Source organism: Pseudomonas sp. B611, assembly GCF_055407965.1.
Genome location: NZ_JBUZST010000002.1, coordinates 1 through 112596 on the forward strand (window position 1 = coordinate 1; position 112596 = coordinate 112596).

The 112596-nt window shown below is 61.2% G+C and carries 110 protein-coding genes and 1 pseudogene (1 of these 111 only partly in view); 58 read left to right on the forward strand and 53 right to left on the reverse strand.

Annotation, left to right across the window (positions count from 1 at the left end; all coding sequences use genetic code 11):
* Positions 1-191: pseudogene (locus ACZRMO_RS05040) on the forward strand (hypothetical protein); the annotation flags it as partial.
* 189 nt (positions 192-380) lie between these two features.
* Here the strand turns inward: ACZRMO_RS05040 and ACZRMO_RS05045 are convergent.
* Together ACZRMO_RS05045 and ACZRMO_RS05050 are read right to left on the reverse strand one after the other, a co-directional pair.
* Positions 381-1601, reverse strand: coding sequence for a CaiB/BaiF CoA transferase family protein (locus ACZRMO_RS05045; protein ID WP_463972129.1), 1221 nt, complete (start codon positions 1599-1601; stop codon positions 381-383).
* Positions 1602-1613: 12 nt separating this feature from the next.
* Positions 1614-2795: an acyl-CoA dehydrogenase gene (locus tag ACZRMO_RS05050; RefSeq protein ID WP_207045697.1), complete on the reverse strand. Its 1182-nt coding sequence runs from the start codon at positions 2793-2795 to the stop codon at positions 1614-1616.
* Between the two features lie 158 nt (positions 2796-2953).
* Here ACZRMO_RS05050 and ACZRMO_RS05055 point away from each other — a divergent pair, with 158 nt between their 5' ends.
* The 20 genes from ACZRMO_RS05055 (at position 2954) to ACZRMO_RS05150 (ending at position 23612) form a co-directional block, all read left to right on the forward strand.
* Entirely contained in the window at positions 2954-3853 is a 900-nt protein-coding gene (locus ACZRMO_RS05055) for a LysR family transcriptional regulator (protein WP_463972130.1), read from the forward strand.
* Positions 3854-4305: 452 nt separating this feature from the next.
* Entirely contained in the window at positions 4306-5427 is a 1122-nt protein-coding gene (locus ACZRMO_RS05060) for a Re/Si-specific NAD(P)(+) transhydrogenase subunit alpha (protein ID WP_463972131.1), read from the forward strand.
* Between the two features lie 15 nt (positions 5428-5442).
* Positions 5443-5763 (forward strand): NAD(P) transhydrogenase subunit alpha part 2, encoded by a 321-nt coding sequence (locus ACZRMO_RS05065; RefSeq protein WP_003233786.1) that lies wholly within the window; start codon positions 5443-5445, stop codon positions 5761-5763.
* A complete protein-coding gene (locus ACZRMO_RS05070) occupies positions 5763-7199 on the forward strand; it encodes an NAD(P)(+) transhydrogenase (Re/Si-specific) subunit beta (RefSeq protein ID WP_150674601.1) in 1437 nt (478 codons plus the stop codon). Before ACZRMO_RS05065 ends, ACZRMO_RS05070 begins: the two co-directional genes overlap by 1 nt.
* 238 nt (positions 7200-7437) lie before the next feature.
* A complete protein-coding gene (locus ACZRMO_RS05075; protein WP_463972132.1) occupies positions 7438-8931 on the forward strand; it encodes an acetyl-CoA hydrolase/transferase family protein in 1494 nt (497 codons plus the stop codon).
* A gap of 318 nt (positions 8932-9249) precedes the next feature.
* Complete coding sequence (locus ACZRMO_RS05080; protein ID WP_012721550.1) at positions 9250-9465, forward strand: DUF1127 domain-containing protein; 216 nt, start codon at positions 9250-9252, stop codon at positions 9463-9465.
* A 268-nt stretch (positions 9466-9733) separates the two neighbouring features.
* The gene (locus tag ACZRMO_RS05085; protein WP_463972133.1) at positions 9734-9907 is read left to right on the forward strand and encodes a DUF1127 domain-containing protein; all 174 of its coding nucleotides are present in this window, start codon (positions 9734-9736) and stop codon (positions 9905-9907) included.
* A gap of 136 nt (positions 9908-10043) precedes the next feature.
* Positions 10044-10364, forward strand: coding sequence for a DUF2388 domain-containing protein (locus ACZRMO_RS05090; protein ID WP_124527107.1), 321 nt, complete (start codon positions 10044-10046; stop codon positions 10362-10364).
* Positions 10365-10444: 80 nt separating this feature from the next.
* A complete protein-coding gene (locus ACZRMO_RS05095) occupies positions 10445-10750 on the forward strand; it encodes a DUF2388 domain-containing protein (protein WP_124527106.1) in 306 nt (101 codons plus the stop codon).
* 26 nt (positions 10751-10776) lie between these two features.
* On the forward strand, positions 10777-11097 hold the full coding sequence (locus ACZRMO_RS05100; RefSeq protein ID WP_124527105.1) for a DUF2388 domain-containing protein: 321 nt from the start codon (positions 10777-10779) through the stop codon (positions 11095-11097).
* Entirely contained in the window at positions 11094-13055 is a 1962-nt protein-coding gene (locus tag ACZRMO_RS05105) for a DUF7844 domain-containing protein (protein ID WP_463972134.1), read from the forward strand. The genes ACZRMO_RS05100 and ACZRMO_RS05105 overlap by 4 nt, the downstream gene beginning before the upstream one ends.
* A 379-nt stretch (positions 13056-13434) precedes the next feature.
* On the forward strand, positions 13435-14742 hold the full coding sequence (locus tag ACZRMO_RS05110; protein ID WP_463972135.1) for a CitMHS family transporter: 1308 nt from the start codon (positions 13435-13437) through the stop codon (positions 14740-14742).
* Positions 14743-14807: 65 nt separating this feature from the next.
* Positions 14808-15575, forward strand: coding sequence for a TerC family protein (locus tag ACZRMO_RS05115; RefSeq protein WP_017734669.1), 768 nt, complete (start codon positions 14808-14810; stop codon positions 15573-15575).
* Positions 15576-15859: 284 nt separating this feature from the next.
* Positions 15860-17518: a Na/Pi cotransporter family protein gene (locus tag ACZRMO_RS05120; protein WP_463972136.1), complete on the forward strand. Its 1659-nt coding sequence runs from the start codon at positions 15860-15862 to the stop codon at positions 17516-17518.
* A 57-nt stretch (positions 17519-17575) separates the two neighbouring features.
* Positions 17576-18958: a M16 family metallopeptidase gene (locus ACZRMO_RS05125; RefSeq protein ID WP_463972137.1), complete on the forward strand. Its 1383-nt coding sequence runs from the start codon at positions 17576-17578 to the stop codon at positions 18956-18958.
* Between the two features lie 71 nt (positions 18959-19029).
* On the forward strand, positions 19030-20061 hold the full coding sequence (locus tag ACZRMO_RS05130) for a DUF5924 family protein (protein ID WP_463972138.1): 1032 nt from the start codon (positions 19030-19032) through the stop codon (positions 20059-20061).
* Between the two features lie 54 nt (positions 20062-20115).
* A complete protein-coding gene (locus ACZRMO_RS05135; protein WP_124527099.1) occupies positions 20116-21264 on the forward strand; it encodes an ABC transporter permease in 1149 nt (382 codons plus the stop codon).
* Positions 21261-22064: an ABC transporter ATP-binding protein gene (locus ACZRMO_RS05140; RefSeq protein ID WP_124527098.1), complete on the forward strand. Its 804-nt coding sequence runs from the start codon at positions 21261-21263 to the stop codon at positions 22062-22064. The genes ACZRMO_RS05135 and ACZRMO_RS05140 overlap by 4 nt, the downstream gene beginning before the upstream one ends.
* Before the next feature lies 1 nt (position 22065).
* Positions 22066-23004 (forward strand): MlaD family protein, encoded by a 939-nt coding sequence (locus tag ACZRMO_RS05145; RefSeq protein WP_124527097.1) that lies wholly within the window; start codon positions 22066-22068, stop codon positions 23002-23004.
* On the forward strand, positions 23001-23612 hold the full coding sequence (locus ACZRMO_RS05150; protein WP_463972139.1) for an ABC-type transport auxiliary lipoprotein family protein: 612 nt from the start codon (positions 23001-23003) through the stop codon (positions 23610-23612). Before ACZRMO_RS05145 ends, ACZRMO_RS05150 begins: the two co-directional genes overlap by 4 nt.
* A 103-nt stretch (positions 23613-23715) precedes the next feature.
* On the opposite strand, the gene ACZRMO_RS05155 is transcribed toward ACZRMO_RS05150, so the two are convergent.
* From ACZRMO_RS05155 to ACZRMO_RS05175, 5 genes are all read right to left on the reverse strand, one after another.
* Entirely contained in the window at positions 23716-24945 is a 1230-nt protein-coding gene (locus tag ACZRMO_RS05155) for a nucleoside recognition domain-containing protein (protein WP_017734677.1), read from the reverse strand.
* A 97-nt stretch (positions 24946-25042) separates the two neighbouring features.
* Positions 25043-26374: a glutamate/aspartate:proton symporter GltP gene (gene gltP, locus ACZRMO_RS05160; RefSeq protein ID WP_017734678.1), complete on the reverse strand. Its 1332-nt coding sequence runs from the start codon at positions 26372-26374 to the stop codon at positions 25043-25045.
* 573 nt (positions 26375-26947) lie between these two features.
* A complete protein-coding gene (locus ACZRMO_RS05165) occupies positions 26948-27415 on the reverse strand; it encodes an inhibitor of vertebrate lysozyme family protein (protein WP_463972140.1) in 468 nt (155 codons plus the stop codon).
* A 2-nt stretch (positions 27416-27417) separates the two neighbouring features.
* Entirely contained in the window at positions 27418-27582 is a 165-nt protein-coding gene (locus ACZRMO_RS05170; protein WP_002555679.1) for a DUF1328 domain-containing protein, read from the reverse strand.
* A gap of 80 nt (positions 27583-27662) precedes the next feature.
* The gene (locus tag ACZRMO_RS05175) at positions 27663-27947 is read right to left on the reverse strand and encodes a hypothetical protein (protein WP_124527093.1); all 285 of its coding nucleotides are present in this window, start codon (positions 27945-27947) and stop codon (positions 27663-27665) included.
* Between the two features lie 377 nt (positions 27948-28324).
* Between ACZRMO_RS05175 and algB the strand changes: the two genes are divergently transcribed.
* Positions 28325-29671, forward strand: a complete 1347-nt coding sequence (gene algB / locus ACZRMO_RS05180; RefSeq protein ID WP_463972141.1) for a sigma-54-dependent response regulator transcription factor AlgB — start codon at positions 28325-28327, stop codon at positions 29669-29671.
* Between the two features lie 10 nt (positions 29672-29681).
* Positions 29682-31469 (forward strand): ATP-binding protein, encoded by a 1788-nt coding sequence (locus tag ACZRMO_RS05185; protein ID WP_463972142.1) that lies wholly within the window; start codon positions 29682-29684, stop codon positions 31467-31469.
* A 160-nt stretch (positions 31470-31629) separates the two neighbouring features.
* On the opposite strand, the gene ACZRMO_RS05190 is transcribed toward ACZRMO_RS05185, so the two are convergent.
* From ACZRMO_RS05190 to ACZRMO_RS05215, 6 genes are all read right to left on the reverse strand, one after another.
* Positions 31630-32406, reverse strand: a complete 777-nt coding sequence (locus tag ACZRMO_RS05190) for an N-acetylmuramoyl-L-alanine amidase (protein ID WP_463972143.1) — start codon at positions 32404-32406, stop codon at positions 31630-31632.
* Between the two features lie 88 nt (positions 32407-32494).
* Positions 32495-34540: a GGDEF domain-containing protein gene (locus ACZRMO_RS05195; protein ID WP_463972144.1), complete on the reverse strand. Its 2046-nt coding sequence runs from the start codon at positions 34538-34540 to the stop codon at positions 32495-32497.
* On the reverse strand, positions 34537-35415 hold the full coding sequence (locus ACZRMO_RS05200) for an endonuclease/exonuclease/phosphatase family protein (protein WP_463972145.1): 879 nt from the start codon (positions 35413-35415) through the stop codon (positions 34537-34539). Before ACZRMO_RS05200 ends, ACZRMO_RS05195 begins: the two co-directional genes overlap by 4 nt.
* Positions 35416-35425: 10 nt before the next feature.
* Positions 35426-36061 carry a thiol:disulfide interchange protein DsbA gene (gene dsbA / locus ACZRMO_RS05205; protein WP_017734686.1) on the reverse strand — a complete coding sequence of 212 codons (636 nt, stop codon included), beginning with the start codon at positions 36059-36061 and terminating at the stop codon, positions 35426-35428.
* A gap of 168 nt (positions 36062-36229) precedes the next feature.
* Complete coding sequence (locus tag ACZRMO_RS05210; protein WP_124527088.1) at positions 36230-36841, reverse strand: c-type cytochrome; 612 nt, start codon at positions 36839-36841, stop codon at positions 36230-36232.
* 34 nt (positions 36842-36875) lie between these two features.
* Positions 36876-37178, reverse strand: coding sequence for a c-type cytochrome (locus tag ACZRMO_RS05215; RefSeq protein ID WP_463972146.1), 303 nt, complete (start codon positions 37176-37178; stop codon positions 36876-36878).
* Positions 37179-37370: 192 nt separating this feature from the next.
* On the opposite strand from ACZRMO_RS05215, the gene yihA reads away from it, so the two are divergent.
* Complete coding sequence (yihA, locus tag ACZRMO_RS05220; RefSeq protein ID WP_124527086.1) at positions 37371-38012, forward strand: ribosome biogenesis GTP-binding protein YihA/YsxC; 642 nt, start codon at positions 37371-37373, stop codon at positions 38010-38012.
* A gap of 270 nt (positions 38013-38282) precedes the next feature.
* Here yihA and polA read toward each other — a convergent pair whose 3' ends face one another.
* Positions 38283-41060 carry a DNA polymerase I gene (gene polA, locus ACZRMO_RS05225; RefSeq protein WP_463972147.1) on the reverse strand — a complete coding sequence of 926 codons (2778 nt, stop codon included), beginning with the start codon at positions 41058-41060 and terminating at the stop codon, positions 38283-38285.
* Between the two features lie 74 nt (positions 41061-41134).
* Between polA and ACZRMO_RS05230 the strand changes: the two genes are divergently transcribed.
* Positions 41135-41425: a DUF2782 domain-containing protein gene (locus ACZRMO_RS05230; protein WP_463972148.1), complete on the forward strand. Its 291-nt coding sequence runs from the start codon at positions 41135-41137 to the stop codon at positions 41423-41425.
* Between the two features lie 56 nt (positions 41426-41481).
* On the forward strand, positions 41482-42435 hold the full coding sequence (locus ACZRMO_RS05235) for a homoserine kinase (protein ID WP_463972149.1): 954 nt from the start codon (positions 41482-41484) through the stop codon (positions 42433-42435).
* A 127-nt stretch (positions 42436-42562) separates the two neighbouring features.
* Here the strand turns inward: ACZRMO_RS05235 and ACZRMO_RS05240 are convergent, their stop codons facing one another.
* A complete protein-coding gene (locus ACZRMO_RS05240) occupies positions 42563-43492 on the reverse strand; it encodes a zinc ABC transporter substrate-binding protein (RefSeq protein WP_463972150.1) in 930 nt (309 codons plus the stop codon).
* A gap of 58 nt (positions 43493-43550) precedes the next feature.
* On the opposite strand from ACZRMO_RS05240, the gene zur reads away from it, so the two are divergent.
* From zur to ACZRMO_RS05260, 4 genes are read left to right on the forward strand one after another with little or no spacing between them, the layout of a single operon-like run.
* Positions 43551-44033, forward strand: coding sequence for a zinc uptake transcriptional repressor Zur (gene zur, locus ACZRMO_RS05245; protein ID WP_026136513.1), 483 nt, complete (start codon positions 43551-43553; stop codon positions 44031-44033).
* Positions 44033-44818, forward strand: a complete 786-nt coding sequence (gene znuC / locus ACZRMO_RS05250) for a zinc ABC transporter ATP-binding protein ZnuC (protein WP_463972151.1) — start codon at positions 44033-44035, stop codon at positions 44816-44818. The genes zur and znuC overlap by 1 nt, the downstream gene beginning before the upstream one ends.
* Complete coding sequence (gene znuB / locus ACZRMO_RS05255; protein WP_017734696.1) at positions 44811-45599, forward strand: zinc ABC transporter permease subunit ZnuB; 789 nt, start codon at positions 44811-44813, stop codon at positions 45597-45599. Before znuC ends, znuB begins: the two co-directional genes overlap by 8 nt.
* Before the next feature lie 37 nt (positions 45600-45636).
* Positions 45637-46356 carry a PA5502 family lipoprotein gene (locus ACZRMO_RS05260; protein ID WP_207045660.1) on the forward strand — a complete coding sequence of 240 codons (720 nt, stop codon included), beginning with the start codon at positions 45637-45639 and terminating at the stop codon, positions 46354-46356.
* Between the two features lie 101 nt (positions 46357-46457).
* On the opposite strand, the gene katE is transcribed toward ACZRMO_RS05260, so the two are convergent.
* Positions 46458-48587 carry a catalase HPII gene (gene katE / locus ACZRMO_RS05265; RefSeq protein ID WP_463972152.1) on the reverse strand — a complete coding sequence of 710 codons (2130 nt, stop codon included), beginning with the start codon at positions 48585-48587 and terminating at the stop codon, positions 46458-46460.
* 229 nt (positions 48588-48816) lie between these two features.
* Here katE and ACZRMO_RS05270 point away from each other — a divergent pair, with 229 nt between their 5' ends.
* Genes ACZRMO_RS05270 through ACZRMO_RS05280 form a run of 3 tightly spaced genes read left to right on the forward strand, consistent with a single transcriptional unit; the run spans position 48817 to position 51320 of the window.
* On the forward strand, positions 48817-49824 hold the full coding sequence (locus ACZRMO_RS05270; protein ID WP_463972153.1) for a methionine ABC transporter ATP-binding protein: 1008 nt from the start codon (positions 48817-48819) through the stop codon (positions 49822-49824).
* The gene (locus tag ACZRMO_RS05275; RefSeq protein WP_463972154.1) at positions 49824-50498 is read left to right on the forward strand and encodes a methionine ABC transporter permease; all 675 of its coding nucleotides are present in this window, start codon (positions 49824-49826) and stop codon (positions 50496-50498) included. Before ACZRMO_RS05270 ends, ACZRMO_RS05275 begins: the two co-directional genes overlap by 1 nt.
* A 51-nt stretch (positions 50499-50549) precedes the next feature.
* Positions 50550-51320, forward strand: coding sequence for a MetQ/NlpA family ABC transporter substrate-binding protein (locus tag ACZRMO_RS05280; RefSeq protein WP_463972155.1), 771 nt, complete (start codon positions 50550-50552; stop codon positions 51318-51320).
* Positions 51321-51463: 143 nt separating this feature from the next.
* Here the strand turns inward: ACZRMO_RS05280 and ACZRMO_RS05285 are convergent, their stop codons facing one another.
* From ACZRMO_RS05285 to ACZRMO_RS05305, 5 genes are read right to left on the reverse strand one after another with little or no spacing between them, the layout of a single operon-like run.
* Positions 51464-52099 carry an SCO family protein gene (locus ACZRMO_RS05285; protein ID WP_124527077.1) on the reverse strand — a complete coding sequence of 212 codons (636 nt, stop codon included), beginning with the start codon at positions 52097-52099 and terminating at the stop codon, positions 51464-51466.
* Positions 52096-52995, reverse strand: coding sequence for a heme o synthase (gene cyoE / locus ACZRMO_RS05290; protein ID WP_463972156.1), 900 nt, complete (start codon positions 52993-52995; stop codon positions 52096-52098). The genes ACZRMO_RS05285 and cyoE overlap by 4 nt, the downstream gene beginning before the upstream one ends.
* Entirely contained in the window at positions 52983-54062 is a 1080-nt protein-coding gene (locus ACZRMO_RS05295) for a COX15/CtaA family protein (RefSeq protein ID WP_463972157.1), read from the reverse strand. Before ACZRMO_RS05295 ends, cyoE begins: the two co-directional genes overlap by 13 nt.
* A gap of 10 nt (positions 54063-54072) precedes the next feature.
* Positions 54073-54657 carry a hypothetical protein gene (locus ACZRMO_RS05300; RefSeq protein WP_463972158.1) on the reverse strand — a complete coding sequence of 195 codons (585 nt, stop codon included), beginning with the start codon at positions 54655-54657 and terminating at the stop codon, positions 54073-54075.
* Positions 54623-55387 carry an SURF1 family protein gene (locus tag ACZRMO_RS05305; protein WP_463972159.1) on the reverse strand — a complete coding sequence of 255 codons (765 nt, stop codon included), beginning with the start codon at positions 55385-55387 and terminating at the stop codon, positions 54623-54625. Before ACZRMO_RS05305 ends, ACZRMO_RS05300 begins: the two co-directional genes overlap by 35 nt.
* Before the next feature lie 28 nt (positions 55388-55415).
* Between ACZRMO_RS05305 and ACZRMO_RS05310 the strand changes: the two genes are divergently transcribed.
* Complete coding sequence (locus ACZRMO_RS05310) at positions 55416-55619, forward strand: twin transmembrane helix small protein (RefSeq protein WP_017734707.1); 204 nt, start codon at positions 55416-55418, stop codon at positions 55617-55619.
* Positions 55620-55625: 6 nt separating this feature from the next.
* On the opposite strand, the gene ACZRMO_RS05315 is transcribed toward ACZRMO_RS05310, so the two are convergent.
* The 4 genes from ACZRMO_RS05315 to coxB all read right to left on the reverse strand — a co-directional run bounded on the left by ACZRMO_RS05315 (position 55626) and on the right by coxB (position 60023).
* Positions 55626-56513, reverse strand: coding sequence for a cytochrome c oxidase subunit 3 (locus tag ACZRMO_RS05315; protein ID WP_124527072.1), 888 nt, complete (start codon positions 56511-56513; stop codon positions 55626-55628).
* A gap of 35 nt (positions 56514-56548) precedes the next feature.
* Positions 56549-57100 carry a cytochrome c oxidase assembly protein gene (locus tag ACZRMO_RS05320; RefSeq protein ID WP_463972160.1) on the reverse strand — a complete coding sequence of 184 codons (552 nt, stop codon included), beginning with the start codon at positions 57098-57100 and terminating at the stop codon, positions 56549-56551.
* Between the two features lie 150 nt (positions 57101-57250).
* The gene (gene ctaD / locus ACZRMO_RS05325; protein ID WP_105521415.1) at positions 57251-58837 is read right to left on the reverse strand and encodes a cytochrome c oxidase subunit I; all 1587 of its coding nucleotides are present in this window, start codon (positions 58835-58837) and stop codon (positions 57251-57253) included.
* A 58-nt stretch (positions 58838-58895) separates the two neighbouring features.
* Positions 58896-60023, reverse strand: a complete 1128-nt coding sequence (gene coxB, locus ACZRMO_RS05330; RefSeq protein WP_463972161.1) for a cytochrome c oxidase subunit II — start codon at positions 60021-60023, stop codon at positions 58896-58898.
* A 366-nt stretch (positions 60024-60389) separates the two neighbouring features.
* Between coxB and ACZRMO_RS05335 the strand changes: the two genes are divergently transcribed.
* Positions 60390-61037, forward strand: coding sequence for a hypothetical protein (locus tag ACZRMO_RS05335; protein WP_463972162.1), 648 nt, complete (start codon positions 60390-60392; stop codon positions 61035-61037).
* A gap of 119 nt (positions 61038-61156) precedes the next feature.
* Here the strand turns inward: ACZRMO_RS05335 and ACZRMO_RS05340 are convergent, their stop codons facing one another.
* From ACZRMO_RS05340 to prlC, 8 genes are all read right to left on the reverse strand, one after another.
* A complete protein-coding gene (locus tag ACZRMO_RS05340) occupies positions 61157-62686 on the reverse strand; it encodes a SulP family inorganic anion transporter (protein WP_463972163.1) in 1530 nt (509 codons plus the stop codon).
* Positions 62687-62771: 85 nt separating this feature from the next.
* A complete protein-coding gene (locus tag ACZRMO_RS05345) occupies positions 62772-63503 on the reverse strand; it encodes a carbonic anhydrase (RefSeq protein ID WP_124527067.1) in 732 nt (243 codons plus the stop codon).
* Between the two features lie 226 nt (positions 63504-63729).
* The gene (locus tag ACZRMO_RS05350) at positions 63730-64788 is read right to left on the reverse strand and encodes a PA0069 family radical SAM protein (RefSeq protein ID WP_463972164.1); all 1059 of its coding nucleotides are present in this window, start codon (positions 64786-64788) and stop codon (positions 63730-63732) included.
* Between the two features lie 81 nt (positions 64789-64869).
* Positions 64870-66117, reverse strand: coding sequence for a c-type cytochrome (locus tag ACZRMO_RS05355; RefSeq protein WP_463972165.1), 1248 nt, complete (start codon positions 66115-66117; stop codon positions 64870-64872).
* 12 nt (positions 66118-66129) lie between these two features.
* A complete protein-coding gene (locus ACZRMO_RS05360) occupies positions 66130-67914 on the reverse strand; it encodes a GMC family oxidoreductase (RefSeq protein ID WP_463972166.1) in 1785 nt (594 codons plus the stop codon).
* 2 nt (positions 67915-67916) lie between these two features.
* Complete coding sequence (locus ACZRMO_RS05365) at positions 67917-68669, reverse strand: gluconate 2-dehydrogenase subunit 3 family protein (protein WP_305432014.1); 753 nt, start codon at positions 68667-68669, stop codon at positions 67917-67919.
* A 251-nt stretch (positions 68670-68920) separates the two neighbouring features.
* The gene (locus ACZRMO_RS05370) at positions 68921-69196 is read right to left on the reverse strand and encodes a YheV family putative zinc ribbon protein (protein WP_017528719.1); all 276 of its coding nucleotides are present in this window, start codon (positions 69194-69196) and stop codon (positions 68921-68923) included.
* The gene (gene prlC, locus ACZRMO_RS05375) at positions 69193-71244 is read right to left on the reverse strand and encodes an oligopeptidase A (RefSeq protein WP_463972167.1); all 2052 of its coding nucleotides are present in this window, start codon (positions 71242-71244) and stop codon (positions 69193-69195) included. The genes ACZRMO_RS05370 and prlC overlap by 4 nt, the downstream gene beginning before the upstream one ends.
* A 100-nt stretch (positions 71245-71344) precedes the next feature.
* On the opposite strand from prlC, the gene ACZRMO_RS05380 reads away from it, so the two are divergent.
* Both ACZRMO_RS05380 and ACZRMO_RS05385 read left to right on the forward strand, forming a co-directional pair.
* Positions 71345-71887 (forward strand): gamma carbonic anhydrase family protein, encoded by a 543-nt coding sequence (locus ACZRMO_RS05380; RefSeq protein ID WP_463972168.1) that lies wholly within the window; start codon positions 71345-71347, stop codon positions 71885-71887.
* Positions 71884-72543, forward strand: coding sequence for an HAD family hydrolase (locus tag ACZRMO_RS05385; RefSeq protein ID WP_207045623.1), 660 nt, complete (start codon positions 71884-71886; stop codon positions 72541-72543). Before ACZRMO_RS05380 ends, ACZRMO_RS05385 begins: the two co-directional genes overlap by 4 nt.
* Before the next feature lie 86 nt (positions 72544-72629).
* Here ACZRMO_RS05385 and ACZRMO_RS05390 read toward each other — a convergent pair whose 3' ends face one another.
* Positions 72630-73673, reverse strand: a complete 1044-nt coding sequence (locus tag ACZRMO_RS05390) for an aminopeptidase (protein ID WP_463972169.1) — start codon at positions 73671-73673, stop codon at positions 72630-72632.
* A 101-nt stretch (positions 73674-73774) separates the two neighbouring features.
* Here ACZRMO_RS05390 and ACZRMO_RS05395 point away from each other — a divergent pair, with 101 nt between their 5' ends.
* A complete protein-coding gene (locus ACZRMO_RS05395; RefSeq protein ID WP_124527057.1) occupies positions 73775-74197 on the forward strand; it encodes a PA0061/PA0062 family lipoprotein in 423 nt (140 codons plus the stop codon).
* Here ACZRMO_RS05395 and ACZRMO_RS05400 read toward each other — a convergent pair whose 3' ends face one another.
* Both ACZRMO_RS05400 and ACZRMO_RS05405 read right to left on the reverse strand, forming a co-directional pair.
* The gene (locus ACZRMO_RS05400) at positions 74198-74437 is read right to left on the reverse strand and encodes a DUF1161 domain-containing protein (RefSeq protein ID WP_017734725.1); all 240 of its coding nucleotides are present in this window, start codon (positions 74435-74437) and stop codon (positions 74198-74200) included. It abuts the gene before it with no gap.
* Between the two features lie 210 nt (positions 74438-74647).
* A complete protein-coding gene (locus ACZRMO_RS05405) occupies positions 74648-75079 on the reverse strand; it encodes an OsmC family protein (RefSeq protein WP_463972170.1) in 432 nt (143 codons plus the stop codon).
* A 219-nt stretch (positions 75080-75298) separates the two neighbouring features.
* Between ACZRMO_RS05405 and ACZRMO_RS05410 the strand changes: the two genes are divergently transcribed.
* Positions 75299-76300 (forward strand): LLM class flavin-dependent oxidoreductase, encoded by a 1002-nt coding sequence (locus ACZRMO_RS05410; protein ID WP_124527055.1) that lies wholly within the window; start codon positions 75299-75301, stop codon positions 76298-76300.
* A gap of 129 nt (positions 76301-76429) precedes the next feature.
* Here the strand turns inward: ACZRMO_RS05410 and ACZRMO_RS05415 are convergent, their stop codons facing one another.
* Together ACZRMO_RS05415 and ACZRMO_RS05420 are read right to left on the reverse strand one after the other, a co-directional pair.
* A complete protein-coding gene (locus tag ACZRMO_RS05415; RefSeq protein ID WP_463972171.1) occupies positions 76430-76654 on the reverse strand; it encodes a DUF1161 domain-containing protein in 225 nt (74 codons plus the stop codon).
* Positions 76655-76756: 102 nt separating this feature from the next.
* Complete coding sequence (locus ACZRMO_RS05420; RefSeq protein WP_003220389.1) at positions 76757-76972, reverse strand: dodecin; 216 nt, start codon at positions 76970-76972, stop codon at positions 76757-76759.
* Between the two features lie 156 nt (positions 76973-77128).
* On the opposite strand from ACZRMO_RS05420, the gene ACZRMO_RS05425 reads away from it, so the two are divergent.
* On the forward strand, positions 77129-77455 hold the full coding sequence (locus tag ACZRMO_RS05425; protein WP_003170746.1) for an ElaB/YgaM/YqjD family protein: 327 nt from the start codon (positions 77129-77131) through the stop codon (positions 77453-77455).
* On the opposite strand, the gene ACZRMO_RS05430 is transcribed toward ACZRMO_RS05425, so the two are convergent.
* Positions 77452-78348 (reverse strand): LysR family transcriptional regulator, encoded by an 897-nt coding sequence (locus tag ACZRMO_RS05430; protein WP_124527053.1) that lies wholly within the window; start codon positions 78346-78348, stop codon positions 77452-77454. The genes ACZRMO_RS05425 and ACZRMO_RS05430 overlap by 4 nt on opposite strands.
* A gap of 110 nt (positions 78349-78458) precedes the next feature.
* On the opposite strand from ACZRMO_RS05430, the gene trpB reads away from it, so the two are divergent.
* From trpB to ACZRMO_RS05450, 4 genes are all read left to right on the forward strand, one after another.
* Entirely contained in the window at positions 78459-79685 is a 1227-nt protein-coding gene (gene trpB, locus ACZRMO_RS05435; protein WP_463972172.1) for a tryptophan synthase subunit beta, read from the forward strand.
* Complete coding sequence (gene trpA, locus ACZRMO_RS05440) at positions 79685-80494, forward strand: tryptophan synthase subunit alpha (protein WP_463972173.1); 810 nt, start codon at positions 79685-79687, stop codon at positions 80492-80494. The genes trpB and trpA overlap by 1 nt, the downstream gene beginning before the upstream one ends.
* Before the next feature lie 140 nt (positions 80495-80634).
* Positions 80635-81078 carry an anti-virulence regulator CigR family protein gene (locus ACZRMO_RS05445; RefSeq protein WP_463972174.1) on the forward strand — a complete coding sequence of 148 codons (444 nt, stop codon included), beginning with the start codon at positions 80635-80637 and terminating at the stop codon, positions 81076-81078.
* 174 nt (positions 81079-81252) lie between these two features.
* Positions 81253-82911, forward strand: a complete 1659-nt coding sequence (locus tag ACZRMO_RS05450) for a BBE domain-containing protein (RefSeq protein ID WP_463972175.1) — start codon at positions 81253-81255, stop codon at positions 82909-82911.
* Between the two features lie 39 nt (positions 82912-82950).
* Here the strand turns inward: ACZRMO_RS05450 and ACZRMO_RS05455 are convergent, their stop codons facing one another.
* The 6 genes from ACZRMO_RS05455 to ACZRMO_RS05480 all read right to left on the reverse strand — a co-directional run bounded on the left by ACZRMO_RS05455 (position 82951) and on the right by ACZRMO_RS05480 (position 88623).
* A complete protein-coding gene (locus ACZRMO_RS05455; RefSeq protein WP_463972176.1) occupies positions 82951-84255 on the reverse strand; it encodes an MFS transporter in 1305 nt (434 codons plus the stop codon).
* 183 nt (positions 84256-84438) lie between these two features.
* Positions 84439-85587 (reverse strand): galactonate dehydratase, encoded by a 1149-nt coding sequence (dgoD, locus tag ACZRMO_RS05460; protein ID WP_463972177.1) that lies wholly within the window; start codon positions 85585-85587, stop codon positions 84439-84441.
* A gap of 47 nt (positions 85588-85634) precedes the next feature.
* On the reverse strand, positions 85635-86255 hold the full coding sequence (locus ACZRMO_RS05465) for a 2-dehydro-3-deoxy-6-phosphogalactonate aldolase (protein WP_124527048.1): 621 nt from the start codon (positions 86253-86255) through the stop codon (positions 85635-85637).
* Position 86256: 1 nt separating this feature from the next.
* Entirely contained in the window at positions 86257-87216 is a 960-nt protein-coding gene (locus tag ACZRMO_RS05470; RefSeq protein WP_463972178.1) for a 2-dehydro-3-deoxygalactonokinase, read from the reverse strand.
* A 95-nt stretch (positions 87217-87311) separates the two neighbouring features.
* Positions 87312-87641 carry a DOPA 4,5-dioxygenase family protein gene (locus tag ACZRMO_RS05475; RefSeq protein WP_017734738.1) on the reverse strand — a complete coding sequence of 110 codons (330 nt, stop codon included), beginning with the start codon at positions 87639-87641 and terminating at the stop codon, positions 87312-87314.
* Positions 87642-87672: 31 nt separating this feature from the next.
* Entirely contained in the window at positions 87673-88623 is a 951-nt protein-coding gene (locus ACZRMO_RS05480; RefSeq protein WP_207040218.1) for a choline sulfate utilization transcriptional regulator, read from the reverse strand.
* 103 nt (positions 88624-88726) lie between these two features.
* Between ACZRMO_RS05480 and betC the strand changes: the two genes are divergently transcribed.
* The 3 genes from betC (at position 88727) to ACZRMO_RS05495 (ending at position 92898) form a co-directional block, all read left to right on the forward strand.
* The gene (gene betC / locus ACZRMO_RS05485; RefSeq protein WP_463972179.1) at positions 88727-90241 is read left to right on the forward strand and encodes a choline-sulfatase; all 1515 of its coding nucleotides are present in this window, start codon (positions 88727-88729) and stop codon (positions 90239-90241) included.
* Positions 90242-90256: 15 nt separating this feature from the next.
* Positions 90257-91171: a choline ABC transporter substrate-binding protein gene (gene choX, locus ACZRMO_RS05490; protein ID WP_463972180.1), complete on the forward strand. Its 915-nt coding sequence runs from the start codon at positions 90257-90259 to the stop codon at positions 91169-91171.
* A gap of 158 nt (positions 91172-91329) precedes the next feature.
* On the forward strand, positions 91330-92898 hold the full coding sequence (locus ACZRMO_RS05495; protein ID WP_463972181.1) for a SulP family inorganic anion transporter: 1569 nt from the start codon (positions 91330-91332) through the stop codon (positions 92896-92898).
* Between the two features lie 118 nt (positions 92899-93016).
* On the opposite strand, the gene aroE is transcribed toward ACZRMO_RS05495, so the two are convergent.
* Complete coding sequence (gene aroE, locus ACZRMO_RS05500; protein WP_463972182.1) at positions 93017-93835, reverse strand: shikimate dehydrogenase; 819 nt, start codon at positions 93833-93835, stop codon at positions 93017-93019.
* Complete coding sequence (hemF, locus tag ACZRMO_RS05505) at positions 93835-94767, reverse strand: oxygen-dependent coproporphyrinogen oxidase (protein WP_463972183.1); 933 nt, start codon at positions 94765-94767, stop codon at positions 93835-93837. The genes aroE and hemF overlap by 1 nt, the downstream gene beginning before the upstream one ends.
* Positions 94768-94926: 159 nt before the next feature.
* Here hemF and ACZRMO_RS05510 point away from each other — a divergent pair, with 159 nt between their 5' ends.
* Complete coding sequence (locus ACZRMO_RS05510) at positions 94927-95904, forward strand: NADPH:quinone reductase (protein WP_463972184.1); 978 nt, start codon at positions 94927-94929, stop codon at positions 95902-95904.
* A gap of 128 nt (positions 95905-96032) precedes the next feature.
* Here ACZRMO_RS05510 and tsaC read toward each other — a convergent pair whose 3' ends face one another.
* From tsaC to ACZRMO_RS05525, 3 genes are all read right to left on the reverse strand, one after another.
* On the reverse strand, positions 96033-96590 hold the full coding sequence (gene tsaC / locus ACZRMO_RS05515; protein WP_463972185.1) for an L-threonylcarbamoyladenylate synthase type 1 TsaC: 558 nt from the start codon (positions 96588-96590) through the stop codon (positions 96033-96035).
* A gap of 54 nt (positions 96591-96644) precedes the next feature.
* Entirely contained in the window at positions 96645-97739 is a 1095-nt protein-coding gene (gene dprA, locus ACZRMO_RS05520) for a DNA-processing protein DprA (RefSeq protein ID WP_463972186.1), read from the reverse strand.
* 63 nt (positions 97740-97802) lie between these two features.
* Positions 97803-98579: a peptidoglycan-binding protein gene (locus ACZRMO_RS05525; RefSeq protein ID WP_463972187.1), complete on the reverse strand. Its 777-nt coding sequence runs from the start codon at positions 98577-98579 to the stop codon at positions 97803-97805.
* A gap of 135 nt (positions 98580-98714) precedes the next feature.
* On the opposite strand from ACZRMO_RS05525, the gene def reads away from it, so the two are divergent.
* The 5 genes from def to ACZRMO_RS05550 all read left to right on the forward strand — a co-directional run bounded on the left by def (position 98715) and on the right by ACZRMO_RS05550 (position 103278).
* Positions 98715-99221 (forward strand): peptide deformylase, encoded by a 507-nt coding sequence (gene def / locus ACZRMO_RS05530; protein WP_017736259.1) that lies wholly within the window; start codon positions 98715-98717, stop codon positions 99219-99221.
* A 69-nt stretch (positions 99222-99290) separates the two neighbouring features.
* Positions 99291-100244 carry a methionyl-tRNA formyltransferase gene (gene fmt / locus ACZRMO_RS05535; protein ID WP_463972188.1) on the forward strand — a complete coding sequence of 318 codons (954 nt, stop codon included), beginning with the start codon at positions 99291-99293 and terminating at the stop codon, positions 100242-100244.
* Entirely contained in the window at positions 100241-101551 is a 1311-nt protein-coding gene (rsmB, locus tag ACZRMO_RS05540) for a 16S rRNA (cytosine(967)-C(5))-methyltransferase RsmB (protein ID WP_463972189.1), read from the forward strand. Before fmt ends, rsmB begins: the two co-directional genes overlap by 4 nt.
* A 23-nt stretch (positions 101552-101574) precedes the next feature.
* The gene (gene trkA / locus ACZRMO_RS05545; protein ID WP_017736256.1) at positions 101575-102948 is read left to right on the forward strand and encodes a Trk system potassium transporter TrkA; all 1374 of its coding nucleotides are present in this window, start codon (positions 101575-101577) and stop codon (positions 102946-102948) included.
* Positions 102949-102966: 18 nt separating this feature from the next.
* Positions 102967-103278, forward strand: a complete 312-nt coding sequence (locus ACZRMO_RS05550) for a hypothetical protein (RefSeq protein WP_463972190.1) — start codon at positions 102967-102969, stop codon at positions 103276-103278.
* 130 nt (positions 103279-103408) lie between these two features.
* On the opposite strand, the gene ACZRMO_RS05555 is transcribed toward ACZRMO_RS05550, so the two are convergent.
* Together ACZRMO_RS05555 and ACZRMO_RS05560 are read right to left on the reverse strand one after the other, a co-directional pair.
* Positions 103409-104296: a lysophospholipid acyltransferase gene (locus ACZRMO_RS05555; protein WP_017736254.1), complete on the reverse strand. Its 888-nt coding sequence runs from the start codon at positions 104294-104296 to the stop codon at positions 103409-103411.
* Positions 104297-104336: 40 nt separating this feature from the next.
* A complete protein-coding gene (locus tag ACZRMO_RS05560; RefSeq protein ID WP_207040230.1) occupies positions 104337-104894 on the reverse strand; it encodes a DNA-3-methyladenine glycosylase I in 558 nt (185 codons plus the stop codon).
* A gap of 81 nt (positions 104895-104975) precedes the next feature.
* On the opposite strand from ACZRMO_RS05560, the gene glyQ reads away from it, so the two are divergent.
* The 4 genes from glyQ (at position 104976) to ACZRMO_RS05580 (ending at position 109372) form a co-directional block, all read left to right on the forward strand.
* Entirely contained in the window at positions 104976-105929 is a 954-nt protein-coding gene (gene glyQ / locus ACZRMO_RS05565; protein WP_003213601.1) for a glycine--tRNA ligase subunit alpha, read from the forward strand.
* Positions 105926-107980: a glycine--tRNA ligase subunit beta gene (glyS, locus tag ACZRMO_RS05570; RefSeq protein ID WP_124527032.1), complete on the forward strand. Its 2055-nt coding sequence runs from the start codon at positions 105926-105928 to the stop codon at positions 107978-107980. The genes glyQ and glyS overlap by 4 nt, the downstream gene beginning before the upstream one ends.
* 2 nt (positions 107981-107982) lie before the next feature.
* Positions 107983-108519, forward strand: coding sequence for a D-glycero-beta-D-manno-heptose 1,7-bisphosphate 7-phosphatase (gene gmhB / locus ACZRMO_RS05575; protein WP_463972191.1), 537 nt, complete (start codon positions 107983-107985; stop codon positions 108517-108519).
* Between the two features lie 82 nt (positions 108520-108601).
* Positions 108602-109372 (forward strand): lysophospholipid acyltransferase family protein, encoded by a 771-nt coding sequence (locus ACZRMO_RS05580; protein WP_463972192.1) that lies wholly within the window; start codon positions 108602-108604, stop codon positions 109370-109372.
* 181 nt (positions 109373-109553) lie between these two features.
* Here the strand turns inward: ACZRMO_RS05580 and ACZRMO_RS05585 are convergent, their stop codons facing one another.
* Positions 109554-111836 (reverse strand): CHASE2 domain-containing protein, encoded by a 2283-nt coding sequence (locus tag ACZRMO_RS05585; protein WP_463972193.1) that lies wholly within the window; start codon positions 111834-111836, stop codon positions 109554-109556.
* Positions 111837-112161: 325 nt separating this feature from the next.
* On the opposite strand from ACZRMO_RS05585, the gene ACZRMO_RS05590 reads away from it, so the two are divergent.
* Positions 112162-112596, forward strand: the 5' portion of a protein-coding gene (locus ACZRMO_RS05590) for a response regulator transcription factor (RefSeq protein WP_463972194.1). The gene runs 285 nt beyond the window's last position; the window shows 435 of its 720 coding nt (coding positions 1-435); the start codon lies at positions 112162-112164; its stop codon lies beyond the right edge, outside the window.

The following is a 112596-nucleotide window of genomic DNA, read 5'->3' on the forward strand; positions in this document are numbered from 1 at the left end:
CAACCGAGGCGCGCATTCTACAGCAGCCTCATTTGCTGTCAAGTGATTATTTTCAGAAGCTTTCGAAGAATTCTTCAACAACTTCAACCACTTGCGCTTCAGATCTCTCATCAGCGGGAGGCGAATTCTACAGCGTTACACGCTGCTGTCAACACCTCTTTTTCAACTTCCTTCGCGCTTCGATGAACTGAAGCAACCTGCTGCCGAAACCTACATAACTCATTGTTTACCAAGGAGTTTTCCGTTTCGACTGCGCCGGAAGTGGGGCGAATTATAGACATCTGAAATCTGCCGTCAACCGTTAATTTGGTTTTTCTATCAATTAGCCAAAATTGATTAAAAAACCACCAACTCAGCCCCTTCTATATAGAAGAGCTGTATCAGATAACCCCAGCCTCTCTCAAAGCCGCCACATTCGCCTCCCCCAAACCAAGCACCTCACGCAACACAAGAGCCGTATGCTCCCCCAACAGTGGAGGCGCACTACGATACTCCACCGGCGTCTTGGACAGTCGTATAGGGCTGGCCACCTGAGGCACCATCCCCGCCAGCGCGTGGGGCAACGCCATCGCCAAGCCACGCGCCTTGACCTGCGGGTCGGCAAACACCTGCGCCAGATCATTGATCGGCCCACACGGCACGCCAACCTGCTCCAGCTGCTCCACCCATTCAGCCGTCGTCTTGAAGACCGTCGCCTGGCGAATCAATGGAATCAGCTCCGCACGATTGGCCACCCGCGCTCTATTAGTAGAGAAGCGCGGATCATCCGCCCACTGTGGCTGCCCAGCCACTTCGGCAAACTTGCGGAATTGCCCGTCATTCCCAACGGTCAGGATGAAATCGCCATCTGCCGTAGGAAAGTCCTGATACGGCACGATATTCGGATGCGCATTACCCAAACGCTTCGGCGATACACCCGTCGTCAGGTAATTCATTGCCTGGTTAGCCAGGCATGCCACCTGCACATCCAGCAGCGCCATATCGATATGCTGCCCCCCACCGTCGTGATCCCGGTGCGCCAGCGCGGCCAAGATCGCCACGGTCGAATAGAGCCCCGTAAGGATGTCAGTCAACGCCACGCCAACCTTTACCGGCCCAGCACCTTCATCACCTTCAGGTCGCCCGGTCAGGCTCATGAGCCCACCCAAGCCCTGGATCATGAAATCGTAGCCCGCACGCCCGGCATAAGGCCCTGTCTGGCCAAAGCCCGTGATCGAGCAATAGATCAATTCTGGATTGATCTCCTTGAGCGACTCATAGTCCAACCCATACGCCGCCAGACCGCCAACCTTGAAGTTCTCGATCAGAATATCGGACTTGGCCGCCAGGTCGCGCACCAGCTTCTGCCCCTCCGGTCGCGTGAAGTCGATGGTCACCGACTCTTTATTGCGGTTGGCCGACAAGTAATACGCCGCCTCGCTGGTGTTCTCGCCATAGGCATCCTTAAGGAAGGGCGGCCCCCACGCCCGGGTGTCATCACCACTGCCCGGCCGCTCGACCTTGATGACCTCAGCCCCAAGGTCCGCAAGAATCTGCCCGGACCAAGGCCCTGCCAGCACTCGCGATAAATCCAGTACCCGCAGATGTGAAAGCGCGCCCATGCCGTGCTCCTATTAATAGAACGCCTGAAGACCGGTTTGCGCACGCCCCAGAATCAACGCGTGCACGTCGTGAGTGCCTTCATAGGTGTTGACCACTTCCAGGTTGACCAGGTGACGGGCCACGCCAAACTCGTCGGAGATACCGTTGCCGCCCAACATATCCCGCGCCATCCGTGCGATATCCAGGGACTTGCCACAGGAGTTGCGCTTCATGATCGAAGTAATTTCAACCGCCGCCGTCCCTTCGTCCTTCATACGCCCCAACCGCAGGCAGCCTTGCAAGGCCAAGGTGATCTCGGTCTGCATATCGGCCAGCTTCTTCTGAATCAATTGGGTCGCCGCCAATGGTCGGCCAAACTGCTGGCGATCAAGGGTGTATTGGCGAGCGGTGTGCCAGCAAAACTCGGCAGCGCCCAACGCCCCCCAGGAGATGCCATAACGCGCGGAGTTAAGGCAGGTGAAAGGCCCCTTCAAGCCGCGGACATCCGGGAAGATGTTCTCGTCCGGCACAAACACGTTATCCATGACAATTTCGCCGGTGATCGATGCACGCAGGCCTACCTTGCCGTGGATCGCCGGCGCGCTCAGGCCTTTCCAGCCTTTCTCTAGGACAAACCCACGGATATCCCCGGCATCGTCCTTGCCCCAGACGACAAACACATCGGCAATCGGGCTATTAGTGATCCACATCTTGGCGCCCGTCAGGCTGTAGCCGCCGTCCACCTTACGCGCACGAGTAATCATCGCACCCGGGTCGGAACCGTGATCCGGCTCCGTCAGACCGAAACAGCCGATCCACTCACCCGAGGCCAACTTCGGCAGATATTTTTGCTTCTGAGCCTCAGTGCCAAATTCATTGATCGGCACCATCACCAACGACGACTGCACACTCATCATCGAACGGTACCCAGAATCGACACGCTCCACTTCACGCGCGATCAACCCATAGCAGACGTAGTTCAAGCCACTGCCACCGTACTGCTCGGGAATCATCGCCCCCAACAAGCCGGTCTCGCCCATCTCGCGAAAGATCGCCGGGTCGGTCTTTTCATGGCGGAAGGCTTCGAGCACCCGCGGCGCTAGCTTGTCCTGGGCGAATTGCTCAGCGCTGTCGCGCACCATGCGCTCTTCTTCGGTGAGCTGTTGATCCAGCAACAGTGGATCGATCCAGTTGAAGCTTGCCTTGCCAGCCATGAATAAGTCCTCGCAAAGATAATTCAGAAGTCGTGCATGGAGCCTAGGCCGAGCGAGCGAGGAGGGCAAACGAGGTTTCCGCATAGGCTTGTGCTAATTTCTCACTCCGAAACGCTCAACAGCTGCACACATACGATTTACATGTGAGGACAAGGTACATGCGCAGAAAAATCCCCAGCACCACCGCCCTTGTCAGTTTTGAAGCGGCGGCCCGTCACGAGAGCTTTACCAAGGCGGCGCACGAGCTTTCGATCACGCAAGGTGCCATCTGCCGACAAATCGCCAGCCTTGAGGAGTTTTTAAGTGTCGAGCTGTTTCGGCGCTCACGGCGCGGGGTAAAGCTGACAGAGGCCGGTCTGTCCTACAGCCGTCGCGTGGCCACCCAACTAGATGCCGTGGAGCGCGACACCTTGTCCGTGATGGGACAGCAGGGCGCCAACGTCATCGAGTTGGCCGTGGTCCCGACATTCGGCACCCAATGGTTGATCCCTCGCCTCAAGGACTTTCAACGCCAGCACCCGGAGGTCACGGTCAACCTCACCAACCGCACCCGCCCGTTCCTGTTTGCCGACACCGACTTCGACGCCGCAATCTACTTCGGTGATGCCGATTGGTCCGGTACAGAATCCCACCGACTGATGGGAGAAAACCCTGTCCCAGTGTGCAGCCCACACCTCTTGGGCAACCGCACACAATTCTCCCCCCAGGAGATCGCGCAGCTGCCGTTACTGCAGCAGACCACCCGACCCTACGCGTGGCGCCAGTGGTTCGACGCACAGCAATTGAACGTGCCCCGCGACATGACAGGCCCACGTTACGAGCTATTCTCGATGCTGTCCCAAGCCGCCATGCATGACATGGGCATTGCGCTGATCCCGCCGTTCCTTATTCAACGCGAGCTGGATGAGCGGCGACTGGTGATTGCAAGCCCTGAGGTCCTGACCAGCGCGAAGGCCTATTACCTGATGATTCCTGACAGAAAAGTCGAATCCGCCTCGCTACACGCCTTCAGGGACTGGCTGATCGATCAGTCACAGCGCTATAGCCCCAGCATTTAAAGGCTGAAATGACTTTATTGACTTTGTAGTCAGACAAATTACGATCCTACAGATATACGTATATGTCGCATTTAAACAGACTGTACTTGTCGGCTCAAAATACGGCGCAAAGCCATGATTCTCATGGCCTTCAGCGACACTTATAGGTCAATGCGCGACTATTCACACCAGCAATGGAAAAACACCCGAGAAATGCCTGCAGCCCTTTAAACCCATGTATTTGAAGAGGTTATTTCAGAGTGTTGCGACAATCAGTCACAGGGTGACTTGTAGTTAATTTTTCGTCACCCGTCATAATCCCTTGAAGGCCGTAAAGTTCGCCTGCAAAATGCCGCGCCCCGCTGTCATTTCAGCGGGATCGTGCTGATCGGCCGCCCCAGATGCGCCACTCACGGCGCACTGGCCTTTTTACAAAAAGATCAAAAGCAAAAAGATCATGCAGGAGATTTGACGTGCACATTGGTGTTCCTCTCGAAACCCAGACCGGTGAAACGCGGGTGGCTGCCACCCCGGAAACCATCAAGAAGCTGATCGGCCAGGGCCATAAGGTCACTGTACAAAGCGGCGCCGGCATTAAAGCCAGCATCACTGACAGTGCCTATGAAACGGCAGGCGCAACCATTGGCAGTGCCAACGATGCGTTTGGCGCCGAGCTGATTCTCAAGGTGGTAGCCCCCAGCGACAGCGAACTCACGCTGATCAAAAGCGGCACCGTGTTGGTGGGCATGCTCAACCCGTTCAGCAACGAAACCATTGCCAAGCTCGCCGAGCACGGCATCACTGCCTTTGCCCTCGAAGCTGCGCCGCGCACGTCCCGGGCCCAAAGCCTCGACGTGCTGTCCTCCCAGGCCAACATCGCCGGCTATAAGGCCGTACTGCTCGCCGCTCATCACTATCCGCGCTTCATGCCGATGCTGATGACCGCCGCCGGTACCGTTAAGGCCGCTCGCGTGCTGATCCTCGGTGCTGGCGTTGCCGGCTTGCAGGCCATCGCCACGGCGAAACGTCTGGGTGCGGTGATCGAAGCGTCTGACGTGCGCCCTGCGGTGAAAGAGCAGATCGAATCCCTCGGCGCCAAGTTCGTCGACGTGCCTTACGAGACCGATGAAGAACGCGAATGCGCCGTCGGCGTCGGTGGCTATGCACGCCCAATGCCGACCAGCTGGATGCAGCGCCAAGCCCTGGCCGTGCATGAACGCGCCAAGCAAGCCGACATCGTCATCACCACCGCACTGATCCCGGGCCGCAAGGCGCCGACCCTGCTCAGCGCCGACACCGTCGCGCAGATGAAACCCGGCTCGGTGGTCATCGACCTCGCCGCCGCCCAAGGTGGCAACTGCCCGTTGACCGTCGCCGACCAGGTTGTAGTGGAGAACGGCGTGATCATCTGCGGCCCGACCAACCTCGCCGGCGCTGTCGCTGCCGACGCCTCGGCGTTGTACGCGCGCAACCTGCTGGACTTCCTGAAGCTGGTCTTCACCAAGGAAGGGCAGTTTGAAATCAACCTCGAAGACGACATCGTCGCCGCGTGCCTGATGTGCCGCGACGGCCAAGTCATCCGCAAAAACGCCTAAGCAGGGATTCAGACGATGGAAGAGCTTATCTCCCCCGGTATCTACAACCTGATCATCTTTGTGCTGGCGATTTATGTCGGTTACCACGTGGTCTGGAACGTCACCCCCGCGCTGCACACGCCGCTGATGGCGGTGACCAACGCGATTTCCGCGATCGTAATCGTCGGCGCCATGTTGGCCGCCGCCCTCACCGTGACCCCGCTGGGCAAGACCATGGGCACCCTGGCCGTGGCCCTGGCGGCAGTGAACGTGTTCGGCGGTTTCCTGGTTACCCGCAGGATGCTTGAGATGTTCAAGAAGAAAGCGCCCAAAGCTAAAGAAGAGGTGCAGAAGTAATGAGCATGAATCTGGTAACGACGCTCTACCTGATCGCGTCGATCTGCTTCATCCAGGCCCTCAAAGGCCTGTCGCACCCAACCACCTCACGTCGCGGCAACCTGTTCGGCATGCTCGGCATGGCGCTGGCTGTGCTCACCACCGTGGGCCTCATCTATAAGCTGGGTGCTGAACTGGCTACCGCCGGTATCGGCTACGTGATCGTCGGCCTGCTGGTCGGCGGCACCGCCGGCTCGATCATGGCCAAGCGCGTAGAAATGACCAAGATGCCGGAGCTGGTGGCGTTCATGCACAGCATGATCGGCCTGGCAGCGGTGTTCATTGCGATTGCCGCCGTTGTCGAGCCGCAGTCCCTGGGTATCGTTAAACACCTCGGTGATGCGATCCCAGCCGGTAACCGCCTGGAACTGTTCCTCGGCGCAGCCATCGGTGCCATCACCTTCTCCGGTTCGGTGATTGCGTTCGGCAAGCTGTCGGGCAAATACAAGTTCCGCCTGTTCCAGGGCGCACCAGTGCAGTTCGGCGGCCAGCACAAGATCAACCTGGTGCTCGGTCTGCTGACCCTGGGCCTGGGCCTGGCGTTCATGTTCACCGGCAACCTCACCGCCTTCGCGCTGATGCTGGCCCTGGCGTTCGTGCTCGGAGTGTTGATCATCATCCCGATCGGCGGCGCCGATATGCCGGTGGTGGTGTCGATGCTCAATAGCTACTCCGGCTGGGCAGCAGCGGGTATCGGCTTCTCGCTGAACAACTCGATGCTGATCATCGCCGGCTCGCTGGTGGGCTCCAGCGGCGCGATTCTGTCGTACATCATGTGCAAGGCGATGAACCGTTCCTTCTTTAATGTACTGCTCGGCGGGTTCGGCAATGCGCCGGATGCAGGTGCCGCAGCCGGCTCCAAAGAAGCCCGCCCGGTCAAATCCGGCTCGGCTGACGACGCGACCTTCCTGCTGACCAACGCCGACACGGTGATCATCGTGCCGGGCTACGGCCTGGCAGTGGCGCGAGCGCAGCACGCGCTCAAGGAACTGACCGAGAAGCTCACCCACCGCGGCGTCACCGTGAAGTACGCGATCCACCCAGTGGCGGGCCGCATGCCCGGCCATATGAACGTCCTGCTCGCCGAGGCCGAAGTGCCTTACGACCAGGTATTCGAGATGGAAGACATCAACTCCGAATTCGGCCAGGCCGACGTGGTGCTGGTGTTGGGCGCCAACGACGTGGTCAACCCGGCCGCCAAGAACGACCCGAACTCGCCGATTGCCGGCATGCCGATCCTCGAAGCGTTCAAGGCCAAGACCATCATCGTCAACAAACGCTCGATGGCCAGCGGTTATGCCGGCCTGGATAACGAGCTGTTCTATCTGGACAAGACCATGATGGTCTTTGGTGACGCGAAGAAGGTCATCGAAGATATGGTCAAAGCCGTCGAGTGACACTGCTCCAGCGCAATACTCGAAACCCCGGCCTGCGATAGGCTGGGGTTTTTTATTGATCGTTCCTACGCTCAGCGTGGGAATGCATCCAGGGACGCTCCGCGCTCCGCTTTGCACACGCATGAAACCCGACCAAAGGCTCTAAATCGCTGCCCGGCATTCGACCATGGTAGCGGGCCGAATTTTTTTGAAATCACTAAACTGCGCACCTTGCTTCCGTAGCCTGAGATAAGAATCCATGTACCGTGATCGCATCCGCTTGCCTTCGTTGTTAGACAAGGTCATGAGCGCGGCAGACGCCGCCGCACTGATCGAAGACGGCATGACCGTCGGCATGAGCGGCTTTACCCGCGCCGGTGAAGCCAAGGCCGTGCCCCACGCCCTGGCCGAGCGCGCCAAGACGTCGCCGCTGAAAATCACCCTGATGACCGGCGCCAGCCTGGGCAACGACCTGGACAAGCAACTGACCGAAGCCGGCGTGCTGTCCCGTCGCATGCCGTTCCAGGTCGACAGCACCCTGCGTAAGGCGATCAACGCGGGCGAAGTGATGTTTATCGACCAGCACTTGTCGGAAACCGTTGAGCAACTGCGCAACAACCAGCTCAAGCTGCCGGATATTGCGGTCATCGAAGCCGTCGCGATCACCGAGCAAGGTCACATCGTGCCGACCACCTCCGTGGGCAACTCGGCCAGCTTTGCGATTTTTGCCAAGCAGGTGATCGTCGAGATCAACATGGCGCACAACCCGAACCTGGAAGGGTTGCACGACATCTATATCCCGACCTATCGGCCAACCCGCACGCCGATTCCGTTGGTGAAGGTCGATGACCGCATCGGCAGCACCGCAATCCCGATCCCACCGGAGAAGATCGTCGGCATCGTCATCACCAACCAGGCCGACTCCGCGTCCACCGTGACACCGCCTGACAGCGACACCCAAGGCATTGCCAATCACCTGATCAACTTCCTCAAGCAGGAAGTGGACGCCGGACGCATGACCAACAAGCTTGGCCCGCTGCAGGCCGGCATCGGCAACATCGCCAACGCGGTGATGTGCGGCTTGATCGACTCGCCGTTCGAAGACCTGACCATGTACTCGGAAGTGTTGCAGGACTCGACGTTCGACCTGATCGACGCGGGCAAGCTGAGCTTCGCCTCAGGCAGTTCGATCACTTTGTCAGAGCGCCGCAACGCCGACGTATTCGGCAACCTGGAACACTACAAGGACAAGCTGGTACTGCGCCCGCAGGAGATCTCCAACCACCCGGAAGTGGTGCGTCGCCTGGGTATCATCGGGATCAACACCGCGCTTGAGTTCGACATCTACGGCAACGTCAACTCCACCCACGTCTGCGGCACGCGGATGATGAACGGCATCGGCGGCTCCGGGGACTTCGCGCGCAATGCGCACCTGGCGATCTTCGTCACCAAGTCGATCGCCAAAGCCGGCGCAATCTCCAGCGTGGTGCCGATGGTCAGCCATGTGGACCACACCGAGCATGACGTCGATATCCTCGTGACCGAGGTCGGCCTGGCAGATTTGCGCGGCCTGGCGCCACGCGAACGCGCGAGGGTAATCATCGACAACTGTGTACACCCGGCGTACCGCGATGCGTTGAACACCTACTTCGCCGCCGCCTGCGCCATCGGCGGGCACACCCCGCATATCCTGCGGGAAGCCCTGAGCTGGCACATCAACCTGGAAGAAACCGGGCATATGCTCAAGGCGTGATTGATACAGATCCGGGCTGATGCAAATACAGTTTCATCAGCCCGGCCTTGCCACCACCACTTATGGCAAAAACTGTACTGCTGTACCGGTCATTTCCTACCGAAATATCCCACACACCCTGCCGAAAATGCCTATTTCGCACTGTTTCAGTGCAGACAGGTACAGTTGCCCCATTTCCGTACAGTACAGCCCCCTTAAACAGTTAACTGGCCCCTCACAATACAGGTGAACTGTATCTAGAGAGTCTTGCGTCGGAGGAGGATCATTGGCATCAGTTAAACCACTACCTAATCCCGCCACAAGCGGAAGGATGTCATCATGGAACGTACACTCAGTTCCGAACTGTTCTTCGAAGAAAAAGCTGTAAACACCCAGGCTTCCCTGCCTCTGCGCGTTATCGCCAACCTGATGTTGTGGCAGCGCCGCATCTCCAGCCGCCACCAATTGGCTCGCCTGGATTCGCGTCTGCTGGCTGACGCCGGTATCAGCGAAGCTCAACGCTACGAAGAGCTGAGCAAGCCGTTCTGGCGCTGATTTAGCGCTCGCTGGCTCTGACCTGCCGGGTCCACCGCCAGCAACCTGATTTGTCAAAACAAAGCCCGCCCCGGGAGACCGGAGGCGGGCTTTGTTGTTTCTGGGATTGGGTTATTCGGCGGCAAAAACAGTAGCCCTGCACGCAGAGCAGTACAGTTTAAAAAATCAAACAGTTGAGCAGTACAATTTAGCATTGGTGTATCTGTATCGGTCACATCGACTCGCCCAACATGGTGTTCCAGGACCTCATGAAAGAAAGGCGCCAACCATGGATACCCACACTTCTGTCTACAAACGCTTGTTCTCCACCCTTGCCAAATGGGCACGCCAAGCCCACGAACGGCGCCAGTTGGCGCAGCTCGATCATCGCGAACTGTCAGACCTCGGTATCAGCCCCGCTGATCGGATGAGCGAGCTGGCCAAGCCGTTCTGGCGTGACTAGACGGTCAAGAGGCTTTCCGAACGGATAAGCGGCGGCTTAATATCCAGCCACTACGTGGCGAACCTTGTAGTACGGGCGTCTGATCCACATTGGCTGCCTTGCGCCACCTTATCCGTCCATCTACAGGAGTCACCCCATGTCCCGTCTTCGTCTGCTGAGTGCTGCCGCCCTGTTGGCAATCGCTGCCAACGCCAATGCGACCAGCTTGATCGTGACCACTGACTCGATCGTCGGCGCGCTCAAAGCCACCTCCGACGCCACGTCCGATGCCACTTCGTCCCTGCGTGACAACAAGGTCGTGCGCGCCGCCCGTGACGACGCTGCCAGCTTCGTCGCCAGCGAAGGCGCGATCCGTGGTGTGAAGCTGGAAAGCGCCCTGGCCCAGATTCGCCAACAAGCGCCCCAACTGAACACCGCGACTGACGCCCAGCTGGCCCAAGCCATCCTGGCCATCTGACAACCGGCCGCATGCCTCGGCGCTGGCTCTCGCCGGGGCATTGCGCTAGCCTTGGCGCTCGTTTTCAGTTGTCGAGTCCCATGGCTTTTTCATACCGCCTGTTCATCGCCCCTTTAGTATTTTCCGCCTGCTGGTCGCCATTGGCTTCGGCCTTTGACGTGACCACCCAGGGTACCGTCGCCAGCGCGTATGCCACCAGTAAGGTGACCTCCGCGCCATTCGACAGAAAAATCGTGGCCGCACAGGATGACGCCGCCGCGTTCATCGCCACTGACGGCCAATGGCGCGGAGCACGCCTGGAATCCGCACTGGATTACCTGCGCCGCAGCCACCCGAAACTTAACGCCAGCGACCGTGAACTGGCGCAAGCAATTCTCGTCCAATAATCATCTTTGTATTTCGGAGTCATTCCATGCGTAGCCCGCTGATCGCCGCCACCCTAGGCCTGCTGTTGTTGGCCGACGTTGCCCAGGCGCAGACCTTGGTGGCCACCAGTAACATCATTGTGCGCGCCTCCGGCCGCACCATTGATTTCACCTCGGACACCACCACCTCCATCCGCGACTCGAAAATCGTCCGCGAAGCCCACGACGACGCCGCCAGCTTCGTCGCCAGCAACGGCGAGATCCGTGGCGCACAGCTCGAAGCCGCCTTCGACACCCTGCGTACCCGCGTGCCCGAAGCCCGCGACGCCAGTGACCAGACCCTCGCCGAAGCTATCCTCGCTCTGTGAGGCGCCTCACCGCCTGGCTCCTGGCGTGGACTGTCCTGCTCAGCGCAGGCGCAGCCCAGGCCAGCCTGCAACTGCGGCTCAAGACCGACGGCTTGAGCCCGGCGCAGCAGCAAGCCAGCCAGGCGTTGCTCGACGAAGCGATGCGCGCACTGCCGCCACGCTTTATCGAGCAGCTTGACCGGCGCATTGATGTCGGCTGGACCGACAAGATGCCGGAGAATGCCTACGGCCAAGCCTCCCTGGTGTCCGAGTTGGACCTCAACAGCAACCTGCTCGCCAGCCTGACCGACGGCAGCGCCGCCACCCAGAAAACCAACCGCCCCCACGGCACCGTGCGCCGGGAAATGCTCGCCACCGTGCTGCATGAACTGACCCACATCTATGACCGTGCGCGCCTGTGGTCCAAAGACGACCGCGCCCTGATCAACCGTTGCAGTCGCCAGAACAACCTCACCGGCCTGATCGGCCTGCCCGACCAATGCCGTGGCCAGAATGGCCGCCGCTTTACCCTCAGCGACGACCCTCGCCTGCTGGACCTCGCTGGCTGGCCACAATATGTCGGCCGTCGCGGTGAGCGCGAACAACACAACCGCCAGGTCGCCCGCAGCCCGGACATCTACGAAACCACCAGCCCGCTGGAATTCGTCGCGGTCAACATGGAGTACTTCCTCCTCGACCCTAGCTACGCCTGCCGCCGCCCGGCGCTGTTCCGCTATTACCAGGAACACTTCGGCTGGGCACCGCCGCAACAAGACACCTGCGCCAAGACCTACGCCTTCCTGAACGCCGGCAACGACTTCGCCAAGACGCCGCTCGGCCAGATCGACCCGGAACGCGTCTACGAAATCGACTACCTGCTGGCCGAAGCCAACCAGAACCTGGTCAGCCGCTGGGGCCACAGCATGTTGCGCCTGGTGATCTGCGCGCCCGGTCGCCCACGCGGGCCGGATTGCCGGCTGGACCTGGACCAGCACCTGGTGTTGTCCTACCGCGCGTTCGTCGGTGACGTACAGCTGTCGAGCTGGGACGGCCTGGTGGGCAAATACCCTTCGCGGCTGTTCGTGTTGCCGCTGGCCCAGGTGATCGACGAATACACCAAGACCGAACTGCGCGGCCTGGCGTCAGTGCCGCTGAAACTGTCACGCCAGGAAATCAACGACACCGTCGAACACGCCGCCGAGATGCACTGGAGCTACGACGGCAACTACTTCTTCATCTCCAACAACTGTGCGGTCGAAAGCCTGAAATTGTTGCGCAGCGGCAGCGCCAACCCGCAGCTGACCGGCCTGGACAACATCACCCCCAACGGCTTGCTCGAAGTATTGAGCGCCCGTGGCCTGGCCGACACCAGCGTACTCGACGACAAACGCAACGCCCTGCGCCTGGGTTACCACTTCGACTCGTTCCGCGAGCGCTACCAGGCGATGTTCGACGTGTTGCGCAAACACCTGCCGATCAAGCAGACCCAGGTCGAAGACTGGCTCTCCCTCAGCGCCGCCGAACGCCGCCCCTGGTTCGACAAGGCCGACCTGCGCACCAGCGCCGCACTGTTGTTGCTGGAACAGGCGAGCTACCGCAAGCAACTGATGCTGGCCCAGGACGAAGTCAAACAACGCTACCTGGGCGCCCGCGAGCTGAAAAACGGCGGCATGGAAAAGGCTAACAACACCTTGCAACAAATCCTCGCCAACAGCGGCTTCCTCAGCCGCCCGGCGGAATTGCTCGGCAGCGGCGGCTACGGCCTGCCGCAACCGTCCGAAGCCAAACGCCTGGAATCGGAAAGCGCCGAACGCCAGAAGCAGCTGCAATCGCTGACCGGTGATCTGGATAAAGAGGTGAGGGCGCTGCTGGATCCGGCCCGGGCGGATGAGATTGCGGCGTGTGAGGCCAACCTCAAGCAAGTCGGCGAACACCTGCGCAAACTGCACAAAGCCGCCGGCGGCCTCGAACTGCCCTAAAAATCTCCAGCCAAACACCCTCCAAATGTGGGAGCGGGCTTGCTCGCGAAAGCGCAGTGTCAGTCGATGCATCATCAACTGACAGACTGCATTCGCGAGCAAGCCCGCTCCCACATTTGGATCTGCATAAATCCCAAGATTGTGCCTCTTCCCTTCATCACCTGTTTTCCCAGCGAAAGCTGGCTGAAAGCTTTCCCGTCTAGGATCGCCTCCAACTGCCGGCACCAGACCGGCTGTACACAACAACAATGGTGATTCCCGATGTCCGCCCGTAACCGCCTGTTCGCTCCAACTCCCCCCGTACGCCTCGTGCCTTTCGTTCTGCGCTGAGCCCTCCCGGTTCGCCATTCCCTAGCCGCGCTACGCCTGGAGTATTCCTATGCTGACTTTCCTTGGCTTTGCCATGGTCATCACGTTCATGTTCCTGATCATGACCAAGCGCCTGTCTGCGCTGATCGCCTTGATCATCGTGCCGATCCTGTTCGCGCTGTTCGGCGGTTTCGCACCGGATATCGGCCCGATGATGCTTGCGGGCATCACCAAGCTGGCGCCAACCGGCGTGATGCTGATGTTCGCCATCCTCTACTTTGCCCTGATGATCGACTCCGGCCTGTTCGACCCGGCCGTGCGCAAGATCCTCAAGATGGTCAAGGGCGACCCACTCAAGGTTTCGGTCGGCACCGCCGTGCTGGCCCTGGTCGTGTCCCTCGACGGTGACGGTGCCACCACCTACATGATCTGCGTGGCCGCCATGCTGCCGCTGTACCAGCGCATCGGCATGAGCCCGCGGATCATGGCCGGCCTGATCATCCTCGCCGGAGGCGTGATGAACATGACGCCTTGGGGTGGCCCGACCGCCCGCGCCGCCAGTGCGCTGCACGTGGACCCGTCGGACATTTTCGTGCCGATGATCCCGGCGATGGCCGCCGGCGTCGTCGCGATCCTGGTAATTGCCTACATGTACGGCCTGCGCGAACGTGCACGCCTGGGTGAACTGCACCTGCAAGGCGACGAGATCGACCACAGCGAAATCAGCGTGTCGCAATTCCCCGACGCCCGTCGTCCGAAGCTGATCTGGTTCAACGGCGCCCTGACCTTCGTCCTGATGTGCACACTGATCGCCGGCCTGTTGCCACTGCCGGTGCTGTTCATGGTGGCGTTCAGTATCGCGATGATCGTCAACTACCCGTGCCTGCAGATGCAGAAAGACCGCGTCGCCGCCCACTCCGGCAGCGTATTGGCGGTAGTCGGGCTGATCTTCGCCGCGGGTATCTTCACCGGCATCCTGTCGGGTACCGGCATGGTCGATGCGATGTCCAAGAGCCTGCTGGCCGTCATCCCTGACGCGCTGGGCCCGTACCTGGCCGTGATCACCGCGCTGGTGAGCATGCCGTTTACGTTCTTCATGTCCAACGATGCGTTCTACTACGGCGTACTGCCAGTGCTCGCCGAAGCCGCCAGCCACTACGGCATCACTGCCGCAGAAATGGGCCGTGCGTCAATCGTCGGGCAACCTGTGCACCTGTTGAGCCCGCTGGTACCTTCGACTTACCTGCTGGTCGCGTTGGCGGGCATCGACTTTGGCGATCACCAACGCTTCACCCTCAAGTGGGCAGTGCTGGTATGCCTGTGCATAATGGTCGCCGCGTTGCTGATGGGGATTATTCCGCTGTTCAGCACTCTATAATCGTACCAACTCAACCGCGCGGCGCTGCAGCTTGCGCGGTTTAACACTTGCTCAAAGGAATACACATGGAATGGCTGACCAATCCAGAGATCTGGATTGCCTTCTTCACCCTGACGGCCCTCGAGATCGTCCTGGGCATCGATAACATCATCATGATTTCGATCCTGGTCAGCCGCATGCCCAAGCATATGCAGGCACGCACCCGGATCTTCGGCCTGGCCCTGGCCATGGTCACGCGAATCCTGTTGCTGCTGTCGATCACCTGGGTCATGCAACTGACCGCCGACCTGTTCGTGGTCTTCGGCCAGGGCATTTCCGGGCGCGACCTGATCCTGTTCTTCGGTGGCCTGTTCCTGCTGTGGAAAAGCTCCCAGGAGATGTACCACGCGCTGGAAGGCGAAGACGAAACCCACGAAGAGCCGGGCGGCAAGGGTGGCAAGTTCATCTACACCATCATCCAGATCGCGATCATCGACATCGTGTTCTCCCTGGACTCCGTGATCACCGCGGTCGGCATGGTTTCCCATGTACCGGTCATGGTCGCTGCGATTGTCGTGGCGGTACTGGTGATGATGTTGGCCGCCGGCACCATCAGCGAATTCATCGACAAGCACCCGTCGCTGAAAATGCTCGCGCTGTCATTCCTGCTGGTGGTGGGTACTGTGCTGATCGCCGAGTCGTTCGATGTGCACGTGCCAAAAGGCTACGTCTACTTCGCCATGGCGTTCTCGCTGGCCGTAGAAGCGGTGAACATCAAGATGCGCACCGCCATCGCGAAAAAGAAGAAACAGCAGGATCCGGTGAAACTGCGCAAAGACATTCCGGGTCAATAACCGGAACATGATCGTTCCCACGCTCCGCGTGGGAATGCCTCCTCTGACGCTCCGCGTCAAGACCTCAAAAGCAGACGCAGAGCGTCCAGGGCCGCATTCCCACGCAGAGCGTGGGAACGATCTCTGTAGCTGATTTCATGACAGTTTTGTTTCAATCACCCTTTCAGCTATGCAATGCTGGCGCGCACGCCATTCGCCAACTACAGCTTAAGTACAAGACGTAGAGCGGCACGCGGCAACTTTCCTACGCTTCTCTTGAAGCGCACCCACACGGGGGGCCGAGCATGCTGACCTTGCTCAATCTGCTTTCCGCCGTGACCCTGCTGATCTGGGGCACGCATATCGTCCGTACCGGCATCTTGCGGGTCTACGGTTCCAACCTGCGCCAGGTCATCGGGCAGAACATGTCCAAGCGCTGGCTGGCGTTTGTCGCCGGCATCGTGGTGACCGCCATGGTGCAGAGCAGCAACGCCACGGCCATGCTGGTGACGTCGTTTGTCGGCCAAGGCCTGATGGGGCTGATGCCCGCCCTGGCGACCATGCTCGGCGCCGACGTCGGTACGGCGCTGATGGCGCGGGTGCTGACCTTTGACTTGTCCTGGCTGTCGCCGCTGCTGATCTTCCTCGGGGTGATTTTCTTCCTCTCGCGTAAACAGACGCGGGCCGGGCAGATGGGCCGCGTCGGCATCGGCCTGGGCCTGATCGTGCTGGCCCTGCAATTGATCGTCGAAGCCGCCGGTCCCATTACCCACGCCCAAGGCGTCAAAGTCATCTTCGCCTCGCTGACCGGCGACATCCTGCTGGACGCCTTGGTCGGCGCCTTGTTCGCGATGATTTCCTACTCCAGCCTGGCCGCCGTCCTACTTACCGCCACCCTGGCCGGCGCCGGCGTGATCGGCTTGCACGTGGCCATCGGCCTGGTGATCGGCGCCAACATCGGCAGCGGCGTGCTGGCCTTCCTCAGCACCAGCATGCAAAACGCCGCCGGCCGTCAGGTGGCGCTGGGCAGCCTGCTGTACAAATTGATCGGCCTGCTGCTGATCATCCCGGTGCTCGACCCGCTCGTACGCTGGATGGACGGTTTGGACTACGGCGTGCAGGGCATGGTCATCACCTTCCACCTGCTCTACAACGTCAGCCGCTGCCTGATCCTGCTGCCGACCATCGGCCCGATGGCGCGCCTGTGTGCTTGGCTGCTGCCCGAGCGCGAAGAACTCAACGGCAAGGCCAAACCCCGTCACCTCGACCTGACCGCCCTGACCACCCCCAGCCTGGCGCTGGCCAACGCCGCCCGTGAGACCCTGCGCCTGGGCGACCTGATCGACAACATGCTGACTTCGATGCAGGAAGTGCTGCGCGGCAAGCAAACCGCCATCACCCAGGCCATGCGCAGCCTCAGCGATGACGTCGAAGCGCTGTACAGCGCAATCAAACTCTACCTGGCGCAAATGCCCCGCGAAGACCTCAGCGAGCAAGACAGCCGACGCTGGGCCGAGATCATCGAGTTGTCGATCAACCTCAAGCTGGCCGGCGACCTGATCGAACGCATGCTGCGCAAAGTCCAACAGCAGAAAACCTCCCAGCGCCGCCAGTTCTCCGAGGTCGGCCTGGAAGAACTGTCCGACCTGCACAGCCAGTTGATTGCCAACCTGCGCCTGGGCCTGTCGGTGTTTCTCAGCGCCGACCCGGAAAGCGCCCGCCAACTGCTGCGCGAGAAGCGCCGTTTTCGAGCCCAGGAACGGCGTCTGGCCCACGCCCACGTCAGCCGTTTGCAGCGCAAGATCGTACAGAGCCTGGAGACCAGTTCCCTGCATTTGGAGCTGATTGCCGACATGAAACGTCTCAACTCGTTGTTTTGCAGCAGTGCCTATGTAGTGTTGGAAACGTCCGACACCGGCGCACTCTCCGCCGAAGATATTGCCGACATCACACATTCGCCCTGAACGTACGATGGCCCGTGAAGTCAGTTAACACTGACCTCACTCGCCAGGAAGCCAGTTATGCGTCGCCTGTTGCTCATCTGCCTGCTCGTGGGTTCTGCCCACGCCTTTGCCTTTGACCGCCTGCAAGTCGAGGGCTACACCTTGCCCAACGGCCTGCAATTGCTGCTCAAGCCGGGCACCGAGCGCGGGCATGTGGCGATTCGCCTGGTGGTCGGCGTCGGCCTGGATGACTTCGCCTGCGCAGACAAGGAACTGCCGCACCTGCTCGAACACTTGCTGTTCAGCGGCATCGACGGCGGCGGCGAAGGCGACCTGGAAGACCGCATGCAAGCCCTGGGCGGCGAGTGGAACGCCTACACCAGCAACGCCGACACCACCTTCGTGATCGAAGCGCCAGCGCAAAACCAGCGCAAGGTGCTCGACCTGCTGCTGGCGATCATCACCCGCACCGAACTGACCGACGCCAATATCAACGCGGCCAAGCAAGTGGTGGAGCGTGAGGACGGCGGCCATTACTCCCACCTGCAACGCCTGCTCGACCGCCAGGACCTCGGCCACACCGCCAGCAAACAACTCGCCGTGGAACTGGGGCTCAAGTGCGCCGAACGTGCTGAAGTCGGCCAGTTGACCCGTGACCAGTTGGAGGACCTGCGCAAACACTGGTACGCCCCCAACAACATGACCCTGATCATCGTCGGCGACCTCGACAAACTCCTGCCGGCCTACCTGGAACGCACCTACGGCCAGCTCGACCCGGTCGATCCCAGCGAACACCGTGAACTGCCGCAAATCCAGCACGCCGCCGCCAGCCAGCGCGAACTGATCCATGGCTGGGTCGGTGACAGCGCCAAGCTGCACTGGCTGTTCCCCGAACCGATGCTGGACGACAGGCACGATGAAACCTACGACCTGCTCAAGGACTACCTCGACTGGGCGCTGTATCGCCAGCTACGCCTCAAGCACACTTTGTCCTACGGCCCGTGGAGCGAGCGTGAAGTGCTGGGCGGCGTCGGTTTCCTCAGCCTGAATGCCGACCTGGAGCGGGAAAACCTCCCTGAAGCCGTGCAAGTGCTGAAAAACCTACAGGCGCAACTGCTCAAAGACGGCCTCGACCCGGCCGTTTTCGCACGCCTGCAACAAGCCGCCATCGCCCGCCAGGCCTGGGCCGTGCAGGGCAACAGCGCCCTGGCCGATTACTACTGGGCCGCCTCGGGCGACTACAACAACGGCCACTTCAGCGACCCGGTCAAACGCATCAAGGCGGTCAGCCTGGACCAGACCAACCAGGCCATGCGCCAAGTGTTCAAGCAGCCGGGCTACTGGCGCATCGAGAAACCGCTGCTGAGCTACGACACCCTGAGCTGGATCGGTGCCGGTGTACTCGGGTTGATTGCGATTGTGTTGATCGGCGTGCGGGTTTATCGCAAACGGATCGCGTAATCAGCCACCGAGCACAGGGCTAAGACGTTATTCTGTCTGGGATTTTTCCTACGAAGACTGCGAACCGCCGAATGCAAAACCTGACCCACATAATCACCCGCGTCCTCGAACTGATGAAGCGCTACCCAGGGGTGATTGCACTCGGCGGCTTTATCTCGGGGGTGTGCAGCTTCATTCTGGTGGATCGCCAGCAGGGCATGGCCAGTTGGATCGCGGTGATCATGCTGGTGAGCTGGCTGTGGCTGATGCTGGAAAACAGCTTTACCCAGCTGTTTGCCAAAGTCTTCAAACGCGAAATTCCCGAGCCGCTGCTGCGCTACGCGACCCAGATGATCCACCAGGAAAGTCTGTTCTTTGTGCTGCCATTCTTTTTCGTCACCACCGCCTGGAACAGCGGCCAATCGCTGTTCACCGGCCTGCTCGGCGCGGCGGCACTGGTGTCGATCGTCGACCCGCTGTACTACAAGTGGCTCGCGCCCAAGCGCTCGTTGTTCCTCGCGCTGCACACCCTGACCCTGTTCGCCGCGCTGCTCACTGCGCTGCCGATCATCCTGCACCTGACCACCGCCGAGAGCTACAAGCTGGCCCTGGGCGTGGCCATGGCGCTGTCGATCCCCAGCCTGGCGGTCAGCCTGCCGTTGCGCAGCCTCAAAGGCTGGGCAATGCTGCTGGGCGTGACGGCCGCGATTGGCTGCGCGGGCTGGTTCCTACGCAGTTGGGTACCACCGGCCACCCTATGGATGACGGAAGTCGCCATCAGCACCCAGCTGCAAGACCGCACGCCGGGGGATGACCTCAAGGAAGTCACCGTCGCCCAACTGCGCACTGACGGGCTGTACGCCTACACCGCGATCAATGCGCCGCGCGGCCTGGATGAGCGGATCTACCACGTGTGGAAATTCAACGGCAAAGAGGTCGACCGCATCGCCCTGGATATCCATGGCGGGCGCAAGGAAGGCTATCGCGCCTGGACCCATAAACAGAATTTCCCCGGTGATGCTGTAGGCCGCTGGCAAGTGCAGGTGCTCACCGAAGACGGCCAAGTGATCGGCGTGCTGCGCTTCAAAGTCATCGACGCAGCACAAACGGACAACCCAAAGTAGGCAGGATCGTGCTATTACGTAGGAATTGTGGATAGCCAAACAAGCTCGGAGCTTATGACCAGTAGTACCTCGGCCGGCGCAGCCCATCTCGATACGTCCTCCACGCCTCCGTTACTGCGGATTACGGGGGACTGGACGCTCGCCCACTACGCAGACCTGAAAAAGCTGTCGGACACCCTCGACGGCCAATACGACGCCGGCGCCCGCATCGACCTCAACGGCCTCGGCGCCCTGGATACCGCCGGCGCGTCATTGCTAGTGGAGTTGCTGGGCCCCACCCGCATCGAGCAATCCGCCGAGCAGAGCGATTGCAGCCTGTCGGCCGCCGACCGCGCACTGCTCAAGACCGTCTACCGCTCCCTCAACGATTTTTGTGTGCCCGACAAAGCCCCGGAAGAAGCCACCGGCATCCAGGTGCTGGCACGCATCGGCCGGGCTGTGGATAAAGTCTGGCAAGACAGCAAGCAGCTGCTGGGCTTTATCGGCCTGATCCTCGAGACCTTTGCCCGGGGAATTTTCCGCCCCAAGCGCTGGCGCATCACGCCGATGGTCGCGCACATCGAACAGACCGGCCTCGACGCCGCGCCCATCGTCGCCTTGCTGACCTTCCTGGTCGGTGCCGTGGTGGCGTTTCTCGGCGCCACGGTACTCAAGAGCTTTGGCGCGACGATTTTCACTGTGGACCTGGTGGCGTTCTCTTTCCTACGGGAATTCGGCGTATTGCTCACCGCGATCCTGATCGCCGGCCGCACCGCCAGTGCCTTTACCGCACAAATCGGCTCGATGAAGGCCAACGAAGAAATCGACGCCATCCGCACCCTCGGCCTCGACCCGATGGAGCTGCTGGTATTGCCGCGCGTGCTGGCCCTGCTGGTATCACTGCCGATGCTGACGTTTTTGGCGATGCTCTCGGGGATCGTCGGCGGTGGCGTGGTATGTGCCGTGGCACTGGATATTTCGCCGGCGATGTTTCTCTCGCTGCTCAAATCCGACATCGGCGTGCAGCATTTCCTCGTGGGCATGGTGAAAGCGCCGATCTTCGCGTTCCTGATCGCCGCCATCGGTTGCCTGGAAGGCTTCAAGGTCAGCGGCAGTGCCGAGTCGGTCGGCGCCCACACCACCTCCAGCGTGGTGCAATCGATCTTTGTGGTGATCGTGCTGGATGCGGTCGCCGCGCTGTTCTTCATGGAGATGGGCTGGTGAGTCGCTTACACCGTGCGCCCACTGAGGCGGTGATTGAAGTGCGCGGGCTGTGCAACCGCTTTGGTAGCCAGAGCGTGCACGAGAACCTCGACCTGGATTTGTACAAGGGCGAGATTCTTGCCGTGGTCGGCGGTTCCGGCAGCGGCAAGTCGGTGCTGTTGCGCAGCATCGTCGGCCTGCGCCGGCCCAGCGAAGGCGAGGTGCGGGTGTTTGGCAAGAACCTGCCGAGCCTCTCGGAACATGAGCGTTCCCTGGTGGAACGGCGCTTTGGCGTGCTGTTCCAGAAGGGCGCGCTGTTTTCCTCGCTGACGGTGACCGAGAACGTCGCGCTGCCGTTGATCGAACACGCCGGCCTCAGCCGCCGCGACGCCGAGCACTTGGCGGCGGTCAAGCTGGCCCTGGCCGGGTTGCCATTGTCGGCGGCCGACAAATACCCGGCGTCGCTGTCCGGCGGCATGATCAAGCGCGCCGCCCTGGCCCGCGCCTTGGCCCTGGACCCGGACATCCTGTTCCTCGACGAACCCACCGCCGGCCTTGACCCGATTGGCGCGGCGCAATTCGATCAACTGATCCTGACCCTGCGCGATGCGTTGGGCCTGAGCGTGTTCCTGGTCACCCATGACCTGGACACGCTGTACACCATCACCGACCGCGTGGCGGTGCTGGCGCAGAAAAAAGTACTGGTGGCGGACGCCATCGATGTCGTCTCGGAAACCGACGACGCCTGGATTCACGAATATTTCCACGGCCCCCGGGGCCGTGCGGCATTGGATGCCGCTCAACCGCTCAACGAGGTATGACATGGAAACCCGCGCCCATCATGTGATGATTGGTTTGTTCAGCGTGATCGTCGTGGTCGGCGCGATGCTGTTTGGCCTGTGGCTGGCCAAATCCAGCATCGACAGTGCCTTCCAGGATTACGAGGTGGTGTTCAACGAGGCGGTCAGCGGCCTGTCCCAGGGCAGCTCGGTGCAGTACAGCGGGATCAAGGTGGGCGACGTGATCAGCCTGCGCCTGGACCCCAAAGACCCGCGCCGCGTGCTCGCGCGCATCCGCCTGGCCGGGCAGACGCCGATCAAGGAAGACACCCAGGCCAAGCTGGCGCTGACCGGCATCACCGGCACCTCGATCATCCAACTCAGCGGCGGCACACCACAAAGCCCGGTGCTCAAGGGCAAGGACGGCAACCTGCCGGAAATCATCGCCTCGCCGTCACCCATCGCGCGCCTGCTGAACAACAGCAACGACCTGATGAGCAGCATCAACCTGTTGCTGCATAACGCCAACGCGCTGTTCTCCCGGGAGAACGTCGAGCGCCTGAGCAATACCCTCGACAATTTGCAGCAAACCACCGGCGCCATCGCCGACCAGCGCGGCGACATCAAAGTGGTGATGCAACAACTGATGCAGGTGAGCAAACAGGCCAGCGGCGCCCTGGAGCAAACCACCGTGCTGATGCGCAACGCCAACGGCCTGCTCAACGATCAAGGCAAGCAGGCGTTCAGCAGTGCCGAGCAGGCGATGAAGTCCCTGGAAAAAAGCACCGCCACCATCAACACCTTGCTGACCGACAACAAAGACTCGGTGAACAGCGGCATGCAGGGCCTCAACGAACTGGCGCCGGCCGTGCGTGAACTGCGCGAAACCCTCGGTTCGCTGCGCGCCATCTCCCGCCGCCTGGAAGCCAACCCCAGCGGTTACCTGCTGGGCAGTGACAAGAACAAGGAGTTCACGCCATGAAGCGTGCTTATCAACTGATCGTCCCTGTAGCCCTGGCCCTGGTGAGCGCGTGCTCGATCCTGCCCAAGCCTGACCCATCGGACGTGTACCGCTTGGCGGCAGCACCGGCGACCGTACAAGGCACGCCGGTGGCCTGGTCGCTGCGGGTGACCAAACCCCAGACCAGCGAATTTCTCGACAGCCCACGCATTGCCGTGGTGCCCAATGGCGACCTGATCAGCAGCTATGCCAATTCGCGCTGGAGCGATCCGTCGCCGGTGCTGTTGCGCAACCGCCTGCTGGACGGGTTCCAGCGCGATGGGCGGGTGACGTTGTTGAGTACCGACGACACCAACCTGCAAGCCGACTATGAGCTGGGCGGGCAGTTGCAGGCGTTCCAGAGTGAGTACCGCGGCACTGCGGTGGAGGTGGTGATCCGCCTCGACGCACGACTGGTGCGCGGCAGTGATCAGCGGATTATCGCCAGTCGGCGGTTTGAAGTGAGGCAGCCGGTGAGTGATACCAAGGTGCCGGCGGTGGTGGCCGGGTTTGGGTTGGCGGGGGATCAGTTGAACAAGCAGGTGGTGGAGTGGGTTGTGCAGCAGGGCAATACAGCGCCGAAACGCTGAGGGCCTCATCGCGGGCAAGCCCGCTCCCACATTTGATCGCATTTCGTCAGGATAAACGCGGTCAAGTGTGGGAGCGGGCTTGCTCGCGAAGGCGGTTTTAGCCTCAGCCAAAGAACCAGTAGCACACCGCAATCGCCGCAACGACACCCGCCAACTCCGCCAGCAACGCACAGCCCACGGCATGCCTGGCCCGCTGAATCCCCACCGAACCAAAGTACACCGCCAACACATAGAAGGTGGTCTCGGTACTGCCCTGGATCGTCGCCGCCACCAGCGCCGGGAAGCTGTCCACACCTTGAGTTTGCATGGTTTCGATCAGCATCGCCCGCGCGGCGCTGCCGGAGAACGGCTTGACCATCGCCGTCGGCAAGGCATCGACAAAACGTGTGTCCATGCCGGTCCAGGCCACCAGATGACGAATCCCTTCCAGGCCGAATTCCAACGCCCCCGAGGCACGCAACACGCCGACCGCACACAGCATCGCCACCAGGTACGGCAGCAGGTTCTTGGCCACGTCGAAGCCTTCTTTGGCGCCTTCGACAAACGCCTCGTAGACCTTCACCTTGCGCAACGCGCCGATGATCAGGAACAGCATGATCAGGCCAAACAGGGTGAGGTTGCCGAGGATCGACGAGAGGCTGGCCAGCGCGGTGGCGGACAAGGTCGCCAGCAGCGCCATGAAGCCACCCAGCACCAGCGCGCCCGGGATCAGGTACGCGAGCACCACCGGGTCCCACAGGCGCAGGCGCTGCATGATCGCCACCGACAGCAAGCCCACCAGGGTCGAGGCACTGGTGGCCAGCAGGATCGGCAGGAACACCAGCGTCGGGTCGGCGGCGCCTTGTTGGGCGCGGTACATAAAGATGGTCACCGGCAACAGCGTCAGCGAGGACGCGTTGAGCACCAGGAACAGGATCTGCGCGTTACTGGCGGTGTTGGGGATCGGGTTGAGTTCCTGCAAGGCCTTCATCGCCTTCAAGCCGATAGGCGTGGCGGCGTTGTCCAGGCCCAGGCCGTTGGCGGCGAAGTTGAGGGTAATCAAACCGATGGCGGGGTGGCCAGCCGGCACTTCCGGCATCAGGCGGCGAAACAACGGGCCGAGGGCCTTGGCCAGCCAATCGACGATCCCGGCTTTTTCGGCAATGCGCAGAAAGCCCAGCCACAAGGTCAGAGTGCCGAACAGCAGCACCATGACTTCCACCGACAGTTTGGCCATGGCGAAAATGCTTTCGACCATTGCCGAAAATATCCCGGCGTTACCGCCCACCAGCCACTGCACCAGCGCTGACACCATTGCCACGACAAAGAAGCCAAGCCACAGGCCATTGAGCATCAGTTAAATCCCCCGAATGATGGGGCGAATGATAGCGGGGCTGGCAGAAACGACAAACCCCGGATTTCCCGGGGTTTGTCTCACCGCGCTCGCGCTATCAGCTGCGAGTAGCCTGGGCAGCCGGAGCCGCGTCCTTGCTGCGCCAGTGCGGCAGGGAGTTCCAGTAGCGCTCGCCCTTGGCGTCGTCGTACATGCCTTCCCAACGTGCGATGACCAACACGGCCAGGGCGTTGCCGATCACGTTCAGGGCGGTACGCGCCATGTCCATGATGCGGTCGACACCGGCGATGAACGCCAGGCCTTCCAGCGGGATACCCACGCTGCCCAGGGTGGCCAGCAGCACCACGAAGGACACGCCCGGTACACCGGCGATGCCTTTGGAGGTGACCATCAGGGTCAGGACCAGCATCAGTTGCTGGCCAACCGACAGGTCGATGCCATACAGCTGGGCGATAAAGATCGCCGCGATGCTCTGGTACAGGGTCGAACCGTCGAGGTTGAACGAGTAACCGGTTGGCACCACGAAGCTGCAGATGGCCTTCGGCGCACCGTAGGCTTCCATCTTCTCGATCACGCGCGGCAGCACGGTCTCGGAGCTGGCGGTGGAGTAGGCCAGTACCAGCTCATCCTTGAAGATGCGCATCAGCTTGATCACCGAGAAGCCGAACAGGCGGGCGATCAGGCCGAGGATCACAAAGGCGAAGAACAGGATGGCGACGTAAACCAGGATCACCAGCTTGGCCAGTGGCAGCAAGGAGGCGAAGCCGAAGTTGGCCACGGTCACCGCGATCAGTGCAAATACGCCGATCGGGGCGTACTTCATGATCATGTGGGTGACTTTGAACATGCTCTCGGACACGCCCTGGAACATGGTCACCAGCGGCTCGCGCAGGTCAGGCTTGAGGCTCGACAGGCCCAGGCCGAACAGCACCGAGAAGAAGATGATCGGCAACATTTCACCACGGGCAACAGCGGCGAAGATGTTCGACGGGATCAGGTTGAGGATGGTCTGGATAAACGCATGCTCGTGCTGCACTTCCGCAGCCGTGGCCTGGTATTTGGAGATATCGACCGTACCCAGGGTACTCATGTCGATGCCAGCACCCGGATGGAACAGGTTGGCCAACAACAGGCCGACCACGATCGCGATGGTGGTGACGATCTCGAAGTAAAGGATGGTTTTGACGCCGATACGCCCGAGTTTCTTCGCGTCACCGACACCGGCAATGCCGACGATCAACGAGGAAATCACAATCGGGATCACGATCATCTTGATCAGGCGGATAAAGATATCGCCCGCTGGCTGCAACACATTGCTGATCCACCAGGCTTTTTCAGCACTGAAATGGTTAAGCACTGCGCCGATTGCGATCCCCAACACCAAACCGATGAGGATCTGCCAGGCGAGGCTTAGCTTTGCCTTCTTCATGTCATTACCCTTACTTCAAGTGAACTCAAGGCAAATGCGCCAGCCGCAACGCTCGAAAGCGAAAAAGTGTGAGCATCTGCCTCCATGGAAGGTCACCGCAGCGTGGCCGAAATGGCTTACTGGCAGGCGAAAAAAGGCGCAACTATTCCGATGCAAGGGAGCGACGTCTAATGCCGTAAACGCCTACCCTATGCCGAATCGGCATGGCTTTTTTTCATAATAACTGTCCGAACGGTCAGTTCAAATGCGACAAATCGTCCGGCGAATATGCCGTGAACCTGCCAAAGCCGGCTCGCTCAGAGATTCAGCACGTCTTCGAAGGGTTGGCAGAAATGCCTGGGAATACAGCGGCGCAGTGTCGGAAATGTCCTATGGCACCGGCGAAATTTTATCGATAGGTGGTCGCCCCGACACACCAAGTAATGGTTGGAATCGGGCAAAAAGGAAATTTGCGGCTACGTGCGGTATGAGAAGCGGGGAATGAGAGTCACAAGCCCGCCACAAGTTCAGCAAACCGTGGGTTTGTGAACGTGCGACGCGCGATGCTGCCTGACTCGGCCCGCCGAAGGGGCCTTAGTACCAATTCGGATCTTTCTTCAACTGCTCCATCAGCAGCTTCTGCATGCCCGCATCCGGCTTACCGATAAAACGGTATTCGGCGTGCCGCGTCGGCGACTTGTCCGCCGGCAAGCCGGCTGGGACTTCTACCAACATCGCGTAGGCATCGTCCTTGTCGAGGCTGAAGGCCACGATCAGGCGCTTGTTCAGGCAGGTGTCTGCGGTTTCGCAGAGCGGCCCGACCAAGTACTTGTCGCCATCTTCTTCCACGGCATTCATTTGTTCAGCCGTACCCGACAGGTTCATCACCCATTCCGGCAGGCGCTCTTCTTTCTTCACCACGCCTTGCCAGGTCTGGCGGTATTGCGGGTCCGCACTGAGCAACTCATTGGCTCGGGACTGACCGTCATTGGCGGCCATCACCAAGCCGCTACCGCCCAACAGGGCGGCGGCAACCAGGGTTTTAAGGGACAAGGGGCTCATATTCAGCCTCGGCCACGACGACCAAAGAAGAACGAAACGACAAACATCACCAGGAAAACCACAAACAGAATCTTGGCGATCCCCGTAGCGGTGCCCGCGATACCACCGAAGCCCAGGACTGCAGCCACAATGGCGATGATCAGAAATGTGATTGCCCAACTCAACATGGTGATTCTCCTTACGCTTTCTAATGGGGTAACAACGATAGTGCCGTACGGCCGCTCAAATGAGCGAGCGCTTTTCTTGCCTAGAACACCCAACGCTCTTGGATCGGCAGCTCGCCCAGGGTGGAATCCTGGTCGGCAACTCTCAATTGCGGGGCGGTTACATCGGCGGCAACGCTGCCAACGGAACGGAAATGGGTCTGGGTCTTCACGGAATGTTCGAATTGCGGGACTTGTTGCTGACTCTGCTGCCAATGCTGCATCTGCTGGCCGCCAATCAACGTGACCATGAGGGCCAGGCTGGCAAACAAGCCTTGCTGCAAGCGCAGTGGCGATACATGCAATTGGCTGAGACGTTGGCGAGTCATGCTGTGGTGCTCCCGCATTCTGATTATTCGTTGAGAGGGATATTGCAGGGTGCATGCCAGCTTTTTTACAAAATAAAACTCAATAAAATCATACACTTAAATATAAACCAAGGCTGAAGAGCACAGCATCCTGCACGATGCCACCTTGAGAGCCGTGCGAAATGCACGATCACCAGCGGTCGGATCAAGGGATAGAAAACCAGTGACGGGTTGCCGAAGTGGCAAGACGGCATGAAAACGCCATCAGACGGGGCTTTGTAGGAAGTAATGCAGATACCTGCACGACATCTCCTTTTATCGATCAGAATAAACCATGCAACTTGCCCGATTATTCCGGGACTAATCACCATCATTCATAGTTAAGGAGCGCGGCACCGATGGAATCAGCCAAGGAACTTCAAGGCCGCATTCTTTTAGTGGACGACGAATCCGCTATCCTGCGCACCTTCCGGTATTGCCTGGAAGATGAAGGCTACACCGTGGCCACCGCCAACAGCGCCGCCCAGGCCGATGCGCTGATGCAACGCCAGGTGTTCGACCTTTGCTTCCTGGACCTGCGCCTGGGCGAAGACAACGGCCTCGATGTACTGGCGCAAATGCGTATCCAGGCGCCATGGATGCGCGTGGTCATTGTCACCGCGCATTCCGCCGTGGATACCGCCGTGGATGCGATCCAGGCCGGCGCCGCCGACTACCTGGTAAAACCGTGCAGCCCGGATCAATTGCGCCTGGCCACCGCCAAGCAGTTGGAAGTACGCCAACTGTCTGCGCGCCTGGAAGCGCTGGAAGGCGCAGTGCGCCAGCCGAAAGACGGCCTCGACTCCCACAGCCCGGCCATGATGGTCGTGCTGGAAACCGCGCGCCAGGTGGCCGGGACCGACGCCAACATCTTGATCCTCGGCGAGTCGGGCACCGGTAAAGGCGAACTGGCCCGGGCCATCCACGGTTGGAGCAAACGCGCGAAGAAATCCTGCGTGACCATCAACTGCCCGTCGCTGACCGCAGAACTGATGGAAAGCGAATTGTTCGGCCACAGCCGCGGCGCGTTTACCGGCGCCAGCGAAAGCACCTTGGGCCGGGTCAACCAGGCCGACGGCGGCACGCTGTTTCTTGACGAAATCGGCGACTTTCCCCTCACGTTACAGCCCAAGTTACTGCGATTCATCCAGGACAAGGAATACGAGCGCGTGGGCGACCCGGTCACCCGCCGCGCCGATGTGCGCATCCTCGCCGCCACCAACCTGAACCTGGAAGACATGGTGCGCGACGGCCGCTTCCGTGAAGACTTGCTGTACCGCCTCAACGTCATCACCTTGCACCTGCCGCCGCTGCGCGAACGCAGCGAAGACATCCTGACCCTGGCCGATCGTTTCCTGGCGCGCTTCGTCAAGGAATACGCGCGGCCGGCACGCGGCTTCAGTGATGAAGCCCGCGAGGCGCTGCTCAACTATCGCTGGCCGGGCAATATCCGCGAGCTGCGCAACGTGGTGGAACGCGCGAGCATTATCTGCCCGCAGGAAAAGGTGGAAATCATCCACCTCGGCATGGCCGAGCAAACCACCCACAACGCCCCGCGTATCGGCGCGGCGCTGAGCCTGGACGAGCTGGAAAAAGCCCATATCGGCGCCGTGCTGGCTACCGCCGAGACCCTGGACCAGGCGGCCCGCACCCTCGGTATCGACGCCTCGACCCTGTACCGCAAACGCAAACAGTACAACCTGTGAGCTGCACCTTATGAAGTTAGCGATGAAGCTGCGGACTCGCTTGTTCCTGAGTATCTCAGCGCTGATCACCGTCGCCCTGCTGGGCCTGATCCTGGGCCTGGTCAGCGTCATGCAAATGGCCAAGACCCAGGAGTCGCTGATTCGCAGCAACTTCATCACCCTGGACCTGGGCCTCAAGCTGCGTCAGAGCCTGGGCGACCAATTGATAATGATGCTGGAGCAACGCCCAGACCCCGCAGCGCTGCAAGCGTCGAAGCAACACTACTTCGACCTGTTGGACCAAGGCATCGCCCACGAACGGCGCAACGGCAATGGCACCGGTTTCAGCCAGGCCCGGGGCGACTACCAGAACCTGCTGGACGCATTTGACCAATCCCAGCAAGCCGCAACAGCGCAGGGCAGCAAGGAAAAACTTACCGAAGCCTTTAATGTGCTACGCAACGGCCTGATCGCCGAACACAAGCAGGCCCTGGAAAACATCAGCACCAGTGAGCATAAATCCCGCGAGCGCGCGTTGCTCATCGCCGGCTTGCTCGGTCTGGTAGGGCTTGCCGTACTGATCATCGGCTTTGTCACCGCCCATGGCATCGCCCGGCGTTTTGGCGGGCCGATCGAAGCCTTGGCCAAGGCGGCGGACAAGATCGGCCAGGGTGACTTCGAAGTGACGCTGCCGATCTCGTCAGCGGCGGAGATGAACCAACTGACGCGTCGCTTCGGCATCATGGCCGAGGCCCTGCGTCAGCATCAGGCGACCAATATCGACGAACTGCTCGCCGGCCAGCAACGCCTGCAAGCCGTGCTCGACAGCATCGACGATGGCCTGCTGATGATCGACCGCCAAGGCCGCCTGGAACACCTCAACCCGGTAGCACAACGCCAATTGGGCTGGGATGAGGAACGCCTCGGCCAGGGCTTGGGCGAAGCCTTGATGCGCCCCGAACTGGATGAGCAGCTGCAACTGGTGCTGCGCGGCGGCAACCTGGAGCGCGCACCGGAAGACCTGGAAGTGGAAGTCGAAGGTGAACTGCGCCTGCTGACCTATAGCCTCACGCCCGTGAGCCATACCGAGGGGCATATCCTCGGCGCGGTGATGGTGCTGCATGACGTCACCGAACAGCGCGCCTTTGAACGGGTGCGCAGTGAGTTCGTCCTGCGCGCCTCCCATGAGCTGCGCACACCAGTGACCGGCATGCACATGGCGTTCGGCCTGTTTCGCGAGCGCGCGAAGTTTCCGGCGGAATCGCGCGAAGCGGACCTACTGGATACGGTCAATGAAGAAATGCAGCGCCTGATGCAGTTGATCAACGACTTGCTCAACTTCTCGCGCTACCAGAACGGCCTGCAAAAGCTCACCTTGGGGCCGTGTGACGTGAACGATCTGCTTGAGCACGCCCGTGCGCGCTTCGCAGAACTGGCCAATGCGCAGAACATCGAACTACTGATAGAAGCACAAGCCGAGTTGCCACGCCTGTACGCTGACCAGGCGCAATTGGAGCGCGTACTCGACAACCTGCTGGCCAACGCCTTGCGTCATACCGCCGAGGGCGGGCAGATTCGCCTGCAGGCGCGCCGTCATGGGGAGCGTGTGATTGTCAGCGTCGAGGACAACGGCGAAGGTATCGCCTATGGCCAGCAAGGGCGCATTTTCGAACCGTTCGTCCAGGTGGGCCGCAAGAAAGGCGGCGCCGGCCTGGGGCTGGCGCTGTGCAAGGAGATCGTGCAACTGCACGGCGGCCGCATGGGCGTGTATTCGCGGCCGGGGCAGGGGACACAGTTCTACATGGCGCTGCCGCTGTAGCAGCGCGCCACCGATACCTGTGGCGAGGGAGCTTGCTCCCGCTGGGCTGCGAAGCGGCCCCAGAATTTTTGGGAGCGCTGCGCACTCCAGCGGGAGCAAGCTCCCTCGCCACAACAAGCGCCCTGACTACAGCAAGCTCCATCATCACCGCCGCCAGTGATTAGCGACGGTTCAACGCCCGCAGGATCGCAGCACTCTCTGCATCGGGGGTGCCATCAAACAATGCCGGCCGGAAGTGCATCTGGAACGCGGCAATCACATGGCGCGTAGCCACATCCAGTTCGCCGGTCTGCGGTGTCTGGTAGCCCAGGCGGGCCAATTCTTCCTGGAACCAGGTGATGCTCGGCAGGTCAGCGGCGTATTGCACCTGGAATCGCGCCACAGCCTGGGCGTCCGGCCATACGCCCAGGCCTTCCTCGGCCAAACGCTTCCACGGAAACAACGGGCCCGGGTCCAGCTTGCGCAGCGGTGCAATATCGCTATGGCCAATGATGTTCTTCGGGTCGATGCCATTACGCTTGCTGATGTCCTTGAGCAACACCACCAGCGACTTCACCTGCGCTTCGGAATACGGATACCACACACGCCCCGTCGGCGTGTCGCGATAGCCTGGGTTGACGATTTCGATGCCGATGGAGCTGGAGTTGAGCCAGGTGCGGCCCATCCACTCGCTTTCCCCGGCGTGCCAGGCGCGCTGGCTTTCATCCACCAGCTTGTAGATCTTGCCTGAGGCGTCGTCGCCGATCAGGTAGTGGCTGCTGACCTGGCCGTGGGTCAGCAGCGCAAGCGAGCGCTCAAGGTCGGTGGAGGTGTAGTGGACGATCACGAACTGCACGCGGTTGTCGTGGTTCGCCGAGGGATGGCTGGTGTCCAGGCGCGGGCCGCTGGCGCAACCCGCGAGCAGAAGAAACACAAAGGCAATGGATAAGGATTTCATGGCAGAAGGCAGTACGCTGAAGACGATAATGCAACAGTGTAACGTACCGTTTGTGACGAAGCGCTCAAATCACAAAATGGAACATCTTTTACGCCGCCTGCACCTGGTTACGTCCCGCCGCCTTGGCCCGGTACAACGCCGCATCGGCGCGCTTGAGCGCCAGGTCACTGCGCTCGCCCGGCAGGAACTGCGCCACGCCCATGGACACGGTTACCGTCACCGGCTCGCCTTTGAAGTGGAACGGGCACGCCTCGATGGCCGCGCGCAGAACCTCGCCCACCGCCAGCGCATCCGCCAGGGATGAGTTGGGCATCAGCAAGACAAACTCTTCGCCACCAAAACGGGCGATGAAGTCGGTCGGGCGCAGGCGCTTGCGCAGGACGTTGGCGATGATTTTCAGCACCTTGTCGCCCGCCAAATGGCCGTAGCCGTCATTGATCCGCTTGAAGTGGTCCAGGTCGAGCATCGCCAGCGACAGGCTGTTGCCGCGCTGGTGCCAGGCATTGACCTCGTGGTCCAGGCGTTCGCTCCAGGCCGCGCGGTTGGGCAGCCCGGTGAGCGGGTCGAGCAGGGCTTTCTGGCGCTGCACTTCCAGGTGCTCGCGATAGCCCTGGGCTTCCTGTTCCATGTTCGCCACGCGCTCGGCCAAGCCTTTCAAGCGCGCCGCGACTTCCTGCTCACGCTGATCGCGTTGCTGCTGGTGCTGGTCCATGGTGCCGAGCAGGCCTTCCAGATGGCTTTCCAACACGTGCTTGAGGCTGTCCAGGTCAGCCGCTTCCTGCACACTGCTTTGCAGGCCATCGACTTGCTCACGGATCTGCGTATCCAACTCGCGGGCTGCGTCACGGCTGTCGGCATGCCCATCGCTGGCCACTTGCAGATGGCCCTGGAACGCTTCGAGGCGCTCGTTGAGTTGCTTGAGATAAGCCTCGAACTCGTGCTGGCCGCTGTCGGTGATCGCCAGCATCAACACCGCCAGATCATCGAGGATCGGCAGCAGTTCGTACCAGTTCAAGCCATGGGCCAGGCGCTCGCGCATCGCCTCGGCCTGTGGCCGGTGGCGTTCGGGCAGCGACAGGTCTTCGAGCAGGCCGAGCAAGGTGTCTTCGATATGCTTGGCCACGGAGCTGTAGGACGGCTCGGGCGAATCGGGCAGGGCGTAGATGCCCTCTGATTGCAACTCGTCGGGATCGTCGCGTTCGAGCACCGGCGGCAACGACAGGCTGCCGATGACGGTTTGCTCCGGTGCTTCGATTGGCACCTGCGGCGCGTCGACAAAGGTGGCGAGTGCGCTTTCGGCGGCTGGCGCTTCGGCCTGCGGCGCGGGCGGCTCTGGCTCTGGCTCTGGCTCTGGCGTAGCGACAGGTGCAGCAGTGTGGACCGGCGCGTCAGCTACAACCGCTGGCTTGGCGACCTCTGCCGGCGGGGCGGGAGTCACAGGTGCGGCCTCGATTTGCGGCAGTGGCGCGAAAGCCCGCAGCGCCTCGGACAATTCTTCAGATTGAGCAGGCTCTTGGGGCACAGGCTCGGACGCCGGCTTCGGAGCGGCGGGCGGCACAGCGGCAACCGCCGCCGGCTCGCTCACCGGCGCCTCATTGGCGACGTCCTTGCCACCAAACAAGCGTTGCAGCAACCCCGGCCCTGGGCGCGTGGCTTCGCCTTCCGGCTCCAGGTTATCCAGCGCCTGCCCTTGCAGGCTGCTCAACTCACTGAGCAGCAGCGGAATCTCCCGCGCCTGGCCCACTCGGCTGTCCAACTGCTTGGCGAAGGTTTTCAGCGGGCGCGCGACGTCACGGGGCAACGGCAGTTTTTGCAGCTGCGCGACCAGTGCCGTCAGCGCGGTGCTGATCTGCTCGACCCGGGTTTCGCGGCGCTGCTCGGAATCCAGCACGGCCTTTTCCAGGCGTGGCAGCAGGGCGGCGAGGGCGGCGTCCATGTCATCAGTGCGCACTACGTCGCGCATTTCCTTCATGCATTGGTCGACCGCGCGGTCGGTCCCTTCCGCCGCCAGCGTGCTGCGCACCAGCCCTCGGCGCAGCAGGTCGAGGCGGGCAGCCCAGCGGCGTTCGAGCTTTTCTTGTTGCTCGATGCTTAACAGGTACTTCTCTTTCCAGCGCTGGGCGTCGTCGCTCATGCAAGGGGTCCGCGGGTGCCTGGGCTCAACGCGGGGAATGCATCAGCCGTGAGCGAACCCGGCAGGCGAATCTCTACCGCGACCGGCAGGTGGTCGGAGATGGGCTGCGCCAGGACCTGCACGCTTTCGAGCGTGAGGGTCGGGCTCAGCAGGATATGGTCCAGACAGCGCTGCGGGCGCCAGCTGGGAAACGTGGCTTCGACTTGCGGCGCCAGTAACCCGAGGTCCCGCAGCGGGGAATTGTTCAGCAGGTCGCTGGCGTGGGTGTTCATGTCCCCCATCAGCACCTGGTGTTTGTAGTTGCCGATCAGCTCGCGGATGTAGGCCAGTTGCATCGTGCGGGTGCGTGCACCCAACGCCAGATGCATCATCACCACCACCAGGGCTTCAGGGCCTTCGCCAAATCGCACGAGGATCGCGCCGCGCCCCTTGGGGCCGGGCAGCGGGTGATCTTCGATCGCCCAAGGCTTCAAGCGGCTGAGCACACCATTGCTGTGCTGGCCCAGGCGCCCGAGGTTGCGGTTGAGCTGCTGGTACCAGTAGGGGAAGGCCCCAAGCTGCGCCAGGTGCTCAACCTGATTGACGTAACCGGAGCGGATGCTTCCGCCATCGGCTTCCTGCAAGGCGACCAGGTCGAAGTCGCTCAGCAGGTTGCCGATCTTCTGCAGGTTACCGGCGCGGCCATTGTGGGGCAGCAGGTGCTGCCAGCCACGGGTGAGGTAGTGCCGGTACTTCTCGGTGCTGATGCCCACCTGGATATTGAAACTGAGCAGGCGCAACCGGCTGTCGGCCGGCAAGCCCGTGGATTCCAGGTGGTGCTCGTTGACCTGCGGATCATGCAGCCCAACCACACGTTCAGTCCCCCAGCGGCGCATGGCGGGCCCCTTACTTGGCTGCGCGCTCTTTGGCGATCAGTTGGTCGGCGACGTTGAGGACAGCCTCCGGACCACCGGCAGTACCCAGGTCAAAACGGTATTTGCCGTTGACGATCAGGGTCGGTACGCCTTGCACGCCATACTTCTGCGCGAGCTCCTTGGCCTGCTTGATCTGGCCCTGAATGGCGAAGGAGTTGAAGGTGGCCAGGAACTTGTCCTTGTCCACGCCTTGGGTGGCAACGAAGTCAGCCATTTCGTCAGGCTTGGTCAGGCGCTTGCCTTGTTTCTGGATCGCGTCGAATACCGCGTTGTGGACCTTGTGCTCCACACCCATGGCTTCCAGGGTCAGGAACAGTTGGCCGTGGGCATCCCAAGGGCCGCCGAACATGGCCGGGATGCGCTTGAAGTTAACGTCGGACGGGAGTTTTTCGGCCCATGGGTTGATAGTCGGCTCAAAGGCGTAGCAATGCGGGCAGCCGTACCAGAACAGCTCCACCACTTCGATCTTGCCAGGCACCGAAACCGGTACAGGATTGGTCAATTCAACATAGGTTTTACCGGCTTCAAGCGGCACGTCGGCAGCTTGTGCGGTCATGCCGAAGAGGCTGGCAGTGACGAGAGCGGCGCTGAGGATCAGATTACGCATGCTTTACTCCTGGACAAATAAAGTCGCCTCACGCGACCTTTGTTGTGACAGGTCTACGCGGGCATGAGTTCGTTAGTGTAACGGCACCGGCCACAAAAAAGGGCGGCCTAAGCCACCCTTTTTATGCTTGCATCGACGGATTAATCGAGCGTTAACGTTGCGTGCAGCTTAGTGCAGGCCCTGGATGTAGCTGGAGACCGCTGCAATGTCTTCATCACTCAATTTGCGAGCGATGGTGCGCATGATTGCTGCGTCGCCATCGTTGGCTCGCCCTGCCTCTTCCTTGCGGAAATCTGTCAGCTGCTTGGCGATATAGGTGGCGTGTTGGCCGCTCAAGTGCGGGAAGCCCGCGGCGGCGATACCGGCACCATTTGGCGAATGGCAGCCGATGCAGGAAGGCAGGCCCTTTTCCAGGTCACCGCCACGGAACAGCTTCTCGCCACGGGCGACCAGTTTCGGATCGGCAGCTCCCACGCTGCCCTTCTGGCTGGCAAAATACGCCGAGATGTCCGCCAGGTCCTGATCGCTGAGGTTGGTCAGCAAGCCGGTCATTTCCAGCACCGTGCGCTTGCCATCCTTGATGTCGTGCATCTGCTTGGTCAGGTAGCGTTCACCCTGGCCGGCCAGTTTGGGGAAGTTCGGCGCCGGGCTGTTGCCATCCGGTCCATGGCAAGCACCACACACGGCGGCTTTCGCCTGGCCCGCTGTAGCGTCGCCTGCAGCATGGGCAACACCGGTGATGCCCAGGGTCAACAGCAGACTCACGATCAGTTTGTTCATCAGCTAATCCAACTACGGCTAAGGGGTTTAAGAGTTATCTACCGGGTTTACTCACCATCAACTGAATGACGGCCTGGTAATCCTCAGTACTGCAGTCCATGCACAAACCACGCGGCGGCATTGCCTTGAAACCCTGGGTCACGTGTTGCACCAGCGTGTCCATGCCCTGCGCCAGTCTTGGCGCCCAGGCTGCCTGATCTCCCCGTCTGGGGGCGTTGGGCAACTGGCCAGCATGGCAAGCCACGCAAACTCGGTTGTACACCGCTTCCGGATCCTGTGTAGCCTGAGCGCCATAAAGCGGAATCAGGACACCCAAAGCGAGCAACCATCGGGTCATACATCGACCTTTTCAGGGTTTGAGAGCGTTTTGCGTTCTAATGCGCAATAAAGGTCTTTCGCTCCCGTGAACCTCATCCTTCGCTGGGACAAAGCACACACAAAATCTGCGGCATTATATACTGGCGCTACTGAAACGGAAACGACACCGCTTGCCGCACCCTTTCTCGGCACCGCCCACATCGGAAATCTCATGCAACTCAAGAACCCCATCCTCGGCCTGTGCCAACAGTCCACGTTCATGCTCAGCGCCGCCAAAGTTGACCAATGCCCTGATGACGAAGGCTTTGAAGTCGCCTTTGCCGGCCGTTCCAACGCCGGCAAGTCCAGCGCGCTGAACACCCTGACCCACGCCAGCCTGGCACGCACCTCGAAAACCCCGGGCCGCACGCAACTGCTCAATTTCTTCAAGCTAGACGAAGATCGGCGTCTGGTCGACCTACCGGGCTACGGTTACGCAAAAGTACCTATCCCGCTGAAGCTGCACTGGCAGCGTCACCTGGAGGCTTACCTGGGTGGCCGCGAGAGCCTGAAAGGCTTGATCCTGATGATGGACATCCGTCATCCAATGACCGACTTCGACCTGCTGATGCTCGACTGGGCGGTCGCCAGCGGCATGCCGATGCACATCCTGCTGACCAAGGCCGACAAGCTGACCTACGGCGCAGCCAAGAACACCCTGCTTAAAGTGCAGGCCGAAATCCGCAAAGGTTGGGGTGACGCGATCACCATCCAGCTGTTCTCGGCGCCCAAGCGCCTGGGCCTGGAAGAGGCTTACACCGTGCTGGCCGACTGGATGGAACTGGCCGACAAAGGCGCGGAAATCGCCGAGTAACTTTTCTGCGGGCAAAAAAAACCCCGGACTTCGTATGGGGAGGGGAAGTTCGGGGTTCAAGTTCTGGACCGCTAGGGCGGGGCCCAGATATCTGCCAACACTTAACACAACATAGGAGCATTGAAGGGCTTCACCACCCATTCAGTAACTCTGAGTAGCACTTCACGGGTTAAGTTCCGGCAGGTGCAAAAAACTATTGGAAATAACTGACGGCGTTATCTGATCTAAAGCACTCTGCCACCACCCTGCGGTGGCGGCAAAGCCTCGAAATCAGTGCGCTTCGTCCCAATTGTTACCCACGCCCACTTCCACCAGCAGCGGTACATCCAGCTGCGCCGCCGCGCTCATGTGCTCGCGAATTTTCTCGCTGACTTCGGCGACCAGATCCTCACGCACCTCCAGCACCAGTTCATCGTGCACCTGCAGGATCACCTTGGCATCCAGGTCCGAATCGGCCAGCCAGTTGTCCACCCGCACCATGGCTTTCTTGATGATGTCTGCGGCGGTGCCCTGCATCGGCGCATTGATCGCGGTGCGTTCTGCCGCCGCGCGCTCCTGCGGCTTGTTGGAGTTGATCTCCGGCAAGTACAGGCGACGGCCGAAGAAGGTCTCGACATAACCTTGATCCGCCGCCTGGGCGCGGGTGCGCTCCATGTACTCGCGAACCCCGGGGTAGCGGGCGAAGTACACATCGATATACGCCTTGGCCGTCTTGGTATCGACGCCAATATCCTTGCCCAGCTTCTGCGCACCCATGCCGTAGATCAGGCCGAAGTTGATGGCCTTGGCGCTACGGCGCTGATCCGTGGTGACCTCATCCAGTTCAACCTTGAACACCTCGGCCGCCGTGGCCGTGTGTACGTCCAGGTTGTCGCGGAAGGCGTTCATCAAGCCTTCGTCCTTGGACAGGTGCGCCATGATCCGCAGCTCGATCTGCGAATAGTCCGCTGCCAGCAGCTTGTAGCCTTTTGGCGCGACAAACGCCTGGCGAATCCGACGCCCTTCGGCGGTACGCACTGGAATGTTCTGCAGGTTCGGATCACTGGAAGACAAACGCCCAGTCGCCGCCACCGCCTGGTGATAGGACGTGTGGATGCGCCCAGTGCGCGGGTTGATCTGCTCCGGCAGGCGGTCGGTGTAGGTGCTTTTCAGCTTGCTCATGCTGCGGTACTGCATCAGCACCTTGGGCAACGGATAGTCATCTTCGGCCAGCTTGGCCAACACTTCTTCAGCGGTAGACGCCTGGCCTTTACCGGTCTTTTTCAGCACAGGCATACCGAGTTTTTCGTAGAGGATCGCGCCGAGCTGCTTGGGCGAGCCGAGGTTGAACTCCTCGCCGGCAATCTCGTAGGCCTGGCGCTCCAGCTCCACCATCTTGTCGCCCAGCTCGACGCTCTGCACGCCCAGCAGGGCTGCATCCACCAACGCGCCTTGGCGCTCGATACGTGCCAGCACCGGTACCAACGGCATCTCGATGTCGGTCAACACACTGGCCAGGCTCGGGATGGCGGCCAGTTGCGCGTGCAATTCCTGATGCAGGCGCAAGGTGATATCAGCGTCTTCAGCGGCGTATGGGCCCGCCTGCTCAAGCGCGATCTGGTCGAACGTCAGCTGTTTGGCGCCCTTGCCGGCGATGTCCTGGAAGCTGACGGTGTCGTAGTCCAGGTATTTCTTGGCCAGGCTGTCCATGTCGTGCCGGGTCGCGGTGGAGTTGAGCACGTAGGATTCGAGCATGGTGTCGAAGGCGATGCCGCGCACGGTAATGCCGTGGGCCGGGTCGCCACCGATGGCGCAGTTGGCCAGGATATTCATGTCGAACTTGGCGTGTTGGCCGACCTTGAGCTTGGTCGGGTCTTCCAGCAGCGGCTTCAGGGCCAACAGTACAGTGTCGCGATCCAACTGCTCCGGCACGCCGATGTAGGAGTGGGTCAGCGGGATGTAGGCCGCTTCATGGGGCTGAATGGCGAAAGAAACCCCAACCAGCTGCGCCTGCTGGGCGTCGATGCCGGTGGTTTCGGTATCAAAGGCGAACAACTTCGCGTCGTTGAGCTTTTTCAGCCAGATATCGAACGTGGCCTGGTCGAGGATGGTGGTGTAGGCCGCTTCCACGGGCTCTGCGACCTCAACGGCTTCCTCGACAACCGGCGCGGCCTTGAGCTCGACACGCTTGGCATCGCGTTGAATCTCATCAATCCAGCTTTTGAACTCCAGAAGCGTGTAGAGCTCCAGCAGTTTTTCGCGATCCGGCTCGATCAGGTGCAGGTCATCCAAGCCCACGTCCAGCGGCACATCGCATTTGATCGTCGCCAACTGGTAAGACAGGAACGCCATTTCCTTATGTTCTTCCAGCTTGGCTGGCAGCGTCTTGGCGCCACGGATAGGCAAGGTCGGCACAATGTCCAACTGCTCATACAGCTCTTTGATCCCGCCATTCACGCCAACCAGCAAGCCAGAAGCCGTCTTCGGCCCAATGCCCGGAACGCCCGGGATGTTGTCGGACGAATCGCCCATCAACGCCAGGTAATCGATGATCTGCTCGGGAGCGACGCCAAATTTCTCTTTTACGCCGTCGATATCCATCGAACTACCGGTCATGGTGTTGACCAAGGTAATGTGCCCATCGACCAGCTGTGCCATGTCCTTGTCCCCGGTGGAGATCACCACCGGGCGGTTGGCCGCCGCGCTGCTGCGGGCCAGGGTTCCGATCACGTCATCGGCCTCGACGCCTTCGACGCACAGCAACGGGAAGCCCAGGGCGATCACGCTCTGGTGCAGCGGCTCGATTTGCACACGCATGTCATCGGGCATGCTGGGGCGGTTGGCCTTGTATTCGGCGTACATGTCGTCGCGAAAGGTCCCACCCTTGGCGTCGAACACCACCGCGAACGGGCTGCCCGGATACTGCTTGCGCAGGCTTTTGAGCATGTTCAACACGCCCTTGACCGCACCGGTCGGCAGGCCTTTGGAGGTGGTCAGCGGTGGCAGCGCGTGGAAGGCGCGATACAGATAAGAAGAACCGTCCACCAGGACGAGGGGGGCTTGGCTCATGAGCAGGATCAACCTTTTCGGCGGGTCAGGCGCTAGAATAGCCGGACCAATGACGACAAAGGGACAAGGTTATCATGCGTACATTCAATCGCCTGCTGTTGACTGGCTTGATTGCACTCACTCCGATGGCTGCCATGGCGGCAGACAGCGCCCCTGGGGGTGATCCGGAAGTTACCATTCGCACGGAAGGCGACAGAACCATTCAGGAGTACCGCCAAAACGGTTTCCTGTACGCAATAAAAATCACCAAGAAGGGCTTTCCACCTTACTTCCTGGTGCGCTCGGACGGCACCGATGCGAACTTCATCCGCTCTGACCAGCCGGATATGCTGATTCCGTCATGGAAGATTTTCGAATGGAAATGATTTCTTAACTTAAATTGGCGCCGCGCCCTGCGGCGCCCGTACTGGCAGTTTTAACCATGTCTGTGTTCACCCCCCTGGCTCGGCCCGAGCTGGAAACCTTTCTCGCCCCTTACGGCCTCGGCCGCCTGCTTGATTTCCAGGGAATTGCCGCCGGTAGCGAAAACACCAATTTCTTTATCAGCCTGGAACAGGGCGAATTCGTCCTGACTCTGGTTGAACGTGGCCCCGTTGCCGAGATGCCGTTCTTCATCGAACTGCTCGACGTGCTCCACGACGCCGACCTGCCCGTGCCCTACGCCTTGCGCACCACTGACGGCGAGGCCCTGCGCGAGCTGAAAGGCAAACCGGCGCTGCTGCAACCGCGCCTGGCCGGCAAGCACATCAAGGATGCCAATGCGCAACACTGCGCCCAGGTCGGCGACCTGCTTGGCCACCTGCACCTGGCCACACAAGGCGAGAAAGTGCTGGAACGCAAGACCGACCGCGGCCTGGATTGGATGCTCAGTGAAGGTGCCCAGCTGATTTCGCACCTGGAAGCAGCGCCGCAGCGCCTGCTGCAAGACGCCCTTGATGAGATCGAAGCCCACAAGGCGCAGATCCTCGCCCTGCCGCGTGCGAACATTCACGCGGACCTGTTCCGCGATAACGCGATGTTCGAAGGCACGCACCTGACAGGCCTGATCGACTTCTACAACGCCTGCTCCGGCCCGATGCTGTACGACGTGGCGATTGCCTTGAATGACTGGTGTTCGGATGAGGACGGCGTGATCGATGGGCAGCGCGCCCGCGCACTACTGGGCGCTTATGCGGCGCTGCGACCGTTCACCGCCAAGGAGGCCGAACTGTGGCCGACGATGCTGCGGGTGGCGTGTGTGCGGTTCTGGCTGTCACGGCTGATCGCAGCGGAGTCGTTTGCGGGTCAGGACGTATTGATTCACGACCCGGCGGAGTTCGAACACCGCCTGGCGCAACGCCAGCAAGTGACAATCCAACTGCCGTTCGCGCTCTAAAGCATCAACTCGGTCAAAAATGTGGGAGCGGGCTTGCTCGCGAAGGCGGTGTTTCAGTGCCAGATGTACTGACTGACACGCCGCCTTCGCGAGCAAGCCCGCTCCCACATGGGTTTTGTATTGGCTGTTAGAGCGATTCCAGGCAACCCGCCAGGTCATTCCCCAACTTCTCCAGCACCTGCTCATACCCCTGAGCCGTGGCCGGCGTATAGCCACCCAACGCATCCAACTCCGCCAACTTCACCGGCAAGCCAGCCACCAGCGTCTCAGCCAGGCGCGGACGCAACGGCGGCTCACTGAACACACAGGTCTTACCCACTTCCTGCAAGCGCGTGCGCATCGCGGCCACGTGCTGGGCGCCAGGCTGCACTTCAGCGGCCACGCTGAACACGCCGGTGTGCTTGAGCCCGTAAGCCTCTTCGAAGTAATCGAAGGCTTCATGGAACACAAAGTACGGTTTGTCGCCAATCGTCGCCAAACGCGCTTTCAACCGCGCATCCAACGCATCCAAACGCTCGTTAAACGCCTTCACGTTGCTTTGGTAACGCGCGGCATTCGCCGGGTCGGCAGCCGCCAGGTCAGACGCCATGCGCGCAGCAATCACCCGCGCATTCACCGTGGACAGCCACAAGTGCGCATCCAGGCTGCCTGGGCGGTGATCGTGGTCATGCTCGTCGGCTTCGTCGGCGTGGGAGTGGCTATCTTCGGCGAAACGACGCAGTTTCATCCCCGGAAGATCCTGCACGGCCACCGTCGCCGCTGTACGACCTTTCAACACGCGCGGCAGGAAGCTCTCCATGTCAGGGCCGATCCAGTACAGCAGGTCGACCGACTGCACGCGCCGTACGTCGGATGGCCGCAATGCGTAGTTATGCGGCGACGCGCCCGGTGGCAACAGCACCTCTGGAACGGCCACACCGTCCTGCACAGCCGCGGCGATCAACTGCAACGGCTTGATGCTGGTCAGCACCTTGACCTCGGCCTGAGCGGCACCGGTTACGAACAAACTGGCGACAAATACGACAAAAACGGGAAAAAGTCGGGACACGATGACCACTCAATGGCGTAGGAACGGGTAACATAATAACGTCTCTATCAAATATCTGTCGCCGCTCATGCCTAAAACACCGCTTGCCAGCCGTCCCCACGACCACTCTCACTGCGTGCATACCGCGCTGTCGGAGGCCGACACCCTGTGCGCACAGAAGGGCCTGCGCCTGACCGCCTTGCGTCGCCGCGTGCTGGAACTGGTGTGGCAGAGCCACAAGCCGCTGGGCGCCTACGACATCCTCGGCGTACTCAGCGAGCAGGACGGCCGCCGCGCCGCGCCACCTACCGTGTACCGGGCGCTGGATTTCCTGCTGGAGAACGGCCTGGTGCACCGCATCGCGTCGCTCAACGCGTTTGTCGGCTGCAACCACCCGGAACACGCGCATCAGGGCCAGTTCCTGATCTGCCGCGAGTGCCACGCCGCCATCGAGCTTGAACAAAAAAGCATCAGCGACGCCATCATCAAGAGCTCTGCCGACGTCGGTTTCCGGGTCGAAGGGCAAACGGTCGAAGTGGTCGGCCTGTGCTCGGGCTGCCAGGGGGCTTGATGAGCAACGCGTTAATCCGCCTGAAACAGGTCGGGGTCACGTTCGCCGGGCAAGCCGTGCTGGATAACATCGCACTGAGCGTCGAGCCTGGGCAGATCGTCACCCTGATCGGCCCCAACGGCGCCGGCAAGACCACCCTGGTGCGCGCCGTACTCGGCCTGCTCAAGCCCGACACCGGCAGCGTGTGGCGCAAGCCCAAGCTGCGTGTGGGCTACATGCCGCAAAAACTGCACGTCGACCCGACCCTGCCGCTGTCCGTGCTGCGCTTCCTGCGCCTGGTGCCCGGTGTCGACCGCGCCCGCGCCCAGGCAGCGCTCAAGGAAGTCGGCGCCGAGCAGGTGATCGACAGCCCGGTGCAAAGTATCTCCGGCGGCGAAATGCAGCGCGTGCTGCTGGCCCGCGCCTTGCTGCGCGAGCCGGAACTGCTGGTGCTGGATGAACCCGTACAAGGCGTCGACGTCGCCGGCCAGGCCGAACTGTACAGCCTGATCACCCGCCTGCGTGACCGCCATGGCTGCGGCGTGCTGATGGTGTCCCACGACCTGCACCTAGTGATGAGCACCACCGACCAAGTGGTGTGCCTCAACCGCCACGTGTGCTGCTCGGGCCACCCGGAACAGGTCAGCGGCGACCCGGCGTTCGTCGAACTGTTCGGCAAGAACGCGCAGAGCCTGGCGATCTACCATCACCACCACGACCACGCCCATGATTTGCACGGCGAAGTCGTCGACGATCCCGCCGCACCCCATACCCACGTTCACGGAGATAGCTGCAAGCATGGCTGATTTTCTGCTCTACGCCCTGCTGGCAGGCTTGGCTTTGGCGCTGGTGGCGGGCCCGTTGGGCTCGTTCGTCGTCTGGCGGCGCATGGCCTATTTTGGCGACACCTTGTCCCACGCTGCGCTCCTGGGCGTGGCCATGGGCTTCTTGCTGGATGTCAGCCCGACCATCGCCGTCACCGTCGGCTGCCTGCTGCTGGCGGTGCTGCTGGTGACCCTGCAACAGCGCCAGCCGCTCGCCTCCGACACCCTGCTCGGCATCCTCGCGCCGAGCACCTTGTCCCTGGGCCTGGTGGTGCTGAGCTTCATGCATGAAGTGCGCATCGACCTGATGGCCTACCTGTTCGGCGACCTGCTGGCGATCAGCAGCACCGACCTGGGCTGGATCCTCGGCGGCAGCGCTGTGGTGCTGGTGCTGCTGATAGCCCTGTGGCGCCCGCTGCTGGCCATCACCGTGCATGAAGAGCTGGCCACCGTCGAAGGCCTGCCCGTGCCGACCCTGCGCATGGCCCTGATGTTGTTGATCGCCGTGGTGATTGCTGTCGCGATGAAGATTGTCGGCGTATTGTTGATCACGTCGCTGCTGATCATTCCCGCAGCCGCCGCCCAGCGCCATGCCCGTTCACCGGAGCAGATGGCGATTGGTGCCAGCCTGCTGGGGATGCTCGCCGTGTGCGGGGGCCTGGCGCTGTCCTGGTTCAAGGACACGCCGGCCGGGCCGTCGATTGTGGTCACGGCCGCCGCGCTGTTTCTGCTGAGTTTTGTCCTGCCCCGTCGAGGGGTGTAGACTTGCTCGCTTTTTGCGCAAATAGAGAGTCGCAGGAATGAAGCCGTTCACCTCCCGTTATCTGCTCCTTGCCGCATTTTCCCTGCTGCTGGGCGCCTGTCAAAGCACACCGCCCGCCGCCGTCCAGGCCCCGGACGCACGCGCTACGGCCATCGCACAGCTGGAGCAAAACCTCGCCAGCAGTGAGTTGGCCACCGCCGAAGACCAGTTGGCCGCGCTGCAAGCCCAGTCGCCCAACGATCCCGCGCTGGAGCCGTACCAGCGCCAATTGGCCGAAGCCTACCTGCAGCGTAGCCAGATCGTGCTGCAAAAAGGCGACGTCAACGCCGCCGCCACTGCCCTCAGCCGCGCCCGCGCACTGATGCCCAAGGCCCCGGCGTTGACTGGCGGCGTGAACAGCGCCATCAGCCACGCCCGCAAGGCCGAACTGGACCAGGCCGAAGCCGCCCTGAAAGCCGCCGAAGCCAAGCCGGTGGCCAAGGTCATCGACCCGACGGCCGAAAGCACCACCGTGGCGTTGAACCTGCGCGATATTGAAGAACTTCGCCACCAACTGGATGCGATCGCCACCGATGTGGTGAATTACCAATGTGATGTGAGCATCCAGGTGCCGCGCACCGAAGACTATCCATGGTTGGCCACGCTGCTGACCAAGCGAGTCAAGCGCATCGATTCGGCATATGACCTGAAGCTGCACCGGCAGATCCTGAAGAAGATCCCGGCGCAGGTTGTGTTGATTCCGCGCAAGGCGCAATGACGCCATCGCAGGCAAGCCAGCTCCCACATGTTGAATTGTGAATACATTCAAGTGTGGGAGCTGGCTTGCCTGCGATAGCGATCCAACTAACAACCCATGACTTAAGCCGGAATCGCCTTGGCCTTCGGCTCCCGATCCCAGACCCGATGTTGGGCAATCGCCGCCACAAACGCCTTCAATGCCTTGGCATCCCCGCCAACGATCAACCCCGCATCCGCCTCCAGCTTCAACAGCTCAAGCAACTGCTTGGCCTCGCCCACTACCGCAATCGCTTTCAAATGCTTGTAAGCCTCCAGCAGGTAATGCAGCGCCACGCCATCTTCGCTCAACGCCTTCACCGACTTGGCGCCGCCGGGCACAAACACCGCGTCGAACGCCACCGACGGCAAGCCCTCCATGGACGCATCCACCGGCAAACTCTTGCCATCCGCCGTGGTGACCGGTGCCGAGGTCGGCCCGAGCAATTTGGCGTGGGCGCCTTCGGCCTTCAGCACTTTTTTCAAGGCGTCGATTGCAGCACCGTCCACGCCATTCGCGGCCAGGATCGCCACTTTGCGCGTCTTGATGTCACCCGACAGCAGGTTCGCCTGGCTCAAGGCCGGTGAGCGCGCCAACGATGTCTTGCGCTCCGGCACTGTGCCTTTCTTCGGCGCCGGCAAGCCCAGGTTCTGCGCCACACGCTTGGCCAACTCCAGGTCGATGTTGGCGAGGATCTCATTCACCTGGCGCACACGGATGTGCTCACGCTCCACCTTACCCAGCTCAAAGCTGTAAGCCGCGATGATGTGCTCTTGTTCGTGCTTGCTCATGCTGCGAAAAAACAGCCGAGCCTGGGAGAAATGGTCACCAAACGATTCGCTACGCTCACGCACCTTCCGGGCATCGATACGCTCGTAGTAAGACTCAAAACCACCGTCTTGCGCCGACGCTGGCGTTTCTTTCGGCCAGCCGCCATCAATCGAGTTGGGCTCGTACGCAGCACGCCCCTTGTCGATCACCGTGCGGTGCATGGCATCGCGCTGGCCGTTATGAAACGGCACAACTGGTCGGTTGATCGGCAATTCATGAAAGTTCGGCCCACCGAGTCGGCTGATTTGTGTGTCGGTGTAGGAAAACAGACGGCCCTGCAACAACGGGTCATTGGAGAAGTCGATGCCCGGCACGATATGGCCTGGGCAGAAGGCGACCTGCTCGACTTCAGCGAAAAAGTTATCCGGGTTGCGATTCAGCACCATCTTGCCCAGCGGCGTGATCGGTACCAGTTCTTCGGGGATCAGCTTGGTCGGGTCGAGAATATCGAAGTCGAACGCATGCTCCTTGTCCTCGGGAATCACCTGCACGCCCAATTCCCACTCGGGGTAATCGCCCATCTCAATCGCTTCCCAAAGATCGCGGCGGTGGTAGTCGGTATCTTTACCCGCGAGCTTTTGCGCTTCGTCCCACACCAGCGAGCAGGTGCCGGCCGTAGGACGCCAGTGGAATTTAACGAAGTTGGACGTTCCTTCGGCGTTAATAAAGCGAAAGGTGTGTACCCCAAAACCCTGCATGGCTCGCAGGCTTTTAGGAATCGCCCGGTCGGACATTGCCCAAATCACCATGTGCGCCGATTCCGGCTGCAGCGACACAAAGTCCCAGAAGGTATCGTGGGCCGAACCGCCCGTAGGAATCTCGTTGTGGGGCTCAGGTTTTACCGCGTGGACAAAATCAGGAAACTTGATCGCGTCCTGGATGAAAAACACCGGCATGTTGTTGCCGACCAGGTCGAAGTTACCTTCGTCGGTAAAGAACTTCACGGCAAAACCCCGTACGTCGCGCACCGTATCACCGGAGCCACGGGGGCCCTGCACGGTGGAAAAACGCAGGAATACCGGGGTTTTATGCCCCGGATCCCGCAGAAACCCGGCCTTGGTCAGCGCCGCATGGTTTTCATAGGTCTGGAAGTAACCATGGGCACCGGTGCCCCGCGCATGCACGATGCGCTCTGGAATGCGCTCATGGTCAAAATGCGTGATCTTTTCACGCATGATGAAATCTTCGAGCAGCGAAGGCCCGCGGGCACCGACCTTCAAGCTGTTCTGGTTGTCGGAAATCTTTACGCCTTGGTTAGTGCGCAGGGCCTGGCCGGTGGCGTCGGAGCGGAATTCCTCCAAGGCCTGCAACTTGGCGTTAGTGTTCTTACGGTCCAGGGTGTCGGTTCCGGCGAGTTCGCTCTTTGGCTTTTTCGTACTCATCAGTCAAAACTCCTTATTCAGGCCCAGGCACGGCACCCGGGACATCGCGCTGCTTAAGTAGTGACTGACACGGTTTTGCACCGTTCCTTTTTTATGACCTTTGATCGCGTTATTGCCAAATCGCTGGATGAATGCAAAAGAAATGCTAAGAAAGACTATACGGACAGGCTAAAATGCGCGCCCGGCTAACCGCTGATCCCTTTTCCATGCGCCCCACAAGGTTCGCTACGTGATCGAGTTTCATAACGTCCATAAAACCTACCGCGTCGCCGGTAAGGAAATCCCCGCGCTGCACCCCACCAGCCTGCGCGTCGAGAACGGCCAGGTGTTTGGCTTGATCGGCCACTCCGGTGCGGGAAAAAGTACCCTTTTGCGTCTGATCAATCGCCTGGAGCAACCTAGCGGCGGTCAGATCGCTGTCGATGGTGAAGAAGTCACCGCCCTGGACGCCAACGGCCTGCGCCGTTTCCGCCAGCAGGTCGGGATGATCTTCCAGCACTTCAACCTGCTCGCGTCCAAGACCGTTGCCGACAACGTGGCGCTGCCACTGACTCTGGCCGGCGAACTGTCACGCAAGCAAATCGATCTGCGCGTCGCCGAGCTGCTGGCCCGTGTTGGCCTGTCGGATCACGCCAAGAAGTACCCGGCGCAATTGTCCGGCGGCCAGAAACAGCGCGTCGGCATCGCCCGCGCCCTGGCCACCAAGCCGAAGATTCTGCTGTGCGACGAGGCCACCAGCGCCCTCGACCCGCAAACCACCGCGTCGGTCCTGCAACTGCTGGCCGAGATCAACCGCGAGCTGAAACTGACCATCGTGCTGATCACCCATGAAATGGACGTGATCCGCCGCGTCTGCGACCAGGTGGCCGTGATGGACGCCGGCGTCATCGTCGAGCAAGGCTCGGTGGCCGACGTGTTCCTGCACCCCAAGCACCCGACCACCAAGCGTTTCGTGCAAGAGTCCGAACAGGTCGATGAAAACGAGCAGCGCGATGACTTCGCCCACGTCCCCGGCCGCATCGTGCGCCTGACGTTCCAGGGCGACGCGACCTACGCGCCGCTGCTGGGCACCGTCGCCCGTGAAACGGGTGTGGACTACAGCATCCTCGCCGGTCGTATCGACCGCATCAAAGACATCCCCTACGGGCAATTGACCCTCGCCGTCACCGGCGGCGATATGGACGCCGCGTTTGCGCGCTTCACCGCCGCAGACGTCCACATGGAGGTCCTGCGCTAATGGAAGTCCTGTTGAGTTTCTTCGCCAATATCGACTGGGCGGAAATCTGGCTCGCCACCGGCGACACCATGATCATGCTGTTCGGTTCGCTGTTCTTTACCGTACTGCTCGGCCTGCCCCTGGGCGTACTGCTGTTCCTGTGCAGCCCGCGCCAACTGTTCGAACAGAAAGGCCTGTACGCGCTGCTGTCGCTGATCGTGAACATCCTGCGTTCGCTGCCGTTCATCATCCTGCTGATCGTGATGATCCCGTTCACCGTGCTGATCACCGGCACGTCGCTGGGCGTGGCCGGTGCCATTCCGCCGCTGGTGGTCGGTGCGACGCCGTTCTTCGCGCGCCTGGTGGAAACCGCCCTGCGTGAAGTGGACCGCGGCATCATCGAAGCCACCCAGTCGATGGGCGCCACGACGCGCCAGATCATCACCAACGCCTTGCTGCCCGAAGCACGCCCCGGCATTTTTGCGGCGATTACGGTGACGGCAATTACACTGGTTTCCTACACGGCGATGGCCGGCGTGGTCGGCGCCGGTGGCCTGGGCGACCTGGCGATCCGTTTCGGTTACCAGCGTTTCCAGACTGACGTGATGGTGGTCACCGTGGTGATGCTGTTGATCCTGGTGCAAATTCTGCAAACCGTCGGCGACAAGCTGGTGGTGCACTTTTCTCGAAAATAACGGCCATTGCCGGCCAGAAGCCGGCACATGCCCGAACAAGGAGCTTGCTGGATGAAAAAACTACTGGTTGCTTTCGCCGCCGTTGCTGCGTTTTCCGCCCACGCCGAGACCATCACGGTCGCTGCCTCGCCGGTGCCGCACGCAGAAATCCTCGAATTCGTGAAACCGGCCCTGGCCAAAGAAGGCGTGGACTTGCAGGTCAAAGTCTTCACCGACTACGTGCAGCCAAACGTACAGGTCGCAGAAAAGCGCCTGGACGCCAACTTCTTCCAGCACCAGCCGTACCTGGATGAGTTCAACAAGGCCAAGGGCACGCACCTGGTGAGCGTTGGCGCCGTGCACCTGGAACCCCTGGGCGCTTACTCCAGCAAGTACAAGACCCTCGCCGAACTGCCGGACGGCGCCAACGTGGTGATCCCGAACGACGCCACCAACGGCGGCCGCGCGCTGCTGCTGCTGGCCAAGCACAACCTGATCACCCTGAAGGACCCGACCAACATCCTGTCGACCATCAAGGACATCACCGGTAACAGCAAGAAACTGAAGTTCCGCGAGCTGGAAGCCGCCACCCTGCCGCGCGTCCTGACCCAGGTTGACCTGGCGCTGATCAACACCAACTACGCCCTGGAAGCCAAGCTGGACCCATCCAAGGACGCCCTGGTCATCGAAGGCAGCGACTCGCCTTACGTGAACATCCTGGTGACCCGCGAAGACAACAAGGATTCGGACGCGGTGAAGAAGGTGGTTGCAGCCCTGCACACGCCGGAAGTGAAGAAATTCATCGAAGAGAAGTACAAAGGCGCGATCAAGCCGGCGTTCTGATGTAACCCTATCTCCCAAACACCGGAGATCAAAAAATGTGGGAGCGGGCTTGCTCGCGAAAGCTGAGTGTCAGTCGATAGATTCGTAACTGATACACCGCATTCGCGAGCAAGCCCGCTCCCACATTTGTTTTGCGTTGCTGGTTACTTGCGCTGCAACAGGCCAGGCAGTTGCGCGATTAGCTTCTGGTTATTCAACGGCGCCCGAATAAACCCGCGCTGGGTCCCATCCGGCCCGATCAGCGCCAGGTTGCCGCTGTGGTCCACCGTGTAGTTCGGCTTGCTGGTATCCGCCGGAATGAACGGGATGCTCACCGCATTCGAGACCTTCTGCACCTCCTCCACATTCGCGCCGGTCAGGCCAACAAACTGCGGATCGAAGTAGCCCAGGTATTGCTTGAGCTGAGTCGGCGTGTCGCGGTTCGGGTCCACGCTGACCAGGATCACCTGCAACTTGTCCACCGCCTCCTTGGGCAGCTCGCTCTTGATCTGGCGCAGCTGGGCGAGGGTGGTCGGGCAGATGTCCGGGCAGAAGGTGTAGCCGAAGAACAGCAGGCTCCACTTGCCCTTCAACTCATTGACCAGCACCGGCTGGCCTTCCTGATTGGTCATGGTCACTGGCGGCAGCTGGCGGCTTTGCGGCAGCAGGATAATGCCGGCGTCAATCAGCGCAGTAGGGTCGCCCTGGCCTTTGCCACTGAGTACTTTGTTGACGGTCAGGCCCATGATCAACGCGACAATGGCCACCAGGATAAAGACGGTTTTTTGAGTACGGGTCATAGGCTCAACAGTAGGTAATGGTCGACGAGCAGGGCGATAAACAGCAGCAGCAGGTACCAGATAGAGTACTTGAAGGTGTTGATCGCCGCGTGCGGCTGAGCGCCACGGTACAACACCAGGGCCCATTGCAGAAAGCGCGCGCCCAATAAGAGGGCACACGCCAGATAGAGCACGCCGCTCATGTGAATGACAAAGGGCATCAGGCTCACCGCCAGCAAGGTGAAGGTGTACAGCAGGATATGCACCTTGGTGTAGTGCTCGCCATGGGTGACCGGCAGCATCGGAATGTCGGCCTTGGCGTATTCCGCCTTGCGATGGATGGCCAGGGCCCAGAAGTGCGGCGGGGTCCAGGCGAAGATGATCAGCACCAGCAGCAAAGGCTCAGCGCTGATATGGCCGGTGACGGCAACCCAGCCCAACAGCGGCGGCGCAGCACCCGCGAGGCCGCCGATGACGATGTTCTGCGGCGTCGCACGCTTGAGAAAGCCGGTGTAGATCACCGCATAACCCAATAGCGAAGCCAAGGTCAGCCACGCCGCCAACGGGTTGGTGAACACCAGCAACAGGGCCAACCCTGCAACCGCCAGCAACAACGCAAAAATCAACGCCGCCAGCGGCGACACGCGCCCTTCTGCCAACGGCCGCTTATGGGTACGCGCCATCACCGCATCGATGCGCCGGTCCACCACATGGTTGACCGCCGCCGCACCGCCAGCACACAGGGCAATCCCCAGGTTGCCAAACACCAGCACCGTCCACGGCACGCCGGCGCGGGTGGCGAGGAACATGCCCACCAGCGAGGTGACGAGCATCAGCACCACCACTTTCGGCTTGGTCAGCTCCAAATAGTCACGCCAGATCGCCTGGTGTTGACGCGCGCCGATCAAGGCCGCCATGGCATCTCTCCTTTAAGGGTGATGAGGCCCGAGACGTGTTTGCGCGGGATAAAACGCCAACCGAACGGCAGCTGATTGCGCACCCGCACCAGGCTGGTACGGGCGTGGTAGTTGACCAGCACCAGCGTCAGCAGCAACACCGCGCCGCCGGCGTTATGCCCGACCGCCACCGGCAGCGGCAGGTGGAAATACACATTGCTCAAGCCCAGGCAGATTTGCGCACCCAGGGCGATCAGCAGCAGGCCGGCCAAACGGCTCATGCCCACGGCGTGCAGTTGCCAGGCCAGGCCCAGCAACACCAGCGAAACCACCACCGCGCCCAGGCGATGGGTCAGGTGAATCGCCGTGCGCGCCTCGCTGTCCAGTTGCCCGCCCAAATAGTTGGGCCCGATGTGCTGGGTCAGGTGAAAGCCATTGGCAAAGTCCGCCGCCGGCCACCACTCGCCATGACAGGTCGGCAGATCGATGCAGGCCACCGCCGCATAGTTGGAGCTGACCCAGCCGCCCAGCGCAATCTGCCCGATCACCAGCACAAGCCCGGCCGTCGCCCAGTATTGCAGACGCTTGGGCACGATCAGCGCGGGCAGCACGCCGGACAGGCGCAGCGTCAGCAGAAACAGCAGGCTCAAGGTGGCAAAACCGCCCAGCAGATGCCCGGTCACCACCTGCGGCCACAGCTTCAACGTCACCGTCCACATGCCAAATGCGGCTTGGGCAATCACCACCGCCAACAGGAACAGCGGCAGTTTCACCGGTTGGCCTGGGTCACGGCGATGGCTCCACGAGCGGGCGGCCAGCAACGCGATCAACAACCCCAAGGAGCCGGCGAAGTAGCGATGAATCATCTCGCTCCAGCCCTTGTCCGCCTCCACCGGTGTGTCGGGGAAGTGCAATTCGGCATGGGCCAGTTGGGTTTCGCTTTGCGGCACGCTGATAAAGCCGTAGCAACCCGGCCAGTCCGGGCAACCGAGGCCGGCGTGGGTCAGGCGGGTATAGGCGCCGAGCAACACGACGATCAACGCCAGCAAGGTGGCAAACAGCGCGAGGCGAAATCCAGGTTTGGCCATGACGATGCCCTTATCCGATATTCGACAGTTTCAGCAGGTGGCGCAGGTCGTTGAGCAAGTCCTTGCCCTTGACCGTGGCGTCGTAGCGCAACACCAGGTTGCCGTGGGGATCGACGATCCATAGCTGCGCATCGCCCGGCGCGGCGGCGTCCTTGCGGAACGTCGGCAGGTCCAGCGGGTAGCGTTGCAGTTGTGGATATTCGGCCTTCAGCTTGGCCTCGTACTCAGCGCCCACCGGCTGCACACTGGCCAAGGCATGGCTGGCGCGGGACGCATCACGCCCCAGGCCGATTTGCAGTTGGCGCGCCAGGTACACCAGTTGCTGGCAGTCGGCAGCGCAGGCGGCGGGCGCGGTGACCAATAGCTGCCAGCGCTCTTCATCGGCCTGCACGCCGATGTCGGCGCGGGTCTGGCCGTTGCCGATCATCGCGCCGTGGTAGCTGCGGCTGTCCGGCACCCAGAACTGCAATTTGTACATGAACGTGGCCAGCACCATCGGCCCGATCACCATCATCAGGATCAGGATCAGCTGCCAGCGGCCTTTGCGCCGGTCCTGCGCCTCAGACATGTTGAGTGGATTCATGGCCGCTCCCATGGGACTTCTCCTTTGTGTTGTGCCAGCCGAGGTAGAGGTACAGCGCGAGCAACGCCAGGGCCATGGCGAACCATTGCACGGCGTAGGCGAGATGTTTTTCCGGCCCCATGGCGACCACGGCCCACGTGGTGTCGTACGTGCCGGGGCCGGCTTCGGCGCGCAGCTCGTAGGCAAAGCCGCTGCGACCCAGTTCCGCCCACAGCGCGCCAGAGTGCAAGGCGGTCAGCAGGCGCGGCCATTGCGCGGTCGCCGGGTCGGCATGCAGCTGGAAGGTTTCGCCGGGGGCGACATACACCCAGGCGTCGAGATTCACCGGCGTAGCCGGGGTGGTGAAGGCGGGCGGGGTGCGTCGGTCTGGCCAGGGCAGCCAGCCGCGATTGAGCAACAGCCAGAGGCCGCTGGCCTGGTCGTGAAAGGGTTGCAGCAGCTCTACGCCGGCCTTGCCGTCGCGCATGCGGTTGTCGAGCAGCACGCTGTGTTCGGCGTCAAATTGGCCGCGCAAGCGCACGCGGCGAAAGGCCGGGTCCGGCATGTCGTTGAGTTGCGCGCCGCTGATCGGCTCCGCCACGCGCCGCTCGGCGTAACTGTCCACCAGCAGCTGCTTTTCATGGCCGCGAGACAGTTGCCAGAACCCCAGGCCCACCATCAAGGGCAGCAGCACCAACACCACCAGTGTCGGCGCGATCCCGGGGCGAAAGCATTTCATGGCGCTGGCTATACTTGTTTTCATTGCCCGCCCATCCCATTGGAGCCCGACCATGCTCAAAGCCGCTATTGCCCTGATGCTGATCGCGACCGTTGTGAGCCTGTTCAGTGGCTTGTTCTTTCTGGTCAAGGACGAGGGCAACTCCAATCGCCTCGTCACTGCCTTGACCGTGCGTGTCGTGTTCGCCGTCATCACCCTGGCGCTGATCACCTGGGGCTTTTTCAGCGGCCAGCTGGTGTCTCACGCGCCGTGGTAAATCGCCTCACAGCACATAGACGAAGAAAAACAGGCCGATCCACACCACATCCACAAAGTGCCAATACCAGCTCGCCGCTTCGAAGCCGAACTGGTGCTCGGCATTGAAGTGCCCCTTGAGGATGCGCATCAGCATCACAAACAGAATGATCGTACCGATGGTCACGTGGGCGCCGTGGAAACCGGTGAGCATGAAGAACGTCGCGCCGTACACGCCCGAGCCCAAGGTCAGGCCCAGCTCTTTATAGGCGTGGATGTATTCCTCGGCTTGGAACCCGAGAAACGCCAACCCCAGCAGCACGGTGATCGCCAGCCAGATCTTCAGCGCACCGCGATGACCTTTGCGCAACGCGTGGTGAGCAATGGTGATGGTCACGCTGGAACTCACCAGCAAGATGGTATTGACCAGCGGCAGGCCCCACGGGCTGATCGTTCCTTCCGGCGCGGGGTACAGTTTTGGATCAGGGTTGTTGAGCAACGGCCAGGCAAACTCGAAGTTCGGCCACAGCATGTGCGCGATGCCTTTTGAGCCCTCGCCCGCCAGCCACGGCGCCGACATGTGCCGTACATAAAACAGCGCACCGAAGAATGCGATAAAGAACATCACCTCGGAAAAGATGAACCAGGTCATGCCCCACCGGAACGAGCGGTCCATCTGCGGACTGTACAAACCGGCGCGGCTTTCCTTGATCACCGCGCCGAACCAGCCAAACAACATGTAGGCCAGCAACAGCCCGCCGACGAAAAAGATCCACGGGCCGTGGGATTCCGGGCGCGCGGCCTTGAGATCGTTGAACCACACGGCCAGGCCGTACACCGTGACCAGCATGCCAACCGTGGCAATTATTGGCCATTTGCTTTGCGCTGGTACGTAGTACGTATCATGAGACGACATGTATTCGCTCTCCTGATTGAGGGGGCAAACAGTAGCTAGCCGCCGCTGTGGACGGCCACCGGCGGTTGGCGCGCAGTGATATCAAACAGCGTGTACGCCAGGGTCAAATGCTTCACATCCTTGGGCATGTCGCGATCGACGATAAAACGCACCGGCATCTCGATGCGCTGGCCCGGCTGCAACACCTGCTGGGTAAAGCAAAAACATTCGGTCTTGTGGAAGTACATCGCCGCTTCCGCCGGTGAAATGCTCGGCACGGCCTGGGCGGTCATGGCCTTGTCCGTGGGGTTGTAGGCCACGAACAGCATCTCGGTGACCGCACCGGGGTTGACCACCACCTCATCGGCCTTGGCGTGAAACTCCCAGACCATGTCGATGGCATTGGTGGACAGGAATTGCACGCGCACCTGCCGTGATGAGTCCACCACCTGCGAGCCTTCGTACTGCCCGGCGGTCTTGCCGTTGATGCCGAACGCCTTGCACATCACGTCGTAGATCGGCACCAGGGCGAAGCCGAAGGCGAACATGGCGGCGACCAGGATCAGCAGGCGGGTGACCAGCCGCCTGATTGGCACGGACTCAGCCATGACGCCCTCCCAAAGTGAACGCGGTCAATGTGGGAGCGGGCTTGCTCGCGAATGCGGTTTGCCAGGCACTACATGTGGCGACTGACACACCGCCTTCGCGAGCAAGCCCGCTCCCACAGGGGATTTGCGGTGGCTTGGCGAGCGGAGTGTTCATTTGACCTCCGGCGGCGTGGTGAAGGTGTGGTACGGCGCCGGCGAAGGCACGCTCCACTCCAGCCCTTCAGCGCCATCCCACGGTTTGGCCGGTGCCGGTGGGCCGCCACGGATGCACTTGATCACGATAAACAGGAAGAAGATCTGCGTGGCACCGAACATGAACGCGCCAATCGACGACACCATGTTGAAGTCGGCGAACTGCAGGTTGTAGTCCGGCACCCGCCGCGGCATACCCGCCAATCCCACAAAGTGCATCGGGAAGAACGCCATGTTCATGCCCACGAAAGACAGCCAGAAGTGCAGCTTGCCCAGGGTTTCGTCGTACATGTGGCCGGTCCATTTCGGCAGCCAGTAGTAGGCCGAGGCGAAGATGCCGAAGATCGCGCCGGGCACCAGTACGTAATGGAAGTGCGCCACCACAAAGTAGGTGTCGTGGTACTGGAAGTCTGCCGGGGCAATCGCCAGCATCAACCCGGAGAAGCCGCCGATGGTGAACAGGATCACAAAGGCCACGGCAAACAGCATCGGCGTCTCGAAGGTCAGCGAGCCTTGCCACATGGTGCTGACCCAGTTGAACACCTTCACCCCCGTCGGCACGGCGATCAGCAAGGTCGCGTACATGAAGAACAACTCGCCCACCAACGGAATGCCCACCACGAACATATGGTGCGCCCACACGATGAACGACAGGAACGCGATGCTCGCCGTGGCGTACACCATCGAGGTATAGCCGAACAACGGCTTGCGCGAGAAGGTCGGGATGATCGAGCTGACGGCGCCAAACGCCGGCAGGATCATGATGTACACCTCGGGGTGGCCGAAGAACCAGAACACATGCTGGAACAGCACCGGGTCACCGCCACCGGCCGCGCTGAAGAAGCTGGTGCCGAAGTGGATGTCCATCAGCATCATGGTCACGCAACCCGCCAGCACCGGCATCACCGCAATCAACAGGAACGCGGTGATCAGCCAGGTCCACACGAACAGCGGCATTTTCATCAGGGTCATGCCCGGCGCGCGCAGGTTGAGGATGGTGGCGACCACGTTGATCGCACCCATGATCGAACTGATGCCCATCAGGTGAATGGCGAAGATAAAGAACGTTACGCTTTCCGGCGCATAGGTGGTGGAGAGCGGGGCGTAGAAGGTCCAGCCGAAATTCGGCCCACCGCCGGGGCTGAACAGGGTCGAGACCAGCAGCAGGAAGGCCGCCGGCAGCAGCCAGAAGCTGAAGTTGTTCATGCGCGGCAGGGCCATGTCCGGCGCGCCGATCATCAGCGGGATCATCCAGTTGGCCAGGCCGACGAACGCCGGCATCACCGCGCCGAACACCATGATCAGGCCGTGCATGGTGGTCATCTGGTTGAAGAACGCCGGCTCGACGATCTGCAGGCCGGGCTGGAACAGTTCGGCACGGATCACCATGGCGAACGAACCGCCGAGCAGAAACATGGCGAAGGCGAACCACAGGTACATCGTGCCGATGTCTTTGTGGTTGGTGGTCAGCACCCAACGCATCAGGCCTTTGGCGGGGCCGTGGGCGTGGTCGGCGTGACCATGGTCATCGATCACAGTGCTCATGGCCGTTCTCCTGCAGGCGAGTGGGCGGGGCCGGTCGAGTTGGACGCTCTGAAGTCAGTCATTTGCTTTCCGCCTGCTTGATGGCCAGCACGTCTTTGGGCGTGACCATGTCGCCTTTGTTGTTGCCCCAGGCGTTGCGCTCGTAGGTGACAACGGCGGCGATATCCACTTCCGAGAGCTGCTTGCCAAAGGCCGCCATCGCGGTACCGGGCTTGCCGTGGTAAACGATGCTCAGGTGGTCAGCCGCAGGGCCGGTGGCGACTTTCGAGCCCTTGAGCGCCGGGAACATCGGCGGCAGGCCCTGGCCTTCGGCCTGGTGACAGGCCACGCAGGTGGTGTGGTAAACCTTGTCGCCACGGGCCACCAGCTCTTCCAGCGTCCACTCTTTGGAGGTCAGTTCCTTGAGCTTGGCGGCTTCGTCTTTGCGCTCGGCCAGCCAGGTCTCGTAGTCGGCCTTGGACTTGACCTCGACCACGATCGGCATGAAGCCGTGATCCTTGCCACACAGCTCGGCGCATTGGCCACGGTAGATGCCGGGCTTCTCGACGCGGGTCCAGGCCTCGTTGACGAAGCCGGGGATGGCGTCGCGCTTGACCGCAAAGGCCGGCACCCACCAGGAGTGGATCACGTCGGCGGCGGTCACCAGGAAGCGCACTTTGGCGCCCACCGGCAATACCAGCGGCTGATCGACCTCCAGCAGGTAGTGCTCGCCCTTGGTCGCCTGGTTATGGATCTGCTCGGCGGGGGTGGCCAGGTTGCTGAAGAACTCCACATCCTGGCCCAGGTATTTGTAGTGCCACTTCCACTGGTAGCCGGTGACCTGGATATCGATATCCGACTCACTGCTGTCGTAGATATTGATCAGGGTCTTGGTCGCCGGAACGGCCATCGCGACGAGGATCAGCAAGGGCACCACGGTCCAGAGGATCTCCACGGTGGTGCTCTCGTGGAACTTGGCCGCTACCTGGCCCGTGGACCGGCGATGCAGGATCATCGACCAGAACATCGCGCCAAACACGATGATGCCGATCACCACACAGATCCAGAAAATGGTCATGTGCAGGTCAAACACAGCGTGGCTGACTTCAGTCGCCCCTGGCGCCATATTCGTGGTCCAGGCGGCGTGCGCCTGGCCGAATACCGACCACAACAGAAGGCCCATCCAAACGTGTGGATGTCGCGTCATGCGGGTTCCCCTTATCGTTCTTGTTATCCCGCCGGTTTGCACCTGCGTCGAAGGGAGCGGCTTCCATACTGCTTACAACCGCTTAGCCTCACCTGCTTATGCAGTCTGGCGTCATCAGCTAATTGCTTACAAAACCGAGTATAGACAGCACCTGCAACCCCGCAATGTGTGGGGACAAATCAGCGAAAACAGACGGGCGGAGCCAATAACCCCGGGGGCGGAATCGTTTATCCGACGAACGATGGCATTTCGATATAACGCAGGCGCATAACCATGAAATAATTATGACAAATGCGTCTGAGGCGCTCGTATAAACGAGCTACCTTATCCTCTCCCTTTTCCTACGCCTGCATCACTGGAGCCTTCATGAACACCGCCGCATTGCGCGAGCAGATTTCCCGTGCCCATCAACACGAAGCCAGCACGGGCCAGCTGGCCCAGCAACTGGAAACCCAATTGCCGCACCTGCATTCGGCCATCTCTCTGGCTGACGGTGATCGCAACATTGTCATGACGCGCTTCGTGACCGCTTATATCGACCTCGTCCCGGACTTGCTCGACGCCGCCAACGACGTGGCCCGCGAGGCCGGAATCGAAAGCCAGATCAAGCCGGTGCTGAAAATCGCCGAGCAATTCTTCCTGCAGCCGCCCGCGATCCTCGCCGGGCATATCGGCCTCGATGGCCTGCTGGACGAGGCCTACCTGGCCCATCGCCTGGTGGAAGAAGTAAACGATCTGTATATCAAGCATTTCGGCCAACCGTTGATCCCGGCGGACACCACCGTGGCCAACCTGATTGCGCACCAGCTGATCGGCGAAGAATTTGCCAACAGCCTGGATGAGGCTGTGCATCTGGCGGTTGATGAGATGCTCAACGAAGACAGCTTTGCGCTGGAATCGGTGGAGGCTTATCGCGAAACGCTCAAGAGCCCGGACACGGAAGCGGCGTGGAAGCGCTGGCCGTGCCTGTCGCGCCAACTGGGTGTGGAGTTGGCGCTGGATCAACCGGCCTGATTCTTGATCGTTCCCACGCTCCGCGTGGGAACGCATCCTGTGGCGCTCCGCGCCACTCTTTCAAGAGCAGACGCAGAGCGTCCAGGGCGGCATTCCCACGCAGAGCGTGGGAACGATCATCAGACTGCTGCCGAGCCTATCCCCGTCGTCATCCGCACCCGGCCTTCCAACCGGCGCTTCAACCCACGCGCCTCGATCACCAGCTTCGAGCCCTTCGCCGCATTGGCCCGCCCCCATTCCTCCAGCAACTCCAGGCAGGAATGGTCGATGTAGCTCAGGTTGTTCAGCGGCACATGCACGGTCGTCCCCGCCGGCACCGTCGACAGCACCCGGGTCAACGCCGGCACTTTCAGGAAGGTCGCCGCACCACTCAAGCGCAGTTCCATTTCACCGTCCTGGGGCAGGTCGATCAGGCTCACCTTCAAGCGCGAAGCCTTGAATGCCAGCTTCACCAGCGTGAGTCCGAAGCCCACCAGCACACCGGTCAGCAGGTCGGTAAAGATGATCGCCAGCGCCGTCGCCGCATAGGTGAACATCGGCATGCGCCCATAACGTCCCAACGCTTTGAATGCCTTGATGTCCACCAGCTTGATCCCGGTGTACACCAGCACGCCCGCCAGGCTCGCCACCGGAATGCTTTGCAGCACACTCGACAGCAACAACACGAATGCCAACAGCCACAGCCCGTGGAACATCGCCGATAAACGCGTGGTCGCACCGGCTTGAACATTGGCGGAGCTGCGCACGATCACGCCGGTCATCGGCAGGGCGCCGACCAGGCCGCACAACATATTGCCGACGCCTTGCGCGGACAATTCCTTGTCGAAATCCGAACGCTGGCCGTTGTGCATACGGTCCACCGCGGCGGCGGAGAGCAAGGTCTCGGCGCTGGCGATAAAGGCCACGGCGAATGCCGCGATCAACAGCTGAGGATCGGCCAGGTTCAAGAGGTCGCTGGGGCGCAGCCAATCGATGGCGTCCGCGAGGTTTTCCGGGACTTCCACACGCTTGACCTGCAACGCCAGCATCAGGCTGACCAGCGTGGTCAGGCCCACTCCCAGCAACGCACCAGGTACAAAGCGCAGGGTTTTCGGGCGAAGCTTATCCCACACATACATCACCAGCATCGTCGACAACCCGAGCAAGCCCGCCTGCCAACCCAGGCTGGGAATAGCCTGCGCCACGGCCGCCGGGAACCCCGCCAAGTTATCCAACCCCGAAGGCTTGGGCACACCGTCGAGCATCACATGGATCTGCGACAGCACAATCAGCACGCCAATGCCTGCCAACATGCCATACACCACCGCCGGCGCCGTTACGCGGAACCAGCAGCCCAGGCGCAGACGCCCAGCCACCAGTTGCAGGAAGCCCGCCAGCAGCAGGATCGGCCCCAGCATCATCATTCCGTGTTGGCGTACCAACTCAAACACCAACACCGCCAAGCCTGCCGCCGGGCCGCTGACTTGCAGCGGCGAACCCGCCAGCCACCCGACGACCAGGCCACCGATGATCCCGGTGATCAAACCCTTGGCCGGCGGCATGCCGGAAGCAATCGCAATGCCCATGCACAAGGGCAGGGCGACCAGAAACACAACCACCGAGGCGAGCAGCTCCCGTGGCAATACAGCTTTCAATTGAGCAGCACGCATGATGACTCTCCCGAGGCATTCGCCGGGCGCGGTAATACCTGGCTGCATCCATGGCAGCCACCGCATTACCCGGCAGGGAAGTGTTTTAGAAGCGCGCTTTAGGCGTCGCGCAAGGGATTGGCCCTTCGCCGTTCAAGGGTCTGAACGTGGACTGATCGGCATCGTAGGCGCGGATTTCGCTGGTCTCGATGTTGTAGATCCAGCCGTGGATAAACAAATGACCATTGGCCATGCGCGAAGCCACGGAAGGGTGGGTGCGCAAGTGTTGCAACTGGGCGATGACGTTTTCTTCGGTCAGCACCTTCATGCTTTCGCTTTCATTGGCGCAGTCGCAGTTGTCATGGACCATGGTCTTGGCGACCTCGGCGTGCCGCAGCCAGGCCTTTACCGTTGGCATTTTTTCCAGGCTGTCGGGGTTGAGCACCGCGCGCATCGCACCACAGTCGGAGTGCCCGCAGACAATGATGTGCTGTACGCCCAGGGCGAGCACCGCGTACTCGATGGCCGTGGAAACACCGCCGTTCATCTGACCGTAGGGCGGCACCACGTTACCGACGTTACGGGTCACGAACAGGTCGCCCGGCGAACTCTGGGTAATCAGCTCGGGGACGATGCGCGAATCGGCGCAGGTAATGAACATCGCCCGTGGGCTCTGGGCCGTGGCGAGTTTCTTGAAGAGTTCTTCCTGCTGGGGGAAGACGTCGTGATGGAAATGCAAAAAGCCGTCAACGATATGCTTTAGCGCTGCATCGGCGGTTTCCGCCACCTCAGGGGCTGAAGCCGACGCAGCCAACGGCTGTTTATCCTTATCACTCATGATTCATCCTCTTGGTTAATGCAGGGGAGTATTCAAGTGCGTTCGACGCCAGGCCAGTGCAATCGTTGCAAACGCCAAAAACCAGGCCGCCGACTCATCAGTCACTCGCTGGACAAGGTAGCCGTCGAAACTTAACTCAAACTGAATGAACCGCTCTAGAACGCGGGTTTCAGTGATATCAAAGTGAGACCATCCCTACAGAAAATGCGCACCCTTCCTCAACAGTCTACAACAACGCCATCTGCCTGCCTGGCGGACAGAACGCCGTGCAATCCAGATTAAACCCTTCCCGACGGTTGAGTCCCAGGCGTTTGATCGCCTTGTTGAAACGCTGGGCCAGCAAATCCGCAAAAGGCCCCTCGCCGCGCATGCGCACGCCGAACCGGCTGTCATACACCTCACCACCGCGTACCTGGCGCACTAGGCTCATCACATGGGCCGCGCGCTGCGGGTAATGCGCCGCCAGCCACTCCTCGAACAACGGCGCCACCTCCAGCGGCAGGCGCAGCATCATGTACGCCGCACTTTGCGCGCCGGCAGCATGGGCTTCGGTGAGCAGGCTTTCCAGTTCGCTGTCGTTGATCATCGGGATCATCGGCGAACACAACACGCCCACCGGGATACCCGCCTCGCGCATCACCCGAATCGCCCGCAACCGCGCCTTGGGCGCCGCCGTACGCGGTTCCAGGATGCGCTTGAGTTCGTCATCCAGGCTGGTGAGGCTGACCATCACGGCCACCAGCCGCTGGCGCGCCAACTCCGCGAGCAAATCGAGATCGCGCAGGATCAGCGAGCCCTTGGTGATGATGGTCACCGGGTGCCGGTAGCGCAGCAGCACCTCAAGGGTTTGCCGGGTGATGCGGTACTCGCGCTCGATGGGCTGATAAGGGTCGGTGTTGGACCCCAGGTTGATCGGCGCACACACATAACCCGGCTTCGATAGTTGCTGCTCCAGCACCTCGGCGGCGTTGCTCTTGGCGATCAATTTGGTCTCGAAATCCAGCCCCGGCGACATGTCCCAATAGGCATGGCTGGGCCGCGCATAACAGTAGATGCAGCCGTGCTCGCAGCCGCGATAGGGGTTGATCGAGCGATCAAACGGCAAGTCCGGGGAGTTGTTACGGGTGATGATGGTCTTGGCCGTTTCGATACGCACTTCGGTGCCCTGGGTCGGCGGCACTTCCTGATACCAGCCGTCGTCCTCGGCCACGCTGACGGTGGGCGCAAAGCGGTTATGCAGGTTGGTGGCCGTGCCCCGGCCACGGGGCGGCAGCGGAGTAGACATAAAAACGCCTCTATACTGTTTTTATATACAGTATCGAGGCGCGAGGTTTCTGACCAGTGCCGTTTGGCGGTCAGGGAAACATCAGTGCTTTTCGCGCAAGCTCGCCACGTCGCCGGCTTTCACCGGCGCGCCTTGGTTACCCCAGCTGCCACGGATAAAGCTGACGACATCCGCCACCTCCTGGTCCGACAGGCGCCAGGCGAACGCCGGCATGGTGAAGGTGGACGGTGCCGCGTGGGTAGCCGGCAAGGTGCCGCCATTCAACACAATGTTGATCAACGAGGTGGCGTCCGCCGTCTGCAACACCGGGTTGCCGGCCAGGGCCGGGAACACCCGCGTATAGCCATGGCCGTCGGTGCGGTGGCAAGCGGCGCAGTTGTCGATGTACACCGACGCGCCGCGCTGGCTGTCGTCGCCTTTCCACAGGGCCTCAGCGACCTGCTTGTCGTACTGGTGCGGCTGATCCTTGGGATCGACCGCCGGCAGGCTCTTGAGGTAACGGGCGATAGCCGTCAGGTCATTTTCCGACATGTACTGCATGCTGTGGACGACCACATCGCTCATGCCGCCAAACACCGCGCTACGGTCGCTGCGACCGGTCTTGAGGAATTGCACCAGTTGCTCCTCACTCCAGCTGCCGAGGCCATCCTTGTGGTCGCCGCGCAGGCTTTTGGCGATCCAGCCTTCCAGCGGCGCGCTGCCGGACAGGAACGCGCTGCCCTCGCTGGCACTCAAGGCTTTTTCCTGCATCGTCAGGGCCCGTGGCGTGTGGCAGGCGCCGCAGTGGCCGAGCCCCTCCACCAAGTACGCGCCACGGCTGATCACCGGATCGGCCTCGGCCACCTGTCGGTTCGCAACCTCAGGCGCAAACATCCAGCGCCACGCGGCCAACGGCCAGCGCATGCTCAACGGCCATGGAATATCACTGGCCTTGTTGTCCTGGGCCACCGGCTCCACACCCTTCATGAAGTACGCATACAACGCCTGCATATCGCTATCGCTGACGCGAGCGTAAGACGGGTAGGGCATGGCCGGGTAAAGGGTACTACCGCTCTTGGCGACGCCATGGCGCACGGCCTTGTCGAAGTCCTCGAAGCTGTAGTCGCCCAGGCCGCTCTTGTCCGGGGTGATGTTGGTGGAATAGATCACGCCAATCGGCGTTTCCATCGGCAAGCCGCCGGCGAACGGCTTGCCGCCCTTGGCGGTGTGGCAGGCCACGCAGTCACCGGCGCGGGCCAGGTATTCGCCCTGCTTGATCAGGTCGGTTTCGGCAGCGCTTACCGAGCAACTGCTGAACAGCGCCAGAGAGGCGATAACAAATGCTTTCATGGTCATCGCTCCTTATGCCTGAACCAGTGGGCCGGGGTTTTTCAGGTACTGCTCGCGGATCGCGCGGGCCGACCAATAGGTCAACGCTGCCACCAGGCCGGTAGGGTTGTAGCCCAAGCCTTGTGGGAAAGCGGACGCGCCGGGGACAAACACGTTGTGTACATCCCAGCATTGCAGGTAACGGTTCAACGCACTGGTCTTGGGATCGGTGCCCATGATCGCGCCACCGTTGAGGTGGGTGGTCTGGTACGACGCCGTGTTGAAGTGCTCACCGACCTTTTTGCCGAGCACGGCAATGGCCTTGGGGTTCATCGCCTCGGCGACCTTGCCCATTTTCTCGACCATGAAGCGGTTCATCTTGATGTCGTTTTCCTGCCAGTCGAATGTCATCCGCAGCAACGGCTGACCGTAGGCATCGCGATACACCGGGTCCAGATCCAGGTAGTTGCCCCGGTAGGATTGATGCGCACCGTGGGCATCCATCGATACCTGGTGGGTGTAGTAATCGGCAGTGGCGCGCTTCCACGCGCTGCCCCAAGTCGGGGTACCCGGCGGGTTGGACGTGCCGGCAATCGGTCGGCTGCCGGCCTGGTTGACCCACATCGGCGAGCCCCCCACAAAGCCATGGGGCCCGTGGTCGAAGTTGTCCGCGTTGAAGTCATCGATGGCCACGCCATTGCCGCCAGCACCGATGAAGTTGTTGGTGTGGGTGTCCTTGTCGAAGAACGCCTTGATGGTGGCCATGTTCTGGTAGGCAAAGTTGCGGCCCACCACGCCCTCATTGGTGATCGGGTCGTAAGGCTTGCCGATGCCCGACAGCAGCATCAAGCGCACGTTGTGGAACTGGAACGCGCCAAGAATCACCAGGTCCGCTGGTTGCTCGCATTCGCGGCCCTGGGCGTCGATGTAAGTCACGCCCGTGGCCTTGCTCTTGGTGCTGTCGAGGTTGACCTTGAGCACGTGGGAATTGGGCCGCAACTCGAAGTTCGGCACTTGGCGCAGCGCCGGCAAGATGTTCACGTTCGGCGACGCCTTGGAATACATGTAGCACACGTAACCGCTGCAAAAGCCGCAGAAGTTGCACGGGCCCATCTGCGCGCCATAGGGGTTGGTGTACGGCCCCGAGGTGTTCGCCGACGGCAAGTTGTAGGGTTTGTAACCGACCTCGGCAGCGGCTTTCTGAAACAGCTGTGCGGAGACGGTGTTTTTCTGCGATTCCAAGGGGAACGGGTTGGAGCGATCCGGCGCATACGGGTTGCCGCCACGGCCTTCACCGACCAACTGGCCTTTGACGGTCCAGGCCTGGCCGGAAGTGCCGAAGACCTTTTCGGCGTAGTCGAAAAACGGTTCCAGCTCTTCATAGCTGACGCCGAAGTCCTGGATGGTCATGTCCTTGGGAATGAAGTTTTTGCCGTAGCGCTCTTCGTAATGGCTGCGCATGCGCAGCTCGATCGGATCGACACGAAAGTGCACACCCGACCAGTGCAGGCCCGCACCACCGACGCCATTGCCCGGCAGGAACGCGCCCAACTGGCGGTTGGGCAGAGCGACGTCATTCACGCTGTGGCGAATGGTCACCGTCTCCTTGGAGATGTCCTGGAAGAGTTTTTTACGCACGCTGTAGGTCAGTTCGTCGATGACCTGGGGATAGTTGCCGTCCGGGTAAGTGTCCTGCATCGGGCCGCGCTCTAGCGCTACCACGTTGAGGCCGGCTTCCGTCAGCTCCTTGGCCATGATCGCGCCGGTCCAGCCGAAGCCGACAATCACCGCGTCCACTTTCTTCATGATGGTCGCCACGTTTATGCCCTCTCGCCGCGGATGGAAACTGCCGGGAAGGGGTATTGCTCGTTGCGTTCAACCCAGTCCATGAAATCGGCGCGGGCGCCGGGGAAGCCGATCATGGTCCAGCCGACCATGCCTTTGTTGCCACCGTGGATCGGGTCGCAGAAGAACCCTTCCTTGGTGTTTTGCAGCAGCAAGTTGAAGAAAATCTTCGGCGGCACCGCGTCGAAATGCGCGGCCACTTCACTGCCGCCAGCCTCCAGGCGACGCAACATATCGTCTCGGGTAGCGCTGTCTTGCGCAGCAAAAGCTTTACCGTTGAACGCTTTCGACCACGCGTCCGTCGCGGCGATACCCAGGCGATAGATGTCCTTGGGCACCAGTTTGCTCTGCCAGCCCATCTCGGGCGGCGCATCGGCGTTAAACGGACCTTGCATAAACCACAGGGCGCCACTGGCGTACGGGGTGTTCATCTGGCGGTCGATATATTCCGGTGCGCCGGCTTCCAGGGCGCCAGGGCCTTGGGCATCAGCAGGAATCAACTGCGCCACGGCGGCGTTGATAAACGCCCACTCTTCGGCCGTGAAGTAACTTGGCTCGTAGGCTTTTTCGCTGGCGGCAGGCTTGGCTGGAGCGGCCTGCGCCGGCTCGGGCGTGGCCATCAGCATCGAGCCGCCAAGGCCTGTACTGGCAACCGTGACCACCGGGATCAAGGTCAAGGATTTGCGCAAAAAGTCACGCCGGGGGTTGTCTTGATCTTGATCAGACATGGGTGCACCTCATCATGTGGTCACGGGTTTGCCAGCCGCTTCTGCAGAGCAACTTGGCAATCAAAGGTTACAAATGATAGCAGGCTAAGAATGAGGGGAATCAATTCAGCGACCTAAGTCGAATAAATGCGGGAAAAAAATGTGGGCGCGGGCTTACTCGCGAAAGCCATGGCTCAGTCGATTATCCCTGACTGACACACCACCGCTCTCGCGAGCAAGCCCGCGCCCACACATTGACCCTCGTAGGGCCTCTAGTCTTTTTTCAGCTTGGGATTGGGGAAAAACTGCACCGCCTGCACCTTCGGGTCAGCCGGCGCTTTCAACGCCGACGTATTGACCCGCGTGCCCAATTCCTTGGGCACTGACAGACCTTGGTCATTCAACGTGTCGGTATAACCGCAGGCCACACACTCACGGTGCGGCACGCTGTCTTCGGTCCACATCTTCAACTTGTCCGGCTCGCTGCACGCCGGGCAAACCGCCCCGGCGATAAATTGCTTTTTGGTGATCACAGGCCCTTCACTCATGCTGCCGCGTCCTCACTCAGGCCGCTGTGGCGCAAGAGTGCGTCAATCGACGGCGCCCGTCCGCGGAAATCGACGAACAACACCATCGGTTCCTGGGAACCGCCACGGGCCAGGATCGCCTCGCGGAAGGCGCGGCCGGTCTCGGCATTCAATACACCTTCTTCTTCAAACTTGGAGAAGGCATCGGCCGACAGCACTTCGGCCCACTTGTAGCTGTAGTACCCCGCCGCATAACCGCCGGCGAAAATGTGCGCAAAGCTGTTGGGGAAACGGTTGTAGGCCGGCGGACGCATCACCGAGACCTCATCGCGCACGCCTTCCAGCACCTGGGCCACGCTGCGGCCGTCGCCGTGGGTGGCGTGCAGTTCAAAGTCGAACAGCGAGAATTCCAACTGGCGCACCATCATCAGGCCGGACTGGAAGTTTTTCGCCGCGAGCATTTTTTCCAGCAGGTCCTGGGGCAGCGGCTCGCCGCTTTCATAGTGACCGGAGATCAGCGCCAGGCCTTCCGGCTCCCAGCACCAGTTCTCCATGAACTGGCTCGGCAACTCCACCGCATCCCACGCCACGCCGTTGATACCGGACACACCGGCATGTTCAACGCGGGTCAGCAGGTGGTGCAGGCCGTGGCCGAATTCGTGGAACAGCGTCGTCACTTCGTCGTGGGTCAGCAGCGCAGGCTTGCCGCTGTCGGCCGGGGTGAAGTTGCACACCAGGTTGGCCACCGGGCTTTGCAGTACACCATCAATGGTGCGACGGCGGTCGCGCGCACCGTCCATCCAGGCACCGCCACGCTTGTTGGCGCGGGCGTACAGATCAAAGAAGAAGCGGCCGACGTGCTGGCCGTTTTCCTTGATTTCAAACAGGCGCACATCCGGGTGCCAGGTGTCGAAGCCTTTCAGTTCGGCAATCTCGATGCCGTACAGGCGTTGCACGATGGCAAACAGGCCGCCGAGCACTTTGTCGATGGGGAAGTAGGCGCGCAGCGCTTCCTGGGACACGCTGTAGCGCTGCTCACGGAGTTTTTCGCCGTAGAAACCGCTGTCCCAGCTTTGCAGGTCGGCGCAGCCTTGTTCGGCGGCGTAAGCCTTGAGCTGTTGCAGGTCCTGGGCGGCAAACGGCTTGCTGCGCTTGGCCAGGTCGCGCAGGAAGCTCAGCACCTGGTCGCTGGACTCGGCCATCTTGGTGGCCAGGCTCAGTTCGGAGAAGGACGCATAGCCCAACAGCTTGGCCAGTTCCTGACGCAGGTCGAGGATCTGTTCCATCACTGGGCCGTTATCGTTCTGACCGGCATTCGGGCCTTGGTCCGACGCACGGGTGCAGTAGGCCGCGTAGACTTCTTCGCGCAGGGCCCGGTCGTGGGCGTAGGTCATTACCGCGTAGTAGCTCGGAAATTCCAGGGTGATCAGCCAGCCATCCAGATCTTTGGATTGGGCAGCGGCAGCCATCTGGGCCTTGGCCGACTCGGTCAGGCCAGCGAGGGTGGCTTCCTCGGTAACGTGCTTGGTCCAGGCCTGGGTCGCGTCCAGCAACTGGTTGGAGAACTTGCTGCCCAGCTCGGACAGTTTGCTCTGCACTTCGGCGTAGCGTTTTTGCTGCTCCAGCGGCAAGTCGATACCCGACAGGCGGAAGTCGCGCAGGGAGTGTTCCAGAATGGTTTTTTGCGCCACGTCGAAACCGGCGGCTTCCGGGCTGTTGGCCAGGGCTTCGAAGGCCTGGAACAGTTCACGGTTCTGGCCCATCTCGGTGGAATAGGCGCTCAACGCCGGCAGGCAGCTTTCATAGGCCTCACGCAATTCGGCACTGTTGCACACGGCGTTGAGGTGGCTGACCGGGCTCCAGGCGGCGCCCAGGCGGTCGTTCAGTTCGTCCATGGCCAGGACCAGGCCGGCCCACGTCGGATTTTTCCCCTGGCTTTGCAGGATGCCTTCGATGGCAACGCGGTTGTCAGCGAGGATCTGTTCGATGGCCGGCTGTACGTGCTCGGCACGGATCGCCGAGAACGGCGGCAGGTCGTAGGACTGCAAAAGCGGGTTGTTCGCGCTCACGGTGGGTACCTTGGCTGAAGACATGTAAGAACAAAGATGGGGCCATCTTAATTACAATCAACGCCCACCGCAGCTATCAGCAGAAGAGAGAGAGGCTATCGTGACCCTTCGCACCTATCAGAACCACACGCCAACCCTGGGCGCCGGGGCTTTTGTCGATATTTCGGCGGTGGTGATCGGCGATGTCGAAATCGGCACCGACAGCTCCGTCTGGCCGCTGACCGTGATTCGCGGCGACATGCACCGCATCCGCATCGGCGCACGCACCAGCGTGCAGGATGGCTGCGTGCTGCATATCACCCATGCCGGGCCGTTCAACCCGGACGGTTTCCCGCTGCTGATCGGCGACGACGTGACCATCGCCCACAAGGTCATGCTGCATGGTTGCAGCGTAGGCAGCCGAGTGTTGATCGGCATGGGCAGCATCGTCATGGACGGCGCGGTGGTGGAAGATGACGTGATCATCGGCGCCGGCAGCCTGGTGCCGCCGGGCAAGAAACTCGACAGCGGCTTCTTGTACGTGGGCAGCCCGGTTAAACCGATCCGCCCACTGACTGACAAGGAACGCGCGTTTTTCACCTACAGCGCGGCGAACTACGTGAAACTCAAAGACCTGCACCTGGCTGAAGGATTCGATCAATGACCCTGCATTACCCCACCGTCCTCTTCGACCTGGATGGCACCCTTACCGATCCGCGTGAAGGCATCACCCGCTCGATCCAGTACGCCCTGGCCAAACTCGGCATCGACGAGCCGGACCTGACCAAGCTCGAACACTTTATCGGCCCGCCGTTGCTGCAAGCGTTCATGCAGTTCTACGGCTTCGACGAAGCCAAGGCGTGGGAAGCGGTGAATTTCTACCGCGAGCGCTTCAAGGTCACCGGGCTGTATGAAAACCGCGTGTTCGACGGCGTGCTACCGCTGCTGGAAGAGTTGAACAGCCAAGGTCGCCAACTGTATGTCGCCACCTCCAAGCCGTGGGAATTTGCCCGTGAGATCGCCAGGCATTTCGACTTTGCCAAGCACTTCAAGGTGATCTACGGCAGCGAGCTGGACGGTACGCGTACCAACAAGGTCGAGTTGATTGCCCATCTGATGCGCGAAGAGGGCCTGGACCCGGCAACCACCTTGATGATTGGTGACCGCAAACACGACCTGATCGGCGCCCGCAGCAATGGCCTGGATTCGGCGGCGGTAGGGTATGGGTTTGGCAGCTTTGAAGAGCTGAATGCCGAGGCACCGACTTGGCACTTTGAGACGTTGGCCGAGATGCATCAGGCGTTTTTGCGGCAGCCTTGAAACCGCCATCGCGGGCAAGCCCGCTCCCACATTTTGGATTTGTGAATACCTTCAAATGTGGGAGCTGGCTTGCCTGCGATGAGGCCCTAAAGCCCCCCCACCTCCAACTGCCTCAACGCCGCCTTGCGCTGCACCACCGGCAAGCCACCCATCCTCTCCACCGCCGCATAAAACCTCAGCCAATCCCCACCTTCCTGCCGAAACAACGCCGCAAACGCCGGCACCCACTGGTCATACAGCCCAAACGGCAACAACCGCGCGTTGTTCATTGGCTGGTTGATCCAGGCGTCATAACGCTTGTCGCCCGCCCACTGGCTATCACGCATCTGCCGATAATCGCTGCGCAGGCGCTCGAATTCTGCCGCTTTGGCCGCGCGCATCGCATCGGCCGCCAAAGGTTGGGCATAGACCTTTTCCAGGCGCTGACGGGTATCGAGGATCAGCTGGATAAACTGATCACGCTGCTTGGAAGTCGACACGCTGGCCGGCGCCAGCCCACGCGCGGCACGCCATTGCCGCGTGCCTTCCTGCTCGACGAAATTGGCAAATGATTCGTTGAACTCGGTGTCGTCCTTCACATAAAACCGCTGGTGCGCCAGCTCATGGAAAATCAGCGTGGCCAAGCGCTCATCCCCCCAGTTCATCATCGAGTTGAGGATCGGGTCGTTGAACCAACCCAAGGTGGAGTAGGCCTCGACGCCGCCAATCGACACGTCCATGCCCCGTAGGCGCAACAATGCCGCCTCACCCCGCGCCGCGCCCTGGTTGTAGTAGCCGCGATAGGCCACGCAACCGGCGATCGGGAAGCAGTGGGTTTCAGGCAAGAGCGAAAATTCTGTGGTGGCAAACACATTCCAGACGACATAGGGCCGGCCAATGTCGGCGTACAGCCGGTAACTCTGGTTGTCAGGCAAGTGCAGGTGCTCACTGGCAAAGGTGCGCGCCTTCTGTGATTGCGCCAGATGCTCACGCAGCAGCGGCGGCCGCGCGGGGTCGGCAATGACCTGGGTAACCGGCTCGCGAGCCCGCAACAATTGCCATTGGCCGCTGGCCAACTGCCCGTAATAACTGATGCTTGAGCAGCCGCTGAGCAGCACAAGCATCACCCCTGGGAAAAAACGCCTGACCATGCACCGATTGCTCCTGGGACTTTTCCACGCCATGTGGTGTTTATACTCAAGGGGCGCCTGCTGCGTCAGGCCCACTTCTTTTCTTCCATTGAGTACATGCCATGCGCCAGCTGTTGCTTGCCATCACCGTCCTGTTTCTCAGCGCATGCGCTTTGACGCCGTTGCCAGCGGTGGATCCGCAGCAAGCCTGGGTCGATTTTGCCACCCCGACCCCCAACGCCAAACTGGTGATGGCCCAGCGTCTGGACGGCAAGAACCTCGACGACGGTCGATTCTTCCAGATCCCGCCCGGCAGCCACGAGTTGATGGTGCGCTTTGATTTCGAAGTGCCAACGGGCAGCGGCTTCGGCGGGCTGGGGCAGACCACCGAACGCACCTGCTTCATGACGCTGCAATACGACAACTTCCAGGCGGGCCAACGCTATGTACTGGAAGGCCGTTCGCTGGCCTTCACACCGAATATCCGGCTCTACAACGCGGCGCGTCAGTTGCTGGCAGAAGAGCGCAGCGTCAACTGCATCTGATCAGTCGTTGTTCTTCTGGTAGATGATGGCCTTGGTGCCGTTCTCACAGCTGCCGACGACCATGGCTACGTCGTGCTTGTCGGCTTCTTCCTTGCTGACGATTTCCAGGGTGTAGGACGGAACCGCGTTCGCCTGGATCTTGACCTCGATCTCCTTACGCAGCTCTTCACAATCTTTGGGCGCGGCCACGGCCGAGGTGGCCAATACGCCGCAGATGATCGCCAAGGCAAAACGTTTCATGTGTGTAGCTCCCTGAATGCACTGCGCACGGGTGTGCGCCTAGGCTGCAATGGCTATTCGACCATAGTTTGCACACGCAGGTTCTGATTTAACGCAAAACCAAATGTGGGAGCGGGCTTGCTCGCGAATGCGGTGCATCAGAAACACATTCAGTGCCTGACACTCCGCTTTCGTGAGCAAGCCCGCTCCCACATTTTTTGATCTGCGGTGTTAGTTAACCAGCGTCGCATCCAGGCTGATTTTCGCATTCAGCACCTTGGACACCGGGCACCCTTCCTTGGCCTTTGTGCTCAGTTCTTCGAACTGTGCCTGGCTCGCGCCGGGGATCTTGGCCTTGAGGATCAAGTGCACCGCGGTGATCGCAAAGCCGCCATCGACCTGGTCCAGCGTTACTTCAGCCTGGGTGTCGATGCTGTCAGCCTTGAGTCCGGCATCGCCGAGAATCATGGAAAAGGCCATGGAGAAACAACCGGCATGCGCCGCCCCGATCAATTCCTCAGGGTTGGTGCCCTTGCCACCTTCGAAACGTGCCTTGAAGCCGTAGGGCGCTTCGCGCAGCACGCCGGTTTCCGTGGAAATGGAACCCAGGCCCGTCTTCAGATCACCTTCCCAATGCGCGGATGCTTTTTTCACGATACTCATAGCCTTCTCCTCAAGCTGTGGTTTTGCGTAGGTAAGAGTTCTGAGGATAGTCGGACTGGCAAAGTTCATACTGTCGGAAAAACCCAGCTACATAGTAGGAAATTTCCGACATGGCTATTGAATCTCGGGTATATGCCCTCATTGCATAGACCATGCACATGAAGCGGCAGGTTTTGATTCGTCTAAACAGCCTGCGCGCCCCTTTGGAGAAGCAGGCTTATGAAATCGCTGTCCGACGTGAAGTTCTCGACCCTCGACCTGGTGCCCGTACGCGCCAACGGCAGTCCGGCGCAGTCGTTGCGCAATTCCCTGGACCTGGCCCAGCACGTGGAAAAGTTCGGCTACAACCGTTTCTGGGTGGCTGAACACCACAACATGGATGGTATCGCCAGCTCGGCCACCTCGGTGTTGCTCGGCTACCTGGCCGGTGGCACCTCGACGATTCGCGTGGGTTCCGGCGGCGTGATGCTGCCCAACCATGCACCGTTGGTGATCGCCGAGCAGTTCGGTACCCTCGAAAGCCTCTACCCCGGGCGTATCGACCTGGGCCTGGGCCGCGCGCCCGGCTCCGACCAGATGACCGCCCGTGCCCTGCGTCGTGAGCGCTCCGGCAGCGCCGACGATTTCCCCGAAGACGTCGCCGAGCTGATGGCCTACCTCGGCCCACGCACTCCGGACCAACGCATCATCGCCGTACCCGGCACCGGTACCAACGTCCCGGTGTGGCTGCTGGGCTCCAGCCTGTTCAGCGCGCAATTGGCCGGTGAGCGTGGCTTGCCCTACGCCTTCGCCTCCCATTTCGCACCGCGCTTGATGCACGAGGCGATTCGCGTCTACCGCAATCACTTCAAGCCTTCAGCGGTACTGGACAAGCCCTACGTGATGCTAGGTATTCCCTTGGTCGCAGCCGACACCGATGAGCAGGCTGACTACCTGGCCACTTCGGTGTACCAACGCATCCTCGCGCTGATGCGCGGGCAAAGCCTGGTGCAACGCCCACCGGTGAAGAGCATGGAAGGCCTGTGGCTGCCCCATGAAAAAGATGCGGTGGGCAGCTTCCTTGGCCTGGCGATGGTCGGCAGCCCGGCAAAAATCCGCGCCAAGCTGGAAGTGCTGGTGGAACAAACCGGCGCCGATGAACTGATCTTTACCTGCGACCTGTACGAACATGCTGACCGGATTCATTCCTACGAGCTGCTGGCGCAGCTGATGAAAGGATAAAAAGAAGCAACTGTGGCGAGGGAGCTTGCTCCCGCTCCCGCTGGGCTGCGTAGCGGCCCCAAAATCTTGGGAGCGCTACGCACTCCAGCGGGAGCAAGCTCCCTCGCCACAGGTTTTCGCAACACGTCATTAACCGCGCTTGTAGACGATTTCCTTGGAGCCGGCTTCGCACGAGCCAACCACTTTGGCGTCGCCCGCAGCACCTTTGTCCACGACATCCAGGGAATAGTGCGCAACGCCCTTGGCATCCAGTTTCGCTGCAATCTCGCTTTTCAGCTCGTCACAAGGCTTGCCGGCCGCCAGGGCAGTGCCCGCAATGCTCAACAAACCTACCGCTAACACGAACTTCTTCATCCGTAACTTCCTTGCGCTGATCGAAAAGAGCGTGCCGACGCTCGTGGCATCGGCACCCATTGGTTGTAGCGCAGGTTATGGCAATCAGCCAGTTAGCAAAGTTCAACTACTGGCAATTCGGAATCCCACCTTGAGCGTGACCTGGAAGTGCGCGGCCTTGCCGTCCTTGATGTGGCCACGGGTATCGACCACCTCAAACCATTCCAGGTGCTTGATGCTTTTGTTGGCCTCGGCCAGGGCGTTGTTGATGGCATCTTCGATGCTGGAGGTGGACGAGCCCACCAATTCGACTTTCTTGTAGGTGTGATGATCAGACATGAGGTTTCTCCTGAGGGTCGTCAATAAAGCCTAGCAGTCAATGTTCATACTGCTTCTGGCGACCGTTCCTAAGCAAAAGTTCAGATTTACTGCACTTTCTGAAACCACGGGAGTCGGTATCTACACACGCCACTCAATCACTTCAGGAGAGTCCACATGGCCAACACTTCTTTACGCAAAGCGTCGCTGGAAAGCATGGAAGCCGAGATTTCGAGCCTGCTCAAGTCTCTGGAAAGCCTCAAGGACGATGCATCTGACGAGTCGCGCAAGACCTTGAAGGCCCTGAAAAGCAATGCCGAGAATGCCCTCAAGCACTCCCGTCACCTGATCAGCGATGCCTACGAAGAAAGCAAAGTGAAAATCCGCGAAACCGGTGTTGCTACCCGGGACTACGCGCAGGAACACCCATGGACTACAGCCGGTGTTGCTGTAGGTGCGCTGGGCCTGCTGGCCGCGTACTTGCTGTGCAAACGCGGTGACTAATCCGGCTGGCGCAACAGCTCAGCCTTGAGCCACTGCGCCAGTTGCCCGGCGCGCCCGTCCGCGGCGCGCTTGGGCAGCCACAACGCCAGGTGCGCCGGGGTTTCGCTGAAACCCCACGGTGCCACCAACCGGCCCGCACGCAAGTCCTCCGCCACCAGCGGCTCGGGCGCAATGGCCACGCCAAGTCCGGCTACCGCGGCTTCCAGCAAATAATACAAATGCTCAAAGCCCTGGCCGTGTTTCAACGCGCCGGGTGCGATGCCGTGCTGCTGCGCCCAACTGGGCCAGGCTTGCGGGCGGGATGTGGTATGCAGCAGCGCCTCAGCGCACAGGGCCGAAGCCGGCGCGTGGCGCAAACGCTCATAACCGGCGAAACGCGGGCTCATCACTGGCCCGATGCGTTCGCTGGCCAACGCGTACACCTGCATATCCGCTGGCCAAGGCGGCTCGGCGAATACCAGCAGGGCGTCCAGGCCTGGGCGACGGGGGTCAAGGTCACCATCACCGGCTGACAGGTGCAAACGCAGATCCGGCAGGTCAGCGTTCAAGCGGCCCAGGCGCGGGATCAGCCAGCGCGCCAGCAAACTCCCCGAGCAACCCAGGACAAAGGGCGCCTCGGCACTGGCTTGGGTCAGTTCTGCGCAAACATCCCTTAACCGCTCGAACGCCTCCGCGCTGGCATCCCTTAGGCGAATGCCGGCATCTGTGAGTTTAAGGCCGCGCCCATCCTTGACGAACAAGCTCACACCCAGGTGCTCTTCCAGCACCTTCAGCTGCCGACTGACTGCACCGTGGGTCACGTGCAATTGCTCGGCTGCCTGACTGACGCTGTTCAGTCGCGCTGTAGCTTCAAATGCCCGCAGGGCATTGAGGGGCGGAAGGTCTCGGCTCATCTGTGAGTTTTCCTGACAGGTTGCGGCAATCTTATCGGTTTTCAGGCCACAGCGTGAGGGGTAGAGTGGCCGTCATTGTTTCCTACACCCATTCTTTCCTGGAGCGTCCCATGACTCAGTCCCAGACCGACCTACGCAACGGCCCAGATGCCAACGGCCTGTTTGGCGCGTTCGGCGGCCGCTACGTCGCTGAAACCCTGATGCCGTTGATCCTCGACCTGGCCCGCGAATACGAAGCGGCCAAGATCGATCCGGCGTTCAACGAGGAATTGGCCTACTTCCAACGGGACTACGTCGGCCGCCCAAGCCCACTGTATTTCGCCGAACGCCTGACCGAATTCTGCGGCGGCGCCAAGATCTACCTCAAGCGCGAAGAGCTGAACCACACCGGCGCGCACAAGATCAACAACTGCATCGGCCAGATCCTGCTGGCACGGCGCATGGGCAAGAAACGCATCATCGCCGAGACCGGCGCCGGCATGCACGGCGTGGCCACCGCCACCGTCGCTGCACGTTTCGGCCTGCAATGCGTGATCTACATGGGCACCACCGACATCGAGCGCCAGCAGGCCAACGTGTTCCGCATGAAGCTGCTGGGCGCGGAAGTGATCCCCGTAGTCGCTGGCACCGGCACCCTCAAGGACGCAATGAACGAAGCCCTGCGTGACTGGGTGACCAATGTCGACAGCACCTTCTACCTGATCGGCACGGTGGCCGGCCCACACCCTTACCCGGCGATGGTCCGCGACTTCCAGGCCGTGATCGGCAAGGAAACCCGCACCCAACTGCAAGCCCAGGAAGGCCGCCTGCCGGACAGCCTGGTTGCATGCATCGGCGGCGGTTCCAACGCCATGGGCCTGTTCCACCCGTTCCTCGACGACACCAGCGTGGAAATCATCGGCGTTGAAGCCGCTGGCCACGGCATCGAAACCGGCAAGCACGCCGCCAGCCTCAACGGCGGCGTACCCGGTGTATTGCACGGCAACCGCACCTTCCTGTTGCAGGACGACGACGGCCAGATCATCGACGCCCACTCGATCTCCGCCGGCCTCGATTACCCGGGCATCGGCCCGGAACACGCGTGGTTGCATGACATCGGCCGCGTTCAGTACACCTCGGTGACCGACGACGAAGCCCTCGACGCCTTCCACAAATGCTGCCGCCTGGAAGGGATTATTCCTGCACTGGAAAGCGCCCACGCCCTGGCCGAAGTGTTCAAACGCGCACCGACGCTGCCGAAAGATCACCTGATGGTGGTTAACCTTTCCGGCCGTGGCGACAAAGACATGCAGACCGTAATGCACCACATGGAAACCGCCCAGCAGGAGAAACACTGATGAGCCGCCTGCAAACCCGCTTCGCCCAGCTTAAAGAACAAAACCGCGCCGCCCTGGTGACCTTCGTCACCGCCGGCGATCCGGGTTATGACACCTCGCTGGCCATCCTTAAAGGCTTGCCCGCCGCTGGCGCCGACGTGATCGAACTGGGCATGCCCTTCACCGATCCGATGGCTGACGGCCCGGCGATTCAGTTAGCCAACATCCGCGCGCTGGAAGCCAAGCAGAACCTGCTGAAAACCCTGCAAATGGTCCGCGAGTTCCGCAAGGACAACAGCGAAACCCCGCTGGTGCTGATGGGTTACTTCAACCCGATCCACAAATATGGCGTGCCGAAGTTCATCGCCGACGCCAAGGAAGCCGGCGTCGACGGCCTGATCGTGGTCGATATGCCGCCCGAGCATAACGGCGAGCTGTGCGACCCGGCCCAGGCTGCGGGCATCGACTTTATCCGCCTGACCACACCGACCACCGATGATGTGCGCCTGCCTACCGTGCTCAACGGCAGCTCCGGCTTTGTGTACTACGTGTCGGTGGCCGGTGTGACCGGTGCCGGTGCCGCCACCCTGGAACACGTCGAAGAGGCCGTGACCCGCCTGCGTCGCCATACCGACCTGCCGATCAGCATCGGTTTTGGTATCCGTACCCCTGAGCAAGCGGCGGCCATCGCCCGTTTGGCTGACGGCGTAGTGGTAGGTTCGGCGTTGATCGATCACATCGCCACTGCGAAAAATGATCAGCAAGCGATTGATGGCGTACTGGGGCTGTGCGCAGCGCTGTCGGAAGGTGTCCGCGGCGCCCGTAAGTAAGCGGCTCGTAAGCGGTAGGTAAAGTTCCTGATACAGAGGAATCATCCTGTCGATCCGCTACCTAAACTGACAAGACCAAGGGATTTCGAACCTCGTTCGAGATCCCTTTTTTGTTGTTCGCGCAGTTGAGGAAGCCCCCAATGAAAATGCCTAAAACCGTGATTGCCAGCCTTGGCGTGCTGGTCCTGGGCGCCAGCGCCCTGGTGCAGGCGGCGCCGAATGATCAGGGCGGTCCTGACCGTGGCGGCCCGCAAGGCCAGCACGAACAGCAGCGTGGCAACGACCATCGCGGCCCGCAGGACAACCGTCGCGGCGGCCCGCCCCAGGACTTCGGCCCGGTACGCCAGGTGATCCGCGACAACCACGGCCAATTCTCCCGTGGCGCACCGCCACCGCCGAATGTGCGCCTGGTGCGGGGCCAGCCACTGCCCCATGGTTACTACGGCGAACGCCTGGACAGCCGCGCCCTGGCACGCTTGCCGGTGTACCAGGGTTACGAATGGCGCCGTTCGGGGCCGGATGTGTTGTTGATTGCCGTAGGAACCGGCATCGTTTACGAGATCCTGGATGGCGTGTTGAATTGATTGCGTAACGCTTTCAATTCCTGCACTAGGCTTGAGGGGGCGAACATTGCGTTCCCCCCTTAACTCACTTCATGCCTATTGCCGTCTAACCACCTCTGCAAGCCCCGCATTCCTTGCCATCCGGTTGTTAAGTTAGCCGCATCAGAAGTCATCCTTTGCTCTCTGGAGTACATCATGGCATTTGATCTCGTCACCGCCTCGGACCGCCGTCACTCGACCCTGCAAAAAGGCTTCAACCTGCGCTGGCCCTTGGGCAACGTGCAGGGCCAATCCTCGCCCAATGGCGCCAACCTGATTTACCTCTGTCACAGCCCCCAAGACATCGTCGCCGCTGCCGCCCAGGCGCTGGCCGTGCCCAATGGCCGCATCACCGTGCGCAGTGGCGGCCACTGCTACGAAGGCTTCGTTGCTAACAAAATGCCCGGCAACCCCAATGAAGTGCTATCGATTCTGGATATCAGCCAGATCAACCAAGTGCAGTACGACGCCAACGGGCAGATAAGCTCCGATCTGGTGCCAGCTTCGCCTCATCACTACAGCTTTCGCCTTGAGGCGGGTGGCCAGAACTGGGATGCCTACGTCGCGCTGTACAAACTGGCGAACAAGAGCCTGCCCGGTGGTTCGTGTTATTCGGTCGGGCTGGGTGGGCATATTTGCGGCGGCGGCTACGGGTTGTTGTCGCGCAAGGATGGCCTGGTGTGCGACTGGTTGAGCGGTGTCGATATACTGGTGCCGAACGCCCAAGGCAATGGCCTGCTACCGGTGCATGTCGCCCGCAACAGCACCAATCAGGACGATCTGGATCTGTTTGCCGCATGTTGCGGCGCAGGCGGAGGGCAGTTCGGAATCATCACCAGTTATTACTTCGAAAATTTGCCTGACGCGCCGAAGGAGGTTCTTTGGCTGGTGTTGGAGTGGGACTGGGCACTGATGACCAAGCCCCGGCTCGACGCCTTGCTGGCGGCGTATCAAGACTGGTTTGCACGCAACCAAAGCAACCCGGATACCTGGGGCCTGGCGACCAAGTTGGAGATGCGTCACCAGAACACCGGCAACATGACGATGGATGTTCATTACGTGGATAAGAATGGCGGGGTGAATGACCTGGCCGCCTTCGACGACTTCGTGAGCAGCATGCTCAATGCCATCGGCATACCCGCCACCGAATGCCTTAGCCAATCGCCCACCACCCATCTGCCCCCCAGCAACCCGAAAGGACGCACGATCAACTCACTGCCAACGGCGCTGGCGGCGGCACGCCAAATGGATTGGCTGCATTGCCAGCAGACCCTCAACGGCTCGGGGCCAAACCAGCGTGGCCGGTATAAATCGGCTTATCAGATGGGTATTTTTACCCCAACGGTGTTGAAGGCAATATGGGATACGCTGACGCGCAATGACCCGAATAAGCTGCTGACCCAAAGCCTGATCCAGATCCAGTCATTCGGCGGGCAAATAAATGAAGCCAACGCCGCAGTTCGCCGTGAGTCCTCGGTAGCCCAGCGTTCGTCGTACTTGAAGTGGCAACCCCAATGCTATTGGCGAGATGACAGCAGCGCGGCGGATCAGGCACACGCACAATGGATTCAAGGGCTGTTTTTCGCGGCCTTCGCCAATGACGGTGGCGTTCCGGTCAATGCGCAATTCCAGGGGTGCTATATCAATTACCCAGACCGCGACATGCTGTTCATTGATGGCGACCCCAGCAAGGGGCCGAACCCGCAGTGGTACAAGATCTTCTTCCCTGACCTTATGATCGAAAGCCGCCTGCGGCGCACCAAACAGCGTTGGGACCCGTTGAATGTGTTCCGTAACGAGATGTCGGTGCCGTAACCCGGAAGTAACGGGCGGCCGCCATGCCGCCCGTTTTTCTTACAACTCGATGCGCTCGACCTTACCAACCAGCAATATGTAGGAAAGCGCCCCGAGCAACGCCAGCACCGCGATATAGGTAATCGCCGGCGCAAACGAATCACCACTGGCCAAAAAGCCAATCACGATCGGCGTGGCGATCGCCGACAAATTACCGATGAAGTTGAAGACTCCACCGGTCAGCCCCAACAGGCGCGCCGGTGCCAGGGTCGACACCAAGGACCAGGTAATCGACGCCAACCCATTACCGAAGAACGCCAGCGCCAGGAATGCGATCACCCACGCCGTCGAGTCCACGTAGTTGGCACCGATGATTGCCGTGGAGATCAGCAACCCGCCAATGATCGGCAACTTGCGCGCAAAGCCCACCGAGGCGCCCCGGCGAATCAGCCAGTCGGAAAAGATCCCGGAACACAGCACGCCGACAAACGCTGCGAGAAACGGCAGCGACGCCAGCAGGCCGGACTTGATGAAGTCCATGCCGCGATACTTCACCAGGTAGGTGGGGAACCAGGTCAGAAAAAACCACAGCGTGGAGTTCAGGCAAAACTGCCCCAGGTAAATGCCCCAGAGTTTGCGCTTGCTCAGCACGATGCCCAGGTCCACCCAACTGAACGGCGTCTTCGCGGCTTTTTCCTGCATGTCCACCAGGCCACCGCCGTCACGGATCAAGGCGATTTCCGCAGCGTTGGCGCCTTTGAAATCCTTCGGTTCGCGGTACACCGCGTACCAGATCGCCGCCCACAGGATGCCCACGCCACCGGTGACGACAAACACCATGTGCCAGCCGAACGCATGCTGCAGCCAGGCCAGCACCGGCGTGAGGAACGCCAGCCCGACAAATTGCCCGGAGGTGTAGAAGCCAATCGCCGTGGCCCGTTCACGCTCGGGGAACCACGTGGTGACCACGCGGCTGTTGATCGGGTAGGCGGGAGCCTCCAACGCACCGACGGCCATGCGCAGCACAAACAGGGCGATAAAGCTGGCGGCAAATCCGAGCATCACGGTGGCGATGGACCACAGCAGCAGGGCGGCGGTATAGAGAATGCGCGGCGGCACGCGGTCCACCAGCCAGCCACCGGGGATCTGCATCGCGGCGTAGGTCCAGCCGAACGCGGAGAAAATCAGCCCGACGTGTACCGGGTCGATGCCCAAGTCACTGGTCAGTGCCGGGGCGGCAATCGACAGGTTGCTGCGGTCGAGGTAGTTGATGACCACGGTGATAAACAGCAACACCATGATGAAGTAGCGCTTTCGGGTAGGCGTGACTAAAGAAGCCTGGCCGGTAAAGGATTCAGGGTGCATGAGGGGGTGCCTCTTCTTATGTTTATTGAGGACAGAGGGGAAAACTTACTGGAGGAACGCGGTCAGTGTGGGAGCTGGCTTGCCTGCGATGGCGGTGTATCAGTGCCATATGTGCTTGCTGACCCACCGCCATCGCAGGCAAGCCAGCTCCCACATTTTTGACCGTGTTCCTTCAGTCAGGCATCACCACTCGGCAAAGCTGCCGTCGGCATGGCGCCAGATCGGGTTGCGCCAGCGGTGGCCGATGGCCGCGCGTTCGATCACGTATTCCTCGTTGATCTCGATACCCAGGCCCGGCCCGTTGGGGATCTTCACAAAACCTTGGTCGTAGTCGAACACGCCCGGGTCTTTCACATAGTCGAGCAGGTCGTTGCTCTCGTTGTAGTGAATGCCCAGGCTTTGCTCCTGGATAAACGCGTTGTAGCAAACCGCGTCCAGTTGCAGGCACGCGGCCAGGGCAATCGGGCCCAGCGGGCAGTGCAGGGCCAGGGCAACGTCGTAGGCTTCGGCCATGTTGGCGATCTTGCGGGTTTCGGTGATGCCACCCGCGTGGGAAGCATCGGGCTGGATGATGTCAACGTAGCCTTCGCTGAGCACGCGCTTGAAGTCCCAACGCGAGAACAGCCGCTCGCCGAGGGCAATCGGCGTGCTGGTCAGCGGCGCCAGCTCTTTGAGCGCTTCGTAGTTTTCGCTGAGCACTGGTTCTTCGATAAACATCAGTTTGTACGGGTCTAGCTCTTTCATCAGCACCTTGGCCATGGGCTTGTGCACCCGGCCATGGAAGTCCACGCCGATGCCGACGTTCGGGCCCACCGCGTCACGCACGGCAGCGACGTTGGCCAGGGCCAGATCGACTTTTTCGAAGCTGTCGACGAACTGCAATTCTTCCGTGCCGTTCATCTTCACGGCGGTGAAACCACGGGCCACGGCCTCTTTGGCGGCACGGGCGGTGTCGGCGGGGCGATCGCCGCCGATCCAGGAGTACACGCGGATCTTGTCGCGCACCTGGCCACCGAGCAGATCGCTCACCGACACGCCGAGGGCCTTGCCCTTGATGTCCCACAACGCCTGGTCGATGCCGGCGAGAGCGCTCATGTGTACCGCACCGCCGCGGTAGAAGCCGCCGCGATAGAGCACGGTCCAGATGTCTTCGATGTTGCGTGGGTTTTTGCCGATCAGGTAGTCGGACAGTTCTTCAACGGCAGCAGCAACGGTGTGAGCGCGGCCTTCGACTACGGGCTCACCCCAGCCGGTCACGCCCTGGTCGGTCTCGACCTTGAGGAAGCACCAGCGCGGCGGGACGATAAAAGTCGTCAGTTTGGTGATTTTCATCTGTTATCTCTCTTATAGATGCAGCGCCTGTGGGCGCGAAACTTGATTCAGTTCAGGGCTTTCCAGGCGGCGACATAAGCCTGGGCACGGCTCGCTACCTGATCCACGCTCATACCCGGTTTGAACAAACCGGAACCCAACCCGAAGCCTTTGGCGCCGGCGTCGACAAACACCTGCATGTTGTCCGGGGTGATGCCGCCCACCGGCAGCAGCAACGTGCCCGCCGGCAAGACCGCCAGCCACGCCTTGATCACCGCCGGGCCCATTTGCTCGGCGGGAAACAGCTTCAATACGTCAGCACCTTCAGCCAGGGCGGCGAAGGCTTCGGTGGGCGTGGCAACGCCCGGCGACAAAAACAGGCCCGCCGCTTTCGCCGCGCGCAGCACCTTGGCATCGCTGTGGGGCATGACGATTACCTGGCCCCCGGCCGCCTTGACCTGCTCGACCTGCTCGGGCGTCAACACCGTGCCGGCACCGATCAGGCAATCGGCGGGCAGGCTGTCGCGCAGGGTGCGGATGCTGGTGTACGGGTCCGGCGAGTTGAGCGGCACTTCGATCACGCGAAACCCGGCCTGGTACAGCACCTGGCCGACGGCCTGGGCTTCGTCCGGGCGAATACCGCGCAGGATGGCGATCAAACCGTTTTGTGCGAGTGCGTGCTTGAGCATCTCAGGCCTCCGATGCAGGTTGAGTGAGCCCGGCGGCCACGGCCAATTGCCACAGGCCACGTTCGCTGGCCTCCGGCGCAAGGCTGACGTGGGCGAAACCGCAGAGGGCGAGGGCGCGTTGATAGCGGGTGCAGAGGGCGGCGGCGCCGACCAGAATGATCGGCTGCTGCTTGGCGCGGGCCGGCAAGCCGGCGAGTTCATGGCCAATCAGCAACCCGGAAAGGTAATCCGGCTGCTGCTCGGGGGCGAGTTCGCCGGTCAGGCCAAGGGTACGGGCGCTGAACAGGGTGGACAGCACGCCGCGCTGGCCGTCTTGCGAGAGCGCCACCTGCACGCCACGGTCAAAGGCCTCGGCCTGAAAGTGTTCGGTCGGCAGTTGGGTGCGCCCAAGGATGCTGTGCTTGCTCAGTACCGCGAAGACTTCGCCGGTCATGAAGGTATCGAAGTGGGTGATGCAGCCATCGACCACCTCGACCCATTTGGAATGGCTGCCGGGCAGGCCGATCAACACCTCGGCACCGAGGCCTTGCAGCACGCCCAGCACCTGGGTTTCTTCGCCGCGCATCACATTGGGCAAACCAGCCTGCTCGATCACGCCGGGCACGATATGTACATCCACCCCGCGCAAGCTGCGCAGGCGGTGCAGCGCCTGGCCGAGGCGGGCGACATCCACCGGCGTATGGCGGTAGGCCGCTTCGCTCCAGCCCTGGGCACTGCCGACCATGCCGCAGGCAATCACCGGCAGGCCGGGCTGGGCGTCGAGCCAATCGCCGCAGGCTGCGTCGAAGGCCAGTTCGAAGCCATTGCTGCAATGCACGCCGGCAATGTCCCGGGGCTCGCTGGGCAAATGCATGATCCCGCACGCCAGCGCGCGGTGTTCCAGTACTACGCCAGCCGGGCCGAGTTTGTAAGCACGAAGGGAGCTGGTCCCCCAATCGAGCGCGATCAATTGCGCCTGCATCGCTTCACCTGAGTTCTGAGCGGATGCAGGAATATAAACCTACGCGAGCGTAAGTCTCAATATATAAATATCAATCCCATATTTAGGGATGAAGTTTAGGAAAAAGCTGACAAATTCAGTTCCCGCATCGCCCCCATCCAGACCGCGTAGTCGGTGTGATCCTTCAGGTCATCGCCGGTATCGGGGTGCAGGAACACCACCAGCCCGTTGCGATGGATCACCAGCCACGGCAGCACCACGCCGATGTACTCAGGATCGAACGCCAGTTGGCAGCTCCAGTCCGGGTGCGGGCCGACGGGTTTTTCGTGGACACGGCCCATGCGCAGCGGGAACAGTTTGGCGGCGTCTTCGCACAGGGTGCGCGCTTGTTCGATGGTGCTCGCGTCGAAGTAGATATGGGCGTGGTAGCCCTTGATACGTTGCATGACGGACTCCGGATCCAGTAAGCGGCAAATCCTAGACCGCAATCGACGGCAGAGCCAGCCCGGTCAACGACTGCGCGCTGCTGGCTTGCTCGGCCAGCAGCCACTCGACAAAGCGCTCCACCAACTGGCCTCGGCGTTTGCGCTGGGGTTGCACCACGTAATAGCCAAACCGCGAAATCACCGTGTCGCTGACCGGCCGGCACAGCCAGTTCTGCTCCAGCAGGTTGTCCACCAGGTGGCGCCAGCCAATGGCCACGCCCTGGCCGGCAATCGCTGCCTGGATCAGCAAGGTGTAGTTGTCGAAACGCAGCTGGCCTGGCGTGGGCGCGGCACTGATGCCCAGTTCGCGGAACACGCCGCTCCAGTCGAACCACTGGCTGTTGTTTTCCTGGCGCAGGTGCAGCAACGGGAAATCATGCAAATTTCGTAGAGTCAGTGGCGTGACCTGCTCCTTCAGCCACTGCGGGCTGCACACCGGGAACACTTCCTCGTTGAACAGCCACAGGCTCTCGCCTTGCTTGAAGCGGCCGTCGCCAAACAACACCGCCACGTCGATATCGCTGCGCAGGGTGGCGTGGTTGCGTTCGCTGGTCACCAGGCTCACGTCGACTTGCGGGTTGGCCTGGTGGAAACGGTGCAGGCGCGGCATCAGCCAATAGGCGGCGAAAGCAAAGTCGGTGGCCACTTGCAGCACTTCGTGCTGATCCTGCTGGGTGATGGCACTCAGGCCGGCGTTGATGCTCTGCAAGCCGCCCTGCACATGGTCGAACAGCAGCGCGCCGGCATCGGTCAACTCGATACCGCGATAGATGCGATCAAACAGGCGAATCGCCAGCTGTTCCTCCAGGCGCTTGATCTGCTGGCTGATGGCCGGCTGGGTGGTGCCCAACTCCATCGCGGCGGCGGTAAAGCTGCGGTGTCGCGCGGCCGCTTCAAAGGCACGCAACAGGTCGAGGGACACATCACCAAGGGCTTCATACATAAGCTGTGCTTATCCTAGACATTGCATTTCGTGGGCTTTACCCCAATTTCCATGGGCTGCATGCTCATTCGCATAAACACCGCCTATGGAATGCCGAGAACCCATGAAGCGCAAGAACATTCTTTTCATCATGGCCGATCAAATGGCCGCGCCGCTGCTGCCGTTCTACGGTTCTTCGCCGATCAAATTGCCCAATCTGAGCCGCCTCGCCGCACAGGGTGTGGTGTTCGACGCCGCCTATTGCAACAGCCCGTTGTGCGCGCCGTCGCGTTTTACCCTGGTCAGTGGGCAGTTGCCGAGCAAGATCGGCGCCTACGACAACGCGGCCGATTTCCCCGCCGATGTCCCGACCTATGCTCACTACTTGCGTCGCCTCGGCTACCGCACGGCGCTGTCGGGCAAGATGCATTTCTGTGGCCCCGACCAATTGCATGGCTATGAAGAACGCCTGACCAGCGACATCTACCCCGCCGACTACGGCTGGGCAGTAAACTGGGATGAACCGGGCGTGCGCCCCAGTTGGTACCACAACATGTCGTCGGTGCTGCAAGCCGGCCCGTGTGTGCGCACCAACCAGCTCGATTTTGACGAAGAGGTGGTGTTCAAGGCCCAGCAATATCTGTTCGATCACATCCGCGAGGACGGCGACCAGCCGTTCTGCCTGACCGTGTCGATGACCCATCCCCATGACCCATACACCATTCCCAAGCCGTTCTGGGATATGTACGACGACGCCGACATCCCACTGCCTACAACGCCAGCGCAAGCGGATCTCGACCCGCATTCCCAGCGCCTGCTCAAGGTCTACGACCTGTGGGACAAGCCGCTGCCTGTGGATAAGATTCGCGATGCGCGCCGGGCCTACTTCGGCGCGTGCAGTTACATCGACAGCAACGTCGGAAAACTCCTGCAAACCCTGGAAGACACTGGCCTGGCCGACGACACCGTGATCATTTTCTCCGGTGACCACGGCGACATGCTCGGCGAGCGTGGCCTCTGGTACAAAATGCACTGGTTTGAAATGGCCGCCCGCGTGCCGCTGCTGGTGAGTGCGCCAGGGCAGTTTGCATCGGGCCGTGTCAGCCAGGCCGTGTCCACCGCCGACCTGCTGCCAACGTTGGTGGAACTGGCCGGTGGCACACTCGACCCGCGCCTGCCACTGGACGGCCGCTCATTGGTCCCGCACTTGCAAGGGCAGGGCGGGCACGACGAAGTGTTTGGCGAATACATGGCCGAAGGCACGATCAGCCCGTTGATGATGATTCGCCGGGGCGCCTACAAATTCATCTACAGCGAAGACGACCCTTGCCTGCTGTTCGATGTCCACAATGACCCGCACGAGCGGGAAAACCTCAGCCAGTCACCGGAACACCGGCCGCTGTTCGAGGCGTTTTTGAAGGAAGCGCGGGCCAAATGGGACATCCCGGCGATCCACCAGCAGGTGCTCGCCAGCCAACGCCGCCGTCGCCTGGTGTTTGAAGCACTGACCCAGGGCAAGCTGAAGAGCTGGGATCACCAGCCACTGGTGGACGCCAGTCAGCAGTACATGCGCAACCATATCGACCTCGACGACCTGGAGCGCAAGGCACGTTATCCACAACCCTGCCAAAACCAATAAAACTGAGGGAAGGACATGCAAAAGTTGACTGTGATACTGGGCATGTTGGCGCTCGGCAGCACCAATGTGTACGCGGACACAAGCTGTGAAACGGTAAAAATGGCCGATCCAGGCTGGAGCGATATCGCCGCCACCAATGCCATCACCGGTTTTCTGCTGACGGGCATGGGCTACAAACCCAAGGTCGATACCCTGGCGGTGCCGATCACCTTTGGCGGGCTCAAGGACGGCCAGGTGGATGTGTTCCTCGGCAACTGGATGCCGGCGCAGCAGGGCTTCTATGACAAGTTCGTCGCCAATGGCGATGTGGTGCAACTGGCGAAAAACCTCGACGGCACCGAATTCACCCTCGCCGTGCCGGACTACGTGTGGGACGCCGGTGTGCATGACTTTGCCGACCTGAACAAATTTGCCGACAAGTTCGACAAGAAGATCTACGGCATCGGCTCCGGTGCGCCAGCGAACATCTCGTTGCAGGAGATCATCAAGAAGAACGACTTCGACCTCGGCCAGTGGAAGCTGATCGAGTCCAGCGAACAGGCGATGCTCGCCGAAGTGTCGCGGGCGGTGAAGAAACAGCGCTTTGTCACCTTCCTCGGCTGGACGCCGCACCCGATGAACGTGCAGTTGAAAATGCACTACCTCAAGGGCGGCGAGAAGTACTTCGGTGACACCGGCAGCGTGTACACCCTGACCCGCAGGGGGTACGCACAAGCCTGCCCGAACGTCGGAAAACTGCTGACCAACCTGAGTTTCACCCAGGAGATGGAGAACAGCATCATGGCCGAGGTGGCCAACAACAAGGTCAGCAATGCCGAGGCGGCGAAGGCGTGGATCAAGGCGAATCCGGCGGTGCTGGATAAGTGGTTGGAGGGGGTGAAAACCGTGGATGGCAAAGATGCGTTGTCCGCAGTTAAAGCAAAACTCTAAGGCCTGATGCTATTCAAATGTGGGAGCGGGCTTGCTCGCGAATGCGGTGGGTCAGTTGGAACATTTTTGGCTGACAGACCGCTTTCGCGAGCAAGCCCGCTCCCACAGGGGCCAGCCTGTGCTGATATTCTGCGGCAAACCTTCAAACCGAGACCCTGATGCCCCGGCCCACCCGCCACACTCTTTTCCCCTTCCTGCGCTGGCTGCCGCGCCAAACCCGCGCCAGTGTCAGCCGGGATGCCATCGTCGGCCTCAGCGGCGCGGTGCTGGCCTTGCCGCAGTCGATTGCCTACGCACTGATCGCCGGCCTCCCTCCGGAATACGGGCTGTATGCCGCCATCATCCCGGTGCTGATCGCGTGCCTGTGGGGTTCGTCCTGGCACCTGATCTGCGGCCCCACGGCGGCAATCTCCATCGTGCTCTACGCCAGCGTCAGCCCACTGGCCGTGCCGGGGTCACAGGACTACATCACGTTGATCCTGCTGCTGACCTTCCTCGCCGGGGTTTTCCAGTGGTTGCTGGGCATGCTGCGCTTCGGCGCGCTGGTGAATTTCGTCTCCCATTCGGTGGTGCTGGGCTTCACCCTGGGGGCCGCCGTGGTGATTGCCCTGGGGCAGTTGCCCAACCTGCTGGGGCTGGATCTGCCGAGCCAGGCCACGGCGATCAAGAGTTTGCTGGCGCTGGTGGATCACGGCGGCGAGTGGGACCACGCCTCGCTCGCCCTGGGCCTCGGCACGTTGCTGGTGGGCGCATTGCTCAAATACCTGCTGCCACGTTGGCCGACGCTGCTGATCGCGTTGGCGCTCGGCAGCCTGGTGGCGTGGCTGTGGCCGGCGATGTTCGGGCATGTGGCGCGGGTCAGTTCGTTTGTCGGCAAGCTGCCGCCGTTCAGCCCGTTGCCGATGGACCTGGACATGCTCCTGCGCCTGCTGCCCAGCGCCGTGGCGGTGGGCATGCTGGGGCTGGTGACCAGCCTGTCGATTGCCCGCTCGCTGTCGGCGCGTTCGCAGCAATTGCTCGACGCCAACCAGGAAGTCCGGGCGCAGGGCTTATCCAATATCGTCGGCGGATTTTTCTCCGGGTACTTGTCAGCCGGTTCGTTTACCCGTTCCGGCCTCAGCTATGAAGCCGGTGCGTGCTCGCCCCTCGCCGGGGTGTTTTCTGCCCTGTGGGTGGCGCTGTTTGCGCTGTTTGGCGCGGCATTGATCGCCCATATCCCGATCCCGAGCATGGCCGCGAGCATCCTCCTGATTTGCTGGGGGCTGGTGGATCACCGAGGCATTCGTGCTCTGTTTCGCGTGAGCCGCGCCGAGTTTGTGGTGATGGGCCTGACCTGCGTCGCGACCTTGTTGCTGGAGCTGCAAACGGCGATTTATGCGGGGGTGCTGGCCTCGTTGTTTTTCTACCTCAAGCGCACGTCGCAACCGCGGGTACAGCACTGGCGCGATGGCGATGAAGATGTATTGCGGGTCGGCGGCTCGATCTTTTTTGGCGCCAGCCATTACCTGCAAGTGCGCCTGCAACGGTTACAGGGCGAACGGGTGGTGATCGAGGCGCAGCAGATCAACTTTATCGACTATTCCGGGGTGGAGATGTTGCACCAGGAAGCGCGGCGGTTGCGGGGGTTGGGGAGGAGCTTGACGTTGCGCCGGGCCAGGCCGCAGGTTGTGGAGGAATTGAAGAAACTGGAAGGGGCCGAGAAATGCCCCATCCATTTCGAAGACTGAATACGGTTAAAACTGTGGGAGCTGGCTTGCCTGCGATAGCGGTGTGTCAGCTTGCCTATCTGGCACTGATACACCGTTATCGCAGGCAAGCCAGCTCCCACAGGGTTCTTCACGAGGCTTAAATCAGTTGGCGACGCAGTTCGGCCAGCACCGGCGCCGACTCCGGGCGCACACCGCGCCACAGGAAAAACGCCTCCGCTGCCTGCTCCACCAACATCCCCAAGCCATCCATCGCCACGGCGGCACCTTGCTCCGTCGTCCAGCGGCAAAACGCAGTCGGCTCCTTGCCATACATCATGTCGTAGCAAAACGTCTTGCCCGGCTCGATCAGGCTGCCGGCAATCGGCGGTACATCGCCTGACAGGCTGGCGGACGTAGCATTGATGATCACATCCACCGGCTCACGCAGCCAGTCGAAACCGCTGGCAGACACCGGACCCAGGTCGCCAAACAGCTCAGCGAGCATTTCGGCTTTTTCCACGGTGCGGTTGGCAATGATCAGCGAGGCCGGCCGCTCTGCGAGCAACGGCTCCAGCGCGCCACGTACCGCACCGCCAGCGCCCAGCAGCAAGATACGCTTGCCTTGCAGGCTTAGCCCCGCGTTGACCGTGAGGTCGCGCACCAGGCCGGCGCCGTCGGTGTTGTCACCCAGCAGGCTGCCATCGGCGAGCTTGCTCAGGGTGTTCACCGCGCCAGCACGTTGGGCCCGTTCGGTGAGGCTGTTGGCCAGGCGGTAGGCGTCTTCCTTGAACGGCACGGTGACGTTGGCGCCACGGCCTTGCTGAAAAAACTCACGGGCACAGCCGGTGAAATCCTCCAGCGGCGCTAGCAAGGTGCTGTAGTCCAGTTGTTCGCCAGTCTGCTCGGCGAACATCCGGTGGATCAGCGGCGACTTGCTATGGCCGATGGGGTTGCCGAACACCACATAACGGTCCATCAGACCGCCGCCTTGGGCGTGGCAAGGCCGAGCCAGTCACGGTCTTGCAGGAAGTAGTCGGTGAGGCGCGCTTCTTCGCTGCCGGCCTCGGCTTTCCAGTCGTAGCTCCAGCGCACTTGCGGCGGCAGCGACATCAGGATCGACTCGGTACGCCCGCCCGATTGCAGGCCAAACAGGGTGCCACGGTCGTAGACCAGGTTGAACTCAACGTAGCGACCACGGCGGAATTCCTGGAATTCGCGCTGTTGCTCGGTGTAGGCGCTGGCCTTGCGGCGCTGCACGATCGGCAGGTAGGCGTCAATGTAGGCGTCGCCAATGGCGCGGATGAAGGCGAAGCAGGTGTCGAAGTCCCACTCGTTCAAGTCGTCGAAGAACAGACCGCCGATGCCGCGCGGTTCATTGCGATGCTTGATGTGAAAGTAGGTGTCGCACCAGGCTTTGTAGCGCGGATAAACGTCTGCACCGAACGGCGCACAGGCCTGCTCGGCCACGCGGTGCCAGTGGATGCAGTCTTCTTCGTTGGCGTAGTAGGGCGTGAGGTCAAAGCCGCCACCGAACCACCACACCGGCTCTTCGCCTTCTTTTTCGGCGATGAAAAAGCGCACATTGGCGTGGGACGTCGGTACATGAGGGTTGTGCGGATGAATCACCAGCGACACGCCCAGGGCTTCAAAACCACGGCCGGCCAGTTCCGGGCGATGGGCACTGGCGGACGGAGGAAGACCGTTACCAAACACGTGGGAAAAGTTAACGCCGCCTTTTTCGATCACCGCACCGTCTGCAATCACACGGGTGCGACCGCCGCCGCCGGCAGGCCGGGTCCAGGCGTCTTCGATAAAGCGAGTGTCCGTCTCGAAGGTTTCCAGGGCGCTGCAAATGCGGTCTTGCAGGTCAAGCAGGTAGGCCTTTACAGCCTCGGTGCGGGTAGTCATGGCATCACCTTGAATCGGGCAAAGCTACGCGAGGCCATTGGGCGTCGGCGGCAAATGGGCGCACAGGATACCACCGCACCCCGTTGCGCCGCAGTTGACGAAGATCAAGCTTAGGAGTTCGATAGCCGACTACGCGAATTCGACCCGAGGAGAAGGCAGATGGCAAAACGTATCCAGTTCAGCGCCCATGGCGGTCCCGACGTGCTTGAGTATGTGGACTACACGCCTGCGGAACCCGGCCCACAACAGGTTCGCGTACGTAACCAGGCGATTGGTCTGAACTTTATCGACACTTATTTCCGCAGCGGTTTGTACGCACCGCCTGCGTTGCCATCGGGGTTGGGCGCAGAAGGCGCCGGTTTGGTCGATGCCGTCGGCAGCGAAGTCACCCAGTTCAAGGTCGGCGACCGCGTGGCCTACGGCAGTGGGCCGCTGGGTGCGTACAGCCAACTGCATGTACTGCCGGCCGCCAACCTGGTGCACCTGCCGGACGAGATCAGCTTCGAACAGGCCGCTGGCGCCATGCTCAAGGGCCTGACCGTGCAATACCTGCTGCGCCAGACCTATGAGTTGAAAGGTGGCGAGACCATCCTGTTCCACGCCGCTGCCGGTGGCGTGGGCTCCCTGGCCTGCCAGTGGGCCAAGGCCTTGGGCGTGAAGCTGATCGGTACGGTCAGTTCGCCGGAAAAAGCCGCCCTGGCGAAATCCCTCGGTGCCTGGGAAACCATCGACTACAGCAAGGAAAACGTCGCACAACGCGTGCTGGAATTGACCGACGGTAAAAAGGTGCCGGTGGTGTACGACGGCGTGGGCAAGGACACTTGGCTGACCTCGCTGGACAGCGTGGCACCACGCGGTTTGGTGGTGAGCTTCGGCAATGCGTCGGGGGCGGTGGATGGGGTGAACCTGGGGATTTTGTCGGCGAAAGGTTCGCTGTACGTGACCCGGCCGACCTTGGCCACCTACGCCAACAACCCGCAGAACTTGCAGGCGATGGCGGATGATCTGTTCTCGATGATCAAGAGCGGCAAGGTGCGCATTGATATCAACCAGCGGTATGCGCTGGCGGATGCGGCGAAGGCGCAGACGGAGTTGTCGGGGCGGCGCACGACGGGGTCGACGATTTTGTTGCCGTAAGGCTGATCGTTCCCACGCTCCGCGTGGGAATGCAGTCCTGGACGCTCTGCGTCCGCTCTTGAAGTCGTGACGCAGAGCGTCACAAGAGGCATTCCCACGCAGAGCGTGGGAACGATCACACCTCGGTCTCAGGACGGGCGCATCACCTTACCCGTAGCCAAATCGCGAATCAGGCTCGGGTTCTTGCGCCCACCCAGGGCGCCACCAAGCACCAGGTCCACCTGGCCACGGAAATACTGCTCCACGCGAATCCGCGTACGCGCCGCCGGGCGGCCCTGCGGGTTGGCCGACGTGGAAATCAACGGCCCAACTTCTGCACACAAATCCCGCACCAACGGATGATCACTGACCCGCAACGCCACCGTGTCGTGCACACCGGTAACCCACTCCGGCAGCAAGCCCTGATGGGGCACCAACCAGGTGTTCGGCCCCGGCCAGGTGCTGGCCATGCGGTCGATCCAGTCTTGCGGGAAGTCTTCGAACAAAAAGTCGAACTGGCGAATGCTATCCGCGACCACGATCAAGCCTTTGTCCACTGAACGGTTCTTGATCGCCAGCAAGCGGTCCACCGCTTCTTCATTCCAAGGGTCGCAGCCCAGCCCCCACACCGCCTCGGTTGGGTAGGCAATCACCGCACCTGCGCGAATTTCTCGTGCGGCTTCCAGCACACGCCACCTGTTGACCATTGTTTACTCTCCAGACCAAAGCTCTGGGCAGTTTACCGATCTCTGTTACAAAACCTAGCAGCGCGCGAGCCAGCGCCCGCTTTCACAAGTCACGCGACCCTCCAGTTCCAGCTCGGTGAGGGTCGCCAGCACCTGGGACAACGGCCGCCCGCTGGCAGTCGCCAGGGCTTCGCTGGTGTGGGGCGCCGCGTGCAGCAGCGCCACCAACGGATGGGTGACTGGCACCGGTGCCGGGCGCGACAACGCCTGCCAGCCGCGCAAGGCTTCCAGGATGTGCTCGATGGTTTCCACCAGCACCGCACCCTCGCGGATCAACTGGTGACAGCCCTTTGCGCCGGGATGGTGGATGGAGCCCGGTATCGCATACACCTCGCGGCCTTGCTCGGCGGCGAGCTTTGCGGTGATCAGCGAACCGCTGGCCATACTGGCTTCCACCACCAGCACGCCGAGGGACAGGCCGCTGATGATCCGGTTGCGCCGGGGAAAGTTGCCTGCCTGGGGCGCGGTGTCCAGCGGGAACTCGGAAACCACGGCGCTGCCCTGCTCAATCATCGCTGCCGCAAGCCGTTTGTTGCGCTGTGGATAAAAATTTTCGAGGCCGGTACCGAGTACGCCGATTGTCTGACCACCGACATCTAATGCCGCCTGATGCGCCGCACCATCAATACCCAACGCAAGGCCGCTGGTGATGACAAAACCAGCGCTCGCCAAACTGCGCGAAAACGCGGCGGCGGTGTCCATGCCGGGACGCGAAGCACGGCGACTGCCGACCACCGCCAATTGCGGTTTTTCCAGGATCCGAGGGTCGCCGGCGACGAATAACAAGGGCGGCGCGTCGTCGATCTGGGCGAGCAACGCGGGGTACTCGGGCTGGTCCCACATCAACAAATGCTGGGCCGGGCGCGCCAGCCAGGCCAGTGCCGCGCTGGCGCCGTCGCGCACCTCATGACTGCGCCGGGCATCCGCGCTGATGGCTGGCAACCCCAGGGAACGCCAGGCACTGGCGGGGGCACTGATGGCTTTTGACGCATTACCGAATGCTTCGATCAACAAGCGAAAACGCTTGGGACCCAGTTCCGGCAGCCTGTGCAAGCGTAGTCGTGCTTCCAGTTCTGCTGGGGATATTTCATGGCTGTTTGTCGGATACATCTGATCATCCTTGACCGGAATAAGCTGTGGATAACTCTGTTGGTAACTTATTTAGCAGGCTATTTATTGTGTTTGATGGGCAGTCTCGAAACGGTCCATGACCGCCAGGGGGCGTGAGGCACTGAGGACAAGGCCGTAACTGAGCTTTTCGTAGGTGCGAAACACCAGCAGAGTGCCCGCGCGCTCATCGGGAAGTTTCAACGGTGCGCCGGTGAGAGGGTCGCGTACGCTGGCGCCGGTTTTGATCACTGCCAACCGTTGCCCTTCGATCAGGCCATCGCGCCGGCCTTTATTCAGGGTCACGGCATCCAGCACGCCGATCTGGGTAACGCCTCTGGGGATGTCGATGATTTTTCCTTCAATGAAGGTCGCAGGCTCCGACACCTCCAGGCGCGTCAGATCTACGGGCGGCTGGGCGCGGAGCAAACGATCGCCGGGGCGTACCTCTTGGGTCACCCGCTGCACGGTCAGGGTGGAGAGATCGCCCGCCGTCACAAAGCGCGCGGTGCCGATGTCATCGGCGTTGATGCCCAGCAGTTCGTGGGTCTGTGGATCGGTGTAAACCTTGCCGCGCCGGAAGATTCCGTAGAACGGTTGGGAAGGGTCCAGCACGCCTCGCGCATGCACCTGCTCACCCGGCGCGCCCAGCACCCGGCCGGCGTCAGCCGCGACGATGTAGGGCGCGTTGTCCAGGTCTTGAAGGGAATCCAGCACGCGGTTATGCAATAAAAAGCGCTGGATGGCCTGTTGCGTCGGCTGATCCAGGCGCTGGCCCGGTGATGGCAGCAGGGCCATGGCGAACGGGGCCCACAACAGTAAGACGAGCAGCGATTTCCTCATGGGGTGAATCTCCTTTATTATGTGCGTTCGCGTGAAATGCCTTGGCCTTCGCGGCTTTTAAGGGTTTCACACCGGTCGTTTGGGTCCATCCCAACGCCGATTTGCCTTTACCTCACATGTGCAGCAATTACGCTTATGGCTATTTTGAACATCCTCGAATTCCCCGACTCGCGCCTGCGCACTGTCGCCAAACCGGTGGCCGTAGTGGACGACAAGGTTCGTCAGTTGGTCGATGACATGTTTGAAACAATGTATGAAGCCCCGGGCATCGGCCTCGCCGCGACCCAGGTCAACGTGCATCAGCGTGTCGTGGTCATGGACCTGTCGGAAGATCGCAGCGAGCCGATGGTGTACATCAACCCAGAGTTCGAACCGCTGACCGAAGAGATGGGCGAGTACCAGGAAGGCTGCCTGTCGGTGCCGGAGTTCTACGAGAACGTCGAGCGCCCGCTGCGCGTGAAGATCAAGGCCCTGGACCGCGACGGCAAGCCGTTCGAGCTGATTGCCGAAGGCCTGCTGGCGGTGTGCATCCAGCACGAATGTGACCACCTCAACGGCAAGCTGTTTGTCGATTACCTGTCCACGCTCAAGCGTGACCGGATCAAGAAGAAGCTGGAAAAAAAGCATCGCCAGCAAGCTTGATGCCCGTCTTCCAAAGGCTTGCTGCGGCAAGCCTTTTTCTTTTGTGACTGTTTTTAACCGAGACCTCCCATGACCGAGCCACTGCGCATTGTTTTTGCCGGTACACCCGAATTTGCCGCCGAACACCTCAAGGCGCTGCTCGCCAGCCCTTATGACATCGTCGCGGTGTACACCCAGCCGGATCGCCCGGCCGGTCGCGGGCAAAAACTGATGCCGAGCCCGGTCAAGCAGCTGGCGCTGGAGCACAACATTCCCGTGCTGCAACCGCCGACCCTGCGCAACGCCGAGGCCCAGGCCGAACTGGCTGCGCTGCAACCGGACCTGCTGGTGGTGGTGGCCTATGGCTTGATCCTGCCGCAAGTGGTGCTGGATATCCCACGCCTGGGCTGCATCAACAGCCACGCCTCGTTGCTGCCACGCTGGCGCGGTGCGGCGCCGATCCAACGTGCCGTTGAGGCGGGAGATAGCGAAAGCGGCGTGACCGTGATGCGCATGGAATTGGGCCTGGACACCGGCCCGATGCTGCTCAAAGTCACCACCCCAATCACTGCCCAGGACACCGGCGGCAGCCTGCACGATCGCCTCGCCGAGCTGGGCCCGCCGGCCGTGCTCCAGGCCATCGCCGGTCTCGCGGCGGGCACCCTGGAAGGCGAAGTGCAGGACGACAGCCTGGCCACCTACGCTCACAAACTGAACAAAGACGAAGCGCGCATCGACTGGAGCCGCCCGGCCGTGGAGCTGGAGCGCCTGGTGCGTGCGTTCAACCCGTGGCCGATCTGCCACAGCACCCTCAACGGCGAAGCCCTGAAAGTGCTGGCCGCGACCTTGGCCGAAGGCAACGGCGCACCCGGTGAAATCATCGGCGCCAGCAAGGACGGCCTGTTGGTCGCCTGCGGTGCACAAGCGCTGTGTCTGACCCGCCTGCAATTGCCCGGTGGCAAGGCGCTGAATTTCAGCGATTTGTTCAACAGCCGTCGTGAGAAATTTGCCGTGGGCACCGTGCTCGGGGTGGTCGCGCAATGAACCCGCGTCTGGCTGCCGCCAAGGCTCTCGCCGCCGTCCTCAATGGCAAGGCGTCGTTGAACAGCTCGTTGCCCACGCAGATGGACAAGGTCGAAGACCGCGACCGTGGTTTTACCCAGGACCTGGCGTTTGGCACCGCCCGTTGGCAGCCGCGCTTGTCGGCGCTGGCGGCCAAGTTGCTGCAAAAGCCGTTCAAGGCGGCGGACGCGGATGTGGAAGCGCTGCTGCTGGTCGGCCTCTATCAATTGCTCTACACCCGCGTACCGGCCCACGCCGCCATCGGCGAAACGGTCGGTTGCGCCGACAAGCTGAAAAAGCCCTGGGCCAAGGCCCTGCTCAACGCCGTACTGCGCCGCGCCCAGCGTGAAAGCGAAGCGCTGCTGGCCGAGCTGGAACATGACCCGGTGGTGCGCACCGCCCATCCGCGCTGGCTGCAAAAATCCTTAAAGGCGTTCTGGCCTGAGCAATGGGAAGCCATTTGCGCGGCGAACAACGCGCATCCGCCGATGATCCTGCGGGTCAACCGTCGCCATCACAGCCGCGACGCGTACCTGCAATTGCTCACCACCGCCGGCATCAACGCCACGCCATGCGTGTACAGCGTTGACGGCATCGTGCTCGAAGCCGCCACCGACGTGCGCAGCCTGCCGGGCTTTGCCGAAGGCTGGATCAGTGTGCAAGACGAAGCCGCACAACTGGCCGCCGACCTGCTCGACCTGGCGCCCGGCCAACGTGTGCTCGACGCCTGCTGCGCACCGGGCGGCAAGACGTGTCACATTCTGGAGGTCGAAAAAGACCTCGCCGGTGTAGTCGCCGTCGATCTGGAAGCCAAGCGCCTGGTGCGCGTGCGCGAGAACCTCGCCCGCCTGGGCCTCAGCGCCGAGCTGATTGCCGCTGACGGCCGCGACACTGCCACCTGGTGGGACGGCAAGCCATTCCAGCGCATCCTGCTCGATGCACCATGCTCCGCCACCGGCGTGATCCGCCGCCACCCGGACATCAAGCTCACCCGCCAACCCGACGACATCGCCGCCCTGGCCGTGTTGCAAGGCGAGTTGCTCGACGCCCTGTGGCCAACCCTGGAAGTCGGCGGCATCCTGCTCTATGCCACGTGCTCGACCTTGCCGACAGAAAACACCGAAGTGATCGAAGCCTTCCTCGCCCGCACCAGCGGCGCACGGGAGCTGGACCTCGCGACCGCGGCCGGCATCAAGCAGCCCCATGGCCGCCAATTGCTCGCGCAAGAAGGCGGACACGACGGCTTCTACTACGCCAAACTGATCAAGATCGCCGCCGCGCGCGGCTGAAACGGGTTTAAGGGAGTGACCGGATGAAAATCATCATCCTTGGGGCAGGGCAGGTCGGCGGCACGCTGGCCGAACACTTGGCCAGCGAAGCCAACGACATCACCGTGGTGGACACCGACAGCGAGCGCCTGCGCAACCTCGGCGATCGCCTGGACATCCGCACCGTGCAAGGCCGCGCCTCGTTCCCCACGGTGCTGCGCCAGGCCGGTGCCGACGACGCCGACATGCTGGTGGCGGTGACCAATAGCGACGAGACCAATATGGTCGCGTGCCAGGTCGCCCACACCCTGTTCCACACCCCGACCAAGATCGCCCGCGTGCGTGAAGCCGCCTACCTGACCCGCGCCGGCCTGTTTGACAACGACGCGATTCCGGTGGACGTGCTGATCAGCCCGGAACAGGTGGTGACCCACTACATCAAGCGCCTGATCGAAATCCCCGGCGCCTTGCAGGTGATCGACTTCGCCGAGGGCAAGGCGCAACTGGTCGCCGTGAAGGCTTACTACGGCGGGCCATTGGTGGGCCAGCAACTGCGCCAGCTGCGTGAACACATGCCGAATGTGGAAACCCGTGTGGCGGCCATCTTCCGTCGTGACCGGCCAATCCTGCCCCAGGGCGATACGGTGATCGAAGCGGACGACGAAGTATTTTTCATCGCCGCCAAGGCGAACATTCGCGCGGTCATGAGTGAAATGCGTCGGCTCGACGAGAGCTACAAGCGCATTGTCATCGCCGGTGGCGGGCAGATTGGCGAGCGCCTGGCCGAGGCCATCGAAAGCCGCTACCAGGTGAAGATCATCGAGATGAACCCGGCACGCTGCCGACATTTGTCCGACACCCTCGACAGCACCGTCGTACTGCAAGGCAGTGCTTCGGACCGCGATTTGCTGATGGAAGAAAACATCGCCGACGCCGACATCTTCCTGGCCCTGACCAACGACGACGAGGCCAACATCATGTCGTCGCTGCTGGCCAAGCGGCTGGGGGCGAAGAAGGTGATGACCATCATCAACAACCCGGCCTACGTTGACCTGATCCAGGGCGGCGATATCGACATCGCCATCAGCCCGCAGCTGGCGACCATCGGCACCTTGCTCGCCCACGTGCGCCGGGGCGACATCGTCAGCGTGCACTCCCTGCGCCGGGGCGCGGCGGAAGCTATCGAGGCGATTGCCCACGGTGACGCGAAATCGAGCAAGGTCATCGGCAAGGCCATCCGCGATATCGGCCTACCGCCGGGCACCACCATCGGCGCGATTATTCGCGATGAAGAGGTGATCATTGCCCACGACGACACGGTGATCGAGACCGGCGACCATGTAATCCTGTTCCTGGTGGATAAAAAACATATCCGCGATGTGGAGAAGCTGTTCCACGTGGGCCTGAGCTTTTTCTGATTTGACGGAGTGACCGACATGCTCGATTCCCTGGAAAAAATGCTCACCAAGGGTGTGGATAACTCGCTGCTGCGTTTTGGCTTGGGCAAGGGGTATCTGGATTTGAAGGACAACGCCAAGGCGGCGGAGCATTTGCAGAAATGCGTCGAGTTCGATCCGAAGTATTCGGCGGCGTGGAAGTTGTTGGGTAAGGCCCAACTGGGTTTGGAGGATCGTGCAGCAGCAAGGTTGGCCTGGGAACAAGGGATCGTGGCGGCTCAGGCCCATGGCGACAAACAGGCCGAAAAAGAGATGACGGTATTCCTGAAGAAACTCGACCGCCAGCCCTGAGGTGATCCCTGTGGGAGCTGGCTTGCCTGCGATAGCATCACCCCGGTGTAACTGAAACACCGAGTTGCCCGCATCGCAGGCAAGCCAGCTCCCACATTTGATCTCCATTGGCAGGGAGATCAGCGGTTAATCAGTACCACCGCTCCTCACCCGGCGGGCGTTTCTTGAAGCGCTTCATGCTCCACATGTATTGGCTCGGATACGCGCCGACATACCGCTCCACCACCTTGCTCATCGCCGCGCAGGACGTGGCGGTGTCGGTGCTGTACATGTCTTCCGGTGCCGCTTCCAGGATCACTTTGTAACCCGAACCGTCCGGCAGCCGCAGGGCATGCAGGAAAACACCCACGGCCTTGTGGCCGGCGAGCATGTTCGGCACGAACTTGCTGGTGAGCGCCTGGGTGGCAAAGAACGGTACGAAGATCCCCGCGGATTCGGCCGGCTCCGGGTCGGCGGGAATGCCCACCTGGCCGCCCCGGCGCACTTCCTTGATCACGCTGAGAATGCCTTCCTTGGTCGATGCCGCCACGCGGTTGCCCAACTGCACGCGCTGTTTGCGCAGCAGTTCATCCACCGCCTTGAGCTTGGGCGGGCGATAGAAAATGATCGGTTTGCACTGGCTGCAATAGAAGTGGTTCAACACCTCCCAGTTGCCCAGGTGGCTGGTGATGCCGACCACGCCTTTGCCCGAGGCCAGGGCTTCGTGCAGCACTTCCAGGCCTTCGACTTCGCGGACCAGGTCAATCGAGCGTTGGGCCGGCCAGATCCAGGCACACGCGCTTTCGGTGAGGGATTTGCCGATGTCCATCAGGCTCTGGCCCACCAGGCGCTCGCGGGCGGCCGGGTCCATGTCGGGGAAACATTTGGACAGGTTGATCCGCACCGTGTCGCGAGAGCGGTTGGGGGTTTTCCACATGACCCAGCCAATGGCCGTGCCGACGGCCTGGACGGCGCGCCAAGGCAACAGGGCAAATAACCGGAGAGCGCCTACCAGCAAGGCGCCTTTCAACTTTTCCACAGGTCACTCCTGATCGTGTGTGGTGCGCAAAGCCGGCATTCTAACCGGCGTTGGCCAGGTCCGCGTAACGGTCGCAGTCCTGGGTGTGGTCCATGACCATGCCGCTGGCCTGCATGAACGCGTAGCAAATGGTCGGGCCGACAAAGGTGAAACCGGCCTTTTTCAAGGCTTTGCTCATCGCTTCGGCCTCGGCGGTGATCGCCGGGACTTCGCTGCGGTCCTTGAAGTGATTGACCTTGGGCACGCCGCCGACAAACGACCAGAGCAACCCAACCGGATCTTCCAGCGCCAGCCAGGCGGCGGCATTGCGCCGGGTAGCGTTGAGCTTGAGGCGATTGCGCACGATGCCCGGGTCGAGCATCAGCGCTTCGATTTCGGCATCGGTGAGCCTCGCCAGGCGTTGTGCATCAAAACCAAACAAGACCTTTCGATAATGCTCGCGTTTGCGTAAAACGGTGATCCAGGAAAGGCCCGCCTGGAACCCTTCGAGCAAAAGCAACTCGAACAAGCCCTGCGCATCGCGCAGCGGCGTTCCCCACTCCTGATCGTGATATGCCATGTATAGCGGATCTTCAGAACACCAAAAGCAGCGTGGCATAAGGCTCCAGGGGATGGTGGCGCGGCCGAATCGGGTATACTCCCGCTCTTTAAATCGCAGCCCAAGTAACAGGTGAATTTCGTGAGCCAGCCTACGCCAGCCGTGCGTACCTTCCAAGACTTGATCCTCGCCCTCCAGCAATACTGGGCCGAGCAAGGTTGTGTGGTACTTCAGCCCTACGATATGGAAGTAGGCGCCGGCACTTTCCACACCGCTACATTCCTGCGGGCCATCGGCCCGGAAACCTGGAACGCCGCTTATGTGCAGCCCAGTCGTCGCCCGACTGACGGCCGCTACGGCGAAAACCCGAACCGTCTGCAGCACTACTACCAGTTCCAGGTGGTATTGAAGCCGAACCCGGACAACTTCCAGGAACTGTACCTGGGCTCGCTCAAGCATGTGGGCCTGGACCCGTTGGTCCACGACATCCGTTTCGTCGAAGACAACTGGGAATCGCCAACGCTCGGCGCCTGGGGCCTGGGCTGGGAAGTCTGGCTCAACGGCATGGAAGTGACGCAGTTCACTTACTTCCAGCAAGCGGGCGGCATCGAGTGCTACCCGGTTACCGGCGAAATCACCTACGGCCTTGAGCGCCTCGCCATGTACCTGCAAGGCGTGGACTCGGTCTACGACCTGGTGTGGGCTGACGGCCCGTTCGGCAAAGTGACCTACGGCGATGTGTTCCACCAGAACGAAGTGGAGCAATCCACTTACAACTTCGAACACGCCAACGTCGAGAAGCTGTTCGAACTGTTCGACTTCTATGAAAGCGAAGCCAAGCGCCTGATCGAACTCGACCAGCCGCTGCCGTTGCCAAGCTACGAAATGGTGTTGAAGGCGTCCCATACCTTCAACCTGCTGGATGCGCGCCGGGCGATCTCGGTGACCGCGCGTCAGCAATACATCCTGCGTGTACGTACCCTGGCGCGTTCCGTCGCCCAAGCCTACCTGCTGGCTCGCGCCAAGCTGGGCTTCCCGATGGCTACCCCGGACCTGCGTGATGAAGTGTTGGCTAAGCTGGAGGCTGCACAATGAGTGCTCAAGATTTCCTGGTTGAACTGGGCACCGAAGAGCTGCCACCCAAGGCACTGAACACCCTGGCCGACGCGTTCCTGGCCGGTATCGAAAAAGGCCTGCACAGCGCTGGCCTGAAGTTCGCCGCGAAAAAAGTCTACGCCGCGCCACGTCGCCTGGCCGTGTTGCTGACCGCGCTGGAAACCCAGCAGCCGGACCGCAGCATCAACCTCGACGGCCCGCCGCGCCAGGCGGCTTTCGATGCTGAAGGCAACCCGACTCAAGCCGCACTGGGCTTCGCCAAGAAGTGCGGCGTCGAGCTGAGCGAGATCGACCAGAGCGGCCCGAAACTGCGCTTCAGCCAAGTCATCACCGGCAAGCCGACCGCGAGCCTGTTGCCGACCATCGTTGAAGACTCCCTGAACGACCTGCCGATCCCCAAGCGCATGCGCTGGGGGGCGCGCAAGGAAGAGTTCGTGCGTCCGACCCAATGGCTGGTGATGCTGCTCGGTGACCAGGTCATCGACTGCACCATCCTCGCCCAGAAGGCCGGTCGTGAGTCCCGTGGCCATCGCTTCCACCATCCAGAAGCGGTCCGCATCACGTCGCCGGCCAACTACGCTGCCGACCTGCGTGCTGCCTATGTGCTGGCCGATGCCAATGAGCGTCGCGAGCTGATCAGCAAGCGCACTGAAGAGCTGGCCCGTCTGCAGGAAGGCACCGCCATCGTGCCGCCAAGCCTGCTCGACGAAGTGACCGCCCTGGTCGAATGGCCAGTGCCGCTGGTGTGCTCGTTCGAAGAGCGTTTCCTCGACGTACCGCAAGAAGCCCTGATCACCACCATGCAGGACAACCAGAAGTATTTCTGCCTGCTGGATGTGGACGGCAAGTTGCTGCCGCGCTTTATCACCGTGGCCAACATCGAAAGCAAGGACCCGCAGCAGATCATCGCCGGTAACGAAAAAGTCGTTCGCCCGCGCCTGACTGACGCCGAGTTCTTCTTCAAGCAAGACAAGAAGCAGAAGCTGGAAGACTTCAACCTGCGCCTGCAGAACGTGGTGTTCCAGGAAAAGCTCGGCAGCGTCTACGACAAGGCTGTGCGCGTTTCCAAGCTGGCGGCCTACATTGCGCCGCGCATCGGCGGTGATTCCGCCTGGGCCGCACGTGCGGGCCTGCTGTCCAAGTGCGACCTGGCCACCGAGATGGTCGGCGAGTTCCCGGAGATGCAAGGCGTTGCCGGCTACTACTACGCCCTCAACGACGGCGAGCCGGACGATGTGGCCCTGGCGCTGAACGAGCAGTACATGCCGCGTGGTGCTGGCGCTGAGCTGCCAAGCACCCTGACCGGTGCGGCCGTGGCCATCGCCGACAAGCTGGACACCCTTGTGGGTATCTTCGGTATCGGCATGCTGCCCACCGGTAGCAAAGACCCGTATGCCCTGCGCCGTGCGGCCCTGGGCGTGCTGCGTATCCTGATCGACAAGAAGCTCGACCTCGACCTGACCCAGGCCGTGGTGTTCGCGGTTGGCCAGTTTGGTGCCAAGGTCAAGCAAGCCGGCCTGGCCGAGCAAGTGCTGGAATTCGTGTTCGACCGCCTGCGTGCGCGTTATGAAGACGAAGGCGTGGACGTGTCGGTGTACCTGGCGGTGCGTGCCCTGCAACCGGGTTCGGCGCTGGACTTCGATCAGCGCGTACAAGCCGTGCAGGCCTTCCGCAAACTGCCGGAAGCCGACGCCCTGGCCGCCGTGAACAAGCGTGTGTCGAACCTGCTGAGCAAGGCCGAAGGCCTGGGCAATGCGGACGTCGATCCTGGCCTGTTTGCCGACGCCAAGGAGTTCTCGCTGAACTCGGCCATCGCCAAGGCAGAGACGGCGGTGAAACCGCTGATCGCCGAGCGCAACTACGCCGAAGCGTTGGCGCGCCTGGCCACCTTGCGTGACCCGGTGGATGCGTTCTTCGAAGCCGTGATGATCAATGCCGAAGATGCGGGTGTGCGTAAAAACCGCTACGCCATGCTGGCGCGCCTGCGCGGTCTGTTCGTCAACATCGCTGACATTTCGACGCTGAGCTGACCATGTTGAAACTGCTGATTCTCGATCGGGACGGGGTGATCAATTACGACTCCGACGCTTACATCAAGTCGGTGGCGGAGTGGATTCCACTGCCCGGTTCGATCGAGGCCATCGCGCAGTTGAGCAAAGCCGGCTGGACGGTGGCCATCGCCACCAACCAGTCCGGCATCGCCCGAGGTTACTACGACATCGCCACCCTGGACGCCATGCACGCGCGCTTGCGCACGTTGGTGGCGGAGCAGGGCGGTGAGGTGGGTCTGGTGGTGTACTGCCCCCACGGGCCGGATGAGGGCTGCGATTGCCGCAAGCCCAAACCTGGCATGTTGAAAACCATTGCAGAACATTACAAGGTGCCGTTGGCTGGGATATGGTTCGTCGGGGACAGCCTCGGTGACCTGGAGGCGGCCAAAGCCGTCGATTCTCAGCCAGTTTTGGTGAAAACCGGAAAAGGCGAAAAGACCCAGGCGAAAACCCTGCCGGTGGGCACCTTGATTTTTGACGATCTGGCGGCGGTTGCCGCAGAACTTATCAACAACTAGTCGCCCTCGACATCCTGACCAAGGAGTGTTCGGGAGTGCGCTTTTAACAGGCGGGCCATGTCCCGCAACGGTAAATGCCGCCATGTCGATCTTGCAGGCCATCAGAACCTTTTTCTTTTACCTGCTGCTGGGCACCAGTTCGTTTCTCTGGTGCACCCTGAGCTTTTTTATTGCGCCCTTTTTGCCGTTCAAGGCGCGCTATCGCTTTATCAACGTTTATTGGTGCCGCTGTGCGTTGTGGCTGTCCAAGGTGTTCCTGGGCATTCGCTTCGAGATCAAGGGTGCTGAAAACGTCCCGGACCAGCCCTGCGTGATTCTGTCGAACCACCAGAGCACCTGGGAGACGTTCTTCCTCTCGGCGTACTTCTCGCCCCTGAGCCAGGTGCTCAAGCGTGAGTTGCTGTACGTGCCGTTCTTTGGCTGGGCCATGGCCATGTTGCGTCCGATCGCGATCGACCGTGACAACCCCAAGGCTGCGCTCAAGCACGTGGCCAAGAAGGGCGACGAGCTGCTCAAGGATGGCGTGTGGGTACTGATCTTCCCGGAAGGTACACGAGTGCCGTTTGGCACCGTGGGCAAGTTCTCCCGGGGCGGTACGGCATTGGCGGTCAATGCCAACCTGCCAGTACTGCCGATTGCGCATAACGCCGGCAAGTTCTGGCCCAAGGAAGGCTGGGCCAAGCGCACCGGCACCATCACCGTGGTGATTGGTGAACCGATGTATGCCGAAGGCGAAGGCCCACGGGCTATCGCTGCGCTGAATGACCGGGCTGCGGCCTGGAATGAGGCTCAGCAACGCGCCATGGGCTCGCTGCCACCGGAGCCGGTAGTGACGCAGGTCCCTGCGGTTTGAGCTTCTGTGGATAACCTGTGTACGGATTGTTGGCGAATTGGCTTTTTTGTTTCATAACAAGCTGATTTACTTACATATTTCCCGAGCTCATAAAATTCGGAAAAAGGTGCATAAGTTTTTTCCCGCATAAAAAAACCGGTCCTTGTGACCGGTTTTTTATGCACAGCGAAAAATACGTTTTTCAGTCGTCAAGCAACGGCAATTGCAGGCTGAACGTGGTGCCCTTGCCCACCGTGCTCTCGCAGCTGATACGCCCGCCATGGCGCTCCACGACGGCCTTGACCATGGTCAGCCCCAACCCCAGGCCGTCGCTGCCCTGGGCCGATTCGAAGCGTCGGTATTGGCTGAACAACTCCGGCAAATCCTCGGCGGCAATCCCCGGCCCCTGATCGCTGATGCGGCATTCCAGCCAGCCCTCTGTGGTGCCGTGACGCAACCTGACAGTGGTGCCGGAAGACGAATACTTGATGGCGTTTTCCAGAACGTTGAACAACGCACGGGTCAGCAGCGATTGATCGGCCGACACCATGCCCTCGTCAGCCTCATCCAGGTCATGGACCAGATGAATGCCCTTGAGCTGGGCCAGCAACGCGACCTGGTCAAACGCATCCATCACCAGCATGGCGAACAATGTCGGCTGGAAGTGATAGCCGTCCGCCTCGGCCTTCGCCAGCTGCACAAAGGATTCAGTGAGGCTCAAGGCACGGCGTACCTGTTGCTCGATCTGGGCAAATACCGGCGACTCGCTGCCGTGTACATCCAGCAGCGCCAGGATTGCCGAGTGCGGCGCACGCAAGTCATGGGAGAGGAAGCGCAGCATCGTCTCGCGGTGCTGCTGGGCGTCGCGCTCCTTGCTCAAGTCCGTCAGGCTCAGCAGCCAGCCCAATGCGATGTCACCTTCTGCGGGCAGCAGGGGCGCGAGTTCCATGCGCAGGCTGCGCTGGTGGATATCCCGGAACTCCACAAGCTCCAGCGCCGAGAGGGCAGGGCGCATGCCGTTGTGCAGCGGTGGATAGCCCAGGTCGGCCAGTTGCTCCAACAGGTTGTCGGTGACCAGGTCGCTGCCGAACACCTCCCGAGCGATGCGGTTGGCCAGCAGGATATTGCCCTTGGGATCGGTAATCAGCGTCGCCACCGGCAAGCACTCCAGGCCATCGGCCATGAAGCGGCGGGTGTCGCGTGTGCGGCTGACGGCTTGCTCCAGGGCAAAGATACGGCCCTGCAAGACATCGCCTTTGCTGGCGGGAGCACGACGGCGTTCGGGCAGCACTTTGGGCTCGTTGTCCAGGCGCGCCAGTTCCCAGCCAAAGTAGGCCAGGATCACGCTGAGGCGCCGCCAGTTCCAGATCAGGTAGCTGAGCAACAAACCGATCAGGCAGGCGGCAGGGGACCACCAATGGCCCAGGCGCAACAATGCCAGGGACCCGATCAGCGCAGCGGCCATGCAGCCCAGCGTCATCCACAGTGCGTAACGAGGGCGATAGAGCAGCAGGCCGAGCAGCAAGGCCACCAGGGAAGTCGCCATCAGTGCCGCCAGCCACCCAGGCAGATCAACAATGCTGCGTTCTTGCAGCAAACCGTTAAGCACGTTGGCCTGGATCTCGACACCGGCTGTGGTGCCAAGCGTGGACGAAATGGGTGTAGCAAACCGATCACCCATTCCAGAGGCGGTCGCCCCGACCAGGATCAGACGGTTACGCATCAACTCGGGGGAGACTTCACCGCGCAATACGCTGACGTAGGACACACTGGGGAAGTGGCTGTGGGCCGCGATAAACGGAATGCGAATGCCATGCTCACGGTGCCATTGTTCACTGACTTTGCCGTGGGATTCAGCGGGCATCGCCGTGGGCTCCTGGGTGCCCATCTGATAGGCCAGCCAAGCCAGTTGCGGCGCCATGGCATCCAGCGGGCCTTCACGCAAATACAGGCTGCGCACAACGCCGTCATTGTCTGCCTCGATATTGATATGCCCCACGCCCTTGGCACATTTGAGCAGCGGCTGCATTTGTTCAGCCGGTTGGATGTAACTCGCCGGCCCTTCACGCAGCAACGGCAACAGCACGTTGCCGGCGTTGCACACCGCATCGGCCAGGCGCTTGTCATTGGCAGGGTTGCCCGGCTCGCTGAAGACCACATCGAACAGGATCGCGGCCGGTTGCGCGGCGCTCAGGCGGTCGATCAGGTCGGCGTGCAAGCTGCGCGGCCAAGGCCATTGCCCCAGCTTCTTGAGGCTGGGGCCGTCGATGGTCACCAACAGGATGCGCGGGTCCACCGGCAGGGGCGTGAGGCGACGAAGGCTGTCGTAAAGCGGGTTGTTCAACGCCAAGCCTGGGCTCAGGGACAAGTACGCGGTGATGGGTAGCAACAGCAGGCCAATCCACAACCACTCGCGTACCAGGCCATGGAACAGCCGTTGGGCGTGGGTGGGTTGGCGTTTTTCGGGCTTGCCCCAGAGCATCATAGGTCAACGTGCCTGTGCTGTTGTCGAGTAGTGGACGAAGTCATGGACCGTGGCTTTGCTCATCGTAGGACGACACTGGAGTTTACGACAGCGCACGCGTCGGCTGATCCTTTTACTTACGGTCAGGAGCCGGTATCTTTCCCACACAGGTACCGAGGACTTTCAAAGGCTTAACCGCTGATTGATCCCAGCGTACCGAGAGATCCAAGGGGTCGATGAATCTGCGCACAATTCTTCAGATTCAACGACCGGCATCTACGCAGCACGTGCCCTTATTCGAAACAGGCCAACGGCTGCCATACTTTTCAAGACGAAAGGACCACCCATGCGTGTCGCAATACTGGATGACGAACCCGCCGAACTGCGCCGGGTGGAACAGACACTGCGACAGATCCCCAGCACCGCCGAACAGCCTTGGACCCTGCACTGCTTTGAACGCGGTGAAGACCTGCTGCGTCAACTGCGCCGGGAAACCTTCGACCTGCTGATCCTCGACTGGCAACTGCCGGATATCACCGGCATTGCCCTGCTGCGTTGGACCCGCGAACACATGGAGTCGCCGCCCGCCGTCATCATGCTCACCAGCCGTGATGCCGAGAGTGACATCGTTACCGCATTGAACAGCGGCGCCGATGATTACGTCAGCAAGCCTTTTCGGCCCAACGAACTGAAGGCCCGGGTCACAGCGGTGTTGCGCCGGCACGGCCTGCAAAGGTCGGCAACCCATGAAGTGCAGAGCTTCAATGACCTGACCTTTGAC

Bases quoted from the DNA above. Each gene is read 5' to 3' on its own strand.
- yihA (WP_124527086.1), top strand. From the start codon at position 37,371: ATGCAACTCAAGAACCCCATCCTCGGCCTGTGCCAACAGTCCACGTTC.
- ACZRMO_RS05135 (WP_124527099.1), top strand. From the start codon at position 20,116: ATGACCAGTAGTACCTCGGCCGGCGCAGCCCATCTCGATACGTCCTCC.
- trpA (WP_463972173.1), top strand. From the start codon at position 79,685: ATGAGCCGCCTGCAAACCCGCTTCGCCCAGCTTAAAGAACAAAACCGC.
- ACZRMO_RS05425 (WP_003170746.1), top strand. From the start codon at position 77,129: ATGGCCAACACTTCTTTACGCAAAGCGTCGCTGGAAAGCATGGAAGCC.
- def (WP_017736259.1), top strand. From the start codon at position 98,715: ATGGCTATTTTGAACATCCTCGAATTCCCCGACTCGCGCCTGCGCACT.
- ACZRMO_RS05585 (WP_463972193.1), bottom strand. From the start codon at position 111,836: ATGATGCTCTGGGGCAAGCCCGAAAAACGCCAACCCACCCACGCCCAA.
- ACZRMO_RS05510 (WP_463972184.1), top strand. From the start codon at position 94,927: ATGGCAAAACGTATCCAGTTCAGCGCCCATGGCGGTCCCGACGTGCTT.
- zur (WP_026136513.1), top strand. From the start codon at position 43,551: ATGCCTAAAACACCGCTTGCCAGCCGTCCCCACGACCACTCTCACTGC.
- ACZRMO_RS05445 (WP_463972174.1), top strand. From the start codon at position 80,635: ATGAAAATGCCTAAAACCGTGATTGCCAGCCTTGGCGTGCTGGTCCTG.
- ACZRMO_RS05415 (WP_463972171.1), bottom strand. From the start codon at position 76,654: ATGAAGAAGTTCGTGTTAGCGGTAGGTTTGTTGAGCATTGCGGGCACT.
- ACZRMO_RS05315 (WP_124527072.1), bottom strand. From the start codon at position 56,513: ATGTCGTCTCATGATACGTACTACGTACCAGCGCAAAGCAAATGGCCA.
- ACZRMO_RS05190 (WP_463972143.1), bottom strand. From the start codon at position 32,406: ATGAAATCCTTATCCATTGCCTTTGTGTTTCTTCTGCTCGCGGGTTGC.
- ACZRMO_RS05055 (WP_463972130.1), top strand. From the start codon at position 2,954: ATGCGCAGAAAAATCCCCAGCACCACCGCCCTTGTCAGTTTTGAAGCG.
- ACZRMO_RS05065 (WP_003233786.1), top strand. From the start codon at position 5,443: ATGGAAGAGCTTATCTCCCCCGGTATCTACAACCTGATCATCTTTGTG.
- ACZRMO_RS05395 (WP_124527057.1), top strand. From the start codon at position 73,775: ATGCGCCAGCTGTTGCTTGCCATCACCGTCCTGTTTCTCAGCGCATGC.
- ACZRMO_RS05495 (WP_463972181.1), top strand. From the start codon at position 91,330: ATGCCCCGGCCCACCCGCCACACTCTTTTCCCCTTCCTGCGCTGGCTG.
- trpB (WP_463972172.1), top strand. From the start codon at position 78,459: ATGACTCAGTCCCAGACCGACCTACGCAACGGCCCAGATGCCAACGGC.
- fmt (WP_463972188.1), top strand. From the start codon at position 99,291: ATGACCGAGCCACTGCGCATTGTTTTTGCCGGTACACCCGAATTTGCC.
- ACZRMO_RS05550 (WP_463972190.1), top strand. From the start codon at position 102,967: ATGCTCGATTCCCTGGAAAAAATGCTCACCAAGGGTGTGGATAACTCG.
- ACZRMO_RS05370 (WP_017528719.1), bottom strand. From the start codon at position 69,196: ATGAGTGAAGGGCCTGTGATCACCAAAAAGCAATTTATCGCCGGGGCG.
- ctaD (WP_105521415.1), bottom strand. From the start codon at position 58,837: ATGAGCACTGTGATCGATGACCATGGTCACGCCGACCACGCCCACGGC.
- ACZRMO_RS05410 (WP_124527055.1), top strand. From the start codon at position 75,299: ATGAAATCGCTGTCCGACGTGAAGTTCTCGACCCTCGACCTGGTGCCC.
- ACZRMO_RS05335 (WP_463972162.1), top strand. From the start codon at position 60,390: ATGAACACCGCCGCATTGCGCGAGCAGATTTCCCGTGCCCATCAACAC.
- ACZRMO_RS05070 (WP_150674601.1), top strand. From the start codon at position 5,763: ATGAGCATGAATCTGGTAACGACGCTCTACCTGATCGCGTCGATCTGC.
- ACZRMO_RS05340 (WP_463972163.1), bottom strand. From the start codon at position 62,686: ATGCGTGCTGCTCAATTGAAAGCTGTATTGCCACGGGAGCTGCTCGCC.
- ACZRMO_RS05195 (WP_463972144.1), bottom strand. From the start codon at position 34,540: ATGAGCGACGACGCCCAGCGCTGGAAAGAGAAGTACCTGTTAAGCATC.
- ACZRMO_RS05165 (WP_463972140.1), bottom strand. From the start codon at position 27,415: ATGAGCCCCTTGTCCCTTAAAACCCTGGTTGCCGCCGCCCTGTTGGGC.
- ACZRMO_RS05120 (WP_463972136.1), top strand. From the start codon at position 15,860: ATGCTGACCTTGCTCAATCTGCTTTCCGCCGTGACCCTGCTGATCTGG.
- hemF (WP_463972183.1), bottom strand. From the start codon at position 94,767: ATGACTACCCGCACCGAGGCTGTAAAGGCCTACCTGCTTGACCTGCAA.
- ACZRMO_RS05185 (WP_463972142.1), top strand. From the start codon at position 29,682: ATGAAGTTAGCGATGAAGCTGCGGACTCGCTTGTTCCTGAGTATCTCA.
- ACZRMO_RS05050 (WP_207045697.1), bottom strand. From the start codon at position 2,795: ATGGCTGGCAAGGCAAGCTTCAACTGGATCGATCCACTGTTGCTGGAT.
- gltP (WP_017734678.1), bottom strand. From the start codon at position 26,374: ATGAAGAAGGCAAAGCTAAGCCTCGCCTGGCAGATCCTCATCGGTTTG.
- ACZRMO_RS05045 (WP_463972129.1), bottom strand. From the start codon at position 1,601: ATGGGCGCGCTTTCACATCTGCGGGTACTGGATTTATCGCGAGTGCTG.
- ACZRMO_RS05525 (WP_463972187.1), bottom strand. From the start codon at position 98,579: ATGAGGAAATCGCTGCTCGTCTTACTGTTGTGGGCCCCGTTCGCCATG.
- ACZRMO_RS05275 (WP_463972154.1), top strand. From the start codon at position 49,824: ATGGAAGTCCTGTTGAGTTTCTTCGCCAATATCGACTGGGCGGAAATC.
- ACZRMO_RS05230 (WP_463972148.1), top strand. From the start codon at position 41,135: ATGCGTACATTCAATCGCCTGCTGTTGACTGGCTTGATTGCACTCACT.
- ACZRMO_RS05145 (WP_124527097.1), top strand. From the start codon at position 22,066: ATGGAAACCCGCGCCCATCATGTGATGATTGGTTTGTTCAGCGTGATC.
- ACZRMO_RS05475 (WP_017734738.1), bottom strand. From the start codon at position 87,641: ATGCAACGTATCAAGGGCTACCACGCCCATATCTACTTCGACGCGAGC.
- gmhB (WP_463972191.1), top strand. From the start codon at position 107,983: ATGTTGAAACTGCTGATTCTCGATCGGGACGGGGTGATCAATTACGAC.
- ACZRMO_RS05080 (WP_012721550.1), top strand. From the start codon at position 9,250: ATGGAACGTACACTCAGTTCCGAACTGTTCTTCGAAGAAAAAGCTGTA.
- coxB (WP_463972161.1), bottom strand. From the start codon at position 60,023: ATGACGCGACATCCACACGTTTGGATGGGCCTTCTGTTGTGGTCGGTA.
- ACZRMO_RS05280 (WP_463972155.1), top strand. From the start codon at position 50,550: ATGAAAAAACTACTGGTTGCTTTCGCCGCCGTTGCTGCGTTTTCCGCC.
- znuB (WP_017734696.1), top strand. From the start codon at position 44,811: ATGGCTGATTTTCTGCTCTACGCCCTGCTGGCAGGCTTGGCTTTGGCG.
- polA (WP_463972147.1), bottom strand. From the start codon at position 41,060: ATGAGCCAAGCCCCCCTCGTCCTGGTGGACGGTTCTTCTTATCTGTAT.
- algB (WP_463972141.1), top strand. From the start codon at position 28,325: ATGGAATCAGCCAAGGAACTTCAAGGCCGCATTCTTTTAGTGGACGAC.
- aroE (WP_463972182.1), bottom strand. From the start codon at position 93,835: ATGGACCGTTATGTGGTGTTCGGCAACCCCATCGGCCATAGCAAGTCG.
- ACZRMO_RS05345 (WP_124527067.1), bottom strand. From the start codon at position 63,503: ATGAGTGATAAGGATAAACAGCCGTTGGCTGCGTCGGCTTCAGCCCCT.
- cyoE (WP_463972156.1), bottom strand. From the start codon at position 52,995: ATGGCGGCCTTGATCGGCGCGCGTCAACACCAGGCGATCTGGCGTGAC.
- ACZRMO_RS05095 (WP_124527106.1), top strand. From the start codon at position 10,445: ATGGCTTTTTCATACCGCCTGTTCATCGCCCCTTTAGTATTTTCCGCC.
- ACZRMO_RS05175 (WP_124527093.1), bottom strand. From the start codon at position 27,947: ATGACTCGCCAACGTCTCAGCCAATTGCATGTATCGCCACTGCGCTTG.
- ACZRMO_RS05580 (WP_463972192.1), top strand. From the start codon at position 108,602: ATGTCGATCTTGCAGGCCATCAGAACCTTTTTCTTTTACCTGCTGCTG.
- ACZRMO_RS05355 (WP_463972165.1), bottom strand. From the start codon at position 66,117: ATGAAAGCATTTGTTATCGCCTCTCTGGCGCTGTTCAGCAGTTGCTCG.
- ACZRMO_RS05115 (WP_017734669.1), top strand. From the start codon at position 14,808: ATGGAATGGCTGACCAATCCAGAGATCTGGATTGCCTTCTTCACCCTG.
- ACZRMO_RS05295 (WP_463972157.1), bottom strand. From the start codon at position 54,062: ATGGCCAAACCTGGATTTCGCCTCGCGCTGTTTGCCACCTTGCTGGCG.
- ACZRMO_RS05285 (WP_124527077.1), bottom strand. From the start codon at position 52,099: ATGACCCGTACTCAAAAAACCGTCTTTATCCTGGTGGCCATTGTCGCG.
- rsmB (WP_463972189.1), top strand. From the start codon at position 100,241: ATGAACCCGCGTCTGGCTGCCGCCAAGGCTCTCGCCGCCGTCCTCAAT.
- ACZRMO_RS05405 (WP_463972170.1), bottom strand. From the start codon at position 75,079: ATGAGTATCGTGAAAAAAGCATCCGCGCATTGGGAAGGTGATCTGAAG.
- ACZRMO_RS05100 (WP_124527105.1), top strand. From the start codon at position 10,777: ATGCGTAGCCCGCTGATCGCCGCCACCCTAGGCCTGCTGTTGTTGGCC.
- trkA (WP_017736256.1), top strand. From the start codon at position 101,575: ATGAAAATCATCATCCTTGGGGCAGGGCAGGTCGGCGGCACGCTGGCC.
- ACZRMO_RS05260 (WP_207045660.1), top strand. From the start codon at position 45,637: ATGAAGCCGTTCACCTCCCGTTATCTGCTCCTTGCCGCATTTTCCCTG.
- dgoD (WP_463972177.1), bottom strand. From the start codon at position 85,587: ATGAAAATCACCAAACTGACGACTTTTATCGTCCCGCCGCGCTGGTGC.
- ACZRMO_RS05320 (WP_463972160.1), bottom strand. From the start codon at position 57,100: ATGGCTGAGTCCGTGCCAATCAGGCGGCTGGTCACCCGCCTGCTGATC.
- znuC (WP_463972151.1), top strand. From the start codon at position 44,033: ATGAGCAACGCGTTAATCCGCCTGAAACAGGTCGGGGTCACGTTCGCC.
- betC (WP_463972179.1), top strand. From the start codon at position 88,727: ATGAAGCGCAAGAACATTCTTTTCATCATGGCCGATCAAATGGCCGCG.
- ACZRMO_RS05210 (WP_124527088.1), bottom strand. From the start codon at position 36,841: ATGAACAAACTGATCGTGAGTCTGCTGTTGACCCTGGGCATCACCGGT.
- ACZRMO_RS05480 (WP_207040218.1), bottom strand. From the start codon at position 88,623: ATGTATGAAGCCCTTGGTGATGTGTCCCTCGACCTGTTGCGTGCCTTT.
- ACZRMO_RS05400 (WP_017734725.1), bottom strand. From the start codon at position 74,437: ATGAAACGTTTTGCCTTGGCGATCATCTGCGGCGTATTGGCCACCTCG.
- ACZRMO_RS05420 (WP_003220389.1), bottom strand. From the start codon at position 76,972: ATGTCTGATCATCACACCTACAAGAAAGTCGAATTGGTGGGCTCGTCC.
- ACZRMO_RS05125 (WP_463972137.1), top strand. From the start codon at position 17,576: ATGCGTCGCCTGTTGCTCATCTGCCTGCTCGTGGGTTCTGCCCACGCC.
- tsaC (WP_463972185.1), bottom strand. From the start codon at position 96,590: ATGGTCAACAGGTGGCGTGTGCTGGAAGCCGCACGAGAAATTCGCGCA.
- ACZRMO_RS05130 (WP_463972138.1), top strand. From the start codon at position 19,030: ATGCAAAACCTGACCCACATAATCACCCGCGTCCTCGAACTGATGAAG.
- ACZRMO_RS05450 (WP_463972175.1), top strand. From the start codon at position 81,253: ATGGCATTTGATCTCGTCACCGCCTCGGACCGCCGTCACTCGACCCTG.
- ACZRMO_RS05455 (WP_463972176.1), bottom strand. From the start codon at position 84,255: ATGCACCCTGAATCCTTTACCGGCCAGGCTTCTTTAGTCACGCCTACC.
- ACZRMO_RS05085 (WP_463972133.1), top strand. From the start codon at position 9,734: ATGGATACCCACACTTCTGTCTACAAACGCTTGTTCTCCACCCTTGCC.
- ACZRMO_RS05390 (WP_463972169.1), bottom strand. From the start codon at position 73,673: ATGGTCAGGCGTTTTTTCCCAGGGGTGATGCTTGTGCTGCTCAGCGGC.
- ACZRMO_RS05465 (WP_124527048.1), bottom strand. From the start codon at position 86,255: ATGCTCAAGCACGCACTCGCACAAAACGGTTTGATCGCCATCCTGCGC.
- ACZRMO_RS05075 (WP_463972132.1), top strand. From the start codon at position 7,438: ATGTACCGTGATCGCATCCGCTTGCCTTCGTTGTTAGACAAGGTCATG.
- ACZRMO_RS05350 (WP_463972164.1), bottom strand. From the start codon at position 64,788: ATGTCTACTCCGCTGCCGCCCCGTGGCCGGGGCACGGCCACCAACCTG.
- dsbA (WP_017734686.1), bottom strand. From the start codon at position 36,061: ATGCGTAATCTGATCCTCAGCGCCGCTCTCGTCACTGCCAGCCTCTTC.
- ACZRMO_RS05090 (WP_124527107.1), top strand. From the start codon at position 10,044: ATGTCCCGTCTTCGTCTGCTGAGTGCTGCCGCCCTGTTGGCAATCGCT.
- ACZRMO_RS05430 (WP_124527053.1), bottom strand. From the start codon at position 78,348: ATGAGCCGAGACCTTCCGCCCCTCAATGCCCTGCGGGCATTTGAAGCT.
- ACZRMO_RS05305 (WP_463972159.1), bottom strand. From the start codon at position 55,387: ATGAAAACAAGTATAGCCAGCGCCATGAAATGCTTTCGCCCCGGGATC.
- ACZRMO_RS05470 (WP_463972178.1), bottom strand. From the start codon at position 87,216: ATGCAGGCGCAATTGATCGCGCTCGATTGGGGGACCAGCTCCCTTCGT.
- ACZRMO_RS05365 (WP_305432014.1), bottom strand. From the start codon at position 68,669: ATGTCTGATCAAGATCAAGACAACCCCCGGCGTGACTTTTTGCGCAAA.
- ACZRMO_RS05310 (WP_017734707.1), top strand. From the start codon at position 55,416: ATGCTCAAAGCCGCTATTGCCCTGATGCTGATCGCGACCGTTGTGAGC.
- ACZRMO_RS05235 (WP_463972149.1), top strand. From the start codon at position 41,482: ATGTCTGTGTTCACCCCCCTGGCTCGGCCCGAGCTGGAAACCTTTCTC.
- glyS (WP_124527032.1), top strand. From the start codon at position 105,926: ATGAGTGCTCAAGATTTCCTGGTTGAACTGGGCACCGAAGAGCTGCCA.
- ACZRMO_RS05200 (WP_463972145.1), bottom strand. From the start codon at position 35,415: ATGCGCCGCTGGGGGACTGAACGTGTGGTTGGGCTGCATGATCCGCAG.
- ACZRMO_RS05110 (WP_463972135.1), top strand. From the start codon at position 13,435: ATGCTGACTTTCCTTGGCTTTGCCATGGTCATCACGTTCATGTTCCTG.
- katE (WP_463972152.1), bottom strand. From the start codon at position 48,587: ATGAGTACGAAAAAGCCAAAGAGCGAACTCGCCGGAACCGACACCCTG.
- ACZRMO_RS05155 (WP_017734677.1), bottom strand. From the start codon at position 24,945: ATGCTCAATGGCCTGTGGCTTGGCTTCTTTGTCGTGGCAATGGTGTCA.
- choX (WP_463972180.1), top strand. From the start codon at position 90,257: ATGCAAAAGTTGACTGTGATACTGGGCATGTTGGCGCTCGGCAGCACC.
- ACZRMO_RS05215 (WP_463972146.1), bottom strand. From the start codon at position 37,178: ATGACCCGATGGTTGCTCGCTTTGGGTGTCCTGATTCCGCTTTATGGC.
- ACZRMO_RS05150 (WP_463972139.1), top strand. From the start codon at position 23,001: ATGAAGCGTGCTTATCAACTGATCGTCCCTGTAGCCCTGGCCCTGGTG.
- ACZRMO_RS05170 (WP_002555679.1), bottom strand. From the start codon at position 27,582: ATGTTGAGTTGGGCAATCACATTTCTGATCATCGCCATTGTGGCTGCA.
- ACZRMO_RS05385 (WP_207045623.1), top strand. From the start codon at position 71,884: ATGACCCTGCATTACCCCACCGTCCTCTTCGACCTGGATGGCACCCTT.
- ACZRMO_RS05560 (WP_207040230.1), bottom strand. From the start codon at position 104,894: ATGCCACGCTGCTTTTGGTGTTCTGAAGATCCGCTATACATGGCATAT.
- dprA (WP_463972186.1), bottom strand. From the start codon at position 97,739: ATGTATCCGACAAACAGCCATGAAATATCCCCAGCAGAACTGGAAGCA.
- ACZRMO_RS05300 (WP_463972158.1), bottom strand. From the start codon at position 54,657: ATGGGAGCGGCCATGAATCCACTCAACATGTCTGAGGCGCAGGACCGG.